This window comes from Pedobacter sp. AC379, assembly GCF_979258145.1.
In genome coordinates this window covers 115,344-230,686 of sequence record NZ_OZ409839.1, presented here as the reverse complement: position 1 = coordinate 230,686, position 115,343 = coordinate 115,344, and the positions used below count along the sequence as shown (strand labels likewise).

The 115,343-nt window shown below is 38.6% G+C and carries 91 protein-coding genes and 1 pseudogene (1 of these 92 only partly in view); 45 read left to right on the top strand and 47 right to left on the bottom strand.

Annotation, left to right across the window (positions count from 1 at the left end):
- Positions 1 to 93: 93 nt before the first annotated feature.
- Positions 94 to 429, bottom strand: a complete 336-nt coding sequence (locus ACZZZW_RS00965; RefSeq protein WP_463492040.1) for a tRNA-binding protein — start codon at positions 427 to 429, stop codon at positions 94 to 96.
- Positions 430 to 606: 177 nt separating this feature from the next.
- Here ACZZZW_RS00965 and ACZZZW_RS00960 point away from each other — a divergent pair, with 177 nt between their 5' ends.
- The 3 genes from ACZZZW_RS00960 to ACZZZW_RS00950 all read left to right on the top strand — a co-directional run bounded on the left by ACZZZW_RS00960 (position 607) and on the right by ACZZZW_RS00950 (position 5,552).
- On the top strand, positions 607 to 2,091 hold the full coding sequence (locus tag ACZZZW_RS00960; protein WP_463492039.1) for a xylulokinase: 1,485 nt from the start codon (positions 607 to 609) through the stop codon (positions 2,089 to 2,091).
- A gap of 68 nt (positions 2,092 to 2,159) precedes the next feature.
- The gene (gene xylA / locus ACZZZW_RS00955; RefSeq protein WP_055903105.1) at positions 2,160 to 3,491 is read left to right on the top strand and encodes a xylose isomerase; all 1,332 of its coding nucleotides are present in this window, start codon (positions 2,160 to 2,162) and stop codon (positions 3,489 to 3,491) included.
- 384 nt (positions 3,492 to 3,875) lie between these two features.
- Complete coding sequence (locus ACZZZW_RS00950) at positions 3,876 to 5,552, top strand: sodium/sugar symporter (RefSeq protein ID WP_055902909.1); 1,677 nt, start codon at positions 3,876 to 3,878, stop codon at positions 5,550 to 5,552.
- A gap of 712 nt (positions 5,553 to 6,264) precedes the next feature.
- Here the strand turns inward: ACZZZW_RS00950 and ACZZZW_RS00945 are convergent.
- The 7 genes from ACZZZW_RS00945 to ACZZZW_RS00915 all read right to left on the bottom strand — a co-directional run bounded on the left by ACZZZW_RS00945 (position 6,265) and on the right by ACZZZW_RS00915 (position 12,377).
- Positions 6,265 to 6,645: a hypothetical protein gene (locus ACZZZW_RS00945; RefSeq protein ID WP_463492038.1), complete on the bottom strand. Its 381-nt coding sequence runs from the start codon at positions 6,643 to 6,645 to the stop codon at positions 6,265 to 6,267.
- A gap of 2 nt (positions 6,646 to 6,647) precedes the next feature.
- Positions 6,648 to 7,880 (bottom strand): ABC transporter permease, encoded by a 1,233-nt coding sequence (locus ACZZZW_RS00940; protein WP_055902903.1) that lies wholly within the window; start codon positions 7,878 to 7,880, stop codon positions 6,648 to 6,650.
- Between the two features lie 89 nt (positions 7,881 to 7,969).
- Positions 7,970 to 8,608, bottom strand: coding sequence for an MBL fold metallo-hydrolase (locus ACZZZW_RS00935; protein WP_463492037.1), 639 nt, complete (start codon positions 8,606 to 8,608; stop codon positions 7,970 to 7,972).
- A 52-nt stretch (positions 8,609 to 8,660) separates the two neighbouring features.
- Positions 8,661 to 9,248 (bottom strand): gliding motility lipoprotein GldD, encoded by a 588-nt coding sequence (gene gldD, locus ACZZZW_RS00930; protein WP_463492036.1) that lies wholly within the window; start codon positions 9,246 to 9,248, stop codon positions 8,661 to 8,663.
- 55 nt (positions 9,249 to 9,303) lie between these two features.
- On the bottom strand, positions 9,304 to 10,047 hold the full coding sequence (locus tag ACZZZW_RS00925) for a shikimate dehydrogenase family protein (RefSeq protein WP_055902894.1): 744 nt from the start codon (positions 10,045 to 10,047) through the stop codon (positions 9,304 to 9,306).
- Between the two features lie 98 nt (positions 10,048 to 10,145).
- Positions 10,146 to 10,913, bottom strand: coding sequence for a phosphosulfolactate synthase (locus ACZZZW_RS00920; protein WP_055902890.1), 768 nt, complete (start codon positions 10,911 to 10,913; stop codon positions 10,146 to 10,148).
- A gap of 60 nt (positions 10,914 to 10,973) precedes the next feature.
- Positions 10,974 to 12,377, bottom strand: coding sequence for a tetratricopeptide repeat protein (locus ACZZZW_RS00915; protein WP_055902889.1), 1,404 nt, complete (start codon positions 12,375 to 12,377; stop codon positions 10,974 to 10,976).
- 250 nt (positions 12,378 to 12,627) lie between these two features.
- On the opposite strand from ACZZZW_RS00915, the gene ACZZZW_RS00910 reads away from it, so the two are divergent.
- On the top strand, positions 12,628 to 13,083 hold the full coding sequence (locus ACZZZW_RS00910) for a nuclear transport factor 2 family protein (protein WP_463492035.1): 456 nt from the start codon (positions 12,628 to 12,630) through the stop codon (positions 13,081 to 13,083).
- Between the two features lie 11 nt (positions 13,084 to 13,094).
- Here the strand turns inward: ACZZZW_RS00910 and ACZZZW_RS00905 are convergent, their stop codons facing one another.
- The gene (locus ACZZZW_RS00905) at positions 13,095 to 13,742 is read right to left on the bottom strand and encodes a hypothetical protein (RefSeq protein ID WP_463492034.1); all 648 of its coding nucleotides are present in this window, start codon (positions 13,740 to 13,742) and stop codon (positions 13,095 to 13,097) included.
- Positions 13,743 to 14,015: 273 nt separating this feature from the next.
- Here ACZZZW_RS00905 and ACZZZW_RS00900 point away from each other — a divergent pair, with 273 nt between their 5' ends.
- Genes ACZZZW_RS00900 through ACZZZW_RS00890 form a run of 3 tightly spaced genes read left to right on the top strand, consistent with a single transcriptional unit; the run spans position 14,016 to position 19,556 of the window.
- Entirely contained in the window at positions 14,016 to 17,126 is a 3,111-nt protein-coding gene (locus ACZZZW_RS00900; protein WP_463492033.1) for a SusC/RagA family TonB-linked outer membrane protein, read from the top strand.
- A gap of 17 nt (positions 17,127 to 17,143) precedes the next feature.
- Positions 17,144 to 18,646, top strand: coding sequence for a SusD/RagB family nutrient-binding outer membrane lipoprotein (locus ACZZZW_RS00895; RefSeq protein WP_055902878.1), 1,503 nt, complete (start codon positions 17,144 to 17,146; stop codon positions 18,644 to 18,646).
- Positions 18,647 to 18,659: 13 nt separating this feature from the next.
- Positions 18,660 to 19,556 (top strand): DUF1735 domain-containing protein, encoded by an 897-nt coding sequence (locus ACZZZW_RS00890; protein ID WP_463492032.1) that lies wholly within the window; start codon positions 18,660 to 18,662, stop codon positions 19,554 to 19,556.
- 92 nt (positions 19,557 to 19,648) lie between these two features.
- Here the strand turns inward: ACZZZW_RS00890 and ACZZZW_RS00885 are convergent, their stop codons facing one another.
- The gene (locus ACZZZW_RS00885; protein ID WP_463492031.1) at positions 19,649 to 22,159 is read right to left on the bottom strand and encodes a M1 family aminopeptidase; all 2,511 of its coding nucleotides are present in this window, start codon (positions 22,157 to 22,159) and stop codon (positions 19,649 to 19,651) included.
- A 123-nt stretch (positions 22,160 to 22,282) separates the two neighbouring features.
- On the opposite strand from ACZZZW_RS00885, the gene amaB reads away from it, so the two are divergent.
- Positions 22,283 to 23,824 (top strand): L-piperidine-6-carboxylate dehydrogenase, encoded by a 1,542-nt coding sequence (amaB, locus tag ACZZZW_RS00880; RefSeq protein ID WP_463492030.1) that lies wholly within the window; start codon positions 22,283 to 22,285, stop codon positions 23,822 to 23,824.
- A gap of 162 nt (positions 23,825 to 23,986) precedes the next feature.
- Here the strand turns inward: amaB and ACZZZW_RS00875 are convergent, their stop codons facing one another.
- Positions 23,987 to 24,628 carry a GIN domain-containing protein gene (locus ACZZZW_RS00875; RefSeq protein ID WP_463492029.1) on the bottom strand — a complete coding sequence of 214 codons (642 nt, stop codon included), beginning with the start codon at positions 24,626 to 24,628 and terminating at the stop codon, positions 23,987 to 23,989.
- 290 nt (positions 24,629 to 24,918) lie between these two features.
- Here ACZZZW_RS00875 and ACZZZW_RS00870 point away from each other — a divergent pair, with 290 nt between their 5' ends.
- The 4 genes and pseudogenes from ACZZZW_RS00870 to ACZZZW_RS00855 all read left to right on the top strand — a co-directional run bounded on the left by ACZZZW_RS00870 (position 24,919) and on the right by ACZZZW_RS00855 (position 29,977).
- On the top strand, positions 24,919 to 27,705 hold the full coding sequence (locus ACZZZW_RS00870; RefSeq protein WP_463492028.1) for an outer membrane beta-barrel family protein: 2,787 nt from the start codon (positions 24,919 to 24,921) through the stop codon (positions 27,703 to 27,705).
- A gap of 5 nt (positions 27,706 to 27,710) precedes the next feature.
- A complete protein-coding gene (locus ACZZZW_RS00865) occupies positions 27,711 to 28,493 on the top strand; it encodes a GLPGLI family protein (RefSeq protein ID WP_055903103.1) in 783 nt (260 codons plus the stop codon).
- Between the two features lie 53 nt (positions 28,494 to 28,546).
- Positions 28,547 to 29,119, top strand: a complete 573-nt coding sequence (locus ACZZZW_RS00860) for a Crp/Fnr family transcriptional regulator (protein ID WP_463492027.1) — start codon at positions 28,547 to 28,549, stop codon at positions 29,117 to 29,119.
- 424 nt (positions 29,120 to 29,543) lie between these two features.
- A pseudogene (locus tag ACZZZW_RS00855) lies at positions 29,544 to 29,977 on the top strand (carboxymuconolactone decarboxylase family protein).
- Positions 29,978 to 30,248: 271 nt separating this feature from the next.
- Here ACZZZW_RS00855 and ACZZZW_RS00850 read toward each other — a convergent pair.
- Both ACZZZW_RS00850 and ACZZZW_RS00845 read right to left on the bottom strand, forming a co-directional pair.
- Positions 30,249 to 31,034, bottom strand: a complete 786-nt coding sequence (locus tag ACZZZW_RS00850) for a rhamnogalacturonan acetylesterase (protein ID WP_463492026.1) — start codon at positions 31,032 to 31,034, stop codon at positions 30,249 to 30,251.
- 4 nt (positions 31,035 to 31,038) lie between these two features.
- Complete coding sequence (locus tag ACZZZW_RS00845; protein WP_463492025.1) at positions 31,039 to 32,679, bottom strand: glycoside hydrolase family 43 protein; 1,641 nt, start codon at positions 32,677 to 32,679, stop codon at positions 31,039 to 31,041.
- Positions 32,680 to 33,037: 358 nt separating this feature from the next.
- Here ACZZZW_RS00845 and ACZZZW_RS00840 point away from each other — a divergent pair, with 358 nt between their 5' ends.
- The 11 genes from ACZZZW_RS00840 (at position 33,038) to ACZZZW_RS00790 (ending at position 48,987) form a co-directional block, all read left to right on the top strand.
- Complete coding sequence (locus tag ACZZZW_RS00840) at positions 33,038 to 33,994, top strand: pectinesterase family protein (protein ID WP_463492024.1); 957 nt, start codon at positions 33,038 to 33,040, stop codon at positions 33,992 to 33,994.
- Positions 33,995 to 34,153: 159 nt separating this feature from the next.
- A complete protein-coding gene (locus ACZZZW_RS00835; protein WP_463492023.1) occupies positions 34,154 to 35,824 on the top strand; it encodes a glycoside hydrolase family 28 protein in 1,671 nt (556 codons plus the stop codon).
- A 5-nt stretch (positions 35,825 to 35,829) separates the two neighbouring features.
- Entirely contained in the window at positions 35,830 to 37,761 is a 1,932-nt protein-coding gene (locus ACZZZW_RS00830; RefSeq protein WP_463492022.1) for a glycoside hydrolase family 88 protein, read from the top strand.
- 243 nt (positions 37,762 to 38,004) lie between these two features.
- Complete coding sequence (pelA, locus tag ACZZZW_RS00825) at positions 38,005 to 39,093, top strand: pectate lyase (protein WP_463492021.1); 1,089 nt, start codon at positions 38,005 to 38,007, stop codon at positions 39,091 to 39,093.
- 92 nt (positions 39,094 to 39,185) lie between these two features.
- The gene (locus tag ACZZZW_RS00820) at positions 39,186 to 40,718 is read left to right on the top strand and encodes a tagaturonate reductase (protein ID WP_463492020.1); all 1,533 of its coding nucleotides are present in this window, start codon (positions 39,186 to 39,188) and stop codon (positions 40,716 to 40,718) included.
- A gap of 1 nt (position 40,719) precedes the next feature.
- Positions 40,720 to 42,366 carry a UxaA family hydrolase gene (locus ACZZZW_RS00815; protein WP_055902838.1) on the top strand — a complete coding sequence of 549 codons (1,647 nt, stop codon included), beginning with the start codon at positions 40,720 to 40,722 and terminating at the stop codon, positions 42,364 to 42,366.
- A gap of 190 nt (positions 42,367 to 42,556) precedes the next feature.
- The gene (uxaC, locus tag ACZZZW_RS00810; protein WP_463492019.1) at positions 42,557 to 43,957 is read left to right on the top strand and encodes a glucuronate isomerase; all 1,401 of its coding nucleotides are present in this window, start codon (positions 42,557 to 42,559) and stop codon (positions 43,955 to 43,957) included.
- Positions 43,958 to 44,071: 114 nt separating this feature from the next.
- Positions 44,072 to 45,127 carry a sugar kinase gene (locus ACZZZW_RS00805; protein ID WP_055902833.1) on the top strand — a complete coding sequence of 352 codons (1,056 nt, stop codon included), beginning with the start codon at positions 44,072 to 44,074 and terminating at the stop codon, positions 45,125 to 45,127.
- Complete coding sequence (locus tag ACZZZW_RS00800) at positions 45,120 to 45,782, top strand: bifunctional 4-hydroxy-2-oxoglutarate aldolase/2-dehydro-3-deoxy-phosphogluconate aldolase (RefSeq protein WP_200912240.1); 663 nt, start codon at positions 45,120 to 45,122, stop codon at positions 45,780 to 45,782. Before ACZZZW_RS00805 ends, ACZZZW_RS00800 begins: the two co-directional genes overlap by 8 nt.
- A gap of 22 nt (positions 45,783 to 45,804) precedes the next feature.
- A complete protein-coding gene (locus ACZZZW_RS00795) occupies positions 45,805 to 47,244 on the top strand; it encodes an MFS transporter (protein ID WP_055902830.1) in 1,440 nt (479 codons plus the stop codon).
- A 117-nt stretch (positions 47,245 to 47,361) separates the two neighbouring features.
- On the top strand, positions 47,362 to 48,987 hold the full coding sequence (locus tag ACZZZW_RS00790; RefSeq protein ID WP_463492018.1) for an NADP-dependent glyceraldehyde-3-phosphate dehydrogenase: 1,626 nt from the start codon (positions 47,362 to 47,364) through the stop codon (positions 48,985 to 48,987).
- 200 nt (positions 48,988 to 49,187) lie between these two features.
- Here ACZZZW_RS00790 and ACZZZW_RS00785 read toward each other — a convergent pair whose 3' ends face one another.
- Positions 49,188 to 51,683: a YfhO family protein gene (locus ACZZZW_RS00785; RefSeq protein WP_463492017.1), complete on the bottom strand. Its 2,496-nt coding sequence runs from the start codon at positions 51,681 to 51,683 to the stop codon at positions 49,188 to 49,190.
- Positions 51,684 to 51,809: 126 nt separating this feature from the next.
- Here ACZZZW_RS00785 and ACZZZW_RS00780 point away from each other — a divergent pair, with 126 nt between their 5' ends.
- The 5 genes from ACZZZW_RS00780 to ACZZZW_RS00760 all read left to right on the top strand — a co-directional run bounded on the left by ACZZZW_RS00780 (position 51,810) and on the right by ACZZZW_RS00760 (position 55,873).
- Positions 51,810 to 52,931, top strand: coding sequence for an alginate lyase family protein (locus ACZZZW_RS00780; protein WP_463492016.1), 1,122 nt, complete (start codon positions 51,810 to 51,812; stop codon positions 52,929 to 52,931).
- A 28-nt stretch (positions 52,932 to 52,959) separates the two neighbouring features.
- Entirely contained in the window at positions 52,960 to 53,466 is a 507-nt protein-coding gene (locus tag ACZZZW_RS00775; RefSeq protein ID WP_055902812.1) for a GbsR/MarR family transcriptional regulator, read from the top strand.
- A 152-nt stretch (positions 53,467 to 53,618) separates the two neighbouring features.
- The gene (locus ACZZZW_RS00770) at positions 53,619 to 54,434 is read left to right on the top strand and encodes a thiol-disulfide oxidoreductase DCC family protein (RefSeq protein ID WP_055902809.1); all 816 of its coding nucleotides are present in this window, start codon (positions 53,619 to 53,621) and stop codon (positions 54,432 to 54,434) included.
- A 5-nt stretch (positions 54,435 to 54,439) separates the two neighbouring features.
- On the top strand, positions 54,440 to 55,369 hold the full coding sequence (locus tag ACZZZW_RS00765) for a TIGR01777 family oxidoreductase (protein ID WP_463492015.1): 930 nt from the start codon (positions 54,440 to 54,442) through the stop codon (positions 55,367 to 55,369).
- Between the two features lie 12 nt (positions 55,370 to 55,381).
- Positions 55,382 to 55,873, top strand: coding sequence for an SRPBCC family protein (locus ACZZZW_RS00760; RefSeq protein WP_463492014.1), 492 nt, complete (start codon positions 55,382 to 55,384; stop codon positions 55,871 to 55,873).
- Between the two features lie 18 nt (positions 55,874 to 55,891).
- Here ACZZZW_RS00760 and ACZZZW_RS00755 read toward each other — a convergent pair whose 3' ends face one another.
- The 5 genes from ACZZZW_RS00755 to ACZZZW_RS00735 form a co-directional block, all read right to left on the bottom strand.
- Entirely contained in the window at positions 55,892 to 56,632 is a 741-nt protein-coding gene (locus ACZZZW_RS00755) for a rhamnogalacturonan acetylesterase (protein ID WP_463492013.1), read from the bottom strand.
- A gap of 13 nt (positions 56,633 to 56,645) precedes the next feature.
- Positions 56,646 to 57,668, bottom strand: a complete 1,023-nt coding sequence (locus ACZZZW_RS00750; RefSeq protein ID WP_463492012.1) for a pectinesterase family protein — start codon at positions 57,666 to 57,668, stop codon at positions 56,646 to 56,648.
- Positions 57,669 to 57,738: 70 nt separating this feature from the next.
- Positions 57,739 to 59,385, bottom strand: coding sequence for a DUF4957 domain-containing protein (locus ACZZZW_RS00745; protein WP_463492011.1), 1,647 nt, complete (start codon positions 59,383 to 59,385; stop codon positions 57,739 to 57,741).
- Between the two features lie 10 nt (positions 59,386 to 59,395).
- On the bottom strand, positions 59,396 to 61,240 hold the full coding sequence (locus ACZZZW_RS00740; RefSeq protein ID WP_463492010.1) for a RagB/SusD family nutrient uptake outer membrane protein: 1,845 nt from the start codon (positions 61,238 to 61,240) through the stop codon (positions 59,396 to 59,398).
- Positions 61,241 to 61,257: 17 nt separating this feature from the next.
- Positions 61,258 to 64,488 carry a SusC/RagA family TonB-linked outer membrane protein gene (locus ACZZZW_RS00735; RefSeq protein ID WP_463492009.1) on the bottom strand — a complete coding sequence of 1,077 codons (3,231 nt, stop codon included), beginning with the start codon at positions 64,486 to 64,488 and terminating at the stop codon, positions 61,258 to 61,260.
- 265 nt (positions 64,489 to 64,753) lie between these two features.
- Here ACZZZW_RS00735 and ACZZZW_RS00730 point away from each other — a divergent pair, with 265 nt between their 5' ends.
- Both ACZZZW_RS00730 and ACZZZW_RS00725 read left to right on the top strand, forming a co-directional pair.
- A complete protein-coding gene (locus ACZZZW_RS00730) occupies positions 64,754 to 65,764 on the top strand; it encodes a LacI family DNA-binding transcriptional regulator (protein WP_055902794.1) in 1,011 nt (336 codons plus the stop codon).
- 111 nt (positions 65,765 to 65,875) lie between these two features.
- A complete protein-coding gene (locus ACZZZW_RS00725) occupies positions 65,876 to 67,060 on the top strand; it encodes a class I SAM-dependent rRNA methyltransferase (protein WP_463492008.1) in 1,185 nt (394 codons plus the stop codon).
- Positions 67,061 to 67,195: 135 nt separating this feature from the next.
- Here ACZZZW_RS00725 and ACZZZW_RS00720 read toward each other — a convergent pair whose 3' ends face one another.
- Together ACZZZW_RS00720 and ACZZZW_RS00715 are read right to left on the bottom strand one after the other, a co-directional pair.
- A complete protein-coding gene (locus tag ACZZZW_RS00720) occupies positions 67,196 to 67,447 on the bottom strand; it encodes a DUF6814 family protein (RefSeq protein ID WP_055902788.1) in 252 nt (83 codons plus the stop codon).
- 11 nt (positions 67,448 to 67,458) lie between these two features.
- Positions 67,459 to 68,982, bottom strand: coding sequence for an MFS transporter (locus ACZZZW_RS00715; protein ID WP_463492007.1), 1,524 nt, complete (start codon positions 68,980 to 68,982; stop codon positions 67,459 to 67,461).
- Between the two features lie 207 nt (positions 68,983 to 69,189).
- Here ACZZZW_RS00715 and ACZZZW_RS00710 point away from each other — a divergent pair, with 207 nt between their 5' ends.
- Complete coding sequence (locus tag ACZZZW_RS00710; RefSeq protein WP_463492006.1) at positions 69,190 to 70,014, top strand: bestrophin family protein; 825 nt, start codon at positions 69,190 to 69,192, stop codon at positions 70,012 to 70,014.
- Between the two features lie 53 nt (positions 70,015 to 70,067).
- Here the strand turns inward: ACZZZW_RS00710 and ACZZZW_RS00705 are convergent, their stop codons facing one another.
- The 4 genes from ACZZZW_RS00705 to ACZZZW_RS00690 all read right to left on the bottom strand — a co-directional run bounded on the left by ACZZZW_RS00705 (position 70,068) and on the right by ACZZZW_RS00690 (position 73,175).
- Positions 70,068 to 70,613 (bottom strand): peroxiredoxin family protein, encoded by a 546-nt coding sequence (locus ACZZZW_RS00705; RefSeq protein ID WP_463492005.1) that lies wholly within the window; start codon positions 70,611 to 70,613, stop codon positions 70,068 to 70,070.
- Between the two features lie 71 nt (positions 70,614 to 70,684).
- A complete protein-coding gene (locus tag ACZZZW_RS00700; RefSeq protein WP_463492004.1) occupies positions 70,685 to 71,968 on the bottom strand; it encodes a hypothetical protein in 1,284 nt (427 codons plus the stop codon).
- Between the two features lie 129 nt (positions 71,969 to 72,097).
- Positions 72,098 to 72,625 (bottom strand): hypothetical protein, encoded by a 528-nt coding sequence (locus ACZZZW_RS00695; RefSeq protein ID WP_463492003.1) that lies wholly within the window; start codon positions 72,623 to 72,625, stop codon positions 72,098 to 72,100.
- The gene (locus ACZZZW_RS00690; RefSeq protein WP_082458594.1) at positions 72,618 to 73,175 is read right to left on the bottom strand and encodes an RNA polymerase sigma factor; all 558 of its coding nucleotides are present in this window, start codon (positions 73,173 to 73,175) and stop codon (positions 72,618 to 72,620) included. The genes ACZZZW_RS00695 and ACZZZW_RS00690 overlap by 8 nt, the downstream gene beginning before the upstream one ends.
- 538 nt (positions 73,176 to 73,713) lie before the next feature.
- Between ACZZZW_RS00690 and ACZZZW_RS00685 the strand changes: the two genes are divergently transcribed.
- The 3 genes from ACZZZW_RS00685 to aspS all read left to right on the top strand — a co-directional run bounded on the left by ACZZZW_RS00685 (position 73,714) and on the right by aspS (position 76,732).
- Positions 73,714 to 74,118: a hypothetical protein gene (locus ACZZZW_RS00685; protein ID WP_463492002.1), complete on the top strand. Its 405-nt coding sequence runs from the start codon at positions 73,714 to 73,716 to the stop codon at positions 74,116 to 74,118.
- Between the two features lie 45 nt (positions 74,119 to 74,163).
- Positions 74,164 to 74,592, top strand: a complete 429-nt coding sequence (locus tag ACZZZW_RS00680) for a DUF4265 domain-containing protein (protein ID WP_463492001.1) — start codon at positions 74,164 to 74,166, stop codon at positions 74,590 to 74,592.
- Between the two features lie 394 nt (positions 74,593 to 74,986).
- Entirely contained in the window at positions 74,987 to 76,732 is a 1,746-nt protein-coding gene (gene aspS / locus ACZZZW_RS00675; protein WP_055902778.1) for an aspartate--tRNA ligase, read from the top strand.
- Positions 76,733 to 76,915: 183 nt separating this feature from the next.
- Here aspS and ACZZZW_RS00670 read toward each other — a convergent pair whose 3' ends face one another.
- The 6 genes from ACZZZW_RS00670 to ACZZZW_RS00645 form a co-directional block, all read right to left on the bottom strand.
- Complete coding sequence (locus tag ACZZZW_RS00670; RefSeq protein ID WP_055902775.1) at positions 76,916 to 77,353, bottom strand: hypothetical protein; 438 nt, start codon at positions 77,351 to 77,353, stop codon at positions 76,916 to 76,918.
- On the bottom strand, positions 77,340 to 77,717 hold the full coding sequence (locus ACZZZW_RS00665; RefSeq protein ID WP_055902772.1) for a phage holin family protein: 378 nt from the start codon (positions 77,715 to 77,717) through the stop codon (positions 77,340 to 77,342). The genes ACZZZW_RS00670 and ACZZZW_RS00665 overlap by 14 nt, the downstream gene beginning before the upstream one ends.
- Positions 77,718 to 77,768: 51 nt before the next feature.
- Positions 77,769 to 78,035: a YtxH domain-containing protein gene (locus ACZZZW_RS00660; RefSeq protein ID WP_055902768.1), complete on the bottom strand. Its 267-nt coding sequence runs from the start codon at positions 78,033 to 78,035 to the stop codon at positions 77,769 to 77,771.
- A 73-nt stretch (positions 78,036 to 78,108) separates the two neighbouring features.
- Positions 78,109 to 79,158, bottom strand: a complete 1,050-nt coding sequence (locus tag ACZZZW_RS00655; RefSeq protein WP_055902765.1) for an AI-2E family transporter — start codon at positions 79,156 to 79,158, stop codon at positions 78,109 to 78,111.
- Positions 79,159 to 79,415: 257 nt separating this feature from the next.
- On the bottom strand, positions 79,416 to 80,195 hold the full coding sequence (locus tag ACZZZW_RS00650) for an enoyl-CoA hydratase/isomerase family protein (protein WP_463492000.1): 780 nt from the start codon (positions 80,193 to 80,195) through the stop codon (positions 79,416 to 79,418).
- Between the two features lie 3 nt (positions 80,196 to 80,198).
- Positions 80,199 to 80,618, bottom strand: a complete 420-nt coding sequence (locus tag ACZZZW_RS00645) for a cobalamin B12-binding domain-containing protein (RefSeq protein WP_055902760.1) — start codon at positions 80,616 to 80,618, stop codon at positions 80,199 to 80,201.
- A gap of 264 nt (positions 80,619 to 80,882) precedes the next feature.
- Between ACZZZW_RS00645 and ACZZZW_RS00640 the strand changes: the two genes are divergently transcribed.
- Complete coding sequence (locus ACZZZW_RS00640; protein ID WP_463491999.1) at positions 80,883 to 82,538, top strand: glutamine--tRNA ligase/YqeY domain fusion protein; 1,656 nt, start codon at positions 80,883 to 80,885, stop codon at positions 82,536 to 82,538.
- 186 nt (positions 82,539 to 82,724) lie between these two features.
- Here ACZZZW_RS00640 and ACZZZW_RS00635 read toward each other — a convergent pair whose 3' ends face one another.
- Positions 82,725 to 83,561, bottom strand: a complete 837-nt coding sequence (locus ACZZZW_RS00635; RefSeq protein WP_463491998.1) for an N-acetylmuramoyl-L-alanine amidase — start codon at positions 83,559 to 83,561, stop codon at positions 82,725 to 82,727.
- Positions 83,562 to 83,676: 115 nt separating this feature from the next.
- Here ACZZZW_RS00635 and ACZZZW_RS00630 point away from each other — a divergent pair, with 115 nt between their 5' ends.
- A complete protein-coding gene (locus tag ACZZZW_RS00630; protein ID WP_463491997.1) occupies positions 83,677 to 85,356 on the top strand; it encodes a dipeptidyl-peptidase 3 family protein in 1,680 nt (559 codons plus the stop codon).
- A gap of 472 nt (positions 85,357 to 85,828) precedes the next feature.
- The gene (locus ACZZZW_RS00625; protein WP_463491996.1) at positions 85,829 to 88,273 is read left to right on the top strand and encodes an outer membrane beta-barrel protein; all 2,445 of its coding nucleotides are present in this window, start codon (positions 85,829 to 85,831) and stop codon (positions 88,271 to 88,273) included.
- Between the two features lie 108 nt (positions 88,274 to 88,381).
- Here the strand turns inward: ACZZZW_RS00625 and ACZZZW_RS00620 are convergent, their stop codons facing one another.
- From ACZZZW_RS00620 to ACZZZW_RS00595, 6 genes are all read right to left on the bottom strand, one after another.
- Complete coding sequence (locus ACZZZW_RS00620) at positions 88,382 to 88,876, bottom strand: GNAT family N-acetyltransferase (RefSeq protein WP_055902744.1); 495 nt, start codon at positions 88,874 to 88,876, stop codon at positions 88,382 to 88,384.
- On the bottom strand, positions 88,873 to 89,433 hold the full coding sequence (locus tag ACZZZW_RS00615) for a thiamine pyrophosphokinase (RefSeq protein ID WP_463491995.1): 561 nt from the start codon (positions 89,431 to 89,433) through the stop codon (positions 88,873 to 88,875). The genes ACZZZW_RS00620 and ACZZZW_RS00615 overlap by 4 nt, the downstream gene beginning before the upstream one ends.
- Positions 89,434 to 89,496: 63 nt before the next feature.
- The gene (locus tag ACZZZW_RS00610) at positions 89,497 to 90,789 is read right to left on the bottom strand and encodes a hypothetical protein (protein WP_463491994.1); all 1,293 of its coding nucleotides are present in this window, start codon (positions 90,787 to 90,789) and stop codon (positions 89,497 to 89,499) included.
- A gap of 58 nt (positions 90,790 to 90,847) precedes the next feature.
- On the bottom strand, positions 90,848 to 91,492 hold the full coding sequence (locus ACZZZW_RS00605; RefSeq protein WP_463491993.1) for a thiamine phosphate synthase: 645 nt from the start codon (positions 91,490 to 91,492) through the stop codon (positions 90,848 to 90,850).
- Positions 91,493 to 91,656: 164 nt separating this feature from the next.
- Entirely contained in the window at positions 91,657 to 94,104 is a 2,448-nt protein-coding gene (locus ACZZZW_RS00600; protein WP_463491992.1) for a TonB-dependent receptor, read from the bottom strand.
- A gap of 911 nt (positions 94,105 to 95,015) precedes the next feature.
- Positions 95,016 to 95,546 carry an AAA family ATPase gene (locus ACZZZW_RS00595; protein ID WP_463491991.1) on the bottom strand — a complete coding sequence of 177 codons (531 nt, stop codon included), beginning with the start codon at positions 95,544 to 95,546 and terminating at the stop codon, positions 95,016 to 95,018.
- 435 nt (positions 95,547 to 95,981) lie between these two features.
- On the opposite strand from ACZZZW_RS00595, the gene ACZZZW_RS00590 reads away from it, so the two are divergent.
- Both ACZZZW_RS00590 and carB read left to right on the top strand, forming a co-directional pair.
- A complete protein-coding gene (locus ACZZZW_RS00590; RefSeq protein WP_055902734.1) occupies positions 95,982 to 96,299 on the top strand; it encodes a hypothetical protein in 318 nt (105 codons plus the stop codon).
- Positions 96,300 to 96,511: 212 nt separating this feature from the next.
- Complete coding sequence (gene carB / locus ACZZZW_RS00585; RefSeq protein ID WP_055902731.1) at positions 96,512 to 99,349, top strand: carbamoyl-phosphate synthase large subunit; 2,838 nt, start codon at positions 96,512 to 96,514, stop codon at positions 99,347 to 99,349.
- Between the two features lie 172 nt (positions 99,350 to 99,521).
- Here carB and ACZZZW_RS00580 read toward each other — a convergent pair whose 3' ends face one another.
- The 3 genes from ACZZZW_RS00580 to ACZZZW_RS00570 all read right to left on the bottom strand — a co-directional run bounded on the left by ACZZZW_RS00580 (position 99,522) and on the right by ACZZZW_RS00570 (position 104,037).
- Positions 99,522 to 100,829, bottom strand: a complete 1,308-nt coding sequence (locus ACZZZW_RS00580) for a M20/M25/M40 family metallo-hydrolase (RefSeq protein ID WP_463491990.1) — start codon at positions 100,827 to 100,829, stop codon at positions 99,522 to 99,524.
- A gap of 22 nt (positions 100,830 to 100,851) precedes the next feature.
- Positions 100,852 to 102,684: a M61 family metallopeptidase gene (locus ACZZZW_RS00575; protein WP_463491989.1), complete on the bottom strand. Its 1,833-nt coding sequence runs from the start codon at positions 102,682 to 102,684 to the stop codon at positions 100,852 to 100,854.
- Positions 102,685 to 102,909: 225 nt separating this feature from the next.
- Positions 102,910 to 104,037 carry a DUF4407 domain-containing protein gene (locus ACZZZW_RS00570; protein ID WP_055902722.1) on the bottom strand — a complete coding sequence of 376 codons (1,128 nt, stop codon included), beginning with the start codon at positions 104,035 to 104,037 and terminating at the stop codon, positions 102,910 to 102,912.
- Positions 104,038 to 104,165: 128 nt separating this feature from the next.
- Between ACZZZW_RS00570 and ACZZZW_RS00565 the strand changes: the two genes are divergently transcribed.
- Together ACZZZW_RS00565 and ACZZZW_RS00560 are read left to right on the top strand one after the other, a co-directional pair.
- Positions 104,166 to 104,483 (top strand): rhodanese-like domain-containing protein, encoded by a 318-nt coding sequence (locus ACZZZW_RS00565; RefSeq protein WP_029277953.1) that lies wholly within the window; start codon positions 104,166 to 104,168, stop codon positions 104,481 to 104,483.
- 139 nt (positions 104,484 to 104,622) lie between these two features.
- Positions 104,623 to 104,820, top strand: a complete 198-nt coding sequence (locus tag ACZZZW_RS00560; protein ID WP_055902719.1) for a DUF6358 family protein — start codon at positions 104,623 to 104,625, stop codon at positions 104,818 to 104,820.
- Here the strand turns inward: ACZZZW_RS00560 and ACZZZW_RS00555 are convergent.
- A complete protein-coding gene (locus ACZZZW_RS00555) occupies positions 104,798 to 105,829 on the bottom strand; it encodes a dipeptide epimerase (protein WP_463491988.1) in 1,032 nt (343 codons plus the stop codon). The genes ACZZZW_RS00560 and ACZZZW_RS00555 overlap by 23 nt on opposite strands.
- Positions 105,830 to 105,906: 77 nt before the next feature.
- Between ACZZZW_RS00555 and ACZZZW_RS00550 the strand changes: the two genes are divergently transcribed.
- Positions 105,907 to 107,043: a hypothetical protein gene (locus tag ACZZZW_RS00550; protein ID WP_463491987.1), complete on the top strand. Its 1,137-nt coding sequence runs from the start codon at positions 105,907 to 105,909 to the stop codon at positions 107,041 to 107,043.
- A gap of 438 nt (positions 107,044 to 107,481) precedes the next feature.
- On the top strand, positions 107,482 to 108,465 hold the full coding sequence (locus ACZZZW_RS00545) for a hypothetical protein (RefSeq protein WP_082458592.1): 984 nt from the start codon (positions 107,482 to 107,484) through the stop codon (positions 108,463 to 108,465).
- A 153-nt stretch (positions 108,466 to 108,618) separates the two neighbouring features.
- On the opposite strand, the gene ACZZZW_RS00540 is transcribed toward ACZZZW_RS00545, so the two are convergent.
- From ACZZZW_RS00540 to ACZZZW_RS00530, 3 genes are read right to left on the bottom strand one after another with little or no spacing between them, the layout of a single operon-like run.
- Complete coding sequence (locus ACZZZW_RS00540; RefSeq protein WP_055902711.1) at positions 108,619 to 109,233, bottom strand: rhomboid family intramembrane serine protease; 615 nt, start codon at positions 109,231 to 109,233, stop codon at positions 108,619 to 108,621.
- A gap of 4 nt (positions 109,234 to 109,237) precedes the next feature.
- Entirely contained in the window at positions 109,238 to 110,977 is a 1,740-nt protein-coding gene (locus ACZZZW_RS00535; RefSeq protein WP_463491986.1) for a M14 family metallopeptidase, read from the bottom strand.
- A 28-nt stretch (positions 110,978 to 111,005) separates the two neighbouring features.
- Positions 111,006 to 111,737 carry a hypothetical protein gene (locus ACZZZW_RS00530; RefSeq protein WP_463491985.1) on the bottom strand — a complete coding sequence of 244 codons (732 nt, stop codon included), beginning with the start codon at positions 111,735 to 111,737 and terminating at the stop codon, positions 111,006 to 111,008.
- Between the two features lie 59 nt (positions 111,738 to 111,796).
- Between ACZZZW_RS00530 and pepT the strand changes: the two genes are divergently transcribed.
- On the top strand, positions 111,797 to 113,050 hold the full coding sequence (gene pepT, locus ACZZZW_RS00525) for a peptidase T (RefSeq protein WP_463491984.1): 1,254 nt from the start codon (positions 111,797 to 111,799) through the stop codon (positions 113,048 to 113,050).
- 69 nt (positions 113,051 to 113,119) lie between these two features.
- On the opposite strand, the gene ACZZZW_RS00520 is transcribed toward pepT, so the two are convergent.
- Entirely contained in the window at positions 113,120 to 113,449 is a 330-nt protein-coding gene (locus ACZZZW_RS00520; protein WP_055902699.1) for a hypothetical protein, read from the bottom strand.
- A 247-nt stretch (positions 113,450 to 113,696) separates the two neighbouring features.
- Here ACZZZW_RS00520 and ACZZZW_RS00515 point away from each other — a divergent pair, with 247 nt between their 5' ends.
- On the top strand, positions 113,697 to 114,563 hold the full coding sequence (locus tag ACZZZW_RS00515) for an aldose 1-epimerase family protein (protein WP_463491983.1): 867 nt from the start codon (positions 113,697 to 113,699) through the stop codon (positions 114,561 to 114,563).
- Positions 114,564 to 115,074: 511 nt separating this feature from the next.
- Here the strand turns inward: ACZZZW_RS00515 and ACZZZW_RS00510 are convergent.
- Positions 115,075 to 115,343, bottom strand: the 3' end of a protein-coding gene (locus ACZZZW_RS00510; protein ID WP_055902691.1) for a Crp/Fnr family transcriptional regulator. It continues 298 nt past the right edge of the window; the window shows 269 of its 567 coding nt (coding positions 299-567); the start codon falls outside the window, past its right edge — the gene reads right to left on this strand; the stop codon is at positions 115,075 to 115,077.

Here is a 115,343-nt window from a genome sequence, read left to right as displayed (position 1 = left end):
ACAAAGGTCCGTGCTAATGGGGAACAAATAACGCCCAGAGTTCCGAAGTTTCCAGGGGCCGAAGACTAGCAAAACTTCGGAAGTTTACAAGCGTTACACAAGTTTACTTCCATTAGGAACTTTACTTTGTACGGCAGTCAATACAATATCGCCGTTTTCATCGGCGAAACCGGTAACCAAAAATTCAGACATAAACTTTCCAATTTGTTTTTTTGGAAAATTGACCACACCAACAATCTGTTTTCCTGGCAATTCTTCCAATGTATAGTGTTTGGTTATCTGCGCACTGCTCATTTTTATGCCAAATTCACCAAAATCTACTTTTACTTTATAGGCTGGTCTGCGGGCTTCAGGAAATTCAAAAGCCTCTAAAATTGTTCCCACCCTTAATTCTACCTTTTCGAAATCATCCCAGGTTATCTGTTCCATAACTTAATTAAATATGCGCGCAAAAATAAAAATTATTAATATCAAATGTGATCGCATTTAGCTACAGGTTGCTAACAGCTTTAAGATTAACAGATTTAATAAAAAATTTGCGTTTTATTTTTTTAAAACTATCTTTATGCAACCGTTTGCATAACCAGATATTAATTAAATTAAAATATGTATTTATTAGGGATTGATTTAGGTACTTCATCCATAAAAGTGGCTATAGTTGATGTGGCAACACAGCAAAATATTGCCACTGCACAATATCCTGAAGAGGAAACGGCAATCAAATCTTTACAATCGGGCTGGGCAGAGCAATCGCCAAATGATTGGTGGCACAATGTACAGCAGGCCATTCTAAAGTTAAATGCAACAGGTTTATTCGATCCCAAACAGATTAAAGCCATTGGCATTGCCTATCAAATGCATGGATTGATTGTTGTAGATAAAAATCAACAGGTATTACGCGATAGCATCATCTGGTGCGACAGCAGGGCTGTGGATTTGGGGAATAAAGCATTTGAAGCTATAGGCGAAGAAAAATCGTTAAAACATCTGTTAAATTCTCCCGGAAACTTTACAGCTTCAAAATTGGCCTGGGTTAAACAAAATGAGCCAGAAATTTATAGCCGTATCGATAAAATGATGTTACCAGGTGATTTCATTGCCATGAAATTAACCGGAGAAATTACCACAAGCATTTCAGCATTATCAGAAGGGATTTTCTGGGATTTTGAGCAACATGAAATATCTGAAGACGTTACCAAATATTATGGTATTGATAGCAGCCTGATACCAACTTTAAGACCTTTATTTTCTGAACATGGGCATTTGAAAGCTGATGTTGCAGATTTGCTTGGTTTGACCAAAGGTATTCCTGTAGCATATAAATCCGGCGATCAGCCTAATAATGCACTTTCACTAAATGTATTAAAACCTGGAGAAGTTGCGGCCACAGCCGGTACATCTGGTGTAATTTATGGTGTAAGTGATGATCTTACTTATGATAAACAATCGAGGGTAAATACCTTTGCTCATGTAACCTATTCCGAAGATAAAAAACACACCGGTGTATTGCTTTGCATTAATGGCACAGGCAGTATGTACCGTTGGGCAAAAAATAATTTTGCGCCTCAGGCAACATATAGTGAGCTGAATAAGCTGGCTGCAAAAGCACCTATTGGCAGTAATGGATTAAAGGTACTTCCATTTGGTAATGGCGCAGAACGGATGTTAAACAATAAATATACGGGCGCTCAACTTTTAGGTATTGATTTAAATACCCATAACCAGTCGGACATTTTCAGGGCTGTACAAGAAGGAATTGCATTTTCTTTCCGCTATGGGCTCGATATAATGCGCGAAAACGGGATGACTCCAAAAGTAATCCGTGCAGGCAAGGCAAACTTATTTTTAAGTGATGTTTTTGCTCAAACCTTCGTTGATGTAACAGGTATTCCGGTTGAGCTTTACGAAAATGACGGCAGTGTGGGTGCAGCACTCGGAGCAGGAATAGGTGCAGGGATTTTTAAAAATGCTGAAGAAGCATTCACCAAACATGAAGCAATAAAAACTTTGACACCGCAATATTCCGAATCCTATGAACCAATTTATCAGGACTGGAAGAAAATATTAGAGAAACAGTTAGCAATTGGTTAGTGATTAACCGCCCTTTGGAAGATCAACTAAAATTATCGACTAACAAACCATCACCAAAAACAAAAAACATGACAAAAGTAGTAACAGGAGCAAAAGAATTTTTTAAAGGCATTGAGCAAATTAAATTTGAAGGCCTAGAAAGCGATAATCCACTTGCCTTTAGGTGGTACGATGCCAATAAAATTGTGGCAGGAAAAACCATGAACGAACATTTTAAATTTGCCTGTGCGTATTGGCATTCTTTTAATGGCAACGGTGCCGATCCTTTTGGTGGCCCAACCCATGTTTTCCCTTGGGATGAAAAGGCCGATGCAATAGAAAGGGCAAAAGATAAAATGGATGCCGCTTTTGAATTCATTACCAAAATGCAAATCCCATATTACTGTTTTCATGATGTTGATGTAGTAGATTATGGAAATGATGTTGCTGAAAACGAACGCCGTTTGCAAACCCTTGTTGAATATGCTAAGCAAAAACAAGCTGATAGTGGTGTAAAACTGCTTTGGGGAACTGCCAATCTATTCAGCCATAAACGCTACATGAACGGTGCATCTACCAATCCCGATTTCCATGTACTTGCCCACGGCGCAGCGCAGGTTAAAGCAGCCCTGGATGCAACCATTGCGCTTGGTGGTGAAAATTATGTTTTCTGGGGAGGAAGGGAAGGCTACATGACGCTATTGAATACAAATATGAAACGTGAGCAGGAACATTTGGCCAAATTTTTACATACAGCCAAAGATTATGCCCGCAAACAAGGTTTTAAAGGAACGTTTTTTATCGAACCAAAACCATGCGAACCTTCCAAACACCAATACGATTACGATGCAGCTACAGTAAAAGGCTTTTTACAGCAATACGATCTGTTGGGTGATTTTAAATTAAATTTAGAAGTGAACCACGCTACATTGGCCGGACATACCTTTCAGCATGAATTGCAGGTAGCGGTAGATAATGGTTTATTGGGCTCTATTGATGCCAATCGAGGTGATTATCAAAATGGCTGGGATACCGATCAGTTTCCGAACGATATTAACGAGTTAACAGAAACCATGCTGATTATTTTAGAAGGTGGAGGCTTGCAAGGTGGAGGTGTAAATTTTGATGCAAAAATCCGCCGTAACTCTACCGATCCTAAAGATCTTTTTTATGCCCATATTGGTGGTATGGATATTTTTGCAAGGGCCCTGATTACCGCTGATGCCATTCTTCAAAAATCTGATTATAGGAAAATAAGAACCGATCGCTATGCTTCATTTGACAGTGGTAAAGGAGCAGAATTTGAGCAAGGTAAATTAACTTTGGAAGATTTGCGAAACTATGCTGCAGAAAATGGTGAGCCAGAGGTTCGCAGTGGGAAGCAAGAGTATTTGGAGAATTTGATTAACAGGTATATTTAATCTATCTATTTACATTATCTGTAAAGTGTGATACCGTGGTCTGTCTCATTACAAACCACTGGAATTTGATTAGCAGGTATATTTAATCTATTTATATACATTATTTATAAAATGTGATACCGTGGTCTGTGTCCTCACAGACCACTACTTATTTATTTTATACCTTCTGCGAGGATACAGACCTTAAGGGTAATTATGTATGCAAATCGTTGTCGACCTGGGGCATAGTGAAAACGAACTGAATTTAACTATTACCGATTCAATCGGCTAATCAATCAAATTAATAAACGTTACATTAACATTTTTTAATTTAAAAAAAAGCAGTGATTAATTTATGATTTTACTACATTTAGGTTTCTAAACCAAATAACCACTATTATATTAATGAAACACAACTTATTGGACACGAAAGATTACATTGTATTTGCAATCTACTTCGTTATTGTGGCTGCGTACGGTCTGTACATCTACAATAAGAAAAAATCCGCATCAACCGGCTCAAAAGATTATTTCCTTGCAGAAGGTTCACTTACATGGTGGGCAATCGGTGCCTCATTAATTGCATCCAACATTTCGGCAGAGCAGTTTATCGGTATGAGTGGATCAGGCTTTAAGATGGGGCTTGCAATTGCAACTTATGAATGGATGGCTGCCCTTACCCTGGTCATTGTTGCCGTTTTCTTTATTCCGGTATACCTAAAGAATAAAATTGCTACAATGCCCCAGTTCCTACACCAGCGTTACAACGGAACCGTGGCCATGATTATGGCCGTGTTCTGGTTATTGCTATATGTAGTGGTAAATTTAACTTCGATACTTTATTTAGGTGCTTTAGCAGTAAGCAGCATTTCTGGTTTCGATCTAACATTCTGTATGTATGCCATTGCCGCATTTGCCATTGTAATTACACTTGGGGGAATGAAAGTAATCGGTTATACTGACGTGATCCAGGTGTTTTTCTTAATTCTGGGTGGTTTGGCTACAACTTATTTAGCTTTAAACCTGGTTTCTACACACTACGGTACATCAGGTATTTTTGAGGGTTATAGCTTAATGACTTCAAAAGCATCAGAGCATTTTCACATGATTTTAAAACCTGAAAATGAGAATTACATTGATTTGCCAGGCTTAAGCGTACTTGTGGGTGGTATGTGGATTGTGAATTTAAATTATTGGGGCTGTAATCAGTACATCACACAACGCGCTTTAGGTGCTGATTTAAAAACGGCACGCGGTGGTATTCTATTCGCCGCTTTCTTAAAATTATTGATGCCAATCATCGTGGTATTACCGGGTATAGCGGCCTACGTATTGTATAAAGATGGCGCTTTCCAATCGGAGATGTTACAGGATGGATCTGTTAATCCTGACCGTGCTTATCCGGTGTTGTTAAACTTATTGCCAGCGGGCTTAAAAGGGTTATCATTTGCAGCTTTAACAGCAGCTGTGGTGGCTTCATTAGCGGGTAAGGCAAATAGTATTGCAACTATTTTTACATTGGATATTTATAAAAAAGTATTAAAAACCGATGCTTCTGAAAAAAACCTGGTTTTTACTGGTAAAATTGCCGTGGTTGTGGCCATGGTATTAGGCGTTTTAATCGCACCTCACCTTGGTATCGATAAAAAGGGTGGTTTCCAATACATCCAAGAATATACAGGTTTTGTATCGCCAGGTATATTTGCCATGTTCATCCTTGGTTTCTTCTGGAAAAGGGCAACTTCAAATGCTGCGCTTTTTGCAACCATTGGCGGTTTCGGATTGTCGCTAGTATTAAAATTCCTTCCGGGCTGGACAGATTTATCATGGTTATCAGGAATGGGTTTCTCAGTTAAAAATGCAGCAGGCATTTACGAAATTCCTTTCCTGGATAGAATGGGTTTTGTGTTCGTATTCTGTATTGTCGGTATGGTGATTATCAGTTTATTCGAAAATAGAAATGGCGTAAATCCTAAAGGACTGGAAATCGATTCAAAAATGTTCAAAACCACAACAAGTTTTGCTGTTGGTGCATTGATCATAATCGGTTTACTGGTAGCGCTTTACGGTATTTACTGGTAAATAAAAAATTAAATATTTTAGAGCTTTCTGAGAAATCAGGAAGCTTTTTTTGTTTAAGTGTATTTTAGAGATTAAATATGAGCTATGCTTTAATCAATAGCTATTCGTTTTATAAAATTAGTTTGATTCGTGAAGACACAAACCAAGGCTTAAAGAATATCCGCTATCTTTTTTTTTGGAAAGCAGGTTCAGTAGATCTTGGGTAAAGATAGCCCTGCTCTACGTTTTTTCTGATGAAGGATCAGAACCACTTCGATCAGGTTTAGTTGGCAGGGATAGTACTTTTATTTGTGGTTGCGTGGTTCGTTAGGCATGAGCCCAGGGATGTGGTATTTTAATTTATAAATGAGCCATGCTTTAATCAATTGCATGAAAGATATTTGCTCATATAAGTTAGTATGGTTTGTAAAGACACCGAACCAAGGAAAGTCGAATTTTAGGCGTCCTGCTATTGCCTTGAATAGTAGCAAAAGCATATTTATAATAGCCCTGATTGAAGTGATTCCGATCCTTTACCGATCAATCGGCACTAAATTAGCATTGGATTAACGGAAAGCAGGACTGCCCTAACCGATTCCAACAGAACCTGCGCTCCAAAAAAGGTCAGAATATTTGAAACGAGTGAGGCATTAATCTATAGAAGAAAAAAATATTTTATTTCTAAAATTGGTGTGGTTCGTGTAGACACGCACCAAGGTGTGGATATAATCAATTACTGCGCGCAAGGCCCGTCTGGAATTTCTTTGCTGATTTTAATTACTTTGGTAACCACTAAAGTCGAATCGAAGTCGGCAGCTACTGTAGCCGTGTCAGATTTGGCAAAAAAGCCTTCCAATTCGACGTATACCGGCTCGTATGGCTTTTCGAAGCCAAGATTGCTATAAGAAAGTTCCAAGGTTTTTACACTATCTGTAACCCAATATTCACGGCCATCTTCGCAGAGGGTAAAAGATTTCATTTCCGGACCGAAAGTATACAGGCCCTTAACTGTTTTAAGATTACTTTTTTCTCCCTCGGCCTTATCGTTTCTACAAGCGGTAAGGGCTACGCCAAGGAGCACAACAAATACGAATGCTTGTTTAAATAACTTCATTTTTATATGGATTGATTTATTTGATCTATCTTTTTAACACTCAAATTGGATGACAAAGCAGATGCCAAAAATGAGAAGATGCCTACTGTAACAAAAACTAAAACAAAATCTTTCCATTTTAGCCCTATTGGGTAGGAGGTGACAAGTGTTTTATTTTCTTCTCCCATTTTGATGAAACCGTATGTATGCTGAAAATAATAGAAAATAAGGCCGATAATTAGGCCAAGCACACAGCCCGACATGGTAATCATCATCCCCTCAAATAAAAATATACGCTTAATTAATTTTTTTCCTGCACCCAAACTGCTCAAAATAGCCACATCCTTTACCTTATCGATTACCAACATGGTTAACGACCCTATGATATTAAATATAGCAATAATCAGAATAAAAGTAAGAATAATATATACGGCCCATTTTTCAGTATTTAAAATGTGGTACAGCGATTTATTCTGTTCGGCCTGGTTGCGTACCTCATAGGCTTTCCCCGCTTTTTCGATCACCTCTTTTTGGAAGTTGTCTACATCAACCCCTGGTTGCAAATTGATCTCAATTGCAGACACATTTTTCTCTTCGCCCAACAATTCGCGCGCAAAGCCAAGCGGAACGATAATTCCGTTATCAAAATCCTGCTGCACTTCAAAAACGCCGCTAACGCGAATGCTTTTTGCTACAAAATCATCAGCCGGATTTAAGCTGCTTGCTGAAATGTCTTTTTTTGGCGAATAAATTTCAAGTTCTGTAAAGGGATCTACCGTATTTACGGCCAGATAACTTTGTAAAGCAGAGCCAATTACTGCATTGTCGCCATTCCTGTTGTGTAAAATAAAGTGTCCTTCTTTTATGGTACTATCAAGTTTGGCGTTTTTTAAATAATCTAAACTCACACCTTTCACCATACCTACAGCCTGTTTATTGTTGTATTTCAACAAAGCATTTTCTTGCAATACCTCTGTAAATGCAGCAACATCCTTATTTTTTTTAAGCTGGTTAAAATAGGTAGTATTCGGATCGAAGGTTTTGCCCTTGGCCGGGGTTATGGCAATGTGGGGGGTAATGGTATCGAACATGTTTAACACCACCGTTTCCAAACCGTTAAATACCGAAAGAATAATGATCAATGCTGCACTGCCCACCATTACACCCACCATCGAAATACCCGATATCAGGTTGATGGCATTGGTTGATTTTTTGGCAAAAAGATACCTTTTGGCAATATAAAATGATGTATTCACGTCGGTAAAGATAGTTAAAAGGTTGAGGGTTTAAATATATAATGCTAGCAGCCCCCACGCTTAAAAGAACTTTTAAACAATATTTAGTATCAAAAAAAAGGATTGTTTTGTTTTTCGAAACCTATGCTTGTCGCAGGTCCGTGGCCAGGATAAACTACGGTTTCATCTGGTAATACAAACAGTTTATCGGAAATGTTTTGAATTAATTGCTGATGATTGCCACCAGGTAGATCGGAACGGCCAATGCTGCCATAAAAAAGTACATCGCCACCCATTAAAATATGATCTGCTTCACTATAAAAGCAGAGGTGTGCCGGTGAGTGGCCTGGGGCAAATATTAAGCTTAATGTACTGTTGCCAAAAGAAACTGTTCCTGTTTCAGGCAAAAAAGTATCCGGAAGTGGTGAAATCTGATAGTTGTTAAAGCCCATTGAAGGGGCATAACCCGGAACGGCAGTTAAAACAGGCAATTCGCCTTCGTGAAACTGCGGCTTTAATCCATAGGTTTCAAAAACGAATTTATTGCCGAAAACATGATCAAGGTGGCAATGCGTATTAAGCAATAAAACTGGTGTAAGGTTTTGCTGTTTAATGAATGCTGCCAATTCGTTTTGCTCAAAACCCTCGTACATCCCAGGATCAATGATGATACATTCTTTACTTTCATCGTAAAGTACGTAGGTATTTTCGCTGTATGCATTAAAAGTGAAGGTTTTTATGGTAATCATAAGTCTTATAAATGTTCCTGATTAAAATTGTATCAGGGTGTTGAATAATAAATTAATTTTTCCACCTGAAGGAAGAAATCATTGTATCAATGTCTTTTTTAATGAAATTGATCACAGGAGCGATTGAATCGTATTGTGGCCGTTCATTAAAATATAATGCACCTCTAAAATAATGTTTTGCACTATCGGTTAGGAAAAACTGAACAGAAGATGCTGTATTTCCTTCAATGGCATAATAAATACCATACACTTTCCGATCGGGATAATTGATAAGCTTTTGATCTATCGCACTTGCTTTAATGGTATGTTTAAAGGCGAGTTTCCGGGCATCTTCTACCATTTCATTGTATTCGCCTTTGCCTGATACATCATAATAGGTTAAATGTAAAAAGCCATTGAATTGTTTGAAATGAATGTTAAACCAGTCTTTTTGTGCATCACGGCTTTTATCCTGCTCTACCACGGCATAAGTTGGATACTTAAAGCTGAAGGGAACGGGCTGAATAAATGTTTTATAATTTTTTTCAGGGAATTCAATTCTGAAATAAGCTCTTGGTTTTGGGCTATAATCATTGTTCTGACAAGCTGTTAAGAATAAAAGCAGCATGACGGAAATACAGATCAGTTGTTTTAATTTCATAGCATTTTATCAAAGATTGCTTTGTCGTTCCTCCTCGAAATGACGATAAGTTAGCTTATTTATTCCAGATTGCCCAGGCTTTTTCGGCTTGTTTGTATAACATTTCCAAACCATTTTTAATGGTGGCACCGCGTTCTGCTGCTTTTGCCAAAAATGTAGTTTCTAATGGATTGTATACCAAATCATAAGCCAGGTGTTGTGGGCCGAGCTGGCTGTAATCAATTTCTGGAAAGGTATCAACATTTGGCGACATCCCCAGCGGTGTGGTATTGATCAATACTTGATGTGAAGCTAAAATTGCCGGTGTTATTTCTGAATACAATATTGCCCCCGGAACAGGTTTGCGTACCACTACCTGGTAGGGGATGTTCAATTTTGCTAAAACGTATTTAACCGCTTTTGCCGCTCCACCATCACCAAAAACCAACGCTTTTGCATGCTGTGGGCCTAATAAGGGTTTTAATGATTCTTCAAAGCCATAAGCATCGGTATTGTAGCCTTTTAAATAATTTCTGTCTTCAAAACTTTTGATGGAAATGCAATTTACGGCCCCGATTTTATCGGCTGCTTCATCTACTTCATTTAAATAGCAAAGTACATTCACTTTATGCGGTATGGTTACATTTAAACCACAAAGTGATGGGTTTTCGCTTAATAAATCGGGTAATGATTTGATATCCTCAATAGGGAAAAGTTCGTATTGGTGATCAGCAATGCCCTCATTCAAAAATTTTTCGGTAAAATACTTTTTAGAAAAGGAATGAGATAGTGGATACCCGATTAAGCCGTATGTTTTCATATGCGTATTTACGTCATTGCGAGGCACGAAGCAATCTTAACGCGATAGAAATAAACTATCAGAGATTGCTTCGTGCCTCGCAATGACGGATTTATCTTTTATTTTACTTGGTTCAGGAAATAATCGAAAGTATCTCCGCGTAAACCTAAACGAATGGTTTCCAATGGAATTACCTCAGCTGGGGCAATATTACCAAGGTTTACATTGCTACCGATTAATTTAATGAACCAAACCTGTTGTTCTTTTTGTGGTGCTTCCCAAATAATGGTTTCTTCAGGAATCTGTGTTAATATTTCATCAACCAAACCTTCCCGCACTTCTCCGCTTCCGCGGTAAATACCAACATTACCACCTTCGCGTGCTTCGGCAATTACTTTCCATGAGCCTGCTTCAATTTCTGCCTGCATTAACTTAATCCATTTGTATGGGGCAAATATTTTGGCAGCATCTTTACTTCCCACTTCAGAAATAACGGTTACCTGTTTGGAAAGTTCGCGGATGAATTCACATTTTTTATCATGCTCAATTTCAATGGAACCATCAGAAACCTCTGCGTACTCCATGCCATATTGATCTAAAATGCGTTGGTAATCTGCAAATTGATTACGGATAATAAAGGCTTCAAACAGTGTTCCTCCAAAATAGGTAGGAATACCGGCACTTTTATATAAAGCTAATTTTTCTTTAAGATTTGGGGTTACATGAGATGTTGCCCAACCTAATTTTACGATATCTGTATGTACGCCGGCAACTTCAATAAAATCTTCAACCTGGCGTAGGCTCAATCCCTTATCCATAACCATTGTTAAGCCTTTTTGGCGTGGTTTAGCTGGACGTTCGGGAACGTTTAATAATGGATAATTCATATGCCTACAAAAGTGAAAAAAATTTTGAGATTTATTTGTTAAATTTTTCTCACAAGCTCGTTACCGAATATATCTGTTTATAACGCTCAAAATGGCACTATTATCCTGTAATTGCGGTAAATATTCAAATAAAATATAATGTTTATCGGGGTCAGTTGTTAAAGCCGTTTCCAAATATCCCAGCGCATCACTGTAATTGCCAAGTGCAAAAAGATAGGCTACCATACGGTAATACAGTTCGGCAGCTTCGGGATTATTTTTAATCGCTTCAGCCATTGTTTCTGATGCTTCCAAAAGTTTTCCCTGCTCGTAAAGCACGGTACTAAAATCTAGCCAGGCTTCAATATCCAATGGATTAAATTCCAAAACTTTTTCATAGGCCTCTATCGATTCCTCAATCTGACCTAATTTATAATAAGCATCGGCCATGGCGAACCAAAAATCTGGGTTTTCGGCTTCTAAATCGATCGCTTTTTTATAAAAATGCAACGATTCGAAGTAACGTTCCTCAAAATTCAGCGTAACACCGATCCCAAACCAGGCATCTGCCATTTTAGGATCCATTTTTACTGATTTTTTATAATAAGAACGCGCTTCATCCATTTTTTCAAGCTTCTCGTAACATTCACCTATTGCGCAATAGGTATCGGCATTGGGCTGTTCGTACTCGAAAGTCTGTTTATAAACTTCAATGGCTTCATCGTATTTATCCAGCTGTACCAATGCATTGCCTTTGTTGAAGTAAGCGGAGCTGAAATCTTCTTTGATTAAAATTGCATAATCGTAGGCATCGATGGCTTTTTCAAAAAGATTTAGTTTATGGAAACTGTTTCCCAAATTATACCATGCTGCATATGAATAAGGATCGGTATCGATGTACTGCTGATAGAACTTAATGCTTTCTTCCTGTTTATCCAGCACATCATAACAAAAAGCCAGCTCATACAAACCGTCCTGATTTTCCATATTTTGCTCTAAACTGAGTTTAATATAGGTAATGGCACTTTCATAATCGCTCATGCTTTGGTAAACATAAGCCATCTGCAACAAAATTTCATCGGTACTTTCGGCAAGTCCTAAAGCTTTTTCATAGTTTTCGAGTGCTTCATCATAGCGTTCGGTATTTTGGAAAATATTACCGCGCAAAAGATAAATATCCGGTTCGGATGGCTCTAAGAGTTCAGCTTTTTGCAATGCAATAAAAGCTTTTTCGTTGTTATTGGTTAAAATGTAAAGATGAGCCTGCTTGATTAAAAAAACAGTTGCATAGGGGTGTTGACTGATTGCAAAATCAACCACCTGCAAAGCTTTGACCGGATCATTTTTCTCGATATAAAAATCTACTATGTATTCGAATGCGCCTGCATCGAAAAAATACTGATCCTGGTTGCGGAGCATTTCTTCGTAACGTTCTACTGAGCGTTGTGCGTCTTCGTTGGATTCAAAAAAGAATTCTTCTTCCATATATTATACTATTAAAGAACCGTGCCAATTAGCATAAAAACACATTATAAGTTTACCGATTATAATTTTCCGTTTTTAAAATAATTACTAACATCAATTGGCTTAATCAGCGTAAATCGCTGAATATAAAGCGTGTTAACTGTGGTAAAGATGTGTGGATAATCGATTGATTTTTTGCAACATCGCGGTTCCTTTTCCCTTCTTTTACAAAAATACTATAAATTTATGGTATATACGTAATTGAGAAGTCATGAAAGGATCAGTCATTTTTGCCCTGTTTTTACTATGTTTTGTTACTCAAAGCTTTGCACAGCTTAACGAGGAAGCCGCCCTTAAAAAAGCGGTAAATAATCTTTTCGAAGGGATGAAGACCGGAGACAGTACTTTAACAAGGGCTGCGTTTGCCAATAGTGCTATTATGCAAACAATTGTTGAAAAGGATGGAAAAGTGGTTGTCCGTACCGAATCGGTAAATGATTTTGTAAAATTTATCGGAGCACCGCACCAGGAAAAATATGATGAACAGATAATTTTTACCAAAATATTGGTTGATGGTGCGCTGGCTTCGGTTTGGACAGACTATAAGTTTTACCTTGGCGAAAAATTTAGCCATTGCGGTGTAAATTCCTTTCAGTTGGTAAAAGGAGATCAAGGCTGGCAGATTGTTTACCTTATTGATACAAGAAGAAAAACAGGCTGTAAATAAGCTTTATTGTTTTACTGTAAAGTATTGTAATATTTAAACACTTTAATCAGGTCATCGTCCTGTTTTAAATCCAGTTGTTCGTTTTTGATGTAAGTAGCTACTTGTTCCTTTTTATCGGCTAAAACCGTAGCAATGCTTTTTGTTGAAGGCGTAAATTTTTGAATTGTTCCAGCTTTACTGGTTAAATATGTGGTACGCTGTACGAGTTTGTTGGTTTTTTTCTTGGTAAACCAATCTTCTACTATTTCTTTTTTAATCGAGTATTGTTTTAGCAGGCTAACGTTGCCCTCAGCAACTGCTTCGTAAAAACCTTCTGCCTGACCGGTTTTTAATTTAATGAACTGGTGAGAATTGCCAACAGAATCAAGCAGGGTGAAAGATTGCACGGAATCCTGAATGGCGTAAACGTTTTCATTTTCTGTGTATTCCAATTGTTGCGTTTCCAGGTTATACCTAACATTTTTAATGTCAAACGCTTTCTGACTAACGGTTTTAATGCTCCCGTTGGCGTATTTGGTGTTGAAATAAGGACTTCCTTCAACAGGATTTTTAATTACTGATTTTAAAAGGGGTTTCGCACTTGGGCCAACTGTAACATTCTGTGCAAAATTGTAAGTAGTGAGGCTGATTAAAATAAGGAGTAAGAAAATTTTTTTCATGGTTGCGTTTTATAAGGCGAAAATTTTGTGTGTTTCGATTGGTTCTTTTTGTTGGCGATAAATTTTAAATAAAAATTAAAACAAATGGAAAAACAAGCTAAAAATAAGAGGATTTTCTTATGGATATTGCTTATAATTCCAAATTACTAAAACATTTTAGTGATTATTTAAACGCAATTTATAACATTTTTAAGATAATCATTATTTTTTTTGATTTATTGATAATAAAAACTGTAATTCGCGGAATATTAACTTAAACAAACTTTAAAAACTATGAAAAAACTCGTACTGTGTTTATTCATATTTTTATTTTGCGGTATCATACAAGCAGATGCTCAGAGTAAAAATATTACTGGGAAAGTGGTTGCATCTAATGATGGATTGCCGCTTCCAGGGGTTAGTGTCCGTGTAAAGGATACAAAAAAAGCAACATCCACCGGGTCGGATGGAAGATTTACCATTAGCGTTAATGCGAATGAGGTGTTACAATTCTCTTATATCGGTTTCGTAGCGAAAGAAATCGCAGTGGGTACGCAATCAAATTTGAATGTTAACCTTGAGCCAGACTCAAAAAGTTTAAGCGAGGTTACGATTTCTACTGCATTGGGTATTAAACGTAAGCCAAAGGAAATCGGTTACGCAACGCAACAGGTAACCGGTAAGGCACTAACCTCGAGCAGGCCAACCAACCTTGCAACGGGTTTATCTGGTAAGGTGGCAGGTTTGCAGATTAACCAGGCCAATAACCAGATTGATGCCGGCGACCAGGTAAGGGTGGTATTGCGTGGTAACAGGTCGTTTACCGGTAACAACCAGGCGCTTTTGGTTTTGGATGGTATAATTGTTCCATTGAGCCAGTTGAACTCAATTAACCCGAACGATATTGACAATGTGAATATTTTGAAGGGTGCAAACGCCGCAGCACTTTATGGATCGGATGCATCGAACGGAGTAATTATTGTGAGTACCAAGAGGGGATCTTCTGATGGCGGTAGCATAACCTATACTAATTCCACTTTACTAAATCGTTTAAGTTACTTCCCTAAGCTCCAAACAGAGTTTGGTGGCGGTACTACTCAGGATGACTTTGGATTTGGTTTGTACACTCCTTTTGAGAACCAGACCTTTGGAGAGCGTTTTGATGGAAGCATCAGACCGTTGGGCCGTATTTTAGAAGATGGAACTTACCAGATGGTTCCTTACACTTATAAAGATGGCGAAAAAGAGAGTTTCTTTGAAACTGGTATCGATGAGCAGAATGATGTTACCTACTCTGGAGGAAACGAGAACGGAACAACCTATATCAACCTTCAGCGTGTAAACAGTAAAGGTTATGTTCCGGGAGATAAATCCAACAGAACTGCAATCCGTATTAACGGAACACGTAAACTGAACAAATTTTTAGCGGATTATTCATTTAACTATACTCAGAGAAATTACGATAAGAGTAACAATCAGGTATATAACAATGTAATCAATACGCCAGGAAACGTACCATTGACTGAGTACAGTGATTTAAATTCGAAATATGGTAATCCTAACGATTACTACAATGATTATTATAACAGCCCATATTTTGGTTTACAGCAAAACCGCAACAACGAGAGAAGAGACGATTTGCTGGGTAATGTTTCATTTACCTATAAACCAGTTGATTGGTTGAGTTTGATGGCGAGAGGTGGTTTGAGCACTAAAAACACACTGGGTAAAAATAAGAACTATGCCTATACCTATTCGGATTTTGCACACAATTCGGGTAAAGGGATAGCAGCCAATCAATACACAAAATCATCAGTAACAGATTACAGTGAATTTGAAAGCAGGTATACAGGGGATTTTCTTGCAACTGCAACTAAAACGTTTAAGCAATTTAAATTTACGCTGATTGGTGGTGCGCAGGTGATTCAGAAAAACTATAAGTATATGACTCAATCTGGTAACGATTTAGTGGTTGATAATCTTTTTAACCTTAATAACCGTTCTGGTGAGATCGTGGGATCCGAAAACGAACGTAACTCCCGCCAGCTGGGTTTATTTGGAGATTTAACGGCTACCTACAACGATTACTTAACGATCCATATCTCTGGTAGAAATGACTGGGATTCAAGATTAGCCAAAAGTAACCGCTCTTTCTTTTATCCGGCAATTGATGCAGCTTTAACACTTACAGATGCAATACCTGCACTAAAAGAAAGCAAAATCATCAGTAACTTAAAAATCCGCGGAGGTATTTCTAAAGTATATGCAGTACAGATCGATCCGTACAAATTGCTTTCTACCACCAGTCCGGCAGGAAACTTTCCTTATGGCAGTACCGCAGGATACTCTATTGATAACGCAGTTTATGATCCTAACTTGAAACCAGAGCAAACCATTTCAAAAGAAATTGGTGTAGATGTTGGTTTCTTAAATAACCGTATTACTTTAGAAACTTCGGCATATTTGCAAAATACCAAAGATCAGGAAATCATTAACGGGATAGATTTATCTGGTACTACCGGTTATACAAGTGCAGTAATTAATACTGGCGAAGGCCAAAATAAGGGAATTGAATTTAGCTTAAACGCGGCACCGGTAATTGGTTTTTCAAACGGATTTAGATGGAATGTAGGTGTAAATTATTCGTACAACACCAATAAGGTACTATCATTATATCAGGGTCAAAACCAATTGGGTATTGGCGACAACAACTATATCGTAGTAGGTCAGAGTTTTCCTTCCTTACAGGTGAGCAGTTACCAAACCGATCCGCAAGGCCGGGTGATTGTGGATGCCAATACAGGTTTGCCACTTTCAAACCCAATTAATAAAGATTTCGGACAAACCAACCCAAGTACTGTAGTTGGTTTTAACACCAGCTTTACCTTTAAAAACTTTACGCTATCAGGTGTTGCAGAATACCGCAGTGGTAACGTTTTCTATAATAGTTTTGCAAGTACATTGGATTTTGCGGGTGTTAGTTATACATCTGCACAGGCTGGTCGTGAACGTTTTGTTTATCCAAATTCAGTAATCCAAACTTCACCGGGCGTATTTGTTCCTAATACCAATACTACAACTATACAGGGTAATGGATCTTTTTGGGCTGATGGCATCCGTAATAATACGGCCTCTAACTACGTAATGAGTGCTGCATTCTGGAAAATCAGAGAACTTTCTTTGGCCTACCAGGTACCAACACAATGGTTACAGAGCAAAGCCAAATTTATCAAGAATGCAAGTATTGCCTTGATCGGAAGAAACTTATTTATGTTCAGGCCTAGTGATAACATTTATACTGACCCGGAGATTAACGTGGGCACAGGGAATGCACAAGGTGTTAATAACTTGAATCAAACGCCTCCTACACGTATTTATGGTTTTACCGCAACAATTGGCTTTTAACAATTAATAAAAAAAACATGAAAAAGAAATTTATATATGTGTTTACAGTATCGGCAGTATTAATGCTTGGTGCCTGTAAAAAGGGTTTTTTAGATATTAATGATAATCCCAACAACGCTACAAATGTTAAACCTTCTTTAATATTAACGGGTGCGTTAAACAATACTGCTGCATATACTACGGGCGGCTCTATTTTTTACAGCTTTGCAGCCTTGTGGATGAATTACTGGATGACCCCAGGAGGTGTTTCAGGTTGGTACGAAGAGCGTTCATACAATTTTACCACCAACTGGAGCGGTTCTACTACGCTTTGGGGCAATTTGTACGATAACCTTAACGATTACGCATCTTTAGAAAAACAGGGCAAAGCAACAGGGCAAAATTTCTTCGTTGCGGTGGCCAAAACAATGAAAGCCTGGGATTACCAATACCTGGTAGATTTTTACGGTAATGTGCCTTACACGCAGGCGTCTAAATCGGTTCTTTTCCTTAACCCAAAATACGATAAAGGGCAGGCTATTTACGAAGATCTGGCGAAGCAATTAGATACAGCAGCAAATTTATTTAAAACAGCAACGGTAAGCCCGTCAGATGTTACGGCTGATATTTATGCCAAAGGAGATGTGAAAAAATGGGGTAAATTTGCCAATACGTTAAAACTTAGAATTCTTTTACGTCAATCGGAAATTCCTGGTAGAGAACAGTACATCAAAGATGAGATTGCAAAAATTACTGCAAATGGATTTGGATACATCGGAGTTGGTGAGGGAATGTTTAATAATCCCGGTTATTTAAATACATCTGGTAAGCAAAATCCATTCTGGGGCGTATATGGTTATGCTGCCAATGGCGACAAAACTGCATCGCACACCTATATGCTGGCCAGCACTTACGGCATGGATTTCCTAAAAAATAATAATGATCCAAGATTAGGTAAGTTTTATAGCACAGTTAATGATGGTGCAGGAAGTACTTATGTAAGCTTAGTTTGGGGCCAGGATGTAAATTTCGATCAGACACTTACTACCGTTTCAGGTATTGGTAAAGGGGTATTAAAATCATTCGATCAATCGCAGCCTATTATGACAGATTTTGAGAGTTTGTTCTTACAGGCTGAAGCTGCACAAAGAGGTTACCTGGGCGGTAATGCACAAGCGAATTATGAAGCCGCTGTAACGGCCAACTTTGTTTACCTGGGATTAAAGGATACAGACGCAGTAACTTACCTTGCTGATCAGGATGTGGCAAATTGGAGTGCTAACGCAGACAAAATTGCCTTGATCATTAAACAAAAGTGGGCAGCCATGAACGGTACAAATGATATTGAACCCTGGACAGATTACAGACGTTTAGAGCTTCCTGCAGATATGCCGATATCTATTTCTTCTACGGTAACTACCAAAAAAATCCCGGTAAGAATGTTATATCCACAAAGAGAATATAACACCAACTCGGCAAATGTAATTGCAGAAGGTACAATTAACCAGTTTACGTCTAAAATTTTCTGGGATGTTAAATAAATCATTTAAAACGATGAAAAATAAAAATATATTTAAAGGACTTATTGCAGCATTATGCATAATAAGTTTGTCTTCTTGTTTGAAGAACAAAAATGAGCAACCTGATTTCTCATCAACAACACCAGTTGTAGAAATTCCTGTTGGCTCACCAGTGGGTGATGGCAGCATCAACTCTTTAAGCACTTCACTTATTCAAAAAGATGTTCCAACCGACTATTACTTTTACATTAACTATGCAGCATCAAGCACAAAGCCAACTGATATTAAGGTTACTTTAGCTATCGATCCGGCTACGCTTTTAACATATAATAAGGCGCACCCTACTGATACTCCATTAAAGATTGTACCAACGAATGCTTTTACAATGCCGACAACGATTACGATTCCTGCGAATGAGCGTAGGGTACAGGTTCCGGTGAAGTTTGTGAGTACAGCACTTGATCCTGCTATTGGGTACGGTTTACCTGTAATTATCAAAGATGCTTCTGGAGAAGTAATTAGCAATAAATTTGGTGCTGTGGTTATTAATGTAGGCGTTAGAAATCGTTATGATGGAAAATACTCAAGCAAAGGTTATGTTTTTAGAGAGGGTGATACTGGCGGCTTAACTGGCTTTTTTAAAGGCTTGAGTAAAGATTTGTCGAGTAATGGTGCTAATGCGGTTAATTTTTCTCAGAACTGGGCAGACGGTGGTGGAGCCGGTGGTATTGATGGATTAACCATTAATGTAGATCCTGCAACCAACAAGGTAACGATGAAAAGCAAGGGCAATGCAACTTTGGCTAATGATCCGACTTACGATAACCGTTACGACCCGGCAACGAAAACTTTTTATATCTCCTTTAAATGGGGCGCTAGTCCAACAAGCCGATCGGCTACCGATACGCTTAACTATGTTTCCATTAGATAAGTTAATATAAACAGCATAAAATACAGAAGCCCGTTTGAATCAATCAAACGGGCTTCCTTTTTTTATAATATAGTTAAAGCTAATGCTAAATGCTATTCCTTCCCTAAATCTGCTGCACCTTTTTTAAAGAGTTCGGCCTGTTTGGTAAAATTTGCTTTAGCATCGCCACCTACGGCTGCGGCCTGTTGCGTTTTTGCCTGCGCAGTTGCAGTGTACGCACCTGCCAGTTGTTTGTTTAAATAGGACTGCAGTTTTAACCTTTCGATAGCACTGCTAATGTTGTTTATACCTTTTTCGGTAACCGAAGGATTGGTATTCGCCCTCAAGTACTGGAAATACTGGCCAATTACTGAAAAGATTTCATTCCGGTCACCAGTGAGCATAATCTTTTCATAAAATGCCTGATGTTCATCTTTAGGATCGCTAATGTATAACGATGCAATAGAAGGTGCAATGTGATCTTTTGTATCCGCATCTAGTGAAGATAAAGCCGAAATGCTTTCTTGCGGAGCCAGTTTGGCTAAACCACCAACACCCGCTGCGATTACTTTGTAGGATCTATCCTTTAAGCTTTCACTCATTAAAGTTTTATACGTTATATCTCCTGTTTCAGCTAATTTCACAATTGCAGCAGCCCTTACCTCAGTATCCTTATCGGTTTTGGCAATTTGAAGTAGGATTGGTAAAGCCATCGCTTTGATTTTTGCATCTTCCAGGTTAATGCCATCAATACTTAGCGCACGTAAATCGGGTGATTTGTCTTTTAATCCTTCTAAAAGTACTTGTTGGCCGCTGTTGGCTTTGCTTTGCATGATGAACTGAAGTGCCTCTATCCTATTGGCATAGCTTGGCGCATTTTTATATTGGAAATAATAGTTTTCTGCGGTTTTATTGTCGTTAGTTTCACCAACTAAAATTTTATCTGTGTCAAAATCAATTAAGTCGGGTTTATTGTTCACATCGAAACTAAAATTCTGCTCGCGGCTGTTGATCAGAATTTCTTTCCTGATTTTCTGCCCACCTGCATAAATGTCAATCTTAATTGGTAAAATAAAGGTTTGAACACTCGAATCCTGGGTCTGTTTTACTTTAATTGTGGCTTTTCCATTCTGGTAACCATAATCTATACTTAAAATGGGGTGTCCACCATTGTAATACCACTGGTTAAAATAAGGGCTCCAATCTTTACCGGTAACCTCTTCCATAGCCAATCGCAATTGGTGCGTTTCGCCATTTTTGAAAGCATTTGTGGTTAAATAACGGTTAAGCGATTTGTAGAAAGCGGCATCGCCCATCTGGTTTTTTAATGCATACAGAATAATCGATCCCTTGGCATAACTGATGTTATCGAACATATCTTCCTTGTCACCATAATAAAAACGCGCTAAAACAGGGCTTTCGCCTTTTTTGGTCGAACCGATGTAAGATTGCAACTTATCATAGCGTGACTTGTCTTCTGCATCCCGACCGGCATCGTGGCCATGCCAGATTACTTCTCCAAAGGTGGCGAAAGATTCGTTCATGGTTAGGTTAGACCATGATTCTGCTGTTATATAATCGCCAAACCATTGGTGAAAAAGTTCATGTGCAATTGTTCCTTCCTCATTGCCATCCAGCAGCTCGCGATCGGTTTTTTGTACCTGTTCGCCATGCAAAGTTGCCGAAGTATTCTCCATAGCTCCCGAAACATAATCTCTGGCCACCACCTGCGAATATTTGTTCCATGGATAATCTACACCAAGCAAATTGCTGTAAAATTGGATCATATCTGGCGTTTTTCCAAAAATCTGTTTCGCATAGGGTGCAAACTTTGGTTCTAAGTAATAACTTACTTCTTTGCCTTTATAAGTATCTTTTGTTACTTTAAATTCGCCTACGGCCATCATAAACAGATATGGTGAATGTGGAAGATCCATTTTCCAGGTATCTGTTCTGGTTCCATCGGCATTGGCTTTCTGGCTCACCAGTTTTCCGTTAGAAAGTGTAGTGTATTTCGATTTTACGGTCATCGAAATTTCATCAGTAGTTTTCTGATCGGGTTTATCAATGGTAGGGAACCATGCCGAAGAGGATTCCGTTTCGCCTTGTGTCCATATCTGCGTTGGTTTATTCTTATCAGTTCCGTCCGGATTGATAAAATAAAGTCCTTTTGCATCGGTTATGGCTGCGCTGCCTTTTACTTTTAGCTCATCGGGTTTTGCAGTATAAGCAATGTATACCGTATACTTTTCAGTATTGGTGTATTTTTTATTTAAAGTGATATGCAGTTTATTGTCATTGTAAACATATTTAAGCGGTGTATTTCCTTTGGCGCCAACCAATGCAACCGTTTTGATGTCCATGCCCTGTGCATCGAGGGTTAGCGAATCTGTGGCATAAAAATGTGGTTTAAGGGTAACCCATTCTTTTCCGTAGAGGTACCGCTTAGCATAATCAAAAGCTACATCAAGTTTGGTATGCACAAGATCATTAACCTTGGTTGCCGTTGCCCGGTAAACAGCAAGATTGGTTGATTTTTCTACAGGTTGTTCCTGTGCAAAAAGTAGATTGGCCGTAAAAGCAGAAAACAATATTATGCCACAGGCAATAAATTTTTTATTCATTTTTAAAGATTTGATAAGTCAGTTAACTTTAAACCACGATATTAAGAATTGTGGTAAAGTAAACACTCAAATGTAGTCCCCTTTCTGTTAATTTTTTGTTTTTTTGTGTAAATCGTTAGATATATGACTACAGCTATTCAATCCATTTTAAATAAATTGGGCATTCAGGCGAGCAATCCTGCCTTTAGTACAGGCAACAATTGGGGTGGAGAATCGAATCCGGATACTTTAGAAAGTTTTTCTCCTGTTGATGGTGAACTGATTGCTTCGGCAAAAGTTGCCGGCAGTTCAGATTATGAGGGTGTTGTGTTAAAAGCGCAATCGGCATTTAAAGAGTGGCGTACCATTCCTGCGCCAAAGCGGGGAGAAATTGTGCGTCAGTTTGGCGATGCTTTACGTGAAAATAAAGATGCATTGGGTACACTCGTATCATACGAAATGGGAAAAAGCTTGCAGGAAGGCTTTGGTGAGGTGCAGGAGATGATTGATATCTGCGATTTTGCTGTGGGCTTATCACGTCAGCTATATGGTCTTACTATGCATAGCGAACGTCCGAACCACCGCATGTATGAGCAATGGCATCCACTGGGGGTTGTCGGGATTATTTCTGCATTTAATTTCCCTGTGGCCGTTTGGAGCTGGAACACGGCTTTAGCACTGGTATGTGGTAATGTTTGCATCTGGAAACCCTCAGAAAAAACGCCTTTAACAGCCATTGCCTGTCAACATATTATAGCTAAGGTTTTTAAAAATAATAATATAGCCGAAGGGGTTTGCAGCCTCATTTTAGGAGATAGAAGCGTAGGTGAAATGATGACGAATGACGGTCGCATTGCATTAATTTCTGCAACAGGATCTACCCGTATGGGAAAAGCCGTTGGAGCTGCGGTGGGTGCCCGTTTGGGTAAAAGTTTGTTGGAACTTGGAGGCAATAATGCGATCATTATCTCTGAACATGCCGATTTGGACATGAGTTTAATCGGAGCTGTATTTGGTGCAGTTGGTACCGCAGGGCAGCGTTGCACTTCTACCCGCAGGTTGATTATTCATGAAAGTGTATATGATGCTTTTACAGCAAAGTTGGTTAAAGCCTACAGTCAACTCCGTATCGGCGATCCTTTAGATCAAAACAACCATGTTGGGCCGCTAATTGATACTGATGCGGTGACTGCCTATTTAGATTCGATAGAAAAATGCAAGGCAGAGGGTGGCAATTTTGTGGTAGAAGGCGGGGTTTTATCTGGCGATGCCTATAGAAGTGGTTGTTATGTAAAACCTTGTATTGCCGAAGTTCAGAATGATTTTAAAATTGTGCAGCATGAAACTTTTGCGCCAATTTTATACCTGATAAAATATAAAACTTTAGATGAGGCAATTGCCTTGCAAAACGGTGTGCCACAAGGGTTATCATCAGCCATTATGACTTTAAATTTAAGGGAAGCAGAGCAGTTTTTATCTGCTAAAGGATCAGATTGCGGTATTGCCAATGTAAACATTGGTACCTCTGGTGCTGAAATAGGTGGTGCTTTTGGAGGGGAGAAAGAAACTGGAGGAGGTAGGGAAAGTGGATCTGATGCATGGAGAGCATATATGCGCAGACAAACCAATACCATTAATTATTCGAATACTTTGCCCCTTGCACAGGGTATAAAATTCGATTTGTAGCAGAATCCTTAATGCAATAGTAATAACCCATAGGTGCAGGGTTTTTCCCCGGAAATTCGGGACAGGCTCTAGGCTGAAAAAGCCTTCTGTCAGTAAGGACAAAAAAATAAAAAAGGCGCTGAAATTAAACTCAGCGCCTTTTTGGTAAAATATATGATGGAGTTAGAATAGTTTTTCTAATAGGTTTACCTGAAGATCATCATAACGGGATTTGTTGTTTTTTGCCAAAGCAGATTTTGCAACCAGTTTAGTATAGGTATCCTGAGCTATAAATTTTCCAGTTTCTATTTTAGAAGTGATACCGCTTGTCGATTGGTGTGTTTGTGTTGAACCTTCGAGCTTTAAAGCGGCTGAATCATTTACATCAGTAGTTAAATTAACTGTATTAACGTTTAAATCTGCTGATGCATCATCGCCTAAAACAACGTTTAAATTTAATAAATTAAATTTCCCGGCAGTGCTAACCGTTGCGGTATTTAATGCTTCGATACTATTTAAATTATTAACGTGCGCAATAACCGTTAAAGTATTTTTTTCGAATGAGCTGATTCTCAATGTTGCACCCTGTTGCTGTATCAATGCGTTTTTGGTATAATATTGATCATAAACTTCAATACTTTCTTTTACATCCTGTATCAATATCAATTTTACATTTCCTGATACCACAATTTTATTGATGTTTTTCACCATCGTTATTGCGGTGTAGTTTGTATTGTTTTCTGTAGCATTTGCTACTACTGTTGCGCTGGTTAACGTAACCATTACTAATGTTGCTGTGAACAAATTTTTGATAGAAGTTTTCATGACCTTAATATTTTATGTTTATAAATCTTATATTTTTAAGTTCCTAATAATTAGGTGGTTTTGTAATTAAGACGGTATTCTGGTGAAAACGTTTCAGCCAATTATGGGCTATTATACCATGAGCTTTTATTTATGGACGAACGCCAAAATAACCTATACGAAAAATGTTTGGTTGTTGCCGAAAAGAATGAGATTTACCGAGTATTAAGTAATAATGTTAAAAAAAGTTAAAGGATAGCAAATAACTAATCGATTAGTTTTATCTTCGGAAAACAAAACCAAATCCTTCTATGAAACGTTTATTACTCTCGTTGTGCTTTCTTGTGTTTATCTCCTCCTATTCGAAAGCGCAGAATCTCCATACTATTAAAGGAAGAACGATTGATACGGCCTCTACAACCCTGTTATCAGGAACTACAGTTGCAGTGTTAAATGCCAAAGATTCTACACTGGTAAAATTTACCAGAACTGCAGAAAACGGCTCGTTCGAAATTAATGGTATCAAAAACGGAAAATTTATTCTCCTGGTCTCTTATCCGAAATATGCCGATTTTGTAGATCATTTTACGCTTGATTCTACCACACAGGTTAAGGATTATGGAAAAGTAAACCTGACCGGAATGGCAAAAATTTTGGCTGATGTAATTATAAAGGGGAACAGGGCTGCGATGAAAATCAAGGGTGATACCACCGAATTTGATCCAAAAGCTTTCAACATTGAACCAAACTCTAAAGTTGAGGATTTAATTAAACAATTTCCAGGTATACAGGTAGATAAAGACGGAAAAATTACTGCTCAGGGTAAAGCTGTTCAAAAAGTTTTAGTAGATGGTGAAGAGTTTTTTGGTGATGACCCTACACTTGTAACAAAAAATCTCCGTGCAGATATGGTAGAATCGGTTCAGCTTTATGATAAAGCCAGTGATCAGGCCAGCTTTACCGGAATTGATGATGGGGAAAAAACGAAAACACTAAATGTTAAATTAAAAGAAGATAAAAAAAATGGTTACTTCGGTAAGGTGCAGGGTGGTTATGGAACCGATGATTATTACACCGGGCAATTGATGTTTAATAAATTTTGGGGGAAGAAAAAATTCTCTGCTTATGGCATTTTTGGCAACAATGGTACAGTTGGTTTAGGTTGGGATGACCGTGATAAATATGGCGGTAATACAATGACTATGACCGATGAAGGCTATATGTATTTTAGCTCGGGCGGTGATGACTTTGATAGTTATGATGGGCAGTACAATGGCCAAGGGTTACCTGTAGCCAGAACCGGAGGGCTGCACTTTGATAGTAAATGGAATAAAGACAAAGAATCATTAAATACCAATTACAAAATTGGTTCCATCCGAGTTAGTGGAAATCGAAATACAATAAGCCAAAACAACTTAAGTTCTGGTGTTATTAATAATGTTTCTGATCAGTTTAATGATAATGATATGTTTAGGCAAAAACTGGATGCTACCTATGAAATTAAACTGGATACTACACTGACTTTAAAAGTAAGTGTAGACGGTGCTTTAAAAGAAAGCAATACGTTTAATTCTTACAATACTTCCAGCAAAAATGGTAATGATGAACTGCTAAATAAAAGCGATAGAACACTTAGTAACAAAGTTAACGAGCAACAGTTTAACATGAGTGCTTTATTTACCAAGAAATTGAAAAAGAAGGGCCGTACACTTTCCCTTAGTTTAAGCGAGGCCATAAGCAAAAGCAATAGTGATGGTTATTTAAATTCTAAAAACACGTTTTACACCACTACAGGAGTTCGCGATAGTGTAATCAATCAATATAAAGTTAATGATATTTCAAATACTGCGTTCAGATCTAATTTAGCATATACAGAACCACTTAGTAAAACCATAAGTGTAATTGTAAATTATGGATTAAGCTTGATGAGTGGTCAATCTGACCGAAAGTCGTTCAACAAGTCAGCAAGTGGTAATTACGATATTCTGGATACCCAATTCAGTAACGATTATAAATTGGATCAGATCATTAATCAGGGAGGGGCAGTATTCAATTACAAGAGTGGAAAATCATCAGCTACTATTGGCTCAAAATTTAGTGGCGTTAACTTCAAACAGATAGATCTTTACAACAATAAAACCTATAACCGTAACTTCATTAATTATATGCCTCAGGCATCATATCAATATAGATTTTCACAGCAAAAATCTTTGAGAATAAATTATAGTGGAAATACAAATCAGCCCTCTCTGGAGCAAATTCAACCCATTAGCGTAAATACCGATCCATTGAATATTTCCTTAGGTAATCCCGATTTACGGCCATCTTTTAGAAGTAGTATCAGTGCGAATTTCAATTCGTATAAGGTATTAACAGATCAATCGATCTGGCTAAGTGGCTATTATAGTTTTACAGCAAACCCCATTATTAGCGATGTTGTTACAGATAACGCAGCTAAAAGTACTTACAGATCTGTTAACCTCTCGAATGAAATGCCATCAAATTTTTCAATTAATGCACAAACTAGCCGAAAAATAAAAGGTATAGATTTAAGTGTTGGTATTAATGGTAATGCATATGGAAACACTTCGTATAATTTTATTAATGGGGTTTTAAATAAAACAAAAAATTATACCTACGGAGCTGGATTAAATTTTTCGAAGTATGTTGATAAGAAGTATAATTTCTATGCCCGTTTCGGACCAACTTATAATATTGCCAGAGCGAGTGTTAATACCTCTGGCAACAGCGATGGTTGGGGCTGGGATGGTTATGCATCAGGCTCGGTAAAATTACCAGCCAAATTTGAGTTATCTACTGATGGCCAGTATGAATTTAAAGGGAAGACACAAACATTTGATGAAAACTTTCAACGTTTCCTTTGGAATGCCTCATTAACAAAAAAGTTCTTCAAATCAGAGAATCTTAAATTCGCGCTAACTGTAAACGATATTTTAAACCAAAATGTCGGCTTTGATAGATCGGCATATAACGGAAACATTACCCAAAGCAGTTATACAACTATTCAGCGGTATTTCTTATTCTCATTAATATGGGATTTCAATAAAATGGGTGGTGGCGTTAAAACACAAAAATAATGATCATGAAAAATCTGCTTATATACTTTATCTTATTTACTGCCATTTTCATCAGTAAAAATGCATCTGCACAGAATGCGCACTTTGTTCAAAACGGTATAATCGAATTTGAAAAAAAATCGAATATGTATGCCATAATAAAGAAGAAAATTAACAAGGATAACGAAAGTTACTATGGCCCTGCTTTTGATCAATACAAAAAGAACAATCCTCAAACCAAGATCGGAAAAAGTGTATTAAACTTTACAAAAGACAAAAGTTTATATAAGGTAACTTCAGCTGAAGAACCCTTAACAAATAACTGGGTAACAAGAGATATGTTGGCCGACTTAAGGAATACCGTGGCAACCAATTTTGGTACTGAAACAAGTATAGCGCAAAAAAATGTTTACGAAGAAACCTATCTGGTGAAAGATAGTGTTCGTAAAATCAATTGGAAAATTACCGACGAAACAAGGGAGATTGCGGGTTACGAATGCAGAAGAGCTAATGCGGTAATCATGGATTCGGTTTATATAGTGGCTTACTATACTAACCAAATTGCAGTATCGGGCGGGCCGGAATCTTTTACGGGGCTGCCAGGAATGATTTTGGGTTTAGCATTGCCTCATGAAAATGTAAATTGGTTTGCGACTAAAGTTACCGAGGTTGCCGTACCCGAAAAAGACTTATTGCCCCCAACCAAAGGAAAACCAATAACCAATAAAGGATTAATAGCGATTGTAACCTCAGCACTCAAAAATTACGGACCTGAAGCATTATCGGATTTAAAAATTTTTGGGCTTTAAGGAACAGAAGATTATTACAATTATGCCTATTTTAGCAAGCCAAATAGCATATAATGTTTACTGCGCTTTATAATCACATTAACAGATTTATAAATTTGAGTAGTGATGAACAGGAAATCCTTGAACCACTACTCAAATCGTTTTCAGTTAAAAAGAAGGCCTTTTTATTAGAGGAAGGGCAAACTTGCCGGGCCAATTATTTTGTGGTAAAAGGTTGCCTCAGGCTTTATTTTGTCGACATTAAAGGTGTGGAACAAACCACTCAGTTTGCCATAGAAAATTGGTGGATAACTGATCTCAGTAGCTTTCTGTTCCAGGAGCAATCAGAATTTTATATTCAGGCTGCCGAAGCTACAGAGGTGATTGCCATTGAGCACCACCATTATGAAGAAATGTTCCATAGATTAGCGAAACTGGAAAGGTATTTCAGGTTGATCTTACAAAAAAACCATCAGGCCTCACAGCGGAGGATCAAATTTTTATACAGTCAAACGGCCGAAGAGCGATACCGGCATTTTAATAGTTTATTCCCAGAATTTGTGCAGCGTGTGCCACAGTATATGCTGGCTTCATATCTGGGTTTTACGCCGGAGTTTCTAAGTAAGATCAGGGCGAAGAAGATATAAGCCATAGTGCTCACAGCCTTAATTTTGTTTAATATGGGCCACGGAAACACAGAAGGGACGGATAAATACCGAACGGGTATTGAAAAAGAAAACATTGGTATATGAGGACACCAATGCTACCAAGTAAGCCCTACAGGCATACCTAATTTAACCACAGATAAAATGGATGCACACAGGTATAAAGATCTGTGTTTATCGGTGTCCATCTGCGGTTAAAAACTTATTAAATAAATGACATTAATGAGAACACAGGCTTTGAAACCACTCCGTGTTACTCCGTGCTTCCGGGGCTAAAAAATAAACATAGCGCTAACTCTGCAGAAAAAAGTGTGCCCTTTGTATTAAGCAATCATTTCTTAAACTACATTAAGTTTTTTGATCATTTCGATGCGGAACTTTACATCATAATCAAAAAACAAATAATATGGAAAGTAGAATTGATATCCCAAAAGTAGAACCTGCAGCTTATCAAGCTATGTACGGTTTAGAAAAATACTTATCAACGAGCAAATTAGATCCTATCCTTTTAGAGCTGATTAAAATGCGTGCTTCACAAATTAATGGTTGTGCTTTTTGCTAAATATGCACTCAACCGATGCCCGTAAAATTGGTGAAACTGAGCAGCGTTTATATCTGTTGAACGCCTGGAGAGAAACAACACTTTTTACCGAACAAGAGCAAGCGGTTTTGGCCTTAACAGAGCAGGTAACTTTAATTAGTAACCACATTTCGGATGCTGTTTATCAAAAAGCGGCAAGCTTCTTCAGCGAACAGGAACTTGCACAGATTATTATGGCTATTGTAACCATTAATGCATGGAACAGGCTCGCAATTACTGCAAAAGTAATGGTAGGGTAGTTAATTTCAGACCTCTCAGGTTTTAAAAACCTGAGAGGTCTATAGCTACAAGATTGAATCAAAAATCTCGCTCAGGTGACTCAAATGGTTGATATTTTTTTTGGAAAACAATGGTTCTGTATAATTTGGTCACTGTAATCCTGTTGTTCCCTCAAGTCCTCGCTCATTGCTTCGATTGGGGCTTTACGTTCTATCAGATTTATTTAACAAAAGTCAGTAGTTGTAAATTACGCACCATCCAGACTCCAGAGGTTTCTGAAGCCTCCGAGGTCTAATTTTGCGCTCCGTTAATCTTCTTCAATCCCTCATATACCAACCTGGCAACTTCTTTTGCTCCTTCCGGCTGAAAGTGCGTATTGTCTTTTTGTCCTTTAGGATAAGCTTCATATTTTGCTGAGTCTAAATTCATAAAATAATTTTTACTTACAAATTCATTCCCTTTTGTACTAAAAAATGCTGCTGAAAGTGATGTTAAATCTATAAGTTGTACATCTAATTCCTGAGCTACATCTTTTACCGCTTGTGGATACTCGCCATGTGCACTCCCCAGTTTTCCATCTTTCCAGGGATAGTTTCTGATTACCGGTGTAATAAGAATCGGTAAGGCACCTTTGGCCCTGGTTTCTTTAACATACATCCTTAAAAAATCTTTATAACCAGGAATATCTACATAACGGTCTGGCTTATTCTTTGCTGCATCATTATGGCCAAACTGGATTAAAACCAAATCGTTCTTTTCCAGGGTTGATAATACTTCTTTCCATCTTCCCTCTTCAAAAAAGGTTCTGGTGCTTCTGCCGCCTTTGGCTTTATCAACCACAAGGACACTATCACTTTTAATCAGCTTGTTTAATTTTTTTAAACTGTCTTTTTTTAAAAACTGTTGAAAAACCTGTCCCCAACCCGTTATCGGGTATTTTTTCTGCATATAACCTTCCTCCAGGGTATAATCTGCAACAGTAGAATCGCCTATTAAATAAATTTTAATGGGCTTTGGTTTTACAATGAACGACATCAGTAAAACTCCCAACAGGGCAACGGTAAGATACTTTTTCATTATTTTATTTTAAAGGTTGTACACGGAACCAATCATATTCTGCTATTCCCGAATCATTAGTTTGGGCATCCCTAATGGCAAAAATCCCCATTTTTGCACCTATCCACTGTCCGGCTGTTGCTTGAAATTCATCTCCGGCATTGGTAAAACTCAGCCCATCTTCACTGTAACTAAACTGGCATTTTGCACCAGCAGTAACCTTGACCCTAAAATATACAGTGGCTGATTTCAGCTTAATAATTTCCTTTTCATTCTCCGTTTTTCCTTTATCTGCATTTTGGCAAACGCCGTACATCAGGTAAAAACCGTCTTTTTTACTTTTAATACTTATTTGTGCATAACTCCGCCCCATTACCACCAGGCCTGTTTTTTCATTTTCCAATTTCGGATTGGGCTTAAAAACAAGTTTTGTTGTGGCCATAAATTCATCGGCAGGAAATTTCTGCATCAACAGGCTTGGAACATCCCATAAGTTTTTAGCATCATCAGGAGTTTTGGCGGTGTATAATTTCAACAAACCTTTTGCCGCATCGGTAAATAACCAGGTTGGCTGCGGGTTGGCCTGCCATTGCCATTGCAACCCCAATTGCGAAGTTCCAAATTCATCACTTTCTACTGGCGTTTCAATTGGATAAACCTTGCCCACATTTGGTTTTTTATACGTTATAACTGGCTCGCCTTTGCCATCGCCATCATTATCCACGCCGATTACTGGCCAGTTATTTACCCATTTCATTGGCTGCAGATGTACCACACGCCCGTAGGCATCTTTATCCTGAAAATGCAAAAACCAATCTTCACCAGTTTGAGTATTTACCCAGGCACCTTGGTGGGGGCCGTTTACAGAGGATTTTCCCTGATCCATGGCTACCTTTCGTTCATATGGACCATAAATATTTTTACTTCTTAAAATGAGCTGCCAACCTGTAGATACGCCGCCTGCTGGGGCAAAAAGATAGTAATAACCATTTCGTTTGTAAAATTTTGGTCCTTCAATCGTTGGATCCAGTTCATGACCATCGTACACAATACGACCGGTTTCTGTCGCTTTAGCACCATCGCTGGTTAAGGGCATAATAGCCAATACACTTTTTATCCCGGCCCGGCTGCCCGCATAAGCATAAGCAAGGTAAGCTTTGCCATCTTCATCCCAAAAAGGGCAAGGATCTATCAATCCCTTACCTGCAGCCACTAATTTTGGTGCCGACCAATCGCCTGTAATCGTTTTTGCTTTTGTTAAATAAATGCCAAAATCGGGATCTGGATAATAAATATAAAATTCGCCATTGTGGTAACGAATCGAAGGTGCCCAAACACCATTGCCATGCTGCGTTTTCTCGAAATGCTCAAAGGGAGGCTGGCGTTTTAAAGCATGACCTATTATTTTCCAGTTGACCAGATTTTTGGAATGGAGAATTGGCAAACCCGGAATTGCATCAAAACTTGAGGCGATCATGTAAAAATCATCTCCCACCCGGATAGCATCCGGATCAGAATAATCGGCGTTTATAACCGGGTTTTTAAAGGTTCCATTGCCTAAATCAGCTACCCAAACTTTGGAAACATACCGGTTATCAGGCGATTGCTGGGCAAGGGTATTTAAACAAAAACTTAAAAAAAGGATTGAACTGTATAGGTATTTCATTAACAAAAATGTTTTTAATATTTGGTCAGTTATTTATCTAGCATTACGTCATTCACGCGCAGGCAGAAATCTTAATGTGGCTTATGATTGGCATTAGATTCCCAATCATGTTGGGAATGACGATGCGTGTATTTTATCAAATTAGCCTATCAACAAGATTAAGTTTTTTTTTATTTTCAGGCAAGTTGTTATTGTGCAATCGTTCCCGACATCGTTTGCGAAGTTTAATCTGTTAAATGTTTCTTTCGCATAGATTTTAATGTTTAAAATTGTTCATCATATATTTTAAAACACGGCTGCGTTACAAAGTTTTATACTTTTACGTGGCCGATTTTAATTTAAGCCTAACCAAATTGATATGAAAGCAATTATTTTATTCTTTCTTTTAGCTCTTTCACTTGCTGCAAGTGCCCTGGAAGTTAAACCCGATTTTGTGGTGGCGGCCGATGGCAGCGGAAATTTTAAAACAGTACAGGAAGCAATACATGCTGTACCCGATTTCAGAAACAAAACAACGGTAATTTTTATTAAAAAGGGTATTTATAAGGAGAAATTAGTTTTAGCAGCCTCTAAAAAGAACGTAAAGTTTATTGGAGAGCGCTTGAACGAAACCATTTTAACTTATGATGATTATGCACAGAAGAAAAATGCTTTTGGCGAAGAAAAAGGCACTTCAGGCTCCTCAAGCTTTTATATTTACGGTGAAGGTTTTTCTGCTGAGAATATTACTTTCGAAAACTCATCCGGCCCGGTGGGACAGGCAGTGGCCGTTTGGGCAGGTGGTGATAAAATGATTTTTAAAAACTGCAGGTTTTTGGGTTTTCAGGATACACTTTATACCTATGGTGGCAACAACCGCCAATATTATAAGAATTGCTATATTGAGGGAACGGTGGATTTTATTTTCGGTGCTTCTACCGCATGGTTCGAAAGCTGTACCATATTTTGTAAAAAGGCGGGTTACATTACCGCTGCTTCCACTGCTGATACCACAAAGTTTGGTTACGTATTAAACAAGTGTAAAATCAAGGGAGATGCTCCAGCCAATACTTTTTATTTGGGCCGCCCATGGAGACCTTATGCAAAGGTTGCTTATTTAAACTGTGAGTTGCCAGATTTAATTCGCCCTGAAGGCTGGAACAACTGGGGCAAAGAAAGCAATGAGAAAACGGCCTACTACGCTGAATATAAAAGTACCGGAAAAGGAGCTGACCCAAAAAACAGGGCAAAATGGTCGCACCAGATAACAGATGACGAGTATAAGGCCTACATTTTGGAAAACGTTTTCCGTGGATGGAATCCTGAGGCAAAATAGTCTGCTTAAAACGTTGATATTCAATATTAAAACACCTAAATTCAGGTGTTTTTTTACTTTGTTCTCCGGCAACGATTGCATAGATTTCTCTTCGATTTTAACCGCAAACAACGTACACTTGTTATTACAATAACCAAGTATAATTTAACAGCACAAATAATGAAACATATTTCTGGTGGTTTATGCCGTATTAAAGTAGCTCTGGCATGCTTAATTTTAACTTCTGCAACTGCTATAGCACAACAAAAGCAAAGCTTACCCGTAATTCAACAGGTTAAATTTAAAAAAGATACCACAAGCATTGTCAGTTTTGGGGCAAAAGGCGATGGCATTACCCTAAATACGCAAAGTATTAATAAAACCATTGCAAGCGTTAGCCAAAAAGGTGGCGGTGTGGTGTTAATTCCTTCCGGCCTGTGGTTAACCGGCCCTATCGAATTAAAAAGTAATGTAAACCTCCATTTAAAGCGTGATGCCATTCTTCAGTTCACCGCTGATTTTAATCAATATAAGTTAGTTCAGGGAAATTGGGAAGGCCAGCCAGCGTGGAGAAACCAAAGTCCGATTTCTGGTATCAATTTAGAAAATATAGCCATTACCGGAACAGGAATTATAGACGGTAATGGTGGCGCGTGGCGCATGGTTAAAAAAGATAAACTTACCGAAACCCAGTGGAAAACTTTGGTTGCATCTGGCGGGGTAGTAAGGGCCGATGGTAAAATGTGGTATCCATCCGAAAAAACCGTTAAAGGCTCAAACACTAAAAATGCAGGCGTAATTGGGCCGGGAAAAACAGCGGCCGATTATGATGATATTAAAGATTTTCTCCGTCCAAACTTATTGGTATTAACAGGTTGCAAAAAAATCCTTTTAGAAGGTGTTACTTTTCAAAACTCACCAGCCTGGAATTTACACCCGTTACTTTGTGAAGATTTAACCTTAAGAAATTTACAGGTAAAAAACCCTTGGTTTGCTCAAAACGGCGATGGAGTTGATGTAGAATCTTGCAAAAATGTATTAATTGAGGGCAGCACTTTTGATGTGGGCGACGATGGAATCTGTATTAAATCAGGCAGAGACGAGGCTGGTCGTAAACGTGGTGTGCCTACAGAAAATGTAATTGTAAGAAATAATGTAGTTTACCATGCCCATGGTGGTTTTGTAATTGGCAGCGAAATGAGTGGTGGTGCTAGAAATATCTGGGTATACGATTGCTCGTTTATCGGTACCGATATTGGCTTACGTTTTAAAACTACCCGCGGCCGTGGTGGTGTGGTAGAAAATATTTACATCAATAACATCAACATGATTGATATTCCTGGTGAAGCCATTTTATTTGATATGTATTATGCCGCTGTTGATCCGGTTCCGTTGGCCGGCGAAAAACGCGAAGCCATTAAAACTGTTACTGTTCCGGTTACAGAAGCTACTCCACAGTTTAAAAACTTTTACATTAAGGATGTTGTGGCAAATGGTGCTGAAAAAGCAATATTTTTTAGGGGTTTGCCAGAGATGAACATTAAAGACATCCACCTGGAAAACGTGACCATAAAAGCCAAAAAAGGAATAGAAATTATTGAAGCGGCAGGAATTTTCTTAAAAAATATAAACATAATTACCGAAAACACCAGTCCGGTTGTAATGATCCAAAATGGCTCAAATATTAATATCAGCGGATTAACCTTTCCAAATAACAGTAAAGTATTGTTTGATGTAAGTGGCGAAAAATCAAAAGGTGTAAAAATTACCGGAACGGATGTTTCCAAAGCAAAAACAGCGTCTCTTTTAAGTGCTGAAGTAGATAAAAAAGCACTGGAAATTTCAAAATAACCAATATGAAAAAATCAATTTTATATACAATAGCGGCGCTCATCTGTTTTTCTATTTTATCGCAAAGTGGATTTGCCCAAAAGAAATTATCAGAACAGCTGACCTTAACTGCGATGGAAAAACTGTTTCAGGATACCACACTGCTAAAAGGTGCTAAAGGCCCAAAATGGACTTATGATATGGGTGTTGTATTGGAAGGTGCGGCAAGCGTTTGGCGGAATACCGGAGATGGGAAATATTTCAAGTACATCCAAAGTTCAATGGATGCTTATTTGGATAAAGATGGAAACATTAGCACTTATAAACCAGATGATTTTAATATCGATAACATTAAAAACGGACGGTCTTTATTGTTGCTTTACAAAGTTACCGGGCAACAGAAATATTTATTGGCCGCAACAAAATTATACGATCAGCTGCAAAAACAGCCACGTACTAAAGAAGGTGGCTTTTGGCATAAAAAAATCTATCCAAATCAAATGTGGTTGGATGGCCTGTACATGGGCGAGCCGTTTTATGCTGAGTATGCAAAATTAATGGAAAAAGATGCGGCTTTCGATGATATTGCCAAGCAGTTTATACTGATGGAGATAAATGCCCGCGATGCTAAAACAGGCCTACTTTACCATGGTTACGACGAAAGCAGAACCGAGCAATGGGCCGATAAAAAAACGGGCCTTTCGCCAAATTTTTGGGGCAGGGCAATGGGCTGGTACATTATGGCTTTGGTAGATGTGCTGGATAATTTTCCAACCGATCATCCACAGTATAAAGAGTTAATCGCCATTTTAAACCGCACGGCAACCGCTGCTGTAAAATATCAGGATCCGAAATCGGGTGTTTGGTTTGATATTTTGGATATGCCCACCAGAAAAGGCAATTATCTTGAAAGTTCAGCCTCCAGCATGTTTGTATATGGTTTGGCCAAAGGTGTGCGCAAAGGTTGGTTGGCCCCAACGTTTATGGCAGCGGCAAATAAAGGTTATGCGGGTTTAAAGAAAGAATTTGTAGAAAAAGCTGGAGAGGAACGGATAAATCTTACTAAAACAGTTTCAGTATCTGGTTTGGGTGGTAAGCCAAAATACCGCGATGGTAGTTTCGATTATTACATTAGTGAAAAAGTAATTACCAACGATCCTAAAGGTGTAGGTGCCTTTATTTGTGCAGCTTCAGAAATGGAAATAGATGTGTTGCCAAAACCGGGCAAAGGTTTAACCGTTACTGTTGATAATTTTTTCAATAACGAATATACTACTGGTCCTACTGGAGATAAAATCCCTTTCCATTATGTTTGGGAAGAAGATGATAATAACGGATTTTCATTGTTTGGCAAAGTATTTAATAATGCAGGCGTAAAAACGGCTACACTTAAAACCGCTCCAACTGCCTCCAATTTAAAAGGAAGTAACATTTACATCATTGTTGATCCTGATACCGAGAAAGAAACAGCAAAACCAAACTTCATGGATGCTGCACATGCCAAACAGATTAGTGAATGGGTAAAAGCTGGTGGAGTTTTAGTGCTTTTGTTAAATGACGTTGGGAATTGTGAAATCTCAAAATTCAATGTGCTGCCAGAAACTTTCGGTATTCATTTCAATGAAGATAGCCGCAATAAAGTTCAGGGTGCAAATTTCGAGCAGGGCGCCATAAATATCCCCGCACGAAATGCAATTTTTAAAACGGCTAAAAAAGTTTACATCAAGGAAATTTCAACTATCGTGGCCAAAAGTCCTGCAACTTCTGCACTTACAGATAAAGGTGATGTGATAATCGCAACGGCAAAGTATGGTAAAGGAACCGTTTTCGCGGTTGGCGATCCGTGGTTTTACAATGAATATATAGATGGCAGAAAGTTGCCGGCAGAATTCGAAAATTTTAAGGCAACGAATGATCTGGTGAACTGGTTGATTAAGCAGGTGCCGGGCAAGAAATAAGGTTAACCACAGATTAAAAGGATCAACACAGATAAATAATATTAGCCAGGGAAGACGCAGGCAGAGCGATCGAAAAAAAAATAGCTAATGGTCTGTGGAGACACAGACCACGGAATGGTGTTAACCACAGATGAAAAGGATGAACACAGATAATTGCAATTAATGGTTTTGGAAACATAAACCATGGAATAAAAATTTCTCCGTGTTAATCTGTGTCTCCGTGGCAAACAAGAACCATGGCACATGGAAACAAAAAGAAAATTGGTGGCTTGTGGAGACACAAACCACGGAACAAACAAAATGATGAAAATAAAAATATTGTTAACCCTAATCTGCAGCACTTTATTACTATCGTGTTATGCGCAGCAGCCTAGCGATTCTACAGCAGATAAAATGCTCGTTTACCAGTTGGGTAATGGCGGCTGGCCAAAGCAGCTTGAAGATAAAAGCGTGGTCAACTATGGTGCAGCCATAACACCAGAGCTTTTGGCAAAAATTAAAGCCACCAAAGATCTCCATGCTACCTTCGATAACAAAGCCACCAGCAGGGAAGTTGTATACCTTATTCAAGCCTATAAAAAAACAAATAACAAAACTTATCTGGCAGCAGCAGAAAAGGGATTGGATTATATATTAATGGCTCAATACGCCAATGGTGGTTGGCCACAGTATTATCCGGATAAAAGTTTGTACCGCTCAGAAATTACCTATAACGATGATGCAATGATTAATGTGCTTAATATTTTGCAGAATATCGCTAATAAGCAAAATGGTTTTGAAGTGGTAAATCCGGCTTACATTAAAAAGGCCGAAAAAGCAGTTGTTAAAGGTGTTGATTGTATTTTAAAAACCCAAGTAAAGCAAAATGGAACTTTAAGCATCTGGGCAGCGCAATACGATAAAGATTCGATGTTACCGGCAAAAGCACGAGCGTTTGAGCCTGCATCGCTAAGTACAAGTGAATCAGTAGGAGTGGTTCGCTTTTTAATGAGGATTAAAAATCCATCAGCTGAAATAAAAACTGCAATTGCAGCAGCAGTAAAATGGTTTGATACCTATAAAATTGCCGGTTACCGGTACGACAGACCAAACGATCCTAAAACCAATATTAAAACAGCTGCATTGGTTGCAGATAACACCAGCATGGCCTGGGCCCGCTTTTACGATCTGGAAAAAAACACGCCTATTTTTGGCGACCGCGACAATACAATCAAAACAAAATTAGAAGGGTTAAGTCCCGAAAGAAGAAATGGTTACGCCTGGTATGGTAGCTGGGGGCAAAAATTAATTGAAAAAGAATATCCGAAGTGGTTAATTACCAACGGGAAATAAGTAAAAAATAAAAATCGTTATTGCGAGGCACCAGGCAATCTTACAACTATGGGTAGGCATTTTCTGCCACTTTAGATCGCTTAGCTCCCGAAATGACGGAAACCGTAAGAACAATGATTTTAAACAAAGAAAATTTAGCAAACATTAACGGCGATAAGGTTACAAAACCTAGTGCCGAAATTTTGGCCTTACCAGAAAAGGTAATTCAGTTTGGAACGGGTGTTTTATTGCGCGGGCTGCCTGATTATTTTATTGATAAAGCCAACCAAAAAGGTATTTTTAACGGTCGCGTTTTGGTTGTTAAATCTACTTCCAGAGGCGGTGCAGATGCTTTTTCCAAACAAGATAATTTATACACACTTTGTGTTAAAGGCATTGAAGATGGTGTTAACGTAGAAGAAAATTCAATAAATTCCTCAATCAGTCGTGTTTTATCAGCATCGCAAGATTGGGCCGAAATTTTAAAAGCTGCCCACCAGCCCGAAATGCAGGTGGTAATTTCCAATACAACAGAAGTAGGCATTGTTAAAAGTGAAGATAAAATCACTGATAATCCGCCGCAATCCTACCCAGGCAAACTGTTGGCTTTTCTGCACGAAAGATATAAAGCCTTTAATGGCTCAGTTGAAAGTGGAATGGTTATCGTACCAACTGAATTAATCAGCGATAATGCCGATAAACTCAAAGAAATAGTATTGGATCTGGCCATTCAGAACAAATTGGGATGGGATTTCGAAAACTGGTTAAAAACAGCGAATTATTTCTGCAAAACCTTGGTTGATCGGATTGTGCCAGGAAAACTTCCGGAGGCAGAGCAAAAAGCCATCGAAAGTGAACTGGGTTATGAAGATGAACTGATGATCATGGCCGAGCCTTTCAGGTTATGGGCGATTGAATCATCAAGTGAAAAAGTAAAAGAAATTTTATCCTTTGAAAAGGCTGATAAAGGTATTTTCATTGTTCCATCAATTGATAAATTTAAAGAGCTGAAACTCCGTTTGCTTAACGGTACACATACCATTAGCTGTGGATTGGCTATTTTATCAGGTTTCAATACCGTAAAAGAGGCAATGGCGAATGAGGATTTCGCAGCCAACGTATTAAAACTGATGAAAGATGAAATTGCACCTGTTGTGGTAAATGAGGATATCACTTACGAGGAAGCAATTGCTTTTGCCGAAAGTGTGATCGACCGTTTTAGCAATCCAGCTTTAGAACACCAGTGGCAGGCGATTACGCTGAACTTCACTTCAAAAATGCAGATGCGCAATATGCCATTAATCAGAAGATATTATGCATTAAAAAATGAAGTGCCTCAACTAACGGCCCTGGGCGTTGCTGCATACATTATTTTCATGAATGTGAATAAAGAGGGAGATGTGTACACGGCCAGTGCCAACGGAAAAAACTATCCCGTACAGGATGAATTTGCAGAAATTTTATACGAATACTGGAAAAATCCTGAAACCGTGGTAGATAATACCCTTGGTGACAGACGCCTTTGGGATAAAAACTTGAATAATTATCCCGGCTTTAACGCGGCCGTAAAATCTTACGTTGATTTATTACAGAACAAGGGTGCAAAAGAAACTTTAAGTAACTTGCATTCAGAAAGAACAATTTAAAATGGTTACTAGAATTTTAAAAATCCATCCCAACGATAATGTACTTGTTGCCCTGCAAAACCTGGCAAAAGGTGAAACAGTTATTTATGATGGACAGGAATATATTTTACAGGATGACATTCAGGCCAAGCATAAGTTTTTTATGCAGGATATGAATGCAGGCGACCACATCATTATGTATGGCGTACTTGTAGGTAAGGCACAACATTTTATCCTTAAAGGTGGTTTAATGGATACTGAAAACACCAAACATGCTTCAGATCCTTATGAATTCCGTCCGTATCATTACGAATGGCATGCACCTGATGTATCTAAATTTGCAGACAGAACTTTTAATGGTTATATCCGTAGTGATGGCCGTGTGGGTACAGCAAATTATTGGTTGTTTATCCCTACCGTTTTTTGCGAAAACCGCAATCTGGATGTAATCCGCGAAGCATTACACAACGAATTGGGTTATGCCGTAACCGATAAGTATAAATCTTATGCACACCAGTTGGTTGAGGCCTATAAAAACGGCGAAATTTTAGCAGAAGCTGATCCAAGTTCAATAGGATTGGCAAATCCATCAGCCAACCGTGTTTTCAAAAATGTAGATGGTATTAAATTTTTAAATCACCAGGGTGGTTGTGGCGGTACCCGTCAGGATGCTGCTGTATTAAGCAAATTATTGGCCGCCTATGCCGATCATCCGAACGTTGCCGGGGTTACGGTATTAAGCTTAGGCTGCCAGAACCTTCAGGTGAAAGATTTTATGGACGATTTAAAACACCGTAGTCCGAATTTTGATAAGCCCTTATTCATTTTTGAGCAGCAGCAATCACAAAGTGAAGAACAATTGGTTAAAGAAGCCATCAGAAAAACGTTTATCGGTTTAACCGAAATCAATAAAATCGAACGTCAGCCTGCACCATTAAGCAAATTGGTTTTAGGTGTAAAATGTGGCGGTAGCGATGGCTTTAGCGGAATCAGTGCAAATCCTGCTGTAGGGTATACTTCCGATTTATTAGTGGCTTTGGGAGGCACAGTATTGCTTGCCGAATTCCCCGAACTTTGCGGCGCCGAACAACAATTGATTGATCGTACGAAAGACGAAACTGCGGCACGTAAATTCATTCAACTGATGACAGCCTACAACCAATCTGCAGAAAACGTTGGCTCAGGATTTTTTATGAACCCTTCGCCAGGAAATATAAAAGATGGTTTAATTACTGATGCCATTAAAAGTACCGGAGCAGCTAAAAAAGGAGGAACATCGCCGGTAGAAGATGTTCTGGATTATACAGAACCTGCAACAAAACCAGGGTTAAACTTAGTATGTACGCCCGGAAACGATGTTGAGGCTACTACAGGAAAAGCCGCTTCAGGGGCAACCTTAATTTTGTTTACCACAGGCTTGGGTACGCCGACAGGAAACCCTGTTTGCCCGACAATTAAAGTATCAACCAACAATGCATTAACCAAACGCATGGGCGATATTATCGACATTAACTGCGGGCCGGTAATTGAAGGTGAAAAAACCATCGAACAAATGGGCGAAGATATTTTAGAATATTGCATTAAAGCAGCCAGTGGCGAAGTAATTCCTAAAGCAGTTTTGCTTAACCAGGATGATTTCATTCCATGGAAACGAGGGGTTAGTTTGTAGTGAGTCTGGAGTCTTGAGTCTCAACTTGTGAGTCTTGGAACCCAATTCCGCGTTCTGTGTCTTTATAGACCACCAAGCGAATAAACAATAAATTCAATTCCGGTTTCTGTTGACACACCGGGGATAAATAAAAAAAATGAACAGATATGCGTATTGATCACCTCAATTCTATTATCTCAAATTACATAGCATGAAATCTTTTTTAGACGAAAATTTCCTTTTGCAAAGCAAAACTGCTGAAAAGCTTTACCACAACTTTGCAAAATCATTGCCGATTATCGATTACCATAATCACCTTATTCCGGAGCAGATTGCCAATAATACGCAGTTTGCAAACATCAGTCAGGTTTGGCTTGCCGGCGACCATTACAAATGGAGAGCCATGCGTGCAAACGGTGTGGATGAAAAATACATCACTGGTGCGGCTTCAGATTATGAGAAATTTGAAAAATGGGCAGAAACCGTTCCATATACATTACGTAACCCATTATACCACTGGACCCATTTGGAGCTTCAGCGCTATTTTGGCATAAACGACCTGCTTTCTGGTAAAACTGCTCAGAAAATTTTCGACGAATGTTCTGCAAAATTGCAGACACCAGAATATTCGGTACGGGGTTTATTGGCCAAAATGAATGTAGAGGCCGTTTGTACCACCGATGATCCTTTGGATAGTTTAAACTTTCACCAACAACTGGCAAGAGAAGGCGCAAACCTTAAAATGTTGCCAGCCTTTCGGCCGGATAAGGCGATGAACAGCGACGATATTGAAGGTTTAAACCAATATATCGATAAACTGGAAGGTGTTGCCGATAAAACAATCAGTAGTTTTCAGGATTATATCGATGCGCTAAAAAGCCGTCACGATTACTTCGCGGCAAATGGCTGTTCCGTTTCAGATCATGGTTTAGAACAAATTTACGCTGAAGACTACACCGAATCAGAAATCTCAGCAATTTTTGACAAAATCCGCAGTAAACAAGCCATTTCTTACCAGGAAAACCTGAAATTTAAATCAGCAATGCTGATTTACTTTGCAGAATGGGATCATGAAAAAGGTTGGGTACAACAATATCATTTGGGTGCATTGCGCAACAACAACGCAAGGATGTTAAGGCAGCTAGGCCCTGATACAGGCTGGGATTCGATCGGCGATTTTAGTCAGGCCAGGATGCTGTCCAAATTTTTAAACCGTTTGGATAATCAGGATAAACTGGCAAAAACCATTATCTATAACCTTAATCCGGCTGATAATGAGTTAATTGCAACAATGATCGGAAATTTTAACGACGGTTCTGTAGCGGGTAAAGTGCAATTTGGGTCAGCCTGGTGGTTTTTAGATCAAAAAGACGGTATGATCAAGCAGTTAAACGCATTATCAAATATGGGGCTTTTAAGCCGTTTGGTTGGTATGCTTACCGATTCACGCAGTTTCCTTTCCTTTCCACGCCACGAATATTTTAGAAGAATTGTTTGCAACCTCTTTGGCGAAGACATTGAGAATGGCGAATTGCCTAACGACCTGGAGTGGGTTGGCAAGATTGTGCAGGATATTTCGTACTTTAACGCAAAAAATTACTTTAAATTTTAACCAAAATAGGGCTTTAGAGAGGTATTTCATTGGAAATAAATCATTTCAATCGTTTTCCTTCCATTTTCATACCGTAACAATAAACAGCATGAAATACGCCGATTAAATATAAAAATGAGCACCCAAATATTCGCTTCATCTAAAAAAGGAGAAAAAGTTTTAAGCTTTGGTGAAATACTTTTGCGCATTTGCCCCGATATGGACGGTGCATGGTTAAAAGAAAACAAACTTCCGTTTTATGTAGGCGGTGCAGAGCTAAACGTGGCCACAGCACTGGCACTTTGGAATGTACCCTCTTCTTATTTATCGGCGGTGCCGGATAATTCGGTAACCAGGGAAATTGTAGATTATCTTGATGCCAGAAACATCGATACTACGCCGATGGTTTACCATGGTGAGCGTTTGGGCCTTTATTACCTTCCGAAAGGGAAAGACCTTAAAAATGCAGGAGTAATTTACGATAGGGCAAATTCTGCTTATGCCGATTTAAAGGTTGGCCAGATCAATTGGGATGAGGTTTTTGATGGCGTTGCCTGGTTTCATTTCAGCGCAATCTGTCCGGCAATTAATCAATCAATTGCTGATGTTTGCCTGGAAGCTTTAAAAGTGGCAGCCGCAAAAAATATCACCATTTCGTTGGACCTGAACTATCGTGCAAAACTTTGGAAATATGGTAAAGATCCGATTGATGTTTTACCAGAACTGGCGCAATATTGTACTTTGATTATGGGCAATGTTTGGGCCGCCAATAAAATGTTGGGCACTGCACTGCATGAGGATTTAACCCCAAGCGAAGGTTATGCAAAGGAAACGTTACTACAACAGGCAACCGATACCGCTAAAGAAATATTAAGTTTGTTTCCAGCTTGTAAAGCCGTTGCCAATACCTTCAGGTTCGATTATGGTAAAGGCATCAGGTACTACACTGCCATTTATACCGCTGATGAGTTAACCGTTTCAGAAGAATATGTATCTGATGAAATTTTGGATAAAGTAGGAAGTGGCGATTGTTTTATGGCAGGTCTTATTTATGGCTTTTACAATCAGTTATCAGCCAAAGAAACCTTAAATTTTGCCACTGCGGCAGCATACGATAAATTATACATTCCAAGTGATGCTACAACCAGTACTGTAGCAGATATTGAAAAAAGAATACTACGAAATGATTAGCAACAAGCACAAAATTTTAGATGCCATTTTAGAGCAGGGCATGCTACCCCTTTTTTATCAAGACAGTGAATCGGGTAGTGTAGAAATATTACGTACCTTGTATAAAGCGGGTGTACGTGTTTTCGAGTATACCAACCGTGGTAAATCAGCCTTACCGAACTTTAAAAAGTTAAAAGAAATACGCGATGCTGAAATGCCCGATCTTTATCTCGGCATCGGAACAATAAAAACGCCTGCCGATGCGCATGCTTTTATCGAAGCCGGTACAGATTTTATCGTTGCACCGATCGTTAATCCGGCTGTTGCCGAAATTGCCAATAAAATCGGGATGCTTTGGATCCCTGGATGTATGACGCCGACCGAAATCAGCGTTGCGCAGGAACATAAAGCGATGTTGATCAAAATTTTCCCTGCCAATATTTTAGGGCCTGAATTTATTTCATCAATCAAAGATCTTTTTGCCGGACAATTGTTTATGCCAACAGGAGGTGTAGAAATTAATGCCGATAATTTAAAAACCTGGTTTAAAGCCGGCGTTTGTGCCGTTGGTATGGGCAGCAAATTAATCAGTAAAGATGTGATGAGCAAAGGTCTTTATGAGGAGTTATCCGACAACACAAAATTAGCGCTTGATCTGATTCAGCAAAGCAAGTAAAACCCTAATACACCCTAACCAAATGAACCAATCCAAAACAAGCAAATACAGATGGACCATATGTTTGCTGTTATTTTTAGCTACGACCATAAATTATTTAGACAGGCAGGTACTTTCTTTAACCTGGACGGATTTTATCAAACCAGAGTTTCATTGGGATAACAATGATTATGGAAATATTACCGCGCTTTTCTCAATTTTCTACGCAATATCAATGCTTTTTGCTGGCCGGTTGGTTGATAAACTCGACACGAAAAAAGGCTTTTTATGGGCTATAGGTGTTTGGTCTGTTGGTGCCTGTTTACATGCCTTTTGCGGTATCGCAACTGCAGGGATTATTAATGGAAACTGGTTTGTGGGATTTGAAGGTGCCAAAGAAGTTATCTCCCGCGTTAACGATACCGGGTTAGTGGTTTCAGTAAGTGTTACCTTATTTATTTTTGCCCGTTTTGTATTGGCAGTTGGAGAAGCAGGAAACTTTCCGGCAGCAATTAAAGCCACCGCAGAATATTTCCCGAAAAAAGACAGGGCATTTGCAACCAGTATATTTAACGCCGGGGCTACGGTTGGTGCACTTGCAGCGCCCATCACCATTCCCTTTATTGCAAAGGCGTATGGCTGGGAAATGTCGTTCATCATTATTGGTGCATTAGGCTTTATATGGATGGGATTATGGGTTTTTGTTTATAACAAGCCAGAATTGCATAAAAGAGTTAGTGCTGAAGAACTGGCATATATACAGCAGGATGTAATTAACGACCGGAAACTGGCCGATTATGTGGAAGAAACCAAAGAAAAAGTTTCTTTTATCGACTGCTTTAAATACAAACAAACCTGGGCTTTTGCCTTTGGTAAGTTTATGACCGATGGCGTGTGGTGGTTCTTTTTATTCTGGACACCGGCTTATTTAAAATCGGTTTATGGAATGGACTCTACACAAAGTGCCCTTCCGCTATTTGTGCTTTATATGATCACCCTTTTATCAATAATTGGCGGTTGGTTACCAACTTATTTTGTTGATAAAAAAGGAATGAACCCTTATGAAGGCCGGATGAGAGCAATGCTGATTTTCGCATTTTTCCCATTATTGGCTTTGGCCGCACAGCCTTTAGGGCATATTACCTATTGGATTCCCGTAATCATTATCGGTATTGCAGGTGCCGCCCACCAGGCATGGTCGGCCAATATATTTTCTACCGTAGGCGATATGTTTCCTAAAAAAGCAATTGCCACCATTACCGGTATCGGTGGTATGGCCGGCGGGCTAGGCTCTTTCATCATCAATAAAGGCTCTGGTTTGTTGTTTGATTATACAGGCAAAAACAAGATTGTTTTTATGGGCTTCAAAGGTGAAGAAGCTGGTTATTTTATTATTTTTTCCATTTGTGCGGTATGCTATTTAATTGGCTGGACCGTAATGAAAACCTTAGTGCCAAAATATAAAGTTATTGAACTAAAATAATTGCAGATTTAATACACAGGTAAAGTTAAATTATCTGCGTATTAATACCTTTGCAACAAGGTTAATCTATACTTAAACTATAGATTAACAATTATAAACCCTAATAACCAACCCAAATTGAGTACACCTCTAAACCTCGAAAGTATTTTCGTTGAAGAGAGCCAGATTCCAGATGAATTTAGGCTCACGGAAGAAATCAATCAAAAGGAGTTTCTTTCCAATGGGGAAATGAAACCCTGGAACGGACCATTTAATGAAGTGTTTTCTCCGGTATGCGTAAAAACCCCTGAAGGCTTTAAACGAAAGCGTATTGGTAGTTTCCCTGTTTGTACAGAGAAAGAGTCTGCAGAAGCTTTAGATGCAGCCGTAGCCGCTTATGACAATGGCCGTGGGCAGTGGCCTACAATGAGTGTTGCCGACCGCATCACCTGTGTAGAAAACTTTACCCATAAAATGATTGAGCAAAAAGAAATTGTTGCAAAATTGATCATGTGGGAGATTGGAAAATCTTACGCCGATTCAATAAAAGAATTCGATCGCACCGTCGAATATATCTATGCAACCATTGATGCGTTGAAGGATATCGACAGGCAGTCATCACGTTTTGAAATAGAGCAGGGTATTGTGGCCCAGGTACGCCGTTCTCCACTTGGTGTGGTACTTTGTATGGGTCCGTTTAATTATCCCTTAAACGAAACTTTTACTACATTGATTCCTGCCTTGATTATGGGCAACACCCTTTTATTCAAACCACCTAAACACGGTACATTATTACACTACCCATTATTGGAAGCTTTCCGTTCCAGCTTTCCAAAAGGTGTGGTCAATACCATTTATGGTCGCGGTAATACCATTGTTCCTGGGTTGATGAAATCGGGGAAAATTAATGTGCTTACTTTAATAGGCTCCAGTAAAGTGGCCAATGAGCTTAAGAAACTGCACCCTAAAGTAAACCGTTTAAGGGCAATTTTAGGTTTAGATGCAAAAAATGCTGCCATCATTACTAAAGATGCCGATTTGGATTTAGCCGTTTCTGAAACAGTTTTAGGTTCGCTTTCTTTTAACGGACAGCGTTGTACAGCGATTAAAATCGTTTATGTGCACCGAAGCTTGGCTCAGGAATTTTTAAAGCGTTTATCTGCCGAAGTAGAAAAACTAAAGTTTGGTATGCCATGGGTAAAAGGAGTAAACCTTACTCCGCTACCAGAGTTGAACAAGCCAGAATATTTAAAAGAATGTATTGATGATGCGGTTTCGCACGGAGCGAAAGTGATCAACAAAAATGGTGGTCAAACCTTCGAAACCTTTGTGTATCCGGCCATTGTTTACCCAGTGAACAGCAATATGAAACTATACCGTGAAGAGCAGTTTGGCCCGATTGTTCCTGTGGTTCCTTTTGATGATCTGGAAGAGCCTATCGAATATTTAATTGGTTCTCCTCACGGCCAGCAGGTGAGTATTTTCAGCAATAATGCTGCGGTAATCTCTTCGTTAATCGATCCTTTGGTAAACCAGGTAAGCCGGGTAAATATTAACTGCCAATGCCAGCGCGGACCTGATGCCTTCCCGTTCACTGGTCGTAAAGACAGTGCCGAAGGAACACTTTCGGTAGTTGATGCATTGCGTTCGTTCTCTATCCGTTCTTTGGTAGCCACCAAATTTACAGATGATAACAAAAAGTTATTGAACGAAATTGTTAGAGGAGATGATTCTAACTTTTTAAGCACGAAATATATTTTCTAAATAACAATGATCGTCATTGCGGGGAAAAAGCCTCGTAATGACGATTTATGTATCGGATTTACCTCGACTTAAGCATACCTAAATGAAGAGATCTATCTAATCAGATTCTCCGCTTTATCCTGCATTTAATCAAAAATAGTATACAATAAAAAACCCCGCAAAATCAAGTTCTACGGGGTGTAATTTAAGGAAGGAATCCACTAAACTTTAGCGCTCTTCTTTTTCTTTTTTTCTTCAGAATAAAATCCAAAACCCAAACCAGCCAACAACAGGATCGACCCTGCCAATGAGATTTTCTCACCAGCGTAATAAGCCGTAGGATGGAAAATAAACTCTAGTTTGTGGTTACCAGCTTCTAATTGTGCTGCACGTAAAACATAATCAGCCCTGAAATACGGTTTTTCTACCCCATCGATATACATCTTCCAGCCTTTATTATAGTAGATTTCAGAAAATACGGCAATTACATCTTTTGCGGTTGAGTATTCGTATGTTAAATGATCAGGGTTATAAGCGGTTAATTTGATAAAACCTTCCTGTCCGGTACCCAAGCGTTTGGTATCAATCAAGGCTTTAAAGCTTTCATCAACAATAGCTTCTTTTTTAGCATCGAAACTGCTTATTGCTTTCATCTCTTCATCAGCATTCCTGGCAAACTGCACACTTTGCACAAACCAGGCATTGCCCGCAGCGGTAGCATTACGTTGCATTTTATACGATCCGGTTTGAGGATCCTGCGTAATAATGTATTTTGTATTTAACATATCCAGTACATCCTGGTTAATGCTTTTCGTCAACTGGTTATCAACCAATTCCTGAAAACGTTTCAACCTTGCAGAGTGGAAACCACCAACTGTTTTATGGAAGTAAGAAGTTTCGGCGCTTTTAAACGGATCGCCTAATGATAAATCGAAAACCCTAAAGTTCGGATCTTTATCCGCCGAAATAAAATTATCTACATCTCTCGGTTGATAATGATTATTCAGGTCGTTTTTGCTTACAAAATTCTGGTTATTTAAATAACGACGGTCTACCTGCCATAAATCAATCAAAACAAACAGTGCAAGTAAACCAAAGGCCAGTTGCATATTCATTTTTTTGGTAATAAAAGCCCAGGTAATTCCGAAGCCAATAGCGATAAACAATAAGGTACGTAAAGCATCAGCACGCGCCAGAGCTACACGATCTGCTACAACGCCATTTAAAATCTCAATTGCTGCACCACGGTTATTCTGCAAGGTTTGTGTTAATGCATCTACAACCTGAGCCTGGTTGGTTTGCGTAAAGCTGAAGAATGCGGTAGGGATCACCGCAATAATTAAAGCGAAACCTCCCGTAATACCTGCCGACCAGGTTAAACGCTGCACTAGATATTTTTGATCATATTGACCTTCCTGCGCCTCCTTAATAGCTAAAATAGCCAAGAGCGGCACCAATAAGCCAACAACTGCCAATATCGATTCTACTGCCCTGAATTTATTGTAACCCGGCAGGTAATCAAAGAAAATATCCGAAATAAAGGGTAGGTTTTGCCCGAAAGAAAGAAACAACAACAAAACGCTTGCGCCTAAAATCCACCATTTCCAGCGGTGTTTAACGATAAATAACCCAAAAACAAATAAGAAACAGATAATCGCACCAAAATAATATGGCCCCGATGTACCCGGCTTGTTACCCCAGTATTGGTTGGTACCCAGATTTTGGGCAACATATCCAATGGCCTGTTTTGGATCAACACCCTGAAGGTTTTTCTCCACGGCTTTATACGTGTTGCTTTCAGGTTTGATCATCTCATCAATACTGCTGGCACCGCCATAAATGTTCGGGATTAAGAACGAGAAACTTTCTCCAACACCCTGGCTCCACTGGTAAGCATACTCCTTATCCAAACCGTTTGCAGGTTCAGCTTTATCAGTTGTTAAATTAGATTTGCCACGGATAGTTTCTTTTCCATATTCATAGGTTGTCCACAAGGTACCCGCATTCACCAAAACTGATAGTATAATGCCCGCAACAATGTAAGCGATGGATTTACCGAATGCAGGCAGTTGTTTTGCCTTAAAAGCATGGTAAAGTTCTATACAGGCCAAAATAAATAACGCTATAAATAAATAATAGGTCATTTGGATGTGGTTCGAACGAATCTCCAAAGCCATAAACAGTGCCAGTAAGCTCGCGCCAACCAGATATCTGCCCCTTAAAGTAAGAATAATAGCTGCTAAAATAGGTGCAAAAAAACCAATAGCCAGGGCTTTATTGCTGTGTCCGGCTGCAATAATGATAAAATTGTAGGAGGTAAATGCAAAGGCAATGGCTCCTGCAGCGGCAAGCCAGGGATTTATTTTGAGTACACAGAACAATAAATAAGCACCTAAAAGGTATAATAAAACCGTTCCAACAGGGTCAGGAAATATGCCTTTAATTACATCTATACCATAAGTGGTGATGTTTAAAGGATATTGCACCCAAATTTGATAAGCTGGCATACCACCAAACATTTGGTTGGTCCAAAGCGGTCCTTTGCCATCTTTTGCCTTAATATCCATAATTTCTTTCTGCATGGCTTTAGCCTGCAAAACATCGCCCTGCTGTGGCGCTTTACCCTGCAAAACAGGACTGAAGTAGGCAAACGTAATGACTACAAAAAATGCAATAATGGCCAGGTGTACGCCATTTTTATTAAACCAGTTATTCATTAAGGTTTGTTTAAGTTTAAACGAACGTCAAAAATAAAAAATTGGGCGGTATAAAAAAGGAATAAATTAAAAGGGTGGCGAATAAAAAATTAGATTTGTGTTAGAGAATAAAAATCCAACCCGTTTATGATGAGAAAGTTTGTGATTACCGTTGCGCTCGCCTCCCTATATTTTGCCTCCTTTGCACAACTGGTAAGTTTAAACCCTGGCGAAATCAAAACACTTAAAAATAAGATCAAAAACAGCGAAGAAATTAGAAAGCTTTATCAGGGCTTCGAAAAATCTGCTTCAGTTTACCTTAACGATCAGCCAAACCCGATTGATACCATCCGGACGGAAGGTTTACTGAAAGGAAATCCGAAAAAACTGAAAACCCAGCAGGCATTGGCCGATATGAATAAAATGTTCGTTCTGGCTTTACAATATCAGCTTAGCGGAGAGCAGAAATATTTAAACAAATGTGTAGAATTTCTTGCTGCCTGGGCAAAAATAAATCGGCCAAATGGCGATCCTATCGACGATACCAATCTCGATCCGGCAGTTGAAGCCTATGATCTGATTAAGAAAGAAATTTCAGCTGCGGATAAAAAGCCGATTGAGCAATGGCTTAACGAAACCGCACAAACAGAAATTAACAGCAAGCGTATGAAAGCCGGCCGGGCTACGGCAATTAACAACTGGAATGCCCACCGCCTAAAAATAGTTGGCGAAATTGGTTACGCTTTAAACAACCAGGAACTGATTAACTGGGCAATAGAAAACCTTAAAAGCCACATCAACATCAATCTTTATCCCGATGGTACCAGTTTGGATTTTAAAGAACGAGATGCCATGCACTACCACATTTACGATCTGGAACCAATGTTAAAACTGGCCATTATCATTGACAGGGCTAATGGACAGAATTTTTATAGCTACGAATCGCCAAAAGCATCATCTATTAAAAAATCTGTTGAGTGGTTAATCCCGTACATCAATGGCGAAAAGCAGCACGAAGAATATGTAAATACAACCGTTAAATTCGATCGCGACCGTGCCAAAAATAATGAACCTGGTTTTGCTCCTGGCACAATGTTTAAACCAGATTTAGCGCTTCCAGTATTAAGGTTTTCAGTGTATTTCGATCCAACGCAGATTGGATTATTGCAAAAATTGAGTGGCAACCAAAAAAACTTGCGAACGGTGCTCGAGGAAATTGAGCGGAACACAAAAAGTTTTCAGAATAAAGAAAGTTTCAATAATTTTTGAAAGTTTAAAAATAACATTATATTTGTGTATGGAATTAGCAGCAGCAAAATTGAAATTCATAGAGGCTTGGGGTAAATTAGGCTCCGAATGGGGAATTAACCGCACCATGGCACAAGTACATGCGCTGCTGCTAATTTCGGCAGAAGCACTAACCACCGAAGAAATTATGGAGCAACTGAGCATTTCCAGGGGAAATGCCAACATGACGCTCCGCGACTTAATTGGATGGGGCTTAATTGAAAAACAACATAAGGCCGGCGAACGCAAGGAATACTTTTTTGCTGATAAAGATGTTTGGAATATCGCCCGGCAGGTAGCTAAGGAACGGAAAAAGAGAGAATTAGAACCTGTGTTGAAAGTACTTAACGAACTTTCTGTGGTAACAGGTGATGAAAAGGATCCTGAATTTACAACCTTTAAAAAATCAATTAAAGATATTAATAAATTGGCCATTAACGTGGATAAAACCTTGGAAACCATGCTCAAAGCAGAGGAAAGCTGGTTTTGGGGTTCGGTATTAAAAGTGTTTAAGTAGGTTGGAGATGTGAAACTTGCGAGCGGTGTATTCATTACCTTAAACGGCTAAATACTAAACTAAATATTCATTCAAAAGCCCAACATTGAGTTCGGCTTAATTTTTTAAAGTAAACTTTCAGTTTTTACTGAAAATATTAAAATTAAAATAATATGAAAACGCTTTATAACCATTTGATTTTGTATGACAATGAATGCCCAATGTGTAACGTATATACCAAAGCATTTGTGAAGACAGGTATGCTAGAAAAAGCTGGTCGGGAAGCTTACCAACAAATGCCCGAAAATATTTGCCCATTGGTAGATCGGCAACGGGCAGCCAATGAGATTGCACTCGTAAACATCGAAAATGGCGAAGTTAGCTATGGTATTCAGAGTTTATTCAAAATTATTGCGCACAGCATGCCCTTTTTTAAACCCTTGTTTTCATTTGGCCCATTTGTGTTTATCATGCGTAAATTTTATGCCTTTATCTCTTACAACCGCAAGGTGATTATTCCGGCGGCAATTAAAGAAAATACCATACAGCCAAGCTTTAAAGTTCATTACCGCATGGCTTACCTAGTTTTAACCTGGTTAATTACTGCCTATGTATTAACAGCTTATGCACACCTGCTTACCAATTTTGTACCATTAGGCAGCAAATACCGTGAGTACCTGATTTGTGGCGGTCAGTTGTTTTTTCAAGGTGCCGTTATTGCTTTTTATAAGAAAGAAAAACTTTGGGATTACCTGGGCAACATGATGACGATCTCTTTTGCAGGCGCAATTTTGCTGATACCTGGTTTAGCATTGGCCAAATATTTCAATATTCACCCGCTATTTTATATCCTTTATTTTTTAATGGTTGCCGGACTCATGTTTTTAGAGCACCTTCGCAGGGGCAGGCTGTTAAAATTGGGTTTAATAATGAGTATCAGCTGGGCACTTTACCGTTTAATTGTTTTGGGTTTGATCTTTAGTTTGTAGAAATCATGAAATATGGAAAAATTATACTCGCTGGCGGAAATGGCTACTTAGGAACCATACTGGCCCAATATTTTAGCCATTTGGCTAACGAAGTGATTATCCTCGCCAGGAAACCAAAAGCCGCAAAGGGGAACATTAAAACGCTGTTGTGGGATGGTAGAACTGTTGATGAATGGAGTGTAAACCTTCAGGATGCTGATTTATTGGTTAACCTTTGTGGTAAAAATGTAAACTGCAGATATACCCAACAAAACAAGAAAGCCATTTTCGATTCAAGATTGATCCCTACACGGTTATTGGGTAAAGTGATCAGTGAAATGGAAAACCCACCAAAACTTTGGATCAACATTACCTCAGCAACCATTTACAGGCATGCAGAAGATCGTCCGCAAGATGAGTTAACAGGTGAAATTGGTGAAGGTTTTTCTATCGAAGTATGTAAAGCCTGGGAGAGTAGTTTTTTTGAAACCAATACCCCAAAAACAAGAAAAGTAGCACTAAGAATGGGCATTGTAATTGGGCTTAGTGATGGTGCATTTCCAAGGCTGCTCAACCTGGTAAAACTGGGCATGGGCGGCAAACAGGGTAATGGCGAACAATACGTAAGCTGGGTACACGAGCAAGATGCTGCAAGAAGTATCGAGTGGTTACTTCAGCACAAAGAAATTGAAGGAGCTGTAAATTGTACTGCTCCGGAAGCTGTTAAAAACAATGTGTTTATGCGCAGTATCAGAAAAGCATATGGCATTGGTTTTGGGTTACCTGCCCCTGCCTGGCTATTGGGCATTGGCGCAAAAATTATTGGCACAGAAACCGAACTGATTTTAAAAAGCAGGTGGGTTAAACCGGGTATTTTACTGGCTAACGGTTTCGGGTTTAAATATGCAAATATAGATGAGGCGGTAGCGGCTTTGAGTGTAGAAGGAAAAAATTAAGTTAAAGAATTTATGCCATTAATTGTTTTAAAAACATTGATTGATGCACCTGTTGAAAGTTGTTTTAATTTGGCGAGGAGTATTGATCTTCATGTACAATCGATGCAACAATCGGGTGAGAAAGCCATTGCAGGAAAAATAAATGGACTAATTTGCTTAAATGAATCTGTTACCTGGCGAGCCAAGCATTTAGGGCTTTATTTTACCATGAGCAATAAAATTACTGCAATGGAGCGGCCAAACTTTTTTATTGAAAATGAAATGATAAAAGGCCCTTTTAAAAAGCTCCATCATCAACACCTGTTTAAAGTACTTGGCACACAGACAGAAATGACCGATATATTTTGGTTCGAGGCACCTTTTGGTATACTTGGCTGGTTGGCAAATAAAGTGTTTCTAAAAAGTTATATGAAGAAACTGTTGTTAAAAAGAAATGAAATGCTGAGTCGTGTGGCAAATTTTGATAATTCCCCGTCTAATATGCTTAAAATCCAATATTTATAATTTAATTATATCCTATCCCTATTTTAAACTCTTAACCAGGTTAAGCTTCAACTCTTTAATGCCTTTTACCACCAAGCCGGCAATTTGTTTTGCCCCTTCAGGACTTAAATGCGTGTTGTCTTTTTTCCCGTTTGGATAATTTACATTTCCGGAATCAACATAGTTGAATAATTTAATGGAGGGTTCTTCGCCGAGGCGGTTTAATAAGCTCTCAGTTTTTGCCAGCATATCAATCATAGGAACGTTTAGCGAATCGGCAACCTGACGGGTAATCCGGGGATAATCGCCATGAGAATCGATTAAAACACCATTTTTGAAACTTCTTCGCGAAATTGGTGTAAGTAAAACAGGAAAAGCTTTTTTGCTCCTGGTTTCATTTACATACTTCACCAAATTAATTTTGAAATCAGCTAAAGAAACGCCAACGGTGGGTTTATCTACTTTTTCATCATTGTGGCCAAATTCTATAAAAACATAATCGCCCGGGTTAAGCTGAGCTAAAATAGGGTCCCAGCGCTTTTCGGCCCGGAATGATTTTGTACTCCTCCCGTTCAGTGCCCGGTTATCAACAGTGACATCTGCCTTAAAATAGGATTGCAATGCCATTCCCCAGCCTGTTTCGGGAAAAGCCTTTTGCTCTTTGTTGGCAGCAGTAGAATCGCCAATAATATAAAGTTTGGTTTTCTTTTGGATGAAGGTAAAAGACAGTAAAATAGCTAAAGTTCCAGCAGCTAAAATTTTAAAGAAATTGATTTTCATATTTTCTGTTAATCTATAAATGCGGCGGATACCATTGATCTGCTCCGCCGAGTATATTTTTTAAAGTATAATTTTTTGCTTCTTTATCTGTCAATTGCTTCGCCCAGGGTAATCTTGTTTTTGCTGATGCGCCATCACCGGTATTTCTATATTCTGCATAAAACACGGTCAGCTCTTTATCCGGAAACATTTTATCGCCTTTCCATGGGTTCCAACCTTCGGATAAGATGTGTTTACCAAGATTGCAATTTATAAATACCGTTTTTGCATAAGGTCGCCACGGCCTGCCCAAATAGGCTTTAGTTACCGTAGAATCTGCAATAAGTGAACAATTTAGAAAAACAAATCCAAATTTTTGCTGTGCAGATGTTGCAGCTGCAGTTACATAAGAATCAGTCAAACTTTTTATCGTACAGTTTTGAAACACAACTGTTGCTTTGCCAAAAATAAAATCTGTTGTACCTTCTATATAGCAGTTCTGATAAAACTGGCGGCTATTTTCGATGGCGGCATAAAGCGTATCCTGATTGCCTAAAAATCTACAGTTTTTGGCTACAAATCGGTCGCCCTCTACATGCAGTGCAACTGCTTGCCCCACCCGGCCCGCTGAATTGATAATGGTTAAATTTTCGAGGTGGATATCATTTCCCTGAATCAATACCGTAAAGGAGGTATAGGTGCTGAATTTAGCATTGCCAAAAACATCTTTACCCAGCGGATTTGACTTTCCCGAATAATCATCAAAAGTAATGACGGTTTCTGCGGCGCTTTCACCAATAATCGAGAGGTTAATTTTCCACGATGGAATAATCAGTTTTTCTTTGTACAGACCATGCTTTACAAAGATTTTAATCTCTTTTTCTCCTAAATCCCTTACCGAATTAACAGCTTCCTGAATGGTTTTATAATTTCCGCTCCCATCCTGCGCGACAGTGATTGCTGAAGGATATTTGGGATCCTGAGCATGCAGATAAAGAAAGGGAACTGTGCTTAATATGAGTAGCGTGATAAACTTAAGATAGGATATTCTTGTCATTCTTTTCAATTAAATCTACAGCATAAAGTTCATTAAAAAAGGGCAGATTAAAACCTGCCCTGTAATTTTGTTAGTATGTCCATTTAGGATCACCGATTGGCCCTCCCGCGCTTCCGGCAGTTCTTAAAGGTGAGCCGGCAGGCAATGTAAAGTCTGTTGTTACAGCAGTCCAGCCCAAATTAATAGATTGGTTACTCACCAATGTTGCCGTACCAAAGGTTAGGGCGGTACCATTGGTTAATGCGCTTGAAAGATTGAAATAATTGCTGTTGGAAATTCTAAGTGTACTTGCTGCACCGGTACCCCTTATGGCAGCCGCGTTCACCGTACCTGATTTAGGGGTATTGGCTAAAATACTATTTGCAATGGTAAAGTTAATTGGGTTTGCATTTGCATCTAACAGTGCATATTTCGCATTGCCGCCAAAACCGTTAAAAGTAGAATTGGTAATGGAAACTGTAGGCGTTACATCGCCAGTGTATGTGGTGCTGGCAGTAACCAACCCAGGGCCGGCATTATAGAAAGTAGACTTAGAAATGTTAAGGTTAGCAAACTGCATTTTATTTAAATGAAAGGTATAATAGGCAGAAGAACCATTTAAACCCATATCGTATACAACCGAATTGTTAACGGTAATGCCCGTGATTTTAAAATCGCGTACTGCTGTACCCCTGTCGCCCCTTAAAAAGGCAGTAGTAGAGCCATGCGTTACACAGTTATCTACCACAACATTAGTAAAAGTTGCTGCAGATCCATTTGCTGCTTGTGAGCCGATAAAATTGATAAAATAAAGCGATGCACCAGCAGTTCCATCAAATTCAATACCTGATAGCGTTACACCTGCACCAGTGCCTTCTACATCAATCTCTTTATAATTCACTTTTGTATCGCCCGGGTTGCCCGATATTGATTTGATAGTGATGGTTTTTTGGGTAATAAAAGTTGCTGCAGCCAAAGTATAAGTACCAGGATTAAGGCCGATTATTGCGCCATTTGCCGCACTTGCAATTGCTGCTGCCAGGTCATCTCCAGGGTTAAGTTTTACCGTATAGGTAGTGGGTGCAAGTGTGGTGAAAGTGGTTATTCCCTTGCTTTTTGGTCCGGCAAATAGCTCTGCCGTGTATTTTGTGCCAGCAGTTAACGTGTTAAGTGCTTTAACACCCAATGTTACATCGCTTGTATTTAATGCAACTGTAACAGCTGCACCTGTGGCCGGGGTTACTACAATTGAAGTTAAGCCTGTTGTTGGGGTAAAATACAGTTTAGCGGTTGTTTCTTTAATTTCAATATCCCTGATGGCCTGAAACAACTGGATTCCTGTTAACTGGAAAGCACTGCTGCGAACATATTTCGATTCTGGCTGACTTTCGGTGGCATTGGCCTTAATTCTTGCGTAATATTTAGTTCTTACCGCTAAATTATCTTCAGTTACAGTTACACCCGCAGTATCGGCCGTAGTGCTGTAATTTACCGTTGCAAACAGTGAATCAGTAGAGAAATCGATACTATATTTAAAAGTTTTCCCTGTAGACATGAGCGGTAAAGACCAGGTTAACTTTGCAGAAGTTTCTCCGGCAGTAATTTTCACATCACCCGGTTTAAAAATTCTTGCCGGTTCTGTTGGCGCATCATCTTCTTTTTTGCAGGAAGAAATTGCTACAGTCATCAATAATAAAATGACGAATTTAAACCCCAATTGATCTATAATTTTTTTCATAATAAATACCTTAATAGCCAAAGTTTTGAACCATACTTGGATTTTCGATTAGTGTTGTTTTAGGATAAGGGAACAGTTCCTTTTTATTGGCTTCGAAGTAAAAAGCAATACCGGTAGAAGTACTGGTGATCGAATTTTCTTCAGTAACGGCCTTTCTCCAGTTTTTGGTGTTATAACCCGCCGGAGCAGTTGTAACATTTAATCCGGGTGAGGCAAAGACATTATTAGGCGCTCCACCATACAAATCGAGTTTGGCTACCTCATTTACACTTGTGCCCAACAAATAATCGCTTTCTTTTGCATAAATGTAATTTGGTACACTCGCATAATCTCCCGTTCCGGCAACTAAAGCCCGGATTTTATTTCTGGTTTCCTCAAATTTACCTGCCAGTAAATTCCAGCGGATCAAATCATACTTGCGGATACCCTCACCACCAAATTCCAACAGGCGTTCCTTAACAATGGCATTAAAAAACCCTGCTTTATCCAATGGGGTTACAGGAATTTGTGTTTCAAAACCAGCGTACGCACGTTTTTGCACTTCTTGCAATGCACTTACCGCAGTTGCAGATGGGGCACCGTTTATTTCATTATCAGCCTCTGCATACATCAGTAAAACATCAGCAAATCGCAACATTGGCCAGTTTATGCCAAATGTTTGCGCGGCAGATGAATTATTAAAGGCTGTCCACGATTTACGGAATTTTCCATCCGTCATGTTAAATAAAGTATTCACTATTTTTTTTGATGTTGCAGTAATCTCGAAAACGCCAATCGTTACATCTCTCCGGCAATCTTTATTTACATCAAATTCGTAAAAATAAGTAGGAATGGCATTCATTCCACCACCGCCAGACCCAAAAGTAGAGGCTGAATTGAAGCGGATTCCATTATAATAACCAAGTTTACTGTCTGTAGATGCGTTTCCTCCAAAGGCTGCAACTTCGAACATCAGTTCATGTGCATCATCAAGGCGGTTTGCGGTATGCAGGGTTTTAAATACATTTTCATAAACCGGGTTCAGGTTATGCTCAGAACGGTGGTTCATCAGATCAAGGCACTCATCAAAAGCTATTTTATAATAGGTAAGGTAATCAGCACTGCGTTCCATGGTATGGCTGGCCGATCTTAATGAATAACCGCCTCTTGCTAAAGCAATGCGTGCACGTAAAGCTTTTATTGCGCCTTTGGTATAACGGAAACTGCCATATTCGGTAATTCCACTTCTCCATGGCACTAAATCTTCAGCCACTTTTAAATCAGCGATGATCTGGTCGTAAGTTTTATTACGGTCTACATTAGGTCCGTACAATGTTTCCGCATCAGCAGCAGGAACAAAAGATGCCGGAACATCTCCCCAGTTGCGGATCAGTTCGTACAGAAACTGAGCCCTTAAGGTTAAAGCCTCGCCATAATAGCGTTTCATAACCGTTTTTTCTGCATCTGATCCATTGGCATAAAGTTTTGAGGCCGGAATAAATTTGATACAGATGTTTGCACGTTCTACACCTGCATATAATTGCAAAAATGGATTAACCAGATCAGTATTATCTGAACTCGCGCCGTACATGCTTATCCCCCTACGATCAGATGAGCTGTAACTCCCCGACGTTTTAAAATCATCGGCAGTTAAGCCAAAAAGTGTAGAAATACGACTTCCATAACCATTATCTCCACAAAGGCGGTTATACACAGCAATAACTGCCGCGTTCGTATTGGCCGTGCTTTCGAAAACAACATCAGGTGAGGAAGTTGATGGCGATTCTACATCTAAATATTTTTTACAGGAAGTAGTTATACTCAATGCTCCAACAGCAATTACCATTAAAGCCGATTTTATAAATTTATTGTTCATTTTCTTTAATGTTGAAATTAAAATGCCATGTTAATACCAGCAAGTATGTACCTGCTCCGTGGGTAGGCCGCATAATCAATACCTGGCGTAAGCGGATTCGATCTGCGCGTATTGGCTTCAGGATCGTAACCTGTGTAACCGGTAATGGTATACAAGTTGTTAACCGTACCGTAAACCCTTAGTTTTGAGATAAAACCTGTTTTTTTAATTAAACTTTGCGGCAGGGAATAACCCAATGTTACGTTGCTGATCCTTAAAAAGGATCCGTTTTCAATCGCGTATGATGTTAAGGCGTAATTGCCACCTGTAGGCGTCCAAAGCGTGGTATTGGCATTCATTGCGGTTAATAATGCCGGGTCTGTAACTTTTACACCATTTGCATCAAAATTTTGCCACCTGTCATTCATAACAGCCAGTAAATTGTTGTCCTTTACATTGTATTGTGAGGTGAATTCTATTTTATTGGCATTATAAACTTTACTTCCGTAGCTAAAGTTTACAAATACAGTTAAATCAAAGTTTTTATAAGCAAACTGATTATTCAAGCCGCCTGTAAATTTCGGCTGTGCTGTACCTAAAACCGTTCTGTCATCATCACCGATCATCATGCTTGCTGATGATGATAATTTTTTCACTTTCATATCGCCCGGCTGTGGATCGCGGTTGCCCAACAAAACCCTGGCGTTAGCAACTGTTGGTTTAAGCGTGTAGGTATAAGCGCCGGTAGTGGTGTTTTGAACGTTTGTAAAATCATCAACAGTATAGCGGCCATCTGAAATGAAACCGTAAAACTGCCCAACTGGTTGGCCTACCTCAACTTTAAAATCGCCTAAACTGTTCACCCATCCTGATTGTGTGATATAAGAACTTACACCATTTTGCAGCTCAACAATTTTATTTTTGTTGAACGAAATATTAAAACTGGTGTTATAGCTGAAATTTTTTGATTTTACCGCCTGATAGTTCAATTGTACCTCAAAGCCCCTGTTTTGCGTTTTGCCCACATTTTGCTGCTGTGTGGCATAACCTGTTGTTTGTGGTACGTTTGCATTTAAAAGCAGGTTTTTCGTTCTGTTATCATAATAATCCAGATTAAGCGATAACTTGTTCTTAAAGAGATCAATATCTATACCCAAGTTTTTAGAGATGTTGGTTTCCCAGGTAATGTTAGGGTTGGATAAGATATTTCCGGTAGCTGTACCCGAAATCAGACCAGTTGAAACCGTCCCATCTGTATCTGCGTAGCCACCAGTGGTTGAACTTAGGTAAAAAAGCGTTCTGAATAAATCCTGGCCGATGCGGTTGTTCCCTGCTGCACCATAACTAAACCTTACTTTAAAATTATTTAACCAGCTAAGGTTCATGTCTTTAACAAATTTCTCTTCAGTTACTCTCCAGGCTACCTGCGCCGATGGAAAATAACCCCATTGTTTACCTGCGGCAAATAACGAAGAAGCATCTGTTCTAAAATTTACTGTAGCTAAATATTTATTCTGAAAGCCGTATGATGCTCTGCCAAAAATAGAAAACTGCCTGGTGCCTGAAATTAACGATGTTGGGCGGTCTTGTATCGTATTTGCAGGAGCTGGACTTACAAATGCATCACTCGCTGAGATATCAATGGGCAAAAATTTAAGTACTGTCGTTCTCGAATCAATATCTACCATGTTAATTTCCTGTCCTACCAAAATATCCAAACTGTGGTCTTTTCCCAAATCTGGTTTATAATTGATGGTATTGGTATTGATAAAAGATTTTTGCGAAACCGTATCGAGTTGTATTGCAGGTAAACCGGCATTATTTCTTGCCACATTACTTACAGGGCCATTAAAAGTATTGGTATGTCTGCTGGTTCTATTATAACCCACAGTACTTTTGACGGTTAAATTTTTAAGAATGGAATATTGCACATAACCACTGCTGATTAAATCGTTTCTGTAATCATACTTCAATTCCTGGTTGGCAAGTGTAATTGGATTGGTTAATCCGGTAGTTAAATAATCAGCATCGAATAAATCGCCAGAATCACTACCGCCAGAATATGGCTGGTAACGCACAGAGTTCCTTAATCGGTTGGTACCTTGCGATCCGGTAGAAGTTGTACCCACACCATCAATACGCTGCCCGCTGTAACGTGCATTTAAGCCAACCCTGAATTTATCCGAAAATTTATGGTCTAAACGCACAGAAGCAAAGGTTCTTCTGTAACCTGAGTTGAGCATAATACCATCTTCTTTCGTATTGTTTACAGAAACATTATAGGTCGTTTTTGTGGTACCACCAGATAAATTTAAAACCTCAGTATTGCTCCAGGCCTGGCGACCAAAAACTTTATCCTGCCAATCGATATTCGGGATGTTTTTATAAATATCAAGATCATCGAAAGTACCGTATTTTTTGGTAAAAGTATCTTTAACATCCTGTGTGGTGTTGTTATTGTAGAGCTCGTATTGATACTTGATAAACTCATAAGGATTCATCACATCGAGTTTGTTTACAATCTGCCTTGCACCTGCATAAACATCGAATGATACTACAGGGCGGCCTTTCTTTCCACTTTTGGTAGTGATGATTACCACGCCATTAGCACCTCTGCTACCATATATTGAGGTAGAAGCTACATCTTTTAAAACATCGATCGATTGTATTTCGTTAGGCGATAAAATCGATAAAGCGTTTTCTACCTGGATGCCATCAACAATGTATAGCGGAGAATTATCTCCCGTAAGTGAACTTCCACCCCGCACTTTAATAACAATCTCGGCCCCCGGGCTTCCCTCTGATGTGGTAACCGAAACACCCGCCAGTTTTCCGGCTAGCGCCTGTGCTGCGGTACTTACAGGGAACTGATCAATATCTTTGCCCGTTATAGAGGATACCGAACCCGTTAATGCCTCTTTACGCACCGAACCGTAACCGATGTTTACTGTAACCTCTTGCAAAGTGTTGGCATCTTCTTCAAGCGTGATGTCCATTTTACTTTGGTCGCCAATGGCAACGCTCTTGGTTTTATAGCCGATGTACGTAAAAACAAGTACGCCACCCTTGGCAGGAACGGTAATTTTGTATGCACCATTGCCATCTGTACTGGCCCCATTTTTAGCATCTTTTACCGAAACACTTACGCCGATTAAGACCTGCCCGTCTGACTTATCCTTTACCGTTCCGGTAATTTGCCTGGTTTGAGCCTGGGCTACGGATAATCCAAAAAAAGAGAGAAATGCAAAATAGAGTAAAACTCTGCTCATAATTAATAATGATTTGAAATGATTTGGATACTTATTTGAAGTTGCAATTGCTTGCATTAGAATATAATTCTATTTCGGGATGTTATTGTTTATTTATATTTGGTTACGTTGATGTAACAATTTTACAAACTAAAAACCAATTGAAACTAATTTTAACTAAAAAAGTGTGCAAACGTTCCCAAAAACGTTAAGAGAACGTTTATTATTATTGGGAGTTGAACGCCCTTAAAGAGATATTTTTCGTAACTTGTACGCACTGCGAAAAATGAGATTTGAAACATCTACCATAAAAGATATTGCTAAAGCATTGGGCCTGTCTACATCGACAGTTTCCAGGGCTTTAAGAGACCGTTACGAAATTAGTGAGGAAACAAAAAAACTGGTGCTGGCCTATGCCGAAAAGGTAAACTACCGTGCTAACCCCATTGCCAGAAGTTTAAAAGAACGCCGTAGTTACTCTATTGGCATTATTGTGAGTGAGATTGCCAACAACTTTTTTTCTCAGGTGATCAACGGAATCGAATCCATCGCATATGATAAGGATTACCACGTAATCATTTCTCAAAGTCACGAATCGTATAAACAGGAAAAACTGAATGTTGAGCACCTGGCTTCGCGCTCTATTGATGGTTTATTGATTGCATTATCGTCAGAAACACAGGATATTGATTATTTAAGAAGCTTGTACGCCAAAGGATTGCCAATTGTTTTTTTTGATCGTGTGCCGGAGGATTTTGAAACCCACAAAGTAATAGCAAATAACTTTAAAGGTTCTTTTGATGCCACCGAACACCTCATCTTATCAGGAAAAAGGACTATTGCACACCTTACAAATTCTGAAAACCTTTCGATAACCAAAGAAAGACTGGAAGGCTATAAAGCAGCTTTGCTCAAATACCACATTGAATTTAAACCCGAACTTGTTAAATATTGTCAGCACGGGGGCATGCACAGTGCAGAGCTCGAGCAAGCAGTAAAAGAACTTTTACCACTACAACCGGATGGAATTTTTATTTCGAGCGATCGCCTTACTACGGGCTGCATTATGGCTTTAAAGAAAACCAATCCCGAGGTTGCGGATAAAATTGCCATTGCCGGTTTCACCAACTCTAATCTTGTCGAATTATTTTCGCCCTCACTAACCTCAGTTAAACAACCTGCTTTTGAAATGGGCCAGGTGGCAACCGAGCTACTTATTTCGATGATTGAAGCCAAAAGGCCCGTAACCGAATTCGAAACCAAAGTATTGGACACTGAATTGGTAAAAAAGCGGTAGGCATCATATCGCTGTGCATGGCATTCCATGCCGCCAACTCCAAACTTACTTCCCATTACTCAGCGCCAAACGCGCTGTGCCAAACTCCCTACAAATTATTACCTTTGCAGCATGGTAGAAATCATATTAAAAAAAGGCAAAGAAAAAGCAGCATTACAAAGGCATCCATGGGTATTTTCTGGGGCATTGGAAAAAGTTAAAGGGAAACCTGAAGATGGTGATGTTGTAAAAGTTTTTGCCTTCGATAATGAATTTCTGGCCTATGGCTACTACAACAGCAATTCGCGCGTAGCTGTGCGTCTTCTGGAATGGGAAGAAACTCAAACTATAAATAACAGCTGGTACCATAACCGTTTGAAGCAAGCCATTGCCTCACGTCAGTTTATTTTAAGCGAACATACCAATACCTGCAGACTGGTTTTTAGTGAAGCTGATTTTCTTCCGGGTTTAATTGTTGATCAATATGCAGATTTCCTCTCGCTTCAGATTTTAAGTTCGGGGATTGAAAAAGTAAAAACAGAAATTGTAGAAATACTAAAGGCAGAATTAAAGCCAACAGGAATATTTGATAAAAGTGACGCCACAGCCCGTACCCACGAAGGCTTGCCTATTGAAAACGGTCTGCTTTGGGGCGAAAATCCTCCTGAATTTTTAGCCGTTAAAGAAAACGGAATTACTTATCATATTAACATTGCAGAAGGACAAAAATCTGGTTTTTATTGCGATCAGCGTGATAATAGAAGTATTTTGGCCAGTTATGCCAAAGGTAAAAAAGTTTTAGACTGTTTTAGTTACAGTGGTGGTTTCAGCTTAAATAGCCTTGCAAATGAGGCCGATAGCATTACCAGTGTAGATAGTTCTGGCTTAGCTGTAGAAACGCTAAAACAAAATGTAGCCTTAAACAATTTTGATGTAAATAAGGTAACGGCCATACAATCTGACGTGAATAAACAACTCCGCGCTTTTAAAGAATCGGGAGAACTGTTCGACATAATTGTGCTTGATCCGCCCAAATATGCACCATCGCGTTCGGCCTTGGATAGAGCGGCACGGGCTTATAAAGATTTAAACCGCCTGGGTATGTTGTTACTGGAAAAAGGTGGTTTACTGGCCACTTTCTCCTGTTCAGGCGCAGTTGATATTGAAACCTTTAAACAGATTATTGCCTGGGCAGCACTTGATGCAGGCAAAGAAGTACAGATTATTAAACAGTTTTGCCAGCCAGAAGATCACCCGGTTAGAATTTCTTTTCCAGAAGGTGAATACCTAAAAGGGCTGTTATTGCGGGTATTATAAAAATTGTGCCCTGGTCAGTAACCAACACCTATTTCTAGCCTAAAAGTGCAAAACACAGCCTACGCGGAATAATCCATTCTTTGTGATTTTAAAGCCTTTGTGGTAAAAATAGCGTCTTGGCTGATAAACAAGTATTTATAACTCCTCCGAACTTTCCGGTAGATGATCATACTCGCCTTTCCAGGCATAAAACCCAAAAATCATCAATCCAAGGCTAATCGGCAGAAAAATGAAGAGAATAATTGCCCATTGCAAAATGGTATTCGTTCTTTCAATATCGGTATGGGTCAATCCAACTTTATCTATTGCTTGTATAAATAGGAAAGTCATGGTCAGTGGGCCTAAAACCATCCAAACCAACCCTAAAAATTTCTTTAATATATTCATCTTGCTGGTAGCTAATCGTTAATGTTTTCGTCTCTTTTGTTTGATAAATAAATTGTTCCGATGATTAAACTTAATGTTGCAATACCTATCGGATACCATAGCCCGGAGAGTGGTGTTGCACCAGAAAAACTTGCAATTAAAGTGGCGATAAATGGAACAAGGCCACCAAAAACACCATTGCCAATATGGTAAGGCAATGACATAGAAGTATACCTGATTTTAGTAGGGAAAAGCTCAACCAAAAATGCTGCAATTGGTCCGTAAACCATTGTTACCAGTAAGATCTGAAAAAAGATTAAACCTACAAATTTCCAAAATATTGGCGTTGGTAATACCTTATCTTTCAGTATTTCCTTGCCTATTAGAACGCCTTTAGTTGCAGAAACCGTATCGGTTTGAACGCTGTTAAAAGAAGCTCCGTTTTTAAGTATTATTTTGGTAGAAACCGTTCGTAAACTATCTGTTGTATTTTCAATTAAAACGGAGTGTACAGGTGCAGGCGTTGAAGATAAAATTGCTGATTGTTCAACTTTCGTGTAATCCGTATCATTTAAAAAAGTTTGATAAATCGGTCGGTAAAAAATAATCCCAAGAAGCATTCCGGTTAACATAATCCACTTCCTGCCCACTTTATCACTCCATGCGCCAAATACTACAAAAAAGGGTGTTGCAAAAGCAATTCCCCACAGTAAAATATACCTCGAATCGTTAAAATCCAATTTGCAGGTATTCTCCAAAAATGATTGTGCATAAAATTGCCCGGTGTACCAAATTACCCCCTGGCCCATTGTAGCACCAAATAATGCCAGTAGCACCATTTTAAAGTTCGCCTTATTGTTAAAACTTTCTTTTAATGGATTTTTGGAAATATTTCCCTCTGCTTTCAGTTTCGAAAACATGGGCGATTCGTGCATTTTCATACGGATATAAATCGAAACCACAACAAGAACAATCGACAGGAGGAAAGGAATCCGCCAGCCCCAATCGCCAAAGGTTTCAGCACCGAGTATATTTTTGGTAATTACGATAATTCCTAGTGAAAGGAATAGCCCTAAGGTGGCCGTAGTTTGAATCCAGCTGGTAAAAAAGCCTCGTCTATTTTTGGGAGCATGTTCTGCTACATAGGTTGCAGCACCACCATATTCGCCTCCCAGCGCCAAACCCTGAATTAACCTCAACACCAGTACTAAAATAGGCGCAGCGTAACCAATGCTTTTATAAGAAGGAATTAAGCCGATAAAAAAAGTAGATCCACCCATTAAAACCAGCGTGAGTAGGAAAGTATATTTTCTACCAATCAAATCGCCAAGTCTGCCAAATACTAACGCCCCAAACGGACGAACAATAAAACCGGCAGCAAAAATGGCTAAAGTATTAATGAGCGCAGAAGCACCGGCATCTTCCGGGAACAATTGATGGCCAATGATGACCGCAAGGCTTCCAAAAATATAAAAGTCATACCATTCTATAAGAGTGCCCAATGAAGAGGCACCAATAACTTTGAAAATGTTATTTTTCGGCAACGTTTCGCTCATAAAAAGAAATATTTGGTGGCCCAAGATAGACATTTACTTCACAATAGCAAACCCGCGCGATTATTTAATTTGCTCATACTAAAACATTTCCGCTTTATGTTTGTATTTTCATCCGAATGAATCAGTTTCCTTTCAATATATATGCTTTTAATACAAAATATCAGATTAACTAGAATTTTAAGAAATACCTGGCAAGTTGATTTAATCATGATCGCCTCATGCACCGCCGCATATTTCGTACGGGCATATTTAATTGCCCACCATTTTTCAATACCATCCATAATACCAACTGTACTGGGTACCGCAATTGCCTTTTTTATTGGTTTTAATAACAACCAGGCTTACGACAGGTGGTGGGAAGCCCGAAAAATTTGGGGTGCATTGGTAAACGATTCCCGTTCTTACGCAAGAGCATTAATTAATTATGTTGATGAAGATGATGAAAGTGTTAAGCGCATGGTATACAGGCATATTGCATTTTTATATGCGCTAAAAGCCAATTTAAGGGGAGCAGTGGATGAAATTTATACCAAATACCTTACTGAAGCAGATTTAGAGGAAATTGGAAAACATAATAATGCACACAATGCCATTTTAAACATCCAATCCAGAGATCTGCAAAAACTATCAAAAAACAATGCAATTGATGGCTTTCGCTTTATCGAAATCAATGAGATGCTAACCCGTTTTTCAGATTCGATGGGGATGAGCGAAAGGATTAAAAATACAATATTTCCAACTACCTATTCCTATTTAACAAAAGTATTTATCTGGTTATTTGTTGTCACTTTTACACTCGTAATCAGTCAGGATGCCGGACCTGCCGCCATATTTTTAGGGTGGTTAATCGGTTTTGTATTTGTATCAACACAAATTAACGGGATGAGTCTTGTTAATCCCTTTGAAAATAACTCTGCCGGTGTTCCACTCAACCAGATTACCAGAACGATAGAGATCAATCTTTTGCAAATGCTCAAGGAAGAAAACATTCCAGAACCTATTAAGCCTATAAATAACGAATATATCCTATAGTTTTATTGGGATATTACCAAGGAATTAAACTTTTTTAGCGATAAACTGCTCAATTATTGAGCAGCTATTAAGGCTTTTAGTTTTTCTTCAAAAATAATGGACTTGGATTTAAACTGGGGATCGGAGAGGGAAAAATTTGCCATGGCATAAACGATTTTTCCATTCTTTCCAACCAGAATATTGGATGGGAAACCATGGTTTATATTTAGCTTCCGGATTTCATCCTTACTCAAGGATACAATTTCGTATTGATAAGCATTCTGTTTTTGAAAGCGTTTGGCGCTCGAAGGAGCATCATGCGTAATTCCGATAAACCTAACACCTCTTGCAGCGTATTTGGCTGCAAGTTTGTTCAGTTCGGGCATTTCAGCAATACAGGGAGGGCATTTTTCGAACCAAAAATTAATGACCACTACCTGGCCTTTAATATCAGCATTTGAAAATGGCTTTTTATTAATGGTTAATCCATTAAAAGCAGGCAGGTTTTTTCCAGATAGATCCTCAAAGAATGTTTCTTGTGTTGCCCATCTAATTGGCGCATCCTGCCCAAACGAGGGTAGGCTGAAGACAGTGAGTAGAAGAATCAGGCAAATTTTCATCAGGCCTAAAGATAAAAAAAAAGTCCCGCCAAAAATGGCCGGACTTAATGGTTTGTTTGGTTTGGAAATTCTTATTTAAAGGTAACTGAACCATATTCTGTTTTAACGGATACGTTTGCTGTGCCACCGCTACCAATTTTGCCCGAATATTTTTTGGTTTCATCATCTTTGCTCACCGTTGTTGAGGTTACGTTCGAACCATATTTAAAGCCTGCATATGATGTTGAAACATTGAAATTTGCATTAAAACGATCTGCAAAACCCAATCCCACACTTACATATTCCCCGCCAAAGGTGAAGTTTCTGCAGGCAGGTGTAATTTCATTTACACTTAGGCGGTTATAATCCATGTTGATGTTGGCATCGCCATTTAAAGTGCCTAAGGTTACATTTGAATATTCTGCATTTACCGCTATTTTACCTGCCGATGCAATATTTAAATCACCATAGGCCTGCTTAACAACTGTATTTCCTTTAACCGTATTGATATTTACCTTTGCATACTCGGCATTTAAAAGCAGGTTGCCGCCAATGGTACCAACTGTTAAGCCTTTACCGTATTGTATTTTAATATCGGCCGATTTTCTGATGGTATTGATATTTACAGCAACATATTCCGCATCAAGTTGTAACGTACCCACAGCACCAATGGTTACAGGGCCATTGTATTCATGTTTTACTACAGCAGCATTTAAATCCTGGATATCGCATTTGCCGTATTGAACATTAATGTAGTTATTTATATTACTTAAATTGCCTGCAACCAGATTGCCGTATTCTACCTTTAAAGAGGTTGGGCCAGAAAAATTACCCAATTCTACATTACCATATTCCTGCGACACTGTTAATGGGTTTACAGCCGGCATAAATACAACATAGTTTACTTTTATTTCTCTGCGCCAGGTGGTTACGCCATTTCTTACGCCACGGCCATAACGTCCGTTTCTATCACCCATATTTGTTCTAAAAGTTACCACGTCGCCATTTTTAGTGGCATCAATGCTCACCCCATCAATCAGTTTTTGTACATCATTGTCAGAATTGCTGTAGGCTTTAATATCTACATCAACACGCACTTCTCTCTTGTCCCAGGTTTTAATTAAAATCGAACCGAATTGATTGTTCAAATTTATTTTATCATTATTATCCACACTGAAACTTTTACTAAAAGATTTAGAACGCTCAGCATCGCTCCCCGTTTGTTTATAGTTTGAAGTATTTACCATCGCCAATGTCGTCGATTTGTCGGTATATACAATTGTTTTCTCTGATGGACTATTCACCACCAATTCCTGCGCATCAACTTTTACGGCGATTAAAGCCATGAAGGCTAATAATATATTTATTGTTTTCATGTTGTTAGTTTTTAAACACCTTTAAACTTAAAGCCTGCCGGCTGGCAATAAGCAATTCGGTGAGGTGAGCGTAATGTAATTTGTTGAGCAGCAGATATCAAGATTGATTTCCCTGCTATTTTTACTTATTTAAATCTGGTTAACTCTCTTGTAATCGTCAACCTGGTTTATGATTAACAACTGCTGTTTTAACAATTGCAATTGTATTTCGCGGTTTTTTACCATCGCTTTTACCACAAAAGTTTGGTTTGGCGAAGTTGGCAGTTCTGCTTTTAATCTTTCATAATCTTCATCAAGCTTTTTCAGATCTGCAGTAAACTTTTTATATAGTTCAGGGTTTGCAGAAGCAAAAATGGCCAAACTATCTCTTTTTTCGGTAATCAATCCTGCAAAGTGAACTTCTTTTTTGGCGTAAGATGCGCTAACGTCGGCTATTTCTAAATCTTTGTTTTGTAGCCTGCCTGCGTACAACCAAATTAAACCTAAAACCATTACTACCGCTGCTGCCGCACTCATCCATAAATATAGCTTTACCGGTTTTTTTTTCTTTTTTTGATCTAACTCCTGTTCAATCTTTGCCCAAAGTCCGGCCGATGGCTCCATTACATCGAATGCTTTACGGTTTTCCTTTACAAAGGTTTCTAATCTATTATTCATCTCTCATCCCTTTCTGTTCTAAAATACTTTTTAACTTCTTTTTAGCCCTCATGTACTGCGTACGGCTAGTGTTTTCGCTTATTTTTAAAATGTGTGCAATCTCTTCATGGTCGTAACCTTCTAGAAGATACAAACTCAATACCACCCTGTAACCATCTGGTAATTGGGCAATAGCCACTCTAACTTCATCAGCCTGTAAGCGCACTTCACTGTCATCAAAACTGTCTTCATCAGGCACCTCCGATATTTCGTCGGTACTTACAAATTCCATTTTGCGTTTGCGCAGATAATTAATGGATTTGTTGATCACAATCTGCTTTAACCAAAGTCCGAATGTGGTTTCCTGCCTAAAATCAACAATTCTGGTAAAAGCATCCAAAAATGCTTCCTGTAAAACATCTTCCGCCTCTTCTTCGTAATTTAAAATACGCAGCGCCACATTATACATGGCCTTTGCATACAGTTTGTACAATTCAAACTGCGCTGCCCGGCTGCCCTGCATGCATTTTTTTACGAGTTCTAGGTTTTTATCGATGTATACGGCTTCCAAAATTTCGAATATTCTGATTATAAGACATAAGGGATTTTAAAACGTTGCATCAAGGTATAAAAAAAGTTTAAAAATATGTTAATCTGGTTTTTAGCTAAAAATATCCCGGTTAAACAAAAGAAGGATACTGCCTATGAAATGCTGCCCTTTCGTTCCAAACAAATAATAATGTTTTACAGTTGATTGAAAATGATCAGGTTTGTGCGTTTGGCAATTGCTGTCCCGCTTTTCTGTACGCGTTCCAATGAAGGATCGGAAGCTCTTCCCTACAATTGGGTTTATTTGGGAAAGTTTTGTGCCCTGAAGCAAACCGCTGTTAACTAAACCCGACAGCAGCGAGCGTTCCGATCCTTCATCGGGATAAAGCAAATGGCGGGGCTACAGCACCTATGAAATGCTGTCCTTCCGTTTTTAAACAAATAATAATGTTTTACAGTTGATTGAAAATGATCAGGTTTGTGCTTTTGGCATGTGTGGAATATCAGCGGCCTTATCATCATAAATTTGAAATTCCTGATACAAACATTAACTTCATGCTATGGAAACCGATATAATCATTTCAGCAATAAATGAGATACACCAAAAAGCAAACCAGGCTTTAGAAAATAAGGATGTAATGACTTACGCCGCTATATTTAATGAAGATTTAACTTATACGCCTGCTGAAGGTGTTACACTTAATAAGCGCGATTATACGATTGATTTAAAAAAGTATTTTAATCAAATTAAAGAAATCAATACCAGTTATTATCGCATTAAATCATCTTTTGAAAATGAAATTTTTACTGAAAAGATTGCTCGTAAATCGGTTGTTTTAAAGCCGCACCTGCTGATTTTTTCTAAAAAACAAACCGTACAAACCGAAGAAGTTTACCATTGGAAAAAAATTAAAGCAGAGTGGAAGGTTGTAGCAATTGAAATCGTATTGGAGGAGAAATATTAATGACTGAAGACAACAGTGTAAAAGTTCTTTTTAGTTTCTACAGCGATGCCCTTGAAGAGTGGGACAATTGAAACCATGTGGTGCATTATTGTGGATGAAGAAAAGGGTCATTATAAAATAGACAATGTTCCATTTTATGCACCTTTTGCTTGTAACGATCTCATATTTGCTGAACATGATACAGATGAAAAAATGTTAACCTATCGCGAAACAGTCGCTTATTCTGGTCATTCTACTATTCAGGTGGTGCTAATGGATAAAAGGACATCAATAGATAAAATAGTTAGAGTTTTTGAGATATTAGGTGGTAAAACTGAGAAATTTAAAGATGGTTATTTCGTAATCGATATTCCCCCAACGATAAATTATAAGCCTATAAATCTTAAGTTAAATGAATTGCAGGGGAAAGAAGTTATCGGTTATGCCGAAAGTTGTTTGTATGATAAGCATCGATTTCAAATCGCATGTAAGTAGAAATAGTAACTGGCTGATGGATTGAAGCAGGTAATCAATCAAATCACTTGCTAAAATACCCTCTTTAGTCTGTTCAGATTAAGCTGAAAAGGTATCTGTTTCCTGTATTTGGCAAACAAACAGTTTTTAATAGTTGAACTAACCAAGCAGTTATTCGATTCTATTTCAGATTTTTAACTCAAAACCTGAAATGAATTCAGGCTGACGGCCTTAAGTATGTATTCATCTTGTTTCAGATCTCTAACTCAGAACTTAAAATGAATTAAGGTTAATGACTTCAGTACATATTTCTCTTATTCATGCTTCTCAAAAAACCTGTTTCAAAAACCTTTGCCTATAGCATTAACTTTAAAACAAAATCGGTATTTTTGCCGCTTAATTTAGATTACAATATATGTTAAGAACAGTAACTTGTGGTGCATTAAACCTGAATAACTTAGGAGAAAGTGTTACGCTATGTGGTTGGGTACAAAAATCAAGAGATTTGGGCGGTATGACTTTTATCGACATCCGCGACCGTTATGGTATTACTCAACTGGTTTTTAACATGGATGATAATCGTGAGCTTTGCGAAGCCGCACGTACCTTGGGTCGTGAATTTGTGATTAAAACCACGGGAACTGTGGTAGAAAGAAGTAACAAAAATCCAAAAATGGCAACCGGTGATGTAGAAATTAAAGTTTCTGCTTTAGAGATTTTAAATGCTGCAAAGTTGCCTCCTTTCATGATCGATGATGAAACTGATGGTGGTGATGAGTTGCGCATGAAATACCGCTATTTGGATTTACGCCGTAATCCGGTTCGCAATAACCTGGTTTTACGTCATAAAATGGCACAATCGGTCCGCCGCTATTTAGATGCTTTAGATTTTATTGAGGTGGAAACGCCTGTTCTGATTAAATCTACTCCAGAGGGAGCAAGAGATTTTGTGGTGCCTAGCCGCATGAATGAAGGTGAATTCTATGCATTGCCTCAGTCGCCGCAAACTTTTAAACAATTGTTAATGGTATCCGGTTTCGACCGTTATTTTCAGATTGTAAAATGTTTCAGGGATGAAGATCTAAGAGCCGACCGTCAGCCTGAGTTTACCCAAATTGATTGTGAAATGTCTTTCATCGAACAGGAAGATATATTAAATACTTTTGAAGGTTTGATCCGTACTTTATTTAAAGAGGTACGTAATTACGATTTGCCTGAAGTGCCGCGTATGCAATATGCAGATGCCATGCGTTTATATGGATCTGATAAGCCCGATACCCGTTTTGCAATGCAGTTTGTAGAGCTTAACGATCTGGTTAAAGGAAAAGGTTTCCCTGTTTTTGATAATGCTGAACTGGTTGTAGGTATCAATGCAAAAGGTGCTGCTAGCTATACGCGTAAGCAATTGGATGAACTGACCGATTTTATCAAACGCCCGCAGATTGGTGCTACAGGTTTGATTTATGCCCGCCATAACGATGATGGAACCATTAAATCATCTGTAGATAAATTCTTCAATGAAGAAGACCTTAAGCAATGGAGTGAAGCTTTCGGAACGGAAAAAGGCGATTTAATATTAATCTTGGCGGGTTCTACTGATAAAGTACGTAAACAATTAAACGAACTCCGTTTAGAAATGGGTAACCGCTTGGGTTTACGCGATAAAAATACATTCTCTGCCCTTTGGGTATTGGATTTTCCACTTTTAGAGTGGGATGAAGAAACTGAACGTTACCATGCAATGCACCACCCATTCACCTCTCCAAAGCCTGAAGATATAGCCTTATTAGATACCGATCCTAAAAATGTTCGTGCCAATGCTTACGATATGGTTATCAATGGTACTGAAGTAGGTGGTGGTTCAATCCGTATCCATGATAGGGCCTTGCAGGCCTTAATGTTTAAACATTTAGGTTTTAGTGCAGAAGAGGCGCAAAAGCAATTTGGTTTCTTAATGGATGCTTTCGAATTCGGCGCACCTCCACACGGTGGTATAGCTTTCGGTTTTGATCGTTTAACCTCAATTTTCGCTGGTTTGGACTCTATCCGCGATGTCATTGCATTCCCTAAAAATAACTCCGGTAGAGATGTGATGATCGATAGTCCGAGCACTATTGATGATAAGCAATTGAAGGAACTGAAAATTAAGACAGATTTATAAAATAGATCCGTCTTGCTGAACTGGTTTCATCATCTCATTAAAAGACCCTGAATCCCGATTTAAAATCGGGACACGATGGTGAAACGCATAAAAAAAGCCTCAGAATTTAGAATCCTGAGGCTTTTTTATAATATAATTAGCACTTTGCTTATCCAATGAACCGATTGTTAATGAATCATTAGACTAATACGTTTCACTATCTGGCGGAATGCCATAATCGATAAATTTTTTATCTTTTTTCTCTTTCTTTTTACCAAACCAGCTTTTTACCGAATTAAAGATCGCCGATAAATGCTCTGCATCTAATGATTTGCCTACCTTGCCCGATACCAATCCAACAGCTGCCTTGGTTAAAAAGCCAGCCCCTCTGAATATGGTTTTGTTCATAAAGAATGGTAACAGCAATGACATGGCGGTGCCGCTAATGTTTAGTTTTTCATCAGCTTTGAATAAATTATTAGGTGTAGCATATCTTTTAATCAATGCGCCCAATGTAAACTGTTTCAAATAGGCCTTTGCATCTGTTTTAAGCATATTTTGCTTAAGCGTATATGCTACCTTAAGTTCTAATTTTTTTGCCTGCAGGTTTTCCAGGTTGCGGATATCTTTATACCTTTTCATCTTCCTCCTTATCTGCAAGTTTATCAAAGTATTTTCTAATGGCAATATTGATAATTGCTTTCTCTATATATTTATCCTTGGTTAAATATACAATTATGGCCAAAAGGATATAAAATAAGGAAACACAGCCAAATCCTCCCGCGTAGCTACCTAAAACATCAGATAAGTACAGTGCCAGCGTTACAGAGCCAAATAAAAAGGCTAGTATAAAGCAGACAATAACAGTGGTACTGGTTACTAAATCGGCAAATATTTTCGATACTTTTTCTACCAGATAAAGTCTGGTGTATTCAACCCTGGCTTCCAAAAAGCCTTTGGCGTCTTCTACCAGATCTTCAATACTTTTATCTTTATTTTCCTGCATAATTCAGATGAGGTTTAACCGGGCAAAATGCCCGGCTATACAAGTTATTTACTAAGCGTGCTCTACGTCGTCGCTATATTCTTCTTCTACGCTTCTTAATTTCGTTTTAATCGAGCTTACCACTTTTTCTTTTAAACTGGCAAGGTTATTAATTTCGTCAGCAGCTTTATCCTTGATAGAATCACCCAAATCTTTTAGCGATTGGCTTAATTTATCACGGGTTTCATCACCTTTATCTGGTGCGAACAAAATTCCTAACGCTGCACCTGCAGCTAATCCTGCTAAAAGCGCAACTACAACTTTTGAGTTATCATTCATAATTATCTATTTTAAGGGTTTAACAATTAAGTACAATATAAAACTACTACATTATTTTATTGTTAAGCTATATTTATAACTCACTATGCTCATTATTTGTTTTAATTCTTTCCAATCTTTCTGATGCGAGCGTACTCGTCTCATAAATTTTAACAAGCAATATAAAATAAGATAAAAGTAGCGGGCCAAAAACAAGGCCTAATATTCCAAATAAAGGAATACCAATAATTACGCCAATTACTGTAATTATGGGATGAATGTTGCCAACTTTTTTTGCAATAATGAATCTGAGTACGTTATCGATATTAATTACAACTACAAAACCAAAAATAAGCATTGCCCAACCTGCAAAATTATTTCCATTTGCAATTTGTAAAATAGCTGCAGGCACAAAAACAACAGGGGGCCCCAAAACAGGTACAAAAGAAATAAAGGTGGTAATCACTCCCCAGAATACAGGATCTTTGTAGCCTAAAACATAAAATGATAGACTTACCAATGATCCTTGCACCAAACAGATTAATCCTTGCCCAAGTACATTTGCATAAGTTGTGTTTTTCATTTCATCACCAAAACGAAGTGCATTCTGTTCTCTGAAAGGAGCATATTTCACTAAGGAAAATTCGAACTTTTTTCGCTCGATGAGCATAAAGTAGAGTAAAAAGTACATTACCAGTAAACTCAATATAATATTTACTGCACTCGAAATCAGTGAGGGGAAAAGCTGTGTAGCCCAGTTACCCAGTCTGTTTAAGCCATCCTGAATAAGTTCCTGATTAATTTTTACCGGTATAAGGTGCTGTAGCTTAACCAGAATGTTTTTAAAGAAAATCTCATTATTCCGCAACTCTGAAATTTTACTGATTACCATACTACTCAATGCATAGAATGGCAAAACAATTAAAATAATGCTGATGGTGATGAGCAGAATGGCGACAAACCTTTTATTCCAACCTTTATTTTCTGCCAGATGAATATAGGCTGGGCGCATAATGGTATAAAGTACCAATGTGCTTAATATAGCACTAAAAATACCTTGTAGAGAATACGCAATTAACACCCCAAGCGCAATAATAATGACAAGATTAATGTTATTACGCTGTTTGTAGGAGAATACTGACATGTTTAGATAATAGGTACTCTTTAAATGCTAAAATGATCGATTTTGTTTTTCGAATTTAAAATTTATATATGATCATCAAACATGGCCAGCTTGAATTTTTTATAGCGTGTTTTTCCATCTAAATTAAATTTTTCGGGTCTTAAGTGTTGACAAAGTAAATTGCCTTTACACCTCTAAAATAGCTGGACATTCAGCATTCTGTATCGCAATAATTAATTTCTCTGGTTAACTGAGTAATCGCTTGTATTGCAAAACGATTATTTTCCTACAAATACAGCTTTTCTTTTTTCTACAAATGCAGTTACCCCCTCTTTAAAATCGGCAGTTTCAAAGCATTTTCCAAATGATTCAATCTCAACGGCAAAGCCATCAGCATCATTTACCGATGCAATTACTGATTTTATTGCTGCTGATACCGCTAAGGGTGCACGTTGCTTAATTAAATTCAAAATATCCTGTGCCTTGCTTATTAAATCTTCTAGGGGTACAACATAATTTACAAGTCCTATTTTCTCAGCTTCAGTTGCGGTGATCATATTTGCGGTAGTAATCAATTCTATGGCTTTGCCTTTTCCAACCAGCTGGGTTAACCGTTGTGTGCCACCATAGCCTGGTATCAGCCCTAAAGTTACTTCTGGTAAACCCAATTTTGCATTATCAGATGCGATACGCATGTGGCAGGCCATGGCAAGCTCAAGTCCACCGCCCAAAGCAAAACCGTTAATTGCTGCAATAAATGGTTTTGGAGAATTTTCGATGGCATTAAAGACCTCGTTTTGCCCTTTTTTAGCCAATTCCTCTCCCTGCTCACCATTATAATCAGCAAATTCTTTGATATCTGCACCTGCAACAAAGGCCTTTTCGCCTGCTCCGGTTAAAATAATGCCTCTTACTTCATCAGTATTTCCGGCATAGGCAATGGCTTCGGCCAGTTCTGATAAAGTATCTTTATTTAAAGCATTTAAAGCTTTTTCGCGATTTATAGTAAGGTATAGGATATTTTCTTTTACTTCTGATATTAAATTCTGATATGCCATAGCTTAAAAATTTCTGTTTTCTGTAACCCAGTTTTGAATATATTCTACAATGCTTGCCATAGTGGTACCTGGTGGAAATAACTCACCAACCCCCATGCCGGCAAGTTTTAACCGGTCAGCTTCCGGAATAATCCCTCCACCGGTTAATAACACATCATCCATCTGTTTTTCTTTCATAAAATTGATAATTTTCGGAAAAACGGTCATGTGTGCACCCGAAAGGATCGATATACCTATTGCATCAACATCTTCTTGTAATGCCGTGTTAACCACCATTTCTGGAGTTTGACGTAGGCCGGTGTAAATTACTTCCATACCCGCATCGCGAAGCGAGGTTGCAATTACTTTGGCACCTCTATCGTGCCCATCCAAGCCAACTTTAGCCACTAAAACACGGATTGGCCGATTTAATGCTTTGCTCATAAATGAATATTAAGTTGATGTAAATGTATTGATTTTATTAGGTAATTTATAAATAGGATAAATGTGTACTCTGGTTGATGGCTCATTGTTTTTAGCTGTGGTTTTTGTAGGCTATTTGGCCCATAATACTAAAGCATTGGTATTTTCATCGTACTATAATGAAGTTCTGAACCATTAACGATCAACCATGGGCTAATAAACCTATAATCATTGTATAAATCCGCTCAATCTTTTTACCTTTGCATTCCTAATTTACAGGTTTTTATGAGTGAAGAGAAGTCATTGAACTTTATTGAAGAAATTGTTGAGAACGACTTAAATAGTGGTAAGTATGAAACCTTGGTTACGCGTTTTCCGCCGGAGCCTAATGGTTATCTGCACATCGGCCATGCGAAAGCAATATGCTTAAATTTCGGACTAACACAAAAATACGGCGGTTATACCAATCTGCGTTTTGATGATACCAACCCGGTAACTGAAAAAACCGAATATGTAAACAGCCAGCAAGAAGATATTAGATGGTTGGGTTTTAACTGGAAAAACGAATTATATGCGTCAGATTATTTTGACGAGCTGTATGGTTTTGCCGTTAAACTGATCGAAAAAGGTTTGGCTTATGTTGATGAGAGTTCTGCAGATGAAATTGCGGCTTTAAAAGGCACGCCAACCGAACCAGGACAGGATAGCCCATACCGTAACCGTAGCGTTGCAGAAAATTTAGCCCTTTTTACGAAAATGAAAAACGGTGAGTTTGCTGATGGTGCTTATATTTTACGGGCTAAAATTGATATGGCAAGTCCGAATATGTTAATGCGCGACCCGATTATTTATCGCATCAAACATGCTGAACATCACCGTACAGGCAACAAATGGTGCATTTACCCGATGTACGATTTTGCGCACGGACAAAGTGATAGTATCGAGCACATTACACACTCAATTTGTACCCTGGAATATGTTTCGCACCGCGAACTTTATGATTGGTTTATCGAAAAACTGGAGATTTTCCCTTCAAAACAATATGAATTTGCGCGTTTAAACCTTACCAGTACGGTAATGAGTAAACGCAAGTTGTTGCAACTGGTTAACGAGAATTTAGTAAACGGATGGGACGATCCGCGTATGCCTACAATTAGTGGTTTACGCAGAAGGGGTTTTACCCCAAAAAGCGTACGTGAGTTTTGCGAGCGAATTGGTATTGCCAAACGCGAAAATTTAATTGAGTTGAGCTTATTGGAATTTTGTATCCGCGAAGATTTAAATAAAACAGCTAATCGTGTAATGGCGGTTCTTGATCCGATTAAACTGGTAATCACAAATTACGAAAAAGGCACGGAAGATTTAATTGGCGAAAACAATCCTGAGGCAGAAGATGGTGGTGGTACACGTGTAATCCCTTTCAGCAACGAACTTTGGATTGAGCGTGAAGATTTTATGGAAGTACCTGCAAAAAAATGGTTCCGCCTGGCACCTGGCGCAATGGTACGCTTAAAATTCGCTTATATTGTGAAGTGCGAAGATTTTGTTAAGGATGAAAATGGAAACGTTACTGAAATCCGTTGTACCTATATCCCAGAATCAAAAAGCGGTAACGATACCAGTGGCGTAAATGTGAAGGGAACCATCCATTGGGTGAGTGCACCACATGCTAAAACAGCCGAAATTCGTTTGTACGATCGTTTGTTTACCTCTGAAACCCCTGATGCGGAAGAAGGTGATTTTAAAGATTACCTGAATCCTGAGAGCTTAACAGTATTACCAAACGCTTATATTGAGCCAGCTTTGGCAGATGCAGATTTGGAAGGCCGTTATCAGTTTATCAGAAAAGGCTATTTCTGTTTAGACAAAGATTCTACTGCCGATAAATTGGTTTTTAATAGAACGGTAACACTGAAAGATACATTTAAAAAGCCAAACTAGTTTTTACTATTTTTAGGCGATACATAAGGCACAGATGAACACAGATTATTGTGGATTATCTGTGCCTTTTTATGTTATCTTAATTTAGGTGTTCAATAGAAGCGGTCTGCATCAAAAAATTACACTATTCTTTCTGCAATAAACTTTTGACCTTCATTCTCCGGCCTTATAAATCGCCTCCCCGATCTAATATTTTGTATACACATTGTAAAGCACCAAAACATCTACCGGTGTTAAGGTTGATGTAATATCAGATTGGATGTAATGGATCTTAAATGCGGTAATTGCAGCGGCAAGATTACTGGTATCGTAACCGATATATTTTAAAGCCATTTCGGTGTTAAAATCTGCAGGTGGATTTTTTAGCACATCATCATACCAATAGCCAAAACCTTTATCTGCCAGTTTTTTCCAGGGGAAATTTTTTGGGTCATTTTTACGTTTTGGGGCTATATCGGCGTGACCAATAAAATTCGCAGTTGGGATAGAATAAGTTCTCTTTAAGGTAGCCAGTAATTTAATCAAACTATTAATCTGTGCATCGGGCCATGGATCAGTCAAGCCATTGTTATCCAGTTCAATACCGATAGAAGAAGAATTTAGGTCAGTATCTTTTCCCCATTTGCTTATGCCGGCATGGTTTGCACGCAGATAATCATTTACCATATGCACTACCTTCCCATCGCGACTGATTACGTAATGTGCGCTGGTGCCAGCTTTGGTTGAAAAGAATGTTTTGACCGTTTGTGCTAAACTATCCTGTGCGGTATGGTGAATTACTACAAAATTTGGTTTGCGTATCCCAAAATTTACAGAACCAATCCAGGTTTGATTTGTTGCCCCTAGTGAATCGTAAAGTTGACCAACTGGAGGTGTTGTGCCTATTATTTTAGAAAAATCTTTAGCTTTTTCTTTATAAATTTTTTCTGTTGCAGCATATTTACTACTTCCGCAACCAGATAAAACAAGTAGCAGCGGAAAAGCGAAAATAGTGGATAAATTTAATGTTTTGGGATATAACATGGGCATGAATTGTTAGCAAGTTGAAGTTACAAAGTTATGTGAAACTTCATCCAATGCATCAAACTTTATACAAAGCTTTCAAAATTTACTAATTTAGCAGCGATATACATCTATAATGAAGAACTTATACAAATCATCAATATTATTATCTTCCCTGGCATTTGCAATTGGCTCACTGGTATCTTGTACGGGCAATAATAAGCCTTCTGGTGAAAAAAATGTTGTGGTAAAAAATGATAGCCTTACCAATTACGTTGCACAGCGTTTACCCATTTACGAAAGGGTTAAACTGACCACCAATATTAATCAGCTGAGTATAAACGACCGCAAAGTTTTGCCTCTATTGATTCAGGCTGCAGAAATTATGGATGAGCTTTACTGGAAACAGGCTTATCCGCAGAGAGATAGCCTGCTTGCTACCGTTAAAGACGAAAAAACACGCGATTTTATAAACATCAACTACGGCCCTTGGGATAGGTTGAATAACGATAAACCTTTTGTTGAAGGTGTTGGTGCCAAGCCTGAAGGAGCTTCTTTTTATCCTTATGGCATCACTAAGGAGGCGGTTGAAAAATCAGATCTTGCTGATAAATTTGGTGCCTATTCTGTTATTCAGAAAGATAGTACAGGCAAGTTATCTACCGTACCGTATCATGTTTTATTTGCTGCTGAATTGCAAAAGGTAAGCTCTTTATTGAAACAAGCAGCACTAATTGCCGAAGATAAAGGCTTGAAGAAATACCTTAATTTAAGGGCCGATGCCTTGGTTAGTGATAATTTTACGGCAAGTGATTACGCATGGCTGGATATGAAAACCAATGGATTGGATATCATTATCGGGCCGATAGAAAATTATGAGGATAAACTTTTCAATGCCCGCACCAGTTACGAAGCTTACGTACTGATTAAAGATAAAGAATGGAGCAAGCGTTTGGCAAAGTATGTAAAAATGCTCCCTGAACTTCAAAAAAACTTGCCTGTTGCCGCAAAATACAAAACGGAAACTCCAGGAACTGATTCTGAATTAAATGCTTATGATGTAGTGTATTATGCAGGAGATTGTAATGCCGGATCGAAAACGATTGCCGTAAACCTTCCTAACGATGAAAAGATACAGCAAGAAAAAGGTACGCGACGTTCGCAGCTTAAAAATGCAATGCAGGCAAAATTTGATAAGATCCTGGTACCAATTTCTAAAGAATTAATTGAAGCTGACCAACAACAATATATCAAATTCGACGCTTTTTTTGCCAATGTAATGTTCCACGAAGTTGCACATGGTTTAGGCATTAAAAAAACCATTACCGGAAAAGGTTTTGTACGTGCGGCATTGAAAGAACAATACAGCTGGTTGGAAAAGGGGAAAGCCGATATTTTAGGCTTGTATATGGTTACCGGCTTACTTAAAAAGGGAGAACTACAAGGTGATATAAAAGATTATTACACCACGTTTATGGCTGGTATCTTACGTTCGGTACGCTTTGGCGTTTCTGAAGCACATGGAAAAGCAAATATGCAGTGTTTCAACTACTTCCAGGAAAAAGGGGCATTTGAAAGGACCGCTAAAGGAACATATAAGGTCAATTTTGAGAAATTTGCCACAGCTATGAACGATTTAAGTGCTTTTATTATTACACTACAGGGTAATGGCGATAAAGTTGCCGTAGAAAAAGCGCAAAAGGATAAAGCTGTTATCCATCCGGAACTTCAAACAGATCTTGACAGGTTAACCAAAAAGAATATTCCGGTGGATGTAGTTTTCGAACAAGGTGTAGATGTACTTGGTGTAAAATAGAGATTTCCTACCAAAGAGTTTAAAAGCCATAGGTAAGCAGGTACTCACTTGTTTAACTGTGGCTTTTTTGCGTTAAAAATGCGTCAATGTTAAAATGGTTTCATTATTCCCTGCGCAGGCGTGAACATTAAAAGTACGTTGGTAGCGGAAGTGATTAAATTGCTTTTTCCCTCAGCAGTGCCGATTAATTACAGCAAATCAAAACAATTGCTCCCCTACCAAATTAAGATGGGAATTTATTCTTGAACTCTAATCTTGGGACTATTATCATTCAATCCTATATTAAAACCTTCAACTTTTTCAAAAACCTTGTAACCTTTTTAAAATACGGTCGTCTTACCTATAACTTGACAAGCGGAAACCTTTCGTTTCCGGGCTAAACTTTAAAATAAGCAGGCAATTTAATGGAAAGCATATAAACTGTGCTATGGAAATCTTTTTGCCCGGATTTTTTAAATATTTAAACATACCAATGAAAAATTTATACAAGATATTATTTACGTTCTCCTTCTTTTTTACCGGTGTAAATGTTTTTGCACAAACAAACCCTAAAGCCAACATTAGTGGTATAATACTGGATGAAAATAAAAAGCCTGCCGATTATGTTACGGTTGTATTGTTCAAGGCTTCTGATTCGAGTGTGGTTAAAACAGCTTTCACAGATCCTAACGGAACCTTTGGTTTTAATGTTCCAAATAAGGGAAGCTATTATTACAAAGCCAGTAATATGGGTTATAAAACGCTTAAAAGTAAAACAATTGTTTTAACGGAAGATAATCAGAAAATAGATTTTGGCACTGCACAGCTTACTGCAAGCACCCAAAATTTAAAAGAAGTTAGCGTGGCGGTTACCAAGCCGTTAATCGAAAGAAAAATGGATAAGGTGGTGATGAATGTTTCGAACAGTTCGATCATGAGCGGTTCTACTGCGCTGGAGGTTTTGCAAAAGGCGCCAGGCATAACGGTAGATCAGAACGATAACATCTCAATGATGGGTAAACAAGGCGTGTTAATTCAATTGGATGGAAAACAGACTTATATGAGTAGTGCTGATGTGGCCAATTTGCTTCGCAATATGCAAAGTTCTGATATTGAAAGCATTGAGCTGATTACCAACCCATCATCTAAATTCGATGCATCTGGTAATTCGGGTATTATCAACATTAAAACAAAGAAAAACAAAAACGGTGGAACCAACGGCAGTCTTAATGGAATGGCCGGCTACGGCAAAAACTTTAGGGGTAATGCTGGCTTGAGCCTGAACCATAGGACACAAAAACTGAATCTTTTTGGAAATTACAATTACGGAAAAAACAATAGGACGAACCAGATTGATATTGACCGGATTTCGAATGGTAAGAATACAGATACCTACTTTATGCAGTCTGGCTCCAGCCTTCGAAAACAACAAAACAATAATTTTAAGGCAGGTTTAGATTATTTTATCGATAAAAAAAATACGATTGGTTTATTGGTGAACGGTTATTTTAATCATGGAAACGAAGCCTCTGTAAATAACACCTTTATCGGGCCCTCTTTTGTTAAGGTTGATTCCAGCCTGATCACCAACTCATTACAGCAAAACAAATACAATAACGTTTCTTATAATTTAAATTATAGATCTGTTCTGGATACTGCAGGATCAGAAATATCGGCCGATGTAGATTATTCTAAATACAAAGGAAACGATGGGTCTAATTATGAAAACGATTACCGTTTTGCAAATGGAGACAGAATCCGCCCAATAAAATATACCAGGAACAATACGCCATCAATCATTGATATTAAAGCATTTAAAATTGATTATAACGTGGCACTGAACAAAACGGTAAAATTAGAAGCCGGGGTTAAGAGCAGTTGGGTTAAAACTGATAATGACTTACAGGCAGAAGAGTTGATTAACAGTGCCTGGCAGAATGATGTTAAACGGAGCAATCAGTTTATATATGATGAGAATGTTAATGCAGCTTACACCAATTTAAATAAACAGTTTAAAAATACCAGTATACAAATTGGTTTAAGGGTTGAGCAAACCAATTCGAAAGGAAATCTGATTACAAACAATACGGTTGTTGAACGGAACTACTGGGATTTTTTTCCGACATTATTTGTTCAACAAACGCTTTCGAAAAACAATCAGTTAGGATTTTCTTATAGCAGGAGGATAGACCGCCCAAGTTACGATGCTTTAAATCCTTTTATCTATTATTTAGACGAATTTACCTACAGCAAAGGAAATCCGTTTTTAAACCCGCAGTATACACACAATTTTGAGATGAGTTATACGCTAATGCAGAAATACATGCTTACAATAGGTTATAGCAGAGTTAATGATGTAATAACAGAAGTAATATTACCTGATGCGGCAAGTAAATCTTTATATCAAACCAATGCGAATATCGCCACAAACATCAGTTATAATGCCAATTTAAATGTGCCTGTTCAAATTACCAAATGGTGGCAGACGAATAACAATTTAAATGTTTTTTACCTGAGTTTCGAAGCACCAGATTTAGCCGGAAAGGCTTTAAAAACTGGAAAAACGTCTTTTCAGTTTAAAACCCAACAAACCTTTACCATTGTAAGTGGATTTACAGCAGAACTGAGTGGCAGCTATGAATCGCCGCTTGATTACGGAACGTTTTCTATCAGGCCACGTTATTCTATCGATGCCGGTGTGAGCAAAGCCTTGTTTGATAAAAAAGCGAGCTTGAAATTTGCACTATCTGATGTGTTTAACACGTATAAAACAAACTTATCGAGTATATATTCTGGTTTAACCTACGATCTTTATCAAAAAAATGAAAGCCAGATCGGCAGAATCAGTTTTACATACCGTTTTGGCAAGAATGAAATTAAACCTGCCCGCCGCCGTTCCACCGGTACTGAAGCAGAGCAAGGAAGGATGAAAAATTAGGACAGAAAGTGCCCGTACAACCGTCATTCCCAGTTGAGTTGGGAATGATGGTCTTTTTGAATTAGGCTACCATCTTAATCCAAAAACCTGACGACGAAATGCTAAACATTAAAATTTATATTCCATCACATAATCGTCCATAAAGTAGCCTTCACCAATATCAAGCTTTACGGATTCTTTAATGGTAAATCCTCCTTTTAGGTAGAAATCTTTTGCCTTATTATTCTTATTTACATTGAGCTGTAACGCGCTTGCGCCGGCATCTTTAACCTGGTTAAAAACCTCGTTGATCAGGATTTTTCCAACCCCTTTGCCATGTGCAGATGGCACTACATAAAGCTTGTGGAGTTTATAAATACGTTCTTCATGCCCAACTATAGAATACCCCGCAAAACCAAACTGATTTTCGCCCTCCTCGGCAATCAGGAAAATATGTCCTTCCATAAATTGCTTCAGCAACTCTCCTTTGTTGTACATTTTATCCAGCATGTAATCAATCTGTGCCTGCCCGATGATATCAAGGTAGGTTGATGGCCAGGTTGCTGCGGCGATATCCCTGATAATTTCTATATCTTCTTCTTTTGCTTTTCTAAGGGTAATCATATCGGTTCACTAATAAAAATCGGTTGCCCTGAGAAGGTAAATTCTACAAAGCCATCCTTTACCACAATAAAAATTTCGTCCTCATTCTGCGCTAAGTTGGTTACCTCCATGTACCGGTTGCCATGGATAAGAAATTCGCTTCCGGCAGGTTTCCAAACTGAAAAACCTGATTTAATTGGATAATGTTTTGCTTTTTCTGTAAATACCACCAGGTTGATCTGATCTTCAAATCCTGCAAATTTCTCCAAATCGAATTTTTTGGCAATAACATTTACTGCAGGGTATTTCTCTTCATATAAATAATTGATCGCCACCATTAAAGCATCAACAGGCCCCTGGATAACCTTTGTATCTTCTTGTGTTTCCTGCCCGCTACCGTTTACCAAAACATCTACCTTTAAGCCTAAGGAAAATATTTTATCATAATTTTCTCCGTTAACCAAAAGTGTTGGACTCCATTCGAGCAGTTGCCCGAGTAACTCTTCGTTAAAATTTCCAAGCTCATCTATATATAAAGCCGGCTCTTGTTTTTCTTTTACAATATGGTGTGAAGACATAGTGCGAATATATAAATTTCGCATTAAGTAAAATACATCAAGAATCAGAACCGGGTAAAATGATTAACGGTTGTACGGATATTCACTCACCCAATGGAAGCCCCGGTTGATGAGTCTGAAATTTTTGAGGTCTTTCTTTTTAAAGCTTACCGAAATTGAATCTTTCCCTTTCAGCCCTGAAATAATCAGTTTATCTTTGCCTGTCAAGTTATAATTTAAAATATATTGTGCTGATTCTTTATCCTGAGAGTTAAATACCACTTCTTTCTTTTTGGTATTAAAAACTGTTGAAAAATTGTAGGTGCTATCGTTCATTGTTTTTACCCTTGCATAACCCGCATAACTGATAACCATCTGTTTCCATCGCGTGCTGTCGCTAGTTAAAGGTGCTACCGTTTTGCCTCTAAACTTCATGCTTTCTACATCATATATGCCATATAAAAACGGCTTTGGGGCTTCACTGCCATATATTTTTGTTTGTTGAATAAAGGTATAAAGCAAAGTACCAATTGAGGCTGTGATGTACAGATATTTTAAGCCATAGGCAGAAATGTATAGCCAGCGTTTTTTAAAGGTAGGGCGGTACATTTTACTGAGCTGTTGATTTTCATATTTGATAAAGAAACGGTATAAGGTTAAGAAATGCGGGGCAAGTATAAAAAGACTCATTACCACGAGCGCGGTAGAAAGTAGTTTCACCGGAACATCGAAAAAATAGTTCATAGACATTACGTGCGCTGTTGCCGCGAGAGACAAAAACGCGCCAATTACAACTGTTCTGCGGAACAACAATAAAACAGCAGAAACTTCTACAAGGCCCATAAAAATATTATAGCCTTTAGAAAAGCCCAAAAATGTCCATGCCAAACCCATAGGTGAAGCATCGCCGAAAGGCTGTAAAAGCCGGTTTAGCGAAGGATCGGGGAATTGAAGTTTAATAACTTTTATTAAACCATATAATATTAAGGTAAATGCCAGATAAAACCTCACCAATACTACAAGCCAATAATATGCGGCATTATAACTTTTCCGGTTACGATCTAAAACAGACCAGATGATACAGCCGATTACTGAAATTAAAAATATAAAAAGTAACAGTACCCAATCGTAAGAGGTATCACCGCTGCCGTTGGTGGTGATTGTATGATCGTAATTGTAATGGATAATATGTTCAGAAAACCATGGAATTAAATGATGTAACGCCAAACTTGGCAACTGCAGTATGCCCGAAAAAAATGTAAAAGAGCCATTATTATTCAGGATTATAAAAAGAGGAAGTAAAAGAAAGAAAAACCTGAAAGCGATTTTTTTATAAATATTCCAGGAGGTGTTGGTTTGAAGAGCGTTTTCTGACATGTTAGTTTGGGTTTACCCAAAACTAAAAATTATTCAAAGACCTTCAAATTATAAAGTGTTAATTAACAGTGCTTTCTTTAACTAAACTGTAAAAATCCTGATAGGTTTCTATAAAATCATCTGCAAAATTAATTGCTCCTGAAACTGCGATTCCGTAAATGCCTGTATGCATCAACGCTTCTACATCATAGGTTTTAATACCTCCAACAGCAAGCACAGGAAGATTGATGTTTTGATCTTCAAGTTTTTTTACTGCATTTTGATAGCCTTCGATACCCAGATGTGTATAATTATTCGGCTTGGTTTCCGTTTCAGCATAAGGACCGTATCCAGCATAGTCTGCCCCTTCTTTTGCCAGTCTGATTAAATTTTCGGTCGTATTTGCCGATCCGCCTAAAGTAATGTCATCGCCCACCAGTTTACGTAGCGTGATAAAATCAGCATCCATATCTTCTATATGAAAGCCTTGTATATCCGCTTTTCCATTTAAATGAACATGATCGGTTACAATTAAAGTGGTACCCCAATCATCACAGATTTCTGCAATGGCTTTAATATCCTGCAGAAGTTCGTCATCATTCTTGCTCAAACAACGGTATTGAATCCATTTTGCTCCAGCTTCGCAAGCCTGCTGTACCTGTTCGATGTGGCTTAAATGTGGAATATCATGCGTAATGTACTGGAGTTTTTCTATATATTTCATTCTGGATCATGATTGCTGAGATTAGTGGTTATTTATGATCAGCAGGGCAATATAAACAAAATCGCCATTCCAAGTGTGCCTTGCAATGGCGATCTTTTTTTTAGCTTTAGGAATTCGAGCTTACAGCTTTATAGGATGGAAAGTTGTCAACCCTGAATGGTAAACTAAAATTTCACATTCAAGCTAAGCAAAAAGTTGGTGCCTGCCTGTGGATAAAAGAAATTTTCGGTTATTCTGCTTCCTCCTGATTGGTAACCATAGGTATAACCGTTGTTTTCGTATTTTTTATCAAAAAGATTGTTTACCAATAAACCCAGATTGATGTTTTTAACCCCTGCAAATTTAAAATCGTAGCCTAAACGTGCATTGTTTACCCAGTAACCATTAATGGTTCTATCATTGTTCTGCGTATTATCAAGGTATTGTTTGCTTACATATTTACTTTGTAATGCGATAGCAAAACCGCTAAACGGCTTATAAACCAGTTCTCCGAAAAGAACAGCATCTGGTGAGAAAGAAATGGTAGTTAGATTGTAATTGTTTATTACAAATCCGCCATTGTCATAATCTTCATAATATTCGGTAAAATTCTTGATTTTGTTTCTGCTGAATGCGGCATTGGCATTTACCATAAACTGTTTGCTGATGCTGTAAGAACCATCCAGCTCAATACCCAAACGATAACTTTTATCTACATTCTGGCGATAGTTTGCACCCACATCATTGATCTGGCCAGTAACCACCAGCTGATTTTTGTAAAACATTCCGTAAGCATTTGCACCCAGATTGAGTTTATCATCTTTATAGCGGTATCCCAGCTCTACATCATTCAAATGTTCTGATTTGGGTGAAATACCAGCCACACCAGCATCTGTATAATCATCGCGGTTTGGCTCTTTGTTGGCCACACTGAACGAGGCGTATACATTGCTCTGCGGATTGATAAAATATGTAGCACCAACTTTCGGATTAAAGAAATTTAATGTTTCGTTAATTGCCAGTGTATTCAGTTTATTTTCAGTTCCTGCGATATCGTAATATACACGGCGGTATTGCAAATCGGCAAATAAACTCAAAGATTCAACCGGACTGTAGTTTACCTTACCATAAACGTTAAAATCGGTTTTAAAACCTTCGTTATCGTAATAGTGCCTGTCGATATTGCCATTAGAAGCATACTGTGCCCAAATTACCTGTCCAAAATGTGCACCTTTATATTCATTGTAGGCACCACCGAGTGTAAAATTTAAATTCTTGTCGGGTACGTAATTAAAGGCATAGGTAACGCCATAAAAATCATTATCCAGCCAACGGCGACGGATTAAATCGGTTTCGGTAACAGGCGTTCCGCCATTGATATCGACCGGATTTAAGCCATAATTTTTTAATTTATCCTGTACCCTGTATTCTTCGTAGTAACCCTCACCTTTTGTATAGTGTAAGGCACCGTTAAAAGAAAACTGATCAGAAAACTGCCTGGCATAAATTAGCTGATAATGATTTTGGGTATAGTTATCAGTTTGGTTATTGTAAAGGAAGCTATTGTAAGTTCTGCCGGAATTTAAAAGGTTGTCAGCATCTTCTGTGCTTAATCCATTTCTATCGATATAGGCGTTCATGCCAGCTACATCATTTTCTAAACGCGATTGCGGAATGCCATTCCAGGATTGATAGGTTTTTTCCGTGCCTGAAAAAACGTTTACACGCAAAAGATCTTTGTTGCCGTGGTACGCACCAGATAAAAAGTAAGATTTTAGTAATGATGAGCCACGGTCTACATAACCATCAGAACTGATTCTTGATAGGCGGCCATCAAAGCTAAAGCGGTTATTAATTAAACCCGTTCCAACTTTTACAGTGTTCTTCCACGTATCAAAACTTCCATATGTGCTATTTACTTCTGCGTAAGGTTCCAATTCACTGGCAGTTGTTTGGATGTTTAAACTTGCACCAAAGGCACCCGCTCCATTTGTTGAAGTGCCTACCCCGCGCTGAATTTGAACATTATCTACCGAAGAGGCGAAATCGGGCATGTTTACATAAAATGTACCCTGGCTTTCACTGTCGTTAATCGGAATACCGTTAACCGTTACATTGATCCGGCTATTATCGCTCCCGCGGATCCGGATGCCTGTATAACCTACGCCCGCACCAGCATCAGAGTTGACCACCACACCTGGTGTATTTTGAAGAATAAAAGGCAAATCCTGTCCGAAGTTATTCTGTTGGATCTCCTCTTTGCCAATGTTTTTATAGGTGGTCGCCGATTTTTCTGTCGCCCGCGTTGCCCTGACAATTACTTCATCGGCAAGGAAATTCTGGGGAGCGAGTGAGAAATCCAATACCATACTTTGCTTAATTTCAACTGCTTTTTCGGTTGTTTTATAGCCTATATAACTTACTACAATGGTATATTTTCCATTAACCATGTTCGTAATGGTATAATTTCCGGAAGCATCACTTACTACCGCGGTTTTTTGATTTCTCAATTTTACGGTTGCACCCGGAAGCGGTTGCTGATTTTGATCTGTTATTTTACCAGTAACAGAATTCTGTGCCAATGCGATAAAAGGCAACATTGCAACAAGTGCTGCAAAAAGTAAATTTTTCAATTGTATTGTTTTTAGTTAAACCCATCGGAAAAAGGGGTTTCCCCGATTTCAGTTAAACTTCCATAACTCCAATCCCTACGCCGGCATTACCCGGATCAGGTGCATTTATAAGGTTAATGGTTAGGAGATTCAAGTTTCGGTTTTTACCAAATGCTTTTATCTTTTACCTTTCACCTATAAAATGGGTATGTTCTCAGCCTGTTTTTGTGTTTATTAAACAAGGCACCCCTAATGATGCTTCAAAGGTAGAAAATATTTAAGAATAAACGGGTTTTTTGATTAATTGTGAGTCAATAGGGCAAAAATTGACTGTACAATGTAAGATTTGTGATTTTAGACCGTGGAAAGGAGTGGTTCTGTACTTTTGGCCATTTCAGTCCCGGTTTCTGGTACGCGTTCCGATGAAGAATCGGAAGCTCTTCCCTACAATCGGGTTTATTTAGGAAAATTTTGTGCCCTGAAGCAAACCGCTGTTAACTAAACCCGACAGAAGCGGTTCTGATCCTTCATCGGAATTAGCGGATGGCGGGGCTGCAGCACCTATGAAATGCTGTTCTTTCGTTTCCTAAAAAGAAAAACGTTTTATTGTTATGGAAAGAAATGGTTCTGTACTTTTGGCCATTTCAGTCCCGCTTTCTGGTACGCGTTCCGATGAAGAATCGGAAGCTCTTCCCTACAATCGGGTTTATTTAGGAAAATTTTGTGTCCTGAAACAAACCGCTGTTAACTAAACCCGACAGGAGCGGTTCTGATCCTTCATCGGAATTAGCGGATGGCGGGGCTGCAGCACCTATGAAATGCTGTCCTTTCGTTTCCAAAAAAAAACGTTTTTTATTAATGAGAAATGAGTGGTCTGTACTATTTTGGCAATTTCAAAACAGACAAGAATTTGATCAAGAACTATTTATTTATTATAAACCTAAAAAATCATCAATTGCCGCAATTGCATTTGCAAGCCTTTCATTTCCTAAACCACCAATAACTTTATAATTGGCGTTTAGTGCCTGCAGTTCCTTATGCCAAACCTGCATAAAATATTCCCGCTTCTCCGGGAAATCGCGTAGCGGATCATCTTGCCATGGTAAATCGATATCCATAAAAAGATAAAGATCATACGGTCTTTTTGGCAAAGCTTCTAAAACAACTTCCGGAGTTTCGCCAAGTACCTCATCGCTCCAGATTTTTACCGTAACAAAAGTGGTGTCGCAAATAATAAAGTCGCTAAGGGTAGTTACTAAAATGGCATCTTCCAAAGCTACCTGTCCGTAATACATATTTATTTCATCCTGTAACGTATAATCCGTTACTAAATTTTCGCAATAATAACGGGCATACTCCGGCACCCATGATACATGGTAATGCTTTGCCAGTAATTGAGATATGGTAGATTTTCCCGTACTTTCCGGGCCAACAATTGCAATCTTTTTGATATTTTTATTCACGATATTTTTCTGAATACAATCAAATGTAAAAGAAAATGCCTTAAAAGAAAAAATCCGGTTGAGGAGGGCTCCTCTAACCGGATAATAAACCAAACAAACTATTTATGAAGAAATCCTCATAGCGGGTAACTAAGCCGCGGAGGAAGCTTTAGAACAATGTCTAAAGTATATACAAAACGCATATATGTTGAGCTTATTACAACATTATTGCCAATAATAGGCTCATCACAACTTCGTGACTTAATTCTGACGTGTAGGGCTACATTTGCATATTTCTTTTAACACTAATTAACATTTATGTAACTATTGCATATACAGTGTGTACACTCGTGTATAATTTCTAGTACAGTGCGTAATCTGAGTGTTCATTATTTAAAACTATTTAGGCAAAATGGTGTTATTTATTTAAGACATCAACAGCTAAAACGTTATACCATGAAAAAATTATGTGTTGCTTTATCACTAATAATTGTATTTGCATTGGGAGCGATTGCTTTTACAAATGTTAAACTTGGTGGGATAATTGGAAAAATTACTCCGGTGGATGCTGCTTCATCGGTTTCTCTTGTAGCTTCCACAGACACGCTTAGCGCTCAGGTGAATCAAGGTGTTTTTACTTTTACCAACCTTAAACAAGGCGTTTATACGGTGGTAATTAAAGCTAATGCGCCATATAAAGATGCCGTGATAGAAAAGGTGGCCGTAAAAGATAGTGCCACTACCGATTTAGGCGAAATAAAATTACAACAGTAGGCTTTTCAGCAAAAGAAAAATTTATAGAGAGGGCTTTCTAAACCCTCTTTTTTATTTTAAAAAAATCAGCTTAAAATACTTCTAAAGATGTATCTTTGCATCCCGACAGAACAGTTGGGATTTTTTCTTCATACAAGCACAAAATCTCGTTGCTTTCAAGGTTTCAATAGGAACCAATACTTTAGAATTTTAATTATTGTTTAAGCTTTATCATGCCTAAAGACACTTCCATTCGCTCAGTACTGATTATCGGATCTGGACCAATTATTATTGGCCAAGCCTGTGAATTTGATTACTCGGGTTCGCAAGCGGCACTTTCTTTAAAAGAAGAAGGAATTACCGTTTCCATTATCAACTCCAATCCGGCTACCATCATGACGGATAAGGTTATCGGTGACCATGTTTACCTGCGCCCGTTAACTGTTGATTCAATAGAGGTTATTTTACAGGAGCATATCGACTCTGCAGATTTACCTAGAATTGATGCAGTACTTCCTACTATGGGAGGGCAAACCGCACTAAACCTTTGTAAAGAGGCGGAAGAACGCGGTGTTTGGGAAAAATACGGTGTAAAAGTTGTTGGTGTGGATGTTGCAGCAATCGAAAAAACAGAAAACCGCGAAGCTTTCCGCCAGTTAATGGTGGATATCGGCGTAGGTGTTGCTGAATCGAAAATTGCCAACTCATTTTTAGAAGGTAAAGAAGCTGCACAACAAATCGGTTATCCATTGGTAATCCGCCCTTCATATACTTTAGGTGGTTCTGGTGGTGGTTTTGTGCACAAAAAAGAAGAATTTGATGCCGCTTTGAAACGTGGTTTGGAAGCTTCACCAACACACGAAGTATTGGTTGAAAAAGCTGTTTTAGGCTGGAAAGAATATGAGTTGGAGTTGTTAAGAGATAGCAACGACAACGTGATCATTATCTGCTCGATCGAAAATTTCGACCCAATGGGTATCCATACAGGTGATTCGATCACTGTTGCACCTGCTATGACTTTATCAGACCGCTGTTACCAGGATATGCGTAACCAGGCGATTAAAATGATGCGTGCAATCGGCAACTTCGCAGGTGGATGTAATGTTCAGTTTTCGGTTAATCCGGCAAATGACGAAATTATCGCCATCGAAATTAACCCGCGTGTATCACGTTCATCAGCATTGGCAAGTAAGGCAACAGGATATCCAATTGCAAAAATTGCTGCAAAACTGGCAATCGGTTATAACCTTGATGAAATTGAAAATCAGATTACCAAAACAACTTCGGCATATTTTGAGCCTACTTTGGATTATGTAATTGTTAAAGTACCACGCTGGAACTTTGATAAATTTAAAGGAGCGAACAAAGAGCTAGGTTTACAAATGAAATCTGTAGGTGAAGTTATGGCGATCGGCCGTACCTTTATCGAAGCATTGCAAAAAGCTTGTCAGAGTTTAGAAATTAACCGCGCAGGTTTAGGTGCCGATGGCAGACAAAACCGCAACATCAACGAAATTATGGATGGCCTGGAGCACGCTTCATGGAACCGTCTGTTTTTAATAAAAGATGCCATGACAATGGGTGTGCCTTTGGAATCGATCCGTAAGGTTACTAAAATTGATAAATGGTTCTTAAACCAGATTCAAGAACTTGTTTTGCTTGAAACTGAATTAAAAAGATATTCCTTAAACAATATCCCTCAGGATTTCTTCGTAACGCTTAAACAAAAAGGTTTCTCTGATATTCAGATCGCCTGGTTGTTGGGCAATGTTACCGAAGATGAAGTTTACGATCGCCGTAAAGCTTTAGGAATCAACAGGGTATATAAAATGGTGGATACTTGTGCTGCGGAATTCCCTGCCAAAACACCATATTACTACTCTACTTTTGAAGAAGAGAACGAATCTGTTCCGTCTGATAGGAAAAAGGTAATTGTATTGGGATCAGGGCCTAACCGTATCGGTCAGGGTATCGAATTCGATTACTCTTGCGTACATGGCTTATTGGCTGCAAAGGAAACGGGTTTCGAGGCCATCATGATTAACTGTAACCCTGAAACGGTTTCTACAGACTTTAACATGGCCGATAAATTATACTTCGAGCCGGTATTTTGGGAACATGTTCGTGAAATCATCGAGCTTGAGAAACCTCTTGGCGTAATCGTTCAATTGGGTGGTCAAACTGCTTTGAAAATGGCAGAGAAACTAACCGAAAAAGGCATCAAGATCATCGGAACATCTTTCGAAAACATGGATATCGCCGAAGATCGCGGCCGTTTTTCTGATTTATTGAAAGAATTGGATATTCCTTATCCAAAATATGGTGTCGCTGAAAATGCTGAAGAAGCAATTGTTGTGGCAAATGAGGTAGGTTATCCGGTACTGGTTCGTCCGAGTTATGTATTGGGTGGACAAGGCATGAGCATCGTAATTAACGATGAAGACCTAGAAAAAGCAGTAGTGAAGTTACTGGGCGATTTACCAGGAAACCGCGTATTGATCGATCACTTCCTGGATAGAGCAGAAGAAGCGGAATCTGATTCGATTTCTGATGGTGAGGATGTTCATATTGTAGGTATGATGGAACACATTGAGCCAGCAGGTATCCACTCAGGAGATTCATTTGCAGTGTTACCAACATTCAGCTTATCAGAAACTGTAACTAAAGCAATGGAAGAATACTCGATCAAAATTGCAAAAGCTTTAGATGTGAGAGGTTTGTTAAACATCCAGTTCGCTATCAAAGATGAGAAAGTTTATGTAATCGAGGCAAACCCTAGGGCATCGCGTACGGTTCCTTTCATCGCAAAAGCTTACGATGTACCATACATTAATATCGCAGCGAAGATTATGTTGGGTGTGGCAAAACTGAAAGATTTTACGATTGTTCGTAAACTAGAAGGTTACGCAATTAAAGAACCGGTTTTCTCTTACGAGAAATTTCCTGAGGTAGCGAAAGAATTAGGTCCTGAAATGAAATCCACAGGTGAGGCAATCCGCTTCATTAAAGATTTAGAAGATCCTTACTTCCGTAAGCTGTATAAAGATAAGTCGATGTATTTGAGTAAGTAATCCACTTACTGAATTTATAAAATAGCAATGGCCAGTGATTCTTCACTGGCCATTTTTGTTGGAGTTGTATCGGACGGCTCGTCATTCCCAACCTGTTTGGGAATCTTAAAGCTTACTGCATTACGATTCCCGCCTGCGCGGGAATGACGACCGTTTTATAACTACTACCTTTTTATTTTTTCAACTTCGGTATCCTTGTTGGGGTATCTGTTCCGTTTACTATGGTTACAGCACTTTTAGCAATTGCTTTGATGGTAGAAAGTATGTTTTCAACATCTAAAGAGCTGTATTCATCTTTAACACTGTGGTACAACTTATCAATATCGATTTTATCGGTACTGATGGTATGTGCCGGAACACCTAAGGCAGCTAAAGTGGCATTATCACTTCTGTAAAATAAATTCTGATCCGGATAAGGGTCTGGATGGAATGTAAATTCGGTTCCAGCTAAGTTTTTCTGTAAAATCTTACCGAAATCAGATCTTTCATAACCTGTTATAAATGCAGTATTTTTTCCGAATTTCGAATCTTTACCGATCATTTCTATGTTAAACATGGCTACAACATCATCAGGATTTAATTTTTCTGAAAAGTATTTCGCACCAAAACCACCAATTTCTTCGGCTGTAAAGGCAACGAAAATCAGGGTACGCTCATTGTTTTTTTGCGCTTTATAATACTTGGCAAGGGCAATCATGGCCGTAGTACCCGAAGCGTCATCATCCGCGCCATTGGCAATGCTATCACCATCTACAGCTTTCAAAAAACCTAAATGATCATAATGACCTGAGAAAACCACAATTTCTTTTGCTTTTGATTTACCTGGAATTACGCCCGCAACATTAAATAAAGGCATTTTAGTTACCTTACTTTTAAATGTGGCAGAAAAATCGGTGGCAGCATCTTTACCTAAAACAAAAACCTGTACTGCGCTTGTAGTTGCTTTAACGTCTTTTTCATCAACGGTTGCAGGTTTACCGAAATAACTTTTGTAACGGTTAAACAAATCAGCAAATTTGCTGTCAACTAAAACGATCTGATTTTTCTCTGCACCCATCATCGCTCTAAGCTGCGGTACGAATGCCTTTTCCGGATCAAGTTTAACAACAGTGGCATTCGATTTATCAAGTGAAATACTTTCGGTGGTAACTCCGGAAACAATCAGGTTTTCCGGGGCAACTTCCTGTCCATCAATTTTAACACTTGTGTTTTGAATGGCTACCTGGTATTTGTTAAAACTCTGACGGAAAGTTTTTTCACCAGTTAAAGGCTGTAAACCTATTTTTTTAAACTCAGATTCGATAAAGCTTGCGGCCTTATCAATGCCCGGGGTAAATGTTGAACGCCCCTGCATATCATCTGCACTTAAAGTTTTAATCAGATGGTCGGTATACTCGCGCGTGATAATTTTATCGATGTTTTGCGCTTTCAGCTGCAAACTTGCCAAACCGGCAAGGGTAAAAAGGAATATTTTCTTCATGTATAATAAGTATTAGTTAGTTTTATTTAGATTTTACCTGCGATGATAACCATTTATCTCTGAAAGTCTGCATGGCAGGGGTTAACTTTCCGCCTGTTTTTTCGATCGGGACGATTTCTAAAGATGGGTTTTCGGTCAGGGTTAATTGGGTTGCTTTCTCTTCTCCGCGGTGAAGATATGTAACCTTTAATACATCTCCGGGTTTGTGCGCATCGGTAAGTGTTGCAAGGGCGGCCGCATCTTTTAACGTTTCGCCATCTATGGTTAACAATACATCATCAACATCCAAACCTGCCTGATAAGCGGGTGTGCCTATGAGTGTTTGCCCCAGGATAAGTTTTCCTTCTACAGCATTAATTCTACCCAAACCGGTATAGGCTTTGTTAGGGCTTGCTTTCTGCAAAACAAGGCCTGCATTTAAAAGCAGTTTGGCATAGTCATTCTTATCTGTTCCGTAGATGTACTTTTTAAAGAAATCGGCAGCAAAAGGGGGGTTTTTAGTTAATAGAGCTAAAGTTTTCTCTAAATCAGGAACGGTATAAGCAATTTCCGGTTTACCATACGCTTTCCAAAGGGCGCGCATATAATCATCAAGTGTGAGCTTAAATTCGGTCCTTAAGCGAAGATCAAGTGCCAATGCTGTAGCTGCACCATAGGTATAATATGAAGTGAAGATGTTGCCTTTGTTCGTTTGATCAATTGCTACACCAGCATCGGCAAATACGGCATATCGGCTGGCTTCGATCGGCGAAAAATTCTTTGCACCTGGTGAAAGCAAAACAGCATTTACAAGGCCGTTAAAAGTTTGCACCGCATTATCTACAGTTTTTAATCCTGCCCTGGTTAAGAGTAAGTTGCCATAGTATTGCGTAAAACCTTCGGCCAGCCAAAGCTCGTCGCTCATGTTGGCATGTTCGAAATTAAAAGGTTCCAGGGTTTTCGGCCTTAATCGTTCTACATTCCAACTGTGGAAATATTCATGCGAAAAAGTTCCCAGCAGGTTCGCTTCATAACCTTCAATCTTTGGTGTGCGTTGTACAATTGAAGTAGAATTTCTATGCTCCATGCCATCGCCCGCATTCTCAGGATATACATCATCCAGAAAATAATAATTACCGTAATCATAGGTTGGGAATTCTCCCCAAACGGCCAAATGTTCATCGACCATTTTTTTAAGCATTTCTGCATAATTGTCAACGGTTTTTTGATCGTCGTTAGCGTGCGTAATTAAATGAATGGTTTGTTGCTTTCCGTCAGTATTTTGCACCTTCCAGCTTGCTGTTTTATAGTTGGCAATTTCTGTTGGACTATCCATAAAATACTGAAGGTTGGGCGCAAAATAAGTTCCGTTGCCCATTGGTTTAAGCTGTGTGGCTACTTTCCAGTTCTGTTTTTCGGCATAATTGAATTTCACCAGCCGCGGTCTGCTATCCATACCTACCGGAAAAGCGAATGTTGCCGGAATATTCATGTGGGCATGGGTTTCATCAAAACCTGCATAAGTTCCGTCAATCCAGTTTCCAAAAAGTGTATACTTTATTTTTACGCTACTGCCGTGAGTGGGAATCTCATATACATCACCGGCTGATTGTTTGATATTCAGCTGTTTGCCTGCTTCGTTAAAGGCTTTTAAATGATAAACATTTTTTCCAAATTCATGTGTGGCATAACGGCCTGGCGAGGATCTGCTCATTCTAACCTTTAGTGCCCCTGCTGGTACATTTTGAATCAACATACTGATTTCTGCCTCATGGTGGATCGCATTTGGAAATGAAACCGTATAACTGATCTCATTCTGTGCGAATGCCGTGAGCGATAAAAGGCTAAATATTGCAGCACCTAAAAATTTCTTCATAATTCGGGAATATGGCAGCAATTTAAGGAAAAATGTAAGATGTTTGAGGTGAAATGCTTTGAGGAAAAATATTTTTGGGTTTCTGGATATATAGTCCATGGTTGATAGCCAGGTGGTTCATGGTTTTCAGGTTAACTGATCATAGCAGATGGCTTTCCAGACCATGATCTATGAACCATCAGGCCATTAACCTTTTTCTTTACGTTTTTCCTTCTACATAGTCAATTATCCCTCACTATCCCAGTCGTATTTTTCCAGATCGCGGTAAGCTTTTCCCTTAATTATTTCTTTCTTTTTCGATGATTCTGAATCTACCCTGGTTTCGTGAATATTATCGGCAACTTCGAAGTGGAAATCCTTGTCTTTTTTAGAATGATAGATCGATACCTCATCGCCGTCGGAAATCGCGTAGTCATACGGTCCACGGGCACTCATTAGCTTTACAAACACGGGTAAACATTCGAAAAAGATAAACAGCAGGCCTATAAAGGTAACTGCCATTGCGGTATTGTTATCGCGCGAGCCATCAACATTAAATTTTAACTGCCCTAAGGCCCAGTTTCGATCTGCAAAGCCGGCAATATCCGATAAGCTATCCAGTTGTTTTTTGGTGTATAATTTTTCGGTAAGCAAACCATCAAATTCTTTACGTTTATCTACAAAACCTTCAGATTTATTGATGGCAGCTTTAAGTGAATCCAATTCTGTTGTGCGTTGTGCAATTTCGGTTTCTTTGCGTTTAGCATAAGGGCCATATCCCATCACTCCTGATGTTTCTGTTGTTTTATTGCCAAAAATCTCAAAATTCAGTTTTTGCCTATCTGCCTTGATGCCTTTCTCGAGCGAATCTCTGGTGGCTTTTTGTTGGTTTAATCTGCCAAACTCTACCTGGTATTTTTTCTCGAAAGCTTTGTTTAAAGTATCAATTTTAGCGCGCTGGCCATTAAGGTAACTCACTTTTAACCGTTCTTTAATCTCCTTATCAAAAATTTTAAGCTCAATCGGTCTCGATATTACCATACCAATCATTATGGCCAGCAAAATACGCGGTGTTGCCTGTAGCAGCTGTTTATTGGTAGTTGCGCTTTTATTAATACTCGATACGATGTAGCGGTCCATATTAAAAATGGCAGCTCCCCATAAAAACCCGAAAATGATTGCAAAAATTACGGCCACATCATCGCCTTTAAATACAAAATACATGGCGTAACCGCCAGAAAGGGCTGCAAATAAGCCTGTAAAGAAGATGGTGGCACCAATGCCTGTATATTTATTTTGTTCTGAAGGATATTTTTCCAGTGTCGGTATATGAGCGCCAGAGCAAAACCAAAAGAAACGGTTCAGTTTGTCCATTTATAACTATTTATAATTAAACGCTTAAGGGTTTAAGTTGTTACAGTTTTTGGCAAAATTTTATGGCATTTTTTTGATGGGAAGGGTAAAATTGATTTTCCTATATTTGCATAAATACATTTAATAAAATGAAAGAAATATCGGTACAGGAACTAAAAGAGAAAATCGATAATAAAGAAGATTTTCAATTGATTGATGTTCGCGAAACATTTGAATACGAAGTTTCGAACCTTGAAGGGGAGAATATCCCTTTGGGTGGAATTTTAATTGAGGCTGATAAGGTGGCTAAAGATAAACCTGTAATTATTCAGTGCCGTAGTGGAAAAAGAAGTGCGGCAGCTGTAATGCAGTTGGAGCAACAATACGGATTCGACAATCTTTATAATTTAAAAGGTGGTATTTTAGCCTGGCAGGAAGCTTTTGATCCAAGCATGCCAGTTTATTAAGGATAACCAATAAACAAATTCCAATTATCAAACTTTTGCAAATCGCGAATTAAACCTTTGTTTTTTGCCATACAGGTTTGATAATTGGCTATTGCTACTTGCTCATTATTAATTCATTTAAAATACAAACCTTCCAGTTGTGGGTAAAAAATTTGCATTAAATATCTTTTATAATTTAGCCATAATCCTTTCTATTTTCGGATTGGTTTGGTGTTACAATAACCATAAATATCTTCCTGCCGGATTTTTAGTGGGGGTTACCTGTTGCCTGTTTTACTTCAAGTATCAGCTTACCAAAGACATCAGAAAAAGCTTTAAGGAAAAAGATCAGAAGTAATACCCTCCAGGCCTAAACCAGGCAGATCATTTAAAATATACCTGCCGTTTTCAAAAGCCGGATCTGTAAAAGGATTATTTTTGGTCAGCCAAGGCCCGTCCAAATCGGCCCAATTGCATAATGGGGCCAAAGCGGCTGCAGCTAACGTAGCACAACTGGTTTCGCTCATACAGCCGATCAGCACCTTCATCCCAAAAGATCGTGCCTTCAAAATCATTTGATGGCCTTCGTACATGCCGCAGCTTTTCATCAGTTTAACATTTATGCCATGGTAGGCACCTTTTAGTTTATCCATATCGGCCAAACGCTGTACCGCTTCATCGGCTAACAGAGGGATCGGGCTACGTTCGGTTAACCAGGCATTTCCATCAAGGTTGTTTTTATCCATCGGTTGCTCAATTAGTACCACACCCTGTTGATGTAACCAATAAATTAAGTCTATAGCTTTGATTTTATCCGCCCAACCCTGGTTTGCATCTACATACAAGGGCACATTGGTCATGCTACGGATGGTGTTGATAATTTCCTGATCATTATCCCTTCCCAATTTAACTTTGATAACTTTAAAGGCTTCAGCATCTTTCAGTTTTTCGCGGATGACCTCCGGAGTATCAATCCCGATGGTATAAGAAGTTACCGGCATTTTAGCGGGTTCAGCGCCATAAATTTGGTAACAGGGTTTGTTAAAAAGTTTCCCCTGGATATCATTAAAGGCGATATCGATGGCGGCTTTAATTGCTGGCTGTCCAGGTGCAAGGCTATCCAGGTAGGCAATAATTTCTTCAAAATTGAAAGGAAACCGGATGTTGTTCCAATCTACAAGGCTTAGAAAGGCCGCAGCACTTTCATAACTTTCGCCCATATAAGGCACCATGGAGGCTTCTCCATAACCTGTTACCCCTTCGTGTTCTACCTTTAGTAACATTAAAGGTGTGCTGGTTCTGGTAAACTTCGATATCGAAAAAGGATGTTTTAATTCTAATTCAAATTGCTTGCAACTAATCTTCATTATCAATCGTCTTCTAAATAAATAGGGCAATTATCGTTTGGGAAATTATCTTTGTTATTAACGCAATTACCACTGCCATGAAAAACAATTCAAGATTACGGTATTTTATTTATTTATCCTTAATAATTATTGGAGGATGTACCACAGGAAAAAAAGCCTTACAAAAGGGTGATTATGATGCTTCTGTTGCAAAAGCGGTGAGCAGGCTGCAAAACTCGCCAAAAAACAGCGAAGCCAGGGAGGTATTAAAATCGGCATACGATTTAGCCCTGCAGGATCATTTAAGGAAAATTGAAGAAGCAAAAATGTCAAACGATCTCTTCAGATGGGAATCAGTAATGTATGATTATCAAAAAATCAATCAATTGGCAGATGACATCAATAGTTGCCCGGCCTGCTTAACCATAGTTCCAAGTCCTTCAAAGTACCTTAACGAGCTTGCCGATAGTAAATATAATGCCGCAGCAGCACGATATAATTCCGGTTTAGGTTATTTAAGGGAAAATAATCGCCAGGCGGCTAAAAAGGCATATTACGAATTTGAGAAAACACAAAACCTACAGACGGATTACAAGGATGCCAAAACCAAAATGGAAGATGCCTATTGGGCAGCTGTTGCCAGGGTAGTAGTGCAGCCGATTATCGTAAAGAGCGGTATGTATAAATTAAGTGCCGATTATTTTCAGCAACAGATTGATCAGTTTATTGGAAGTTACGCCAAGAATAAGTTTGTAATATTTTATGGCGAAACACAGGCCACTGAGCAGAAAATTGTTCCCGATCAGGTATTAAGTTTAAATTTTGATGATTTTGTGGTGGGGCAAACCTATGTTAAAGAAAGGGTTGAGAAGCTAAAACGTGATAGTGTGGTAATTGGCGAAACCCGCGATAAAAAGCCGGTTTACGGCACGGTAAAAGCCACATTAAGCATTTTTGAAAAAAATATATCGTCCTCGGGTTTGTTGGATATGAGCATAACCGATTGGAAAACGAGGAAACTTGTACGCCAACAGAAATTTCCGGGAACATATGTTTGGAAAGACAGCTGGGCAAGCTATAAAGGAGACGACAGGGCATTGAGTAAACAACAACTGGCCATTACCAGGAGAAAAGAAATACTGCCACCACCACCAAATGCCTTGTTTTTAGAATTTACAAAGCCGATTTACAGCCAGTTGGTTGATGATATTAGTTATTATTATAATAATTATTAGCATTACGTTCTTTTCAAAGAGACCAAAAATTCGTCAAGCTGAGCTTGTCGAAGGGCTTTCTTGAATACGCTTTAAAGTTTTTCGACAGGCTACCTATTGACAGATCTGTTAGAAAGGTCGTCATTGCAAGGAGGAACGACAAAGCTATCTTTAATGCTAATGATCTTTACCATAGAGATTGCTTCGTCGGCTGAAAAAGCCTTCTTGCAATAACGACAACCTGAGGAGATTAATCTTTTAAGTGCTCTTGTTACTTATTTTGATTTTTATACAAATAAATTAACCCTCAGGATGACAAATTTAAAAGCGGTGTTTTCTCAACTAAAAAACAGCGAAATGGAAGTCGCTATACTCCTCGGCTAAAGCGAGCCTTGAAAATTGGTTCTGTTGTAATCCTTTCGTTAAAATATAATATCGGTACAAGGCCCTAAAAATATAATGGCTAATATTGTACCGATGAATACCGGCTTATACAATCCTTTCCAAAATTTCGATTTTTTATATAAAATCTGCTTTTTAAGTGGCAAAACGTTCAATTCGCCTGTTTTGCAGGTTCCGTTAATCCCTAAATGGCTGTTGGAGCAAGCTGGTTTAAGTGGCGAAGAGCAGATCCAGTTTTTGGATGAAAGTATCCGTTCGTACAACACTTTGGTTATTCCGGTAAATAGCGAGGTGAATGAACAGTTTTTAACGCCGTTGGAAGATAAGATTGAAGCTGCGTTTGCAAAAGGCTATGATGCGGTATCCGCATTGCCAGAACTTGATCTTTTTAATTGGATCGGCAAGTTTTTATATGGTTTTGTATATATCGAAATGCACTCAGCTTTGCGCAAAGAGATGACTGCCGATGGATTGAATATGTCGCAATCATTAATGATGAAATTTGCCAACCTCAATTTCATGATGCAAAACCTGTTTACCAGTCTGGAATTTGAAGATTTTTCACCATGGTCTATCACGGTAGTGAAATTAGAAAACGGAGAAACGCCATTCAGTTTCCGCGATGAGATAAATACGTTGACTTTCTCATTGAAAATGAAAGATTTTGGCATTATTGCTTGCTTACAAGATAACGGAACCAATAAACGTTACCATCAGGATATTATTAACGAAATAGCGGGTAAAGCATTAACGGCCGAGCAATTTGAAGAACTTAGTGCACGTTTTTATTACTCGGCTTATCTTTTTAACCGTTTACCCGAATATACTTTTATGCCTGTTGAGGGTACCACTTACATCGAAGCAATGCCATTACGCGGAAACATGACCAAACCGCTTTTTGATGTATGGCAACATAAAATATATGCGCAGGTGCTGGAGAATTTCTGGAAACCATGGGGTTATGTGGTGTTCGAAATTATCAAAAATCCTGATGAGCCGATGAGTTTCTTCGAGAATCCTTTTTTACCTGCTGCGGGCTAATCAATTCAGGTCGTTAACCCGAATTCATTTCAGGGACTATTAATATGAAAGATCCTGAAATAAATTCATCATGACGGTCGCGTGCGGAAAAAACCATCATATATCGCAAAGGATTCCCGTTTTCAGGGGAATGACGATTCTTCCTAGAGGATATTATCTTCCTCCTGTTAACATCGCAATAAAATTCTGCAAAATACCCGGAACGAATATAATGGTGAAAATCAATCCTGTTAAGGCACCAAAAAAGTGTGCATCGTGGTTGATGTGATCTCTTGAGTTGCGGGATGCATAAGCACAATAAATTAGATACAAAATTCCAAAAACTACAGCAGGGATTCCAATGGGAATAAACATGATATAAATTTTAGACATCGGATTAAATAAGATATAACTAAAAAGCACGGCACTGATTGCCCCTGAAGCACCCAGACTATTATAGTTGAAATTATCTTTATGTTTAATTACAGTAGGTAAATCACTTAATATTAATCCCAAGAAGTACAATAAACCAAATTGCCAGCTCCCCATTAAGCGCTCTAGTGTAAAAGCAAAAGCATAAAAGGTAAACATATTAAAAAACAGGTGCATCCAATCGGCATGTACCAAGCCGCTGGTGATTAAAGTATATACATTTTGTCCTTTTGATACCGTGTAAGGATGCAGCATAAACTTTCCATAGATCGAATGATCGTAAAAAGCGTACAGGCTTGTAATAATGGTAAAAACAAAAATTACCGAGGCAACGGGTGCAATATTAAAGTATTCCATTGGGTTATTTTAAATCAAGTTTTATGGCTGTAACCAAACGGGCTACCGGGTATCTATTGTGTGTTTTTTCGTAATAATCAGAATTTTTATACACAAATTCAAGTTGTGCGGCACCGTTCTTTGCAAATTCGGGATCTGAAGCTTTTTTCGCTTCCAGTTTATTTTTTAAATCCGGATTGTTTTTAAGCAGTTCCGTTGCCGTATCTTCAAAAACATAAGCAGAATAATGTTCTTTCATATCTAAAACAGAATCGAAAAAGTTCCAGTTAAAAAATGAATCAGTGGCCTGTGGCTCCAATGTTTCTACAATATAACGGTTACTGGGTTGATTAACGTACACTACAAAATCGCCGGCGTAGTATTGCTGGTTTTGTGGCACAGGGTTAACCTTAACACCTGAATGAAGGTAATGCCCTTCGTAAGGCCTTGTTCCGGTTTTAAAATCGCCGATATAATAACTTTCTACAGCAATTTTCTGATCTGCTTCCAGCTCCTGAACCTTAACATTGTTCAGCTTTAGCAAGGCAATTACACGGTCCCATGCTTTTGGTATAATATAGGCAACAGGCTTTTGTACAACAATGGCGGGTTCGAACTTATTCCATTCTTTAATGGTTTTGGTGTAAGGTTTGTTGCGGTCGTAAAATAAACGGTCGGCACCACTTACAGTACTTGGCTTCTGCCCCGCCTCAAAACCTTTAAAAGTAAGGTCGTTTACTTCGCTTTTGTTCAACTTCCAATCTAAAGGAAATTCTTTTTGTGTACTGACTAGTTCATCTGCCTTGCGTTTATTTTCTCCGATAATTTTGGCATCGCGTGCTATTATTCCGATATAATTCTGCAACAACTTATAGGTAGCATCCACACGTAAATCATATGATTTTAACATATGCGTTTCAGGCATAAAACCAATGGCGTTGTGCAGGGTTGTATATCCTATTGAATAACGTGGTGGATCGATAAATCCTGTTATTCCCGTTTCCGGGGTTTCTCCGATCGAATTCACATAAGGGATCATCGGGTAGCCCATTTTCTCCATCCCTTTGTAAAGATCTGGCACCAAAGTTTGCGTTAAATATGCTGAAAGTATTGGGTTCAGCTTATCTTTCTGGGTAGGAATAAGCGTCATTACGTATTGGTAATCTGCGCCATTGCTGGTATGGGTATCTACAAAAATTTCGGGCTGCCAGGTATTAAAAATGAGTTGAAAAGCCGCTGAGTTTTTTGAATCAGTTTTAATGAAATCGCGGTTTAAGTCTAGATTTTTACTGTTCCCCCTAAAACCATAAGCAATGGGGCCATTTTGGTTTGCTCTAGAAGTGCCACTTCTGTTAAAACTGCCATCAATATTATAGAGTGGAATGATACAGATGACCACATCTTTTGGAAGTTTTTTTCCCTTTAGCAGGTCGCGGGCCAGCATCATTGATGCATCTATGCCCTCGGGCTCTCCCGGGTGGATTCCGTTATTGATCAATAAAACTCTTTTGTTACTTTTTTTAATCGCTGATGGGTCAAAAACCTGATCATGTGATAACACCAATAAATGCAATGGTTTGCCAAAGTCGGTATTGCCATAGGTAAGCAGCCTGGCCTCAGGATAAGTTTTAGCCAGATTTTCGTAGTAAGCTATCGCTGCATGATAAGTTGTGGTTTCGGTTTTACCACTTAATTCGAAAGGGGTTTTCTGTGCAGTTGCTTTTAGTCGCATAGCGAGCAAACAAAACACGAAGAATTTTCTCATGCTTTAAATCTAAGAAATGAAATGCTTATTAAAGCGTTTTATGGTAAACTTTAATCTTTCCGAACATGTACCTAAAGCCGATGGTATAACTATTGTAAACATCCGGAGAGTAGTTTTTAAACTTGGTGCTCGAATCGTTGTAACCATCCAAACCTTCTCCGAAAGTAAAGTTAGATTGCGCATTGATATTGATGATGTACCGCATATAGCCATAACCATCATTGATATAATAATTAAAACCGAAGTTTAAAGGCACCAAAAGGTTCAGGCTTTTATCTTTTCCCGGAAAAGGGCCATAACCCGGATCGTAAGCTGCCCAAAGTGGTTTATATCGCACAATATCGGTAATGTTATTGTTAACAACACCTAGACCTACACCAGCATACAAGCCTCTGATGTTGTACAGAAATTCACTTTTATCATAATCGACAACTTCGCCAAGCATCAGCTTTACATTCGCTGAAATTGCTGAGTACTGATTTACAAACTGGCGGTTATGCAGATCGGTTTGGACATTTCCTCCCTGAACCCTTCCTATCTGTCCTTCCAAACCTATGGTTACAAAAGGTGTAATATGATAATCGAAAACGCCGTAAGCCGTGTAACCAATGCTTCCTTTATATACATCTGTATATGATTTGTTTACGCCTCCTCCAAAGCCGTACGACATTTTAAAATAATTGGATTGGGCAAAAGAAAAACTTCCTGTAAAAACAAGCAAAAGGGATATATATGTAGCTCTCAGCAAATTTAAAATCATATTGTTTTTTTACAAAAATAATATGTTTATCGAATATCCATAACTTTTACCTTTGAATTATGAGCACTTACACCAACTTTAACAAATCTTTAGAACAAAGATTTATAAAATATGCAAAAATTGATACCCAATCGGATCCAGATTCTTCAACTTGCCCATCAACTGAAAAGCAAAAGAACCTGGCAAGGGAATTGGTTCAGGAATTACTGGACATTGGGCTCAATGATGCAGAAATGGATGAAAACGGGTATGTTTATGCCACCATTCCTCCAAACTCAACCAAAGCATTGCCGGTAATATTCTTTTGTTCGCACATGGATACTTCTCCCGATTGCGGTGGTGAAAACGTGAAGCCTATTATACATGACAAGTATCAAGGGCAAGACCTCATTTTGCCTGATGATAATAAAATAGTAATAAAATCATCAGCGCACAAAGATCTAAAATCCCAAATTGGGAATGATATCATTACTGCAAGCGGTACAACGCTGCTGGGAGCCGATAACAAGGCTGGTTTGGCAGAAATTATGGAAGCAGCTGCTTTTTTGATGAAAAACCCTGATGTAAAACATGGAACAATTAAAATTCTTTTTACCCCTGATGAGGAAATTGGAAGAGGTGTAGACAAAGTGGATTTAAAAAAACTGGGTGCCGATTTTGGTTATACCATTGATGGAGAAACATTGGGTTCCATTGAAGATGAGACTTTTTCTGCGGATGGTGCTACCCTTAAAATCTATGGCGTGAGTACCCACCCTGGCTTTGCAAAAGGAAAAATGGAGAGTGCGATAAAAATTTTGTCCGAAGTTTTAGATTCATTACCGAAAGATGCTTTAACTCCGGAAGCTACAGCACAAAAAGAAGGTTTTATTCATCCGGTAAGCATTAGCGGACAAGTGGAGGAAGCCGAAGCACAATTTATAATCAGAGATTTTACCGACGAAAACCTTGCCGCACATGGTCTGTTTTTGGAAGAAACAGTAAAAAAAGTAATGGCTAAATATCCAAACTCCAGCTATAGCTTGGCAATTAAAGCCCAATACCGCAATATGAAACAAATATTGGATCAGCATCCTAAAATTGTTCAATACGGAATAGAGGCGATAGAAAGGGCTGGTGTAATTGCTAAACAGCAGAGCATCCGCGGGGGTACCGATGGATCGCGGCTTTCTTTTATGGGCTTACCTTGTCCTAATATTTTTGCAGGTGAGCATGCTTTTCATAGTAAACAGGAATGGGTAAGCGTACAGGATATGGAAAAGGCGGTTCAAACGATTATAAATATTGCCTGTATTTGGGAAGAGCGCGGGTAGTGATAACAGTTTGGGGTTGGCTGTTTTGACTTTGGAGCTGTATCCAAGTGCAAACGCCCAACTCCAAACTTAATAGAAGGCTTGCCCGATATCCAGTCTGTTTATTTTTCCTTCTTTATTGAACTGAAATTTAAAGAAGGTTTTGAAATCACCCCATTGGTCGGAATGAAAGTTGCCATACACATCCAGGCCATTGTTTTCAACTTTATCAATATTGGTAAAACGCTCATGACCCAATGCTTTTTTAAAGAAATTGTTAAATTTCATCTGGTTTCCATCATCATAAAAGGAAATATCTGAGGCAAACAAAGGAAACCAGGTTTTTTCATCTCCTTTTTGTAGCGCAGTTATAGCGGCTTTCACTTTTGTGTTCGATAATTTTGATAAATCTATCGCCATGGTTTTCTGATTTTTAGCGGTTTAATCCGCTTGATAATATAAATAAAGAAGCTATTAAGCTTTTTTGAGCTTAAAATTTAGCTAGAAGCTGTGCATACATCATAAACAGCGCAACAACGATAACTGCTTTTTAAAATTTTAATGGCCATTGTTGGAGATTTTTGTCGTGGACTATATTTTAAGGTGATCATCAAAATTAATAAAAAAGATGTTTTTAAAGTACATCTTTTTGTTAATTTAGGGGGCAATGATAACTCTCGAAAACGATTATATAAAAGTTAGCCTGGCGGCTAAAGGTGCAGAACTTCAAGGTCTATTTAGCAAGGAAACCAACCTGGAATATTTATGGGATGCCAATCCAAAATATTGGGCAAAGCATAGCCCGGTTTTATTCCCGATAGTGGGCTCATTAAAAAATAACAATTTCAGTTATCAAGGCAAGCATTATGAGTTGCCACGGCACGGTTTCGCCCGAGATCATGTTTTTAACATCGAGAAAACAAGTGAAACCGAAGCCACTTTTACCTTAACCCAAAATGAAGATACCTTAAAAGTGTATCCTTTTTATTTTGAGTTGAAACTTAAATACCGTTTGATTGATCGGAAACTGAATTTAACATATGAGGTAATCAATACCGGAACAGAAACCCTTTTGTTTTCCATAGGCGCACACCCTGCATTTGTGGTTCCTAATACGCCAAATACCGTTTACGAGGATTATTATCTTGCTTTCAACGCCGATGAGAAATTAACTTATTGGAAGTTGGAAGATGGTTTGGTGGCAAATGAAACCCAGGATATTGAACTTGGCAGTCATAGGTTAAACCTAACACATGATCTGTTTTATAATGATGCACTGGTTTTTAAAACCCTGCAAAGTAATTGCATCAGTTTGCTGAATACCAAAAATGATTATGGACTGCATTTCCATTTTGAAGATTTTCCTTTCTTTGGCATTTGGGCCGCTACTGATGCTCCTTTTGTTTGTTTAGAACCTTGGTGCGGCGTTGCGGATGGCGTTAACCACAACCAGGAATTAACAGATAAGGAAGGCATTGTTAAGCTTGGAGCACTCGAAAGTTGGTCGCGTTTCTGGGAAGTTGAATGTTTTTAGGCTGATCTTTTTATTTTCAGTTTAGTACTTATCAGCTTTATTTACTCAGGCATTTTTTTGTGGAAAATGGGGTTAGTTTTATAGGGATTTTACTGCCATATCAGGGTATTTTTACCTTTTAATTTGTTGTTAATGCGTTGATAACTATATTTATAACGTTAAAATTAAATCAACGGGACGATTTAGATTAAACACAAGGCCTTTCTGCAATGGAAGGCTTTTTTAATAAAAAAACACGCTCTTAAGAAGAACGTGTTTCATTGAACTTTAAAATTATCATTGGGACGATTGAGAAGTAATTCAAATGAATTGTTTAATACCCTGATACAAATATGAAAAAGATAGCCGAAAAGTTTCCGTTCAGTTTTATTCATCTGTAAAATAATACCTTAGCTACATATGTGATAAAAGTGAATAGCTGCTTCCCCTGTTATTTATCAGCCACTTTGTTTTAATTCCGTCTCAAGATTACAGATCATTAATCAATTTAAGAAGCACTAAGCATTGTTGATCAGACTGATAATCTGCTCAAAGTTTCTCTGGTAACGCCCAAATATGAGGCAATAAGGGTTTTAGAAATTCTTTTTTGTAAAGTTGGGTATTGGTTGCGCCATTGTTTGTAGCGCTCGCCCGCATTATTGCTCAACAGTGCGAGCACCCGCTTTTGCAAGGCCATATTGCCGGTGGTGTATTTTTTCCTGAAAAAGTATTCCATTTTTCTCGAGGAGGCACACAACTTCTCCTTGTTGTCGAATGAGATAGAAAGCGTTTCTGTGTCTT

Bases quoted from the DNA above. Each gene is read 5' to 3' on its own strand.
- ACZZZW_RS00920 (WP_055902890.1), bottom strand. From the start codon at position 10,913: ATGAATTATCCATTATTAAACGTTCCCGAACGTCCAGCTAAACCACGC.
- pepT (WP_463491984.1), top strand. From the start codon at position 111,797: ATGAGCACTTACACCAACTTTAACAAATCTTTAGAACAAAGATTTATA.
- ACZZZW_RS00565 (WP_029277953.1), top strand. From the start codon at position 104,166: ATGAAAGAAATATCGGTACAGGAACTAAAAGAGAAAATCGATAATAAA.
- ACZZZW_RS00520 (WP_055902699.1), bottom strand. From the start codon at position 113,449: ATGGCGATAGATTTATCAAAATTATCGAACACAAAAGTGAAAGCCGCT.
- ACZZZW_RS00850 (WP_463492026.1), bottom strand. From the start codon at position 31,034: ATGAAAAAGTATCTTACCGTTGCCCTGTTGGGAGTTTTACTGATGTCG.
- ACZZZW_RS00515 (WP_463491983.1), top strand. From the start codon at position 113,697: ATGATAACTCTCGAAAACGATTATATAAAAGTTAGCCTGGCGGCTAAA.
- ACZZZW_RS00945 (WP_463492038.1), bottom strand. From the start codon at position 6,645: ATGAAGTTATTTAAACAAGCATTCGTATTTGTTGTGCTCCTTGGCGTA.
- ACZZZW_RS00815 (WP_055902838.1), top strand. From the start codon at position 40,720: ATGGTTACTAGAATTTTAAAAATCCATCCCAACGATAATGTACTTGTT.
- ACZZZW_RS00935 (WP_463492037.1), bottom strand. From the start codon at position 8,608: ATGATTACCATAAAAACCTTCACTTTTAATGCATACAGCGAAAATACC.
- ACZZZW_RS00795 (WP_055902830.1), top strand. From the start codon at position 45,805: ATGAACCAATCCAAAACAAGCAAATACAGATGGACCATATGTTTGCTG.
- ACZZZW_RS00840 (WP_463492024.1), top strand. From the start codon at position 33,038: ATGAAAGCAATTATTTTATTCTTTCTTTTAGCTCTTTCACTTGCTGCA.
- ACZZZW_RS00740 (WP_463492010.1), bottom strand. From the start codon at position 61,240: ATGAACAATAAATTTATAAAATCGGCTTTAATGGTAATTGCTGTTGGA.
- ACZZZW_RS00765 (WP_463492015.1), top strand. From the start codon at position 54,440: ATGAAATATGGAAAAATTATACTCGCTGGCGGAAATGGCTACTTAGGA.
- ACZZZW_RS00965 (WP_463492040.1), bottom strand. From the start codon at position 429: ATGGAACAGATAACCTGGGATGATTTCGAAAAGGTAGAATTAAGGGTG.
- ACZZZW_RS00865 (WP_055903103.1), top strand. From the start codon at position 27,711: ATGAAAAATCTGCTTATATACTTTATCTTATTTACTGCCATTTTCATC.
- pelA (WP_463492021.1), top strand. From the start codon at position 38,005: ATGGAAACAAAAAGAAAATTGGTGGCTTGTGGAGACACAAACCACGGA.
- ACZZZW_RS00695 (WP_463492003.1), bottom strand. From the start codon at position 72,625: ATGAATAATAGATTAGAAACCTTTGTAAAGGAAAACCGTAAAGCATTC.
- ACZZZW_RS00725 (WP_463492008.1), top strand. From the start codon at position 65,876: ATGGTAGAAATCATATTAAAAAAAGGCAAAGAAAAAGCAGCATTACAA.
- ACZZZW_RS00785 (WP_463492017.1), bottom strand. From the start codon at position 51,683: ATGAATAACTGGTTTAATAAAAATGGCGTACACCTGGCCATTATTGCA.
- ACZZZW_RS00540 (WP_055902711.1), bottom strand. From the start codon at position 109,233: ATGGAATACTTTAATATTGCACCCGTTGCCTCGGTAATTTTTGTTTTT.
- ACZZZW_RS00610 (WP_463491994.1), bottom strand. From the start codon at position 90,789: ATGTCAGAAAACGCTCTTCAAACCAACACCTCCTGGAATATTTATAAA.
- ACZZZW_RS00750 (WP_463492012.1), bottom strand. From the start codon at position 57,668: ATGACAAGAATATCCTATCTTAAGTTTATCACGCTACTCATATTAAGC.
- ACZZZW_RS00580 (WP_463491990.1), bottom strand. From the start codon at position 100,829: ATGAAGAAAATATTCCTTTTTACCCTTGCCGGTTTGGCAAGTTTGCAG.
- ACZZZW_RS00680 (WP_463492001.1), top strand. From the start codon at position 74,164: ATGCCCTTGAAGAGTGGGACAATTGAAACCATGTGGTGCATTATTGTG.
- ACZZZW_RS00820 (WP_463492020.1), top strand. From the start codon at position 39,186: ATGACGGAAACCGTAAGAACAATGATTTTAAACAAAGAAAATTTAGCA.
- ACZZZW_RS00905 (WP_463492034.1), bottom strand. From the start codon at position 13,742: ATGAAAAAAATTTTCTTACTCCTTATTTTAATCAGCCTCACTACTTAC.
- ACZZZW_RS00710 (WP_463492006.1), top strand. From the start codon at position 69,190: ATGATCGCCTCATGCACCGCCGCATATTTCGTACGGGCATATTTAATT.
- ACZZZW_RS00835 (WP_463492023.1), top strand. From the start codon at position 34,154: ATGAAACATATTTCTGGTGGTTTATGCCGTATTAAAGTAGCTCTGGCA.
- ACZZZW_RS00870 (WP_463492028.1), top strand. From the start codon at position 24,919: ATGAAACGTTTATTACTCTCGTTGTGCTTTCTTGTGTTTATCTCCTCC.
- ACZZZW_RS00885 (WP_463492031.1), bottom strand. From the start codon at position 22,159: ATGAATAAAAAATTTATTGCCTGTGGCATAATATTGTTTTCTGCTTTT.
- ACZZZW_RS00535 (WP_463491986.1), bottom strand. From the start codon at position 110,977: ATGAGAAAATTCTTCGTGTTTTGTTTGCTCGCTATGCGACTAAAAGCA.
- ACZZZW_RS00830 (WP_463492022.1), top strand. From the start codon at position 35,830: ATGAAAAAATCAATTTTATATACAATAGCGGCGCTCATCTGTTTTTCT.
- ACZZZW_RS00635 (WP_463491998.1), bottom strand. From the start codon at position 83,561: ATGTTATATCCCAAAACATTAAATTTATCCACTATTTTCGCTTTTCCG.
- ACZZZW_RS00925 (WP_055902894.1), bottom strand. From the start codon at position 10,047: ATGAAAACATACGGCTTAATCGGGTATCCACTATCTCATTCCTTTTCT.
- ACZZZW_RS00755 (WP_463492013.1), bottom strand. From the start codon at position 56,632: ATGAAAATCAATTTCTTTAAAATTTTAGCTGCTGGAACTTTAGCTATT.
- amaB (WP_463492030.1), top strand. From the start codon at position 22,283: ATGACTACAGCTATTCAATCCATTTTAAATAAATTGGGCATTCAGGCG.
- ACZZZW_RS00630 (WP_463491997.1), top strand. From the start codon at position 83,677: ATGAAGAACTTATACAAATCATCAATATTATTATCTTCCCTGGCATTT.
- ACZZZW_RS00845 (WP_463492025.1), bottom strand. From the start codon at position 32,679: ATGAAATACCTATACAGTTCAATCCTTTTTTTAAGTTTTTGTTTAAAT.
- ACZZZW_RS00760 (WP_463492014.1), top strand. From the start codon at position 55,382: ATGCCATTAATTGTTTTAAAAACATTGATTGATGCACCTGTTGAAAGT.
- ACZZZW_RS00805 (WP_055902833.1), top strand. From the start codon at position 44,072: ATGAGCACCCAAATATTCGCTTCATCTAAAAAAGGAGAAAAAGTTTTA.
- ACZZZW_RS00670 (WP_055902775.1), bottom strand. From the start codon at position 77,353: ATGAAAAGGTATAAAGATATCCGCAACCTGGAAAACCTGCAGGCAAAA.
- xylA (WP_055903105.1), top strand. From the start codon at position 2,160: ATGACAAAAGTAGTAACAGGAGCAAAAGAATTTTTTAAAGGCATTGAG.
- ACZZZW_RS00720 (WP_055902788.1), bottom strand. From the start codon at position 67,447: ATGAATATATTAAAGAAATTTTTAGGGTTGGTTTGGATGGTTTTAGGC.
- ACZZZW_RS00625 (WP_463491996.1), top strand. From the start codon at position 85,829: ATGAAAAATTTATACAAGATATTATTTACGTTCTCCTTCTTTTTTACC.
- ACZZZW_RS00705 (WP_463492005.1), bottom strand. From the start codon at position 70,613: ATGAAAATTTGCCTGATTCTTCTACTCACTGTCTTCAGCCTACCCTCG.
- ACZZZW_RS00960 (WP_463492039.1), top strand. From the start codon at position 607: ATGTATTTATTAGGGATTGATTTAGGTACTTCATCCATAAAAGTGGCT.
- ACZZZW_RS00715 (WP_463492007.1), bottom strand. From the start codon at position 68,982: ATGAGCGAAACGTTGCCGAAAAATAACATTTTCAAAGTTATTGGTGCC.
- ACZZZW_RS00950 (WP_055902909.1), top strand. From the start codon at position 3,876: ATGAAACACAACTTATTGGACACGAAAGATTACATTGTATTTGCAATC.
- ACZZZW_RS00660 (WP_055902768.1), bottom strand. From the start codon at position 78,035: ATGAATGATAACTCAAAAGTTGTAGTTGCGCTTTTAGCAGGATTAGCT.
- ACZZZW_RS00575 (WP_463491989.1), bottom strand. From the start codon at position 102,684: ATGAAGAAATTTTTAGGTGCTGCAATATTTAGCCTTTTATCGCTCACG.
- ACZZZW_RS00545 (WP_082458592.1), top strand. From the start codon at position 107,482: ATGGCTAATATTGTACCGATGAATACCGGCTTATACAATCCTTTCCAA.
- ACZZZW_RS00745 (WP_463492011.1), bottom strand. From the start codon at position 59,385: ATGAAAAAAATTATAGATCAATTGGGGTTTAAATTCGTCATTTTATTA.
- aspS (WP_055902778.1), top strand. From the start codon at position 74,987: ATGTTAAGAACAGTAACTTGTGGTGCATTAAACCTGAATAACTTAGGA.
- ACZZZW_RS00910 (WP_463492035.1), top strand. From the start codon at position 12,628: ATGAAAGGATCAGTCATTTTTGCCCTGTTTTTACTATGTTTTGTTACT.
- gldD (WP_463492036.1), bottom strand. From the start codon at position 9,248: ATGAAATTAAAACAACTGATCTGTATTTCCGTCATGCTGCTTTTATTC.
- ACZZZW_RS00895 (WP_055902878.1), top strand. From the start codon at position 17,144: ATGAAAAAGAAATTTATATATGTGTTTACAGTATCGGCAGTATTAATG.
- ACZZZW_RS00640 (WP_463491999.1), top strand. From the start codon at position 80,883: ATGAGTGAAGAGAAGTCATTGAACTTTATTGAAGAAATTGTTGAGAAC.
- ACZZZW_RS00860 (WP_463492027.1), top strand. From the start codon at position 28,547: ATGTTTACTGCGCTTTATAATCACATTAACAGATTTATAAATTTGAGT.
- ACZZZW_RS00735 (WP_463492009.1), bottom strand. From the start codon at position 64,488: ATGAGCAGAGTTTTACTCTATTTTGCATTTCTCTCTTTTTTTGGATTA.
- ACZZZW_RS00650 (WP_463492000.1), bottom strand. From the start codon at position 80,195: ATGGCATATCAGAATTTAATATCAGAAGTAAAAGAAAATATCCTATAC.
- ACZZZW_RS00800 (WP_200912240.1), top strand. From the start codon at position 45,120: ATGATTAGCAACAAGCACAAAATTTTAGATGCCATTTTAGAGCAGGGC.
- ACZZZW_RS00570 (WP_055902722.1), bottom strand. From the start codon at position 104,037: ATGGACAAACTGAACCGTTTCTTTTGGTTTTGCTCTGGCGCTCATATA.
- ACZZZW_RS00655 (WP_055902765.1), bottom strand. From the start codon at position 79,158: ATGTCAGTATTCTCCTACAAACAGCGTAATAACATTAATCTTGTCATT.
- ACZZZW_RS00875 (WP_463492029.1), bottom strand. From the start codon at position 24,628: ATGAAAACTTCTATCAAAAATTTGTTCACAGCAACATTAGTAATGGTT.
- ACZZZW_RS00890 (WP_463492032.1), top strand. From the start codon at position 18,660: ATGAAAAATAAAAATATATTTAAAGGACTTATTGCAGCATTATGCATA.
- ACZZZW_RS00620 (WP_055902744.1), bottom strand. From the start codon at position 88,876: ATGATTACCCTTAGAAAAGCAAAAGAAGAAGATATAGAAATTATCAGG.
- carB (WP_055902731.1), top strand. From the start codon at position 96,512: ATGCCTAAAGACACTTCCATTCGCTCAGTACTGATTATCGGATCTGGA.
- ACZZZW_RS00605 (WP_463491993.1), bottom strand. From the start codon at position 91,492: ATGAAATATATAGAAAAACTCCAGTACATTACGCATGATATTCCACAT.
- ACZZZW_RS00590 (WP_055902734.1), top strand. From the start codon at position 95,982: ATGAAAAAATTATGTGTTGCTTTATCACTAATAATTGTATTTGCATTG.
- ACZZZW_RS00900 (WP_463492033.1), top strand. From the start codon at position 14,016: ATGAAAAAACTCGTACTGTGTTTATTCATATTTTTATTTTGCGGTATC.
- ACZZZW_RS00665 (WP_055902772.1), bottom strand. From the start codon at position 77,717: ATGCAGGAAAATAAAGATAAAAGTATTGAAGATCTGGTAGAAGACGCC.
- ACZZZW_RS00915 (WP_055902889.1), bottom strand. From the start codon at position 12,377: ATGGAAGAAGAATTCTTTTTTGAATCCAACGAAGACGCACAACGCTCA.
- ACZZZW_RS00530 (WP_463491985.1), bottom strand. From the start codon at position 111,737: ATGATTTTAAATTTGCTGAGAGCTACATATATATCCCTTTTGCTTGTT.
- ACZZZW_RS00775 (WP_055902812.1), top strand. From the start codon at position 52,960: ATGGAATTAGCAGCAGCAAAATTGAAATTCATAGAGGCTTGGGGTAAA.
- uxaC (WP_463492019.1), top strand. From the start codon at position 42,557: ATGAAATCTTTTTTAGACGAAAATTTCCTTTTGCAAAGCAAAACTGCT.
- ACZZZW_RS00685 (WP_463492002.1), top strand. From the start codon at position 73,714: ATGGAAACCGATATAATCATTTCAGCAATAAATGAGATACACCAAAAA.
- ACZZZW_RS00555 (WP_463491988.1), bottom strand. From the start codon at position 105,829: ATGAAGATTAGTTGCAAGCAATTTGAATTAGAATTAAAACATCCTTTT.
- ACZZZW_RS00645 (WP_055902760.1), bottom strand. From the start codon at position 80,618: ATGAGCAAAGCATTAAATCGGCCAATCCGTGTTTTAGTGGCTAAAGTT.
- ACZZZW_RS00770 (WP_055902809.1), top strand. From the start codon at position 53,619: ATGAAAACGCTTTATAACCATTTGATTTTGTATGACAATGAATGCCCA.
- ACZZZW_RS00730 (WP_055902794.1), top strand. From the start codon at position 64,754: ATGAGATTTGAAACATCTACCATAAAAGATATTGCTAAAGCATTGGGC.
- ACZZZW_RS00780 (WP_463492016.1), top strand. From the start codon at position 51,810: ATGATGAGAAAGTTTGTGATTACCGTTGCGCTCGCCTCCCTATATTTT.
- ACZZZW_RS00615 (WP_463491995.1), bottom strand. From the start codon at position 89,433: ATGTCTTCACACCATATTGTAAAAGAAAAACAAGAGCCGGCTTTATAT.
- ACZZZW_RS00700 (WP_463492004.1), bottom strand. From the start codon at position 71,968: ATGAAAACAATAAATATATTATTAGCCTTCATGGCTTTAATCGCCGTA.
- ACZZZW_RS00550 (WP_463491987.1), top strand. From the start codon at position 105,907: ATGAAAAACAATTCAAGATTACGGTATTTTATTTATTTATCCTTAATA.